Source organism: Streptomyces marispadix (assembly GCF_022524345.1).
Lineage (GTDB): Bacteria > Actinomycetota > Actinomycetes > Streptomycetales > Streptomycetaceae > Streptomyces > Streptomyces marispadix.
In genome coordinates, this window is the sequence record NZ_JAKWJU010000002.1 from 6,584,360 (window position 1) to 6,677,320 (window position 92,961).

The 92,961-nt window shown below is 71.5% G+C and carries 78 protein-coding genes and 6 pseudogenes (1 of these 84 running past the window's edge); 40 read left to right on the plus strand and 44 right to left on the minus strand.

Going from position 1 to position 92,961, the window contains the following annotated elements; translation table 11 throughout:
• A protein-coding gene (locus MMA15_RS27290; protein ID WP_241062824.1) for a PP2C family protein-serine/threonine phosphatase crosses the window boundary here: on the minus strand, positions 1–135 show its start. 969 nt of this gene lie to the left of the window's left edge; 135 of the gene's 1,104 nt are visible here — the first part of the coding sequence; it begins with the start codon at positions 133–135; its stop codon lies off the left edge, out of view.
• 312 nt (positions 136–447) lie between these two features.
• Between MMA15_RS27290 and MMA15_RS27295 the strand changes: the two genes are divergently transcribed.
• Positions 448–675, plus strand: a complete 228-nt coding sequence (locus MMA15_RS27295; RefSeq protein ID WP_241062825.1) for a DUF5133 domain-containing protein — start codon at positions 448–450, stop codon at positions 673–675.
• Between the two features lie 75 nt (positions 676–750).
• Here the strand turns inward: MMA15_RS27295 and MMA15_RS27300 are convergent, their stop codons facing one another.
• Complete coding sequence (locus MMA15_RS27300) at positions 751–2,640, minus strand: propionyl-CoA synthetase (protein ID WP_241063533.1); 1,890 nt, start codon at positions 2,638–2,640, stop codon at positions 751–753.
• A 228-nt stretch (positions 2,641–2,868) separates the two neighbouring features.
• Positions 2,869–3,438: a TetR/AcrR family transcriptional regulator gene (locus tag MMA15_RS27305; protein WP_241062826.1), complete on the minus strand. Its 570-nt coding sequence runs from the start codon at positions 3,436–3,438 to the stop codon at positions 2,869–2,871.
• Positions 3,439–3,643: 205 nt separating this feature from the next.
• Here MMA15_RS27305 and MMA15_RS27310 point away from each other — a divergent pair.
• From MMA15_RS27310 to MMA15_RS27320, 3 genes and pseudogenes are all read left to right on the plus strand, one after another.
• A pseudogene (locus tag MMA15_RS27310) lies at positions 3,644–4,399 on the plus strand (DUF817 domain-containing protein); the annotation flags it as partial.
• A 508-nt stretch (positions 4,400–4,907) separates the two neighbouring features.
• Positions 4,908–5,813: a TIGR03619 family F420-dependent LLM class oxidoreductase gene (locus tag MMA15_RS27315; RefSeq protein WP_241062828.1), complete on the plus strand. Its 906-nt coding sequence runs from the start codon at positions 4,908–4,910 to the stop codon at positions 5,811–5,813.
• Between the two features lie 267 nt (positions 5,814–6,080).
• Positions 6,081–6,866 carry an aldo/keto reductase gene (locus tag MMA15_RS27320; RefSeq protein WP_241063534.1) on the plus strand — a complete coding sequence of 262 codons (786 nt, stop codon included), beginning with the start codon at positions 6,081–6,083 and terminating at the stop codon, positions 6,864–6,866.
• A gap of 62 nt (positions 6,867–6,928) precedes the next feature.
• Here the strand turns inward: MMA15_RS27320 and MMA15_RS27325 are convergent, their stop codons facing one another.
• Positions 6,929–7,897, minus strand: a complete 969-nt coding sequence (locus MMA15_RS27325; RefSeq protein WP_241063536.1) for an aldo/keto reductase — start codon at positions 7,895–7,897, stop codon at positions 6,929–6,931.
• Positions 7,898–8,060: 163 nt separating this feature from the next.
• Positions 8,061–9,026 (minus strand): aldo/keto reductase, encoded by a 966-nt coding sequence (locus MMA15_RS27330; RefSeq protein WP_241062829.1) that lies wholly within the window; start codon positions 9,024–9,026, stop codon positions 8,061–8,063.
• A gap of 114 nt (positions 9,027–9,140) precedes the next feature.
• On the opposite strand from MMA15_RS27330, the gene MMA15_RS27335 reads away from it, so the two are divergent.
• A complete protein-coding gene (locus MMA15_RS27335) occupies positions 9,141–10,100 on the plus strand; it encodes a LysR family transcriptional regulator (protein WP_241062830.1) in 960 nt (319 codons plus the stop codon).
• Between the two features lie 369 nt (positions 10,101–10,469).
• Complete coding sequence (locus MMA15_RS27340) at positions 10,470–13,730, plus strand: amidohydrolase family protein (protein ID WP_241063538.1); 3,261 nt, start codon at positions 10,470–10,472, stop codon at positions 13,728–13,730.
• 210 nt (positions 13,731–13,940) lie between these two features.
• Here the strand turns inward: MMA15_RS27340 and MMA15_RS27345 are convergent, their stop codons facing one another.
• Complete coding sequence (locus tag MMA15_RS27345) at positions 13,941–14,651, minus strand: MerR family DNA-binding transcriptional regulator (protein ID WP_241062831.1); 711 nt, start codon at positions 14,649–14,651, stop codon at positions 13,941–13,943.
• A 109-nt stretch (positions 14,652–14,760) separates the two neighbouring features.
• On the opposite strand from MMA15_RS27345, the gene MMA15_RS27350 reads away from it, so the two are divergent.
• Together MMA15_RS27350 and MMA15_RS27355 are read left to right on the plus strand one after the other, a co-directional pair.
• The gene (locus MMA15_RS27350; protein WP_241062832.1) at positions 14,761–15,354 is read left to right on the plus strand and encodes a putative immunity protein; all 594 of its coding nucleotides are present in this window, start codon (positions 14,761–14,763) and stop codon (positions 15,352–15,354) included.
• A complete protein-coding gene (locus MMA15_RS27355) occupies positions 15,351–15,866 on the plus strand; it encodes a putative immunity protein (protein ID WP_308290601.1) in 516 nt (171 codons plus the stop codon). Before MMA15_RS27350 ends, MMA15_RS27355 begins: the two co-directional genes overlap by 4 nt.
• Positions 15,867–16,010: 144 nt before the next feature.
• On the opposite strand, the gene MMA15_RS27360 is transcribed toward MMA15_RS27355, so the two are convergent.
• Positions 16,011–17,027, minus strand: a complete 1,017-nt coding sequence (locus MMA15_RS27360; RefSeq protein WP_241062834.1) for a chitinase — start codon at positions 17,025–17,027, stop codon at positions 16,011–16,013.
• A 269-nt stretch (positions 17,028–17,296) separates the two neighbouring features.
• On the opposite strand from MMA15_RS27360, the gene MMA15_RS27365 reads away from it, so the two are divergent.
• On the plus strand, positions 17,297–17,716 hold the full coding sequence (locus MMA15_RS27365; protein ID WP_241062835.1) for an HIT family protein: 420 nt from the start codon (positions 17,297–17,299) through the stop codon (positions 17,714–17,716).
• A 21-nt stretch (positions 17,717–17,737) separates the two neighbouring features.
• Here MMA15_RS27365 and MMA15_RS27370 read toward each other — a convergent pair whose 3' ends face one another.
• Entirely contained in the window at positions 17,738–19,624 is a 1,887-nt protein-coding gene (locus MMA15_RS27370) for a bifunctional 3'-5' exonuclease/DNA polymerase (RefSeq protein ID WP_241062836.1), read from the minus strand.
• A 104-nt stretch (positions 19,625–19,728) separates the two neighbouring features.
• Positions 19,729–21,018, minus strand: a complete 1,290-nt coding sequence (locus MMA15_RS27375; RefSeq protein ID WP_241062837.1) for a glycoside hydrolase family 18 protein — start codon at positions 21,016–21,018, stop codon at positions 19,729–19,731.
• A gap of 380 nt (positions 21,019–21,398) precedes the next feature.
• Here MMA15_RS27375 and MMA15_RS27380 point away from each other — a divergent pair, with 380 nt between their 5' ends.
• Entirely contained in the window at positions 21,399–22,583 is a 1,185-nt protein-coding gene (locus MMA15_RS27380) for an acyl-CoA dehydrogenase family protein (protein WP_241062838.1), read from the plus strand.
• A gap of 138 nt (positions 22,584–22,721) precedes the next feature.
• Here the strand turns inward: MMA15_RS27380 and MMA15_RS27385 are convergent, their stop codons facing one another.
• Complete coding sequence (locus MMA15_RS27385; protein WP_241062839.1) at positions 22,722–23,393, minus strand: HhH-GDP family DNA glycosylase; 672 nt, start codon at positions 23,391–23,393, stop codon at positions 22,722–22,724.
• Positions 23,394–23,538: 145 nt separating this feature from the next.
• A complete protein-coding gene (locus tag MMA15_RS27390) occupies positions 23,539–23,925 on the minus strand; it encodes a hypothetical protein (protein WP_241062840.1) in 387 nt (128 codons plus the stop codon).
• Between the two features lie 199 nt (positions 23,926–24,124).
• Between MMA15_RS27390 and MMA15_RS27395 the strand changes: the two genes are divergently transcribed.
• The 5 genes from MMA15_RS27395 to fxsA all read left to right on the plus strand — a co-directional run bounded on the left by MMA15_RS27395 (position 24,125) and on the right by fxsA (position 30,264).
• Positions 24,125–24,565, plus strand: coding sequence for an Lrp/AsnC family transcriptional regulator (locus MMA15_RS27395; protein ID WP_241062841.1), 441 nt, complete (start codon positions 24,125–24,127; stop codon positions 24,563–24,565).
• Positions 24,566–24,640: 75 nt separating this feature from the next.
• Positions 24,641–26,281: an amidohydrolase gene (locus MMA15_RS27400; RefSeq protein WP_241062842.1), complete on the plus strand. Its 1,641-nt coding sequence runs from the start codon at positions 24,641–24,643 to the stop codon at positions 26,279–26,281.
• A gap of 630 nt (positions 26,282–26,911) precedes the next feature.
• The gene (lnt, locus tag MMA15_RS27405; protein WP_372498308.1) at positions 26,912–28,858 is read left to right on the plus strand and encodes an apolipoprotein N-acyltransferase; all 1,947 of its coding nucleotides are present in this window, start codon (positions 26,912–26,914) and stop codon (positions 28,856–28,858) included.
• Positions 28,855–29,625 carry a polyprenol monophosphomannose synthase gene (locus MMA15_RS27410; RefSeq protein ID WP_241062843.1) on the plus strand — a complete coding sequence of 257 codons (771 nt, stop codon included), beginning with the start codon at positions 28,855–28,857 and terminating at the stop codon, positions 29,623–29,625. The genes lnt and MMA15_RS27410 overlap by 4 nt, the downstream gene beginning before the upstream one ends.
• 3 nt (positions 29,626–29,628) lie before the next feature.
• Positions 29,629–30,264, plus strand: coding sequence for an FxsA family membrane protein (gene fxsA / locus MMA15_RS27415; RefSeq protein ID WP_241062844.1), 636 nt, complete (start codon positions 29,629–29,631; stop codon positions 30,262–30,264).
• Positions 30,265–30,427: 163 nt separating this feature from the next.
• Here the strand turns inward: fxsA and MMA15_RS27420 are convergent, their stop codons facing one another.
• From MMA15_RS27420 to yczE, 4 genes and pseudogenes are all read right to left on the minus strand, one after another.
• Positions 30,428–30,811, minus strand: coding sequence for an RNA polymerase-binding protein RbpA (locus MMA15_RS27420; protein WP_028434437.1), 384 nt, complete (start codon positions 30,809–30,811; stop codon positions 30,428–30,430).
• Between the two features lie 254 nt (positions 30,812–31,065).
• Positions 31,066–32,415 carry an MFS transporter gene (locus MMA15_RS27425; RefSeq protein WP_241062845.1) on the minus strand — a complete coding sequence of 450 codons (1,350 nt, stop codon included), beginning with the start codon at positions 32,413–32,415 and terminating at the stop codon, positions 31,066–31,068.
• A gap of 74 nt (positions 32,416–32,489) precedes the next feature.
• The gene (locus MMA15_RS27430; RefSeq protein WP_241062846.1) at positions 32,490–33,359 is read right to left on the minus strand and encodes a glycerophosphodiester phosphodiesterase family protein; all 870 of its coding nucleotides are present in this window, start codon (positions 33,357–33,359) and stop codon (positions 32,490–32,492) included.
• A 146-nt stretch (positions 33,360–33,505) separates the two neighbouring features.
• A pseudogene (gene yczE, locus MMA15_RS27435) lies at positions 33,506–34,132 on the minus strand (membrane protein YczE); the annotation flags it as partial.
• A 220-nt stretch (positions 34,133–34,352) separates the two neighbouring features.
• Between yczE and yczR the strand changes: the two are divergent.
• Positions 34,353–35,852: a MocR-like transcription factor YczR gene (gene yczR / locus MMA15_RS27440; protein ID WP_241062847.1), complete on the plus strand. Its 1,500-nt coding sequence runs from the start codon at positions 34,353–34,355 to the stop codon at positions 35,850–35,852.
• Between the two features lie 55 nt (positions 35,853–35,907).
• Here the strand turns inward: yczR and MMA15_RS27445 are convergent, their stop codons facing one another.
• Both MMA15_RS27445 and MMA15_RS27450 read right to left on the minus strand, forming a co-directional pair.
• Positions 35,908–37,563, minus strand: a complete 1,656-nt coding sequence (locus MMA15_RS27445) for a hypothetical protein (RefSeq protein ID WP_241062848.1) — start codon at positions 37,561–37,563, stop codon at positions 35,908–35,910.
• Between the two features lie 80 nt (positions 37,564–37,643).
• Positions 37,644–37,838 (minus strand): hypothetical protein, encoded by a 195-nt coding sequence (locus tag MMA15_RS27450; protein WP_241062849.1) that lies wholly within the window; start codon positions 37,836–37,838, stop codon positions 37,644–37,646.
• 344 nt (positions 37,839–38,182) lie between these two features.
• Between MMA15_RS27450 and MMA15_RS27455 the strand changes: the two genes are divergently transcribed.
• From MMA15_RS27455 to MMA15_RS27485, 7 genes are all read left to right on the plus strand, one after another.
• Positions 38,183–41,287 carry a Na+/H+ antiporter subunit A gene (locus tag MMA15_RS27455; RefSeq protein WP_241062850.1) on the plus strand — a complete coding sequence of 1,035 codons (3,105 nt, stop codon included), beginning with the start codon at positions 38,183–38,185 and terminating at the stop codon, positions 41,285–41,287.
• On the plus strand, positions 41,284–41,940 hold the full coding sequence (locus MMA15_RS27460; RefSeq protein WP_241062851.1) for a Na(+)/H(+) antiporter subunit C: 657 nt from the start codon (positions 41,284–41,286) through the stop codon (positions 41,938–41,940). Before MMA15_RS27455 ends, MMA15_RS27460 begins: the two co-directional genes overlap by 4 nt.
• A 166-nt stretch (positions 41,941–42,106) precedes the next feature.
• On the plus strand, positions 42,107–43,819 hold the full coding sequence (locus MMA15_RS27465) for a Na+/H+ antiporter subunit D (protein ID WP_241063541.1): 1,713 nt from the start codon (positions 42,107–42,109) through the stop codon (positions 43,817–43,819).
• 81 nt (positions 43,820–43,900) lie between these two features.
• The gene (locus MMA15_RS27470; protein ID WP_308290632.1) at positions 43,901–44,479 is read left to right on the plus strand and encodes a Na+/H+ antiporter subunit E; all 579 of its coding nucleotides are present in this window, start codon (positions 43,901–43,903) and stop codon (positions 44,477–44,479) included.
• Positions 44,464–44,892 carry an MrpF/PhaF family protein gene (locus MMA15_RS27475; protein ID WP_241062853.1) on the plus strand — a complete coding sequence of 143 codons (429 nt, stop codon included), beginning with the start codon at positions 44,464–44,466 and terminating at the stop codon, positions 44,890–44,892. Before MMA15_RS27470 ends, MMA15_RS27475 begins: the two co-directional genes overlap by 16 nt.
• Positions 44,889–45,254, plus strand: coding sequence for a monovalent cation/H(+) antiporter subunit G (gene mnhG, locus MMA15_RS27480; protein ID WP_241062854.1), 366 nt, complete (start codon positions 44,889–44,891; stop codon positions 45,252–45,254). The genes MMA15_RS27475 and mnhG overlap by 4 nt, the downstream gene beginning before the upstream one ends.
• Before the next feature lie 214 nt (positions 45,255–45,468).
• Complete coding sequence (locus tag MMA15_RS27485; RefSeq protein WP_241062855.1) at positions 45,469–45,885, plus strand: ATP-binding protein; 417 nt, start codon at positions 45,469–45,471, stop codon at positions 45,883–45,885.
• Between the two features lie 96 nt (positions 45,886–45,981).
• On the opposite strand, the gene MMA15_RS27490 is transcribed toward MMA15_RS27485, so the two are convergent.
• The gene (locus MMA15_RS27490; protein WP_241062856.1) at positions 45,982–46,329 is read right to left on the minus strand and encodes a hypothetical protein; all 348 of its coding nucleotides are present in this window, start codon (positions 46,327–46,329) and stop codon (positions 45,982–45,984) included.
• A 283-nt stretch (positions 46,330–46,612) separates the two neighbouring features.
• On the opposite strand from MMA15_RS27490, the gene MMA15_RS27495 reads away from it, so the two are divergent.
• Both MMA15_RS27495 and MMA15_RS27500 read left to right on the plus strand, forming a co-directional pair.
• On the plus strand, positions 46,613–47,395 hold the full coding sequence (locus MMA15_RS27495; RefSeq protein WP_241062857.1) for a 2-phosphosulfolactate phosphatase: 783 nt from the start codon (positions 46,613–46,615) through the stop codon (positions 47,393–47,395).
• A gap of 175 nt (positions 47,396–47,570) precedes the next feature.
• On the plus strand, positions 47,571–49,139 hold the full coding sequence (locus MMA15_RS27500; protein ID WP_372498309.1) for a purine-cytosine permease family protein: 1,569 nt from the start codon (positions 47,571–47,573) through the stop codon (positions 49,137–49,139).
• Here the strand turns inward: MMA15_RS27500 and MMA15_RS27505 are convergent.
• The 3 genes from MMA15_RS27505 to MMA15_RS27515 form a co-directional block, all read right to left on the minus strand.
• Positions 49,127–49,969, minus strand: coding sequence for an SDR family oxidoreductase (locus MMA15_RS27505; protein WP_241062858.1), 843 nt, complete (start codon positions 49,967–49,969; stop codon positions 49,127–49,129). The two genes, MMA15_RS27500 and MMA15_RS27505, sit on opposite strands and share 13 nt — an antisense overlap.
• An 82-nt stretch (positions 49,970–50,051) precedes the next feature.
• Complete coding sequence (locus tag MMA15_RS27510) at positions 50,052–50,990, minus strand: putative protein N(5)-glutamine methyltransferase (protein ID WP_241062859.1); 939 nt, start codon at positions 50,988–50,990, stop codon at positions 50,052–50,054.
• Positions 50,991–51,162: 172 nt separating this feature from the next.
• Positions 51,163–52,311: a ScbA/BarX family gamma-butyrolactone biosynthesis protein gene (locus MMA15_RS27515; RefSeq protein ID WP_241062860.1), complete on the minus strand. Its 1,149-nt coding sequence runs from the start codon at positions 52,309–52,311 to the stop codon at positions 51,163–51,165.
• Positions 52,312–52,438: 127 nt separating this feature from the next.
• On the opposite strand from MMA15_RS27515, the gene MMA15_RS27520 reads away from it, so the two are divergent.
• The 4 genes from MMA15_RS27520 (at position 52,439) to MMA15_RS27535 (ending at position 55,827) form a co-directional block, all read left to right on the plus strand.
• Complete coding sequence (locus MMA15_RS27520; protein WP_241062861.1) at positions 52,439–53,041, plus strand: ScbR family autoregulator-binding transcription factor; 603 nt, start codon at positions 52,439–52,441, stop codon at positions 53,039–53,041.
• Complete coding sequence (locus MMA15_RS27525) at positions 53,038–53,991, plus strand: NAD-dependent epimerase/dehydratase family protein (protein WP_241062862.1); 954 nt, start codon at positions 53,038–53,040, stop codon at positions 53,989–53,991. The genes MMA15_RS27520 and MMA15_RS27525 overlap by 4 nt, the downstream gene beginning before the upstream one ends.
• A gap of 295 nt (positions 53,992–54,286) precedes the next feature.
• Positions 54,287–54,958, plus strand: a complete 672-nt coding sequence (locus MMA15_RS27530; RefSeq protein WP_241062863.1) for a ScbR family autoregulator-binding transcription factor — start codon at positions 54,287–54,289, stop codon at positions 54,956–54,958.
• Positions 54,959–55,356: 398 nt separating this feature from the next.
• Positions 55,357–55,827, plus strand: coding sequence for a DoxX family protein (locus MMA15_RS27535; RefSeq protein WP_241062864.1), 471 nt, complete (start codon positions 55,357–55,359; stop codon positions 55,825–55,827).
• A 284-nt stretch (positions 55,828–56,111) separates the two neighbouring features.
• On the opposite strand, the gene MMA15_RS27540 is transcribed toward MMA15_RS27535, so the two are convergent.
• The 7 genes from MMA15_RS27540 to MMA15_RS27570 form a co-directional block, all read right to left on the minus strand.
• Complete coding sequence (locus MMA15_RS27540) at positions 56,112–56,807, minus strand: amidohydrolase family protein (RefSeq protein WP_241062865.1); 696 nt, start codon at positions 56,805–56,807, stop codon at positions 56,112–56,114.
• A gap of 205 nt (positions 56,808–57,012) precedes the next feature.
• Entirely contained in the window at positions 57,013–57,594 is a 582-nt protein-coding gene (locus tag MMA15_RS27545) for an amidohydrolase family protein (protein WP_241062866.1), read from the minus strand.
• A complete protein-coding gene (locus MMA15_RS27550) occupies positions 57,591–59,114 on the minus strand; it encodes a sodium:solute symporter family protein (RefSeq protein ID WP_241062867.1) in 1,524 nt (507 codons plus the stop codon). The genes MMA15_RS27545 and MMA15_RS27550 overlap by 4 nt, the downstream gene beginning before the upstream one ends.
• Entirely contained in the window at positions 59,111–59,488 is a 378-nt protein-coding gene (locus MMA15_RS27555) for a DUF3311 domain-containing protein (RefSeq protein ID WP_241062868.1), read from the minus strand. The genes MMA15_RS27550 and MMA15_RS27555 overlap by 4 nt, the downstream gene beginning before the upstream one ends.
• Positions 59,489–59,623: 135 nt before the next feature.
• Complete coding sequence (locus MMA15_RS27560; RefSeq protein ID WP_241062869.1) at positions 59,624–60,424, minus strand: SDR family NAD(P)-dependent oxidoreductase; 801 nt, start codon at positions 60,422–60,424, stop codon at positions 59,624–59,626.
• Between the two features lie 23 nt (positions 60,425–60,447).
• Positions 60,448–61,932, minus strand: a complete 1,485-nt coding sequence (locus MMA15_RS27565; protein ID WP_241062870.1) for an aldehyde dehydrogenase family protein — start codon at positions 61,930–61,932, stop codon at positions 60,448–60,450.
• Positions 61,929–63,164 (minus strand): M20 family metallopeptidase, encoded by a 1,236-nt coding sequence (locus MMA15_RS27570; RefSeq protein WP_241062871.1) that lies wholly within the window; start codon positions 63,162–63,164, stop codon positions 61,929–61,931. Before MMA15_RS27570 ends, MMA15_RS27565 begins: the two co-directional genes overlap by 4 nt.
• A 169-nt stretch (positions 63,165–63,333) precedes the next feature.
• On the opposite strand from MMA15_RS27570, the gene MMA15_RS27575 reads away from it, so the two are divergent.
• Positions 63,334–64,104, plus strand: coding sequence for a FadR/GntR family transcriptional regulator (locus MMA15_RS27575; RefSeq protein ID WP_241062872.1), 771 nt, complete (start codon positions 63,334–63,336; stop codon positions 64,102–64,104).
• Positions 64,105–64,654: 550 nt separating this feature from the next.
• Positions 64,655–68,833, plus strand: coding sequence for a CHAT domain-containing protein (locus MMA15_RS27580; protein WP_241062873.1), 4,179 nt, complete (start codon positions 64,655–64,657; stop codon positions 68,831–68,833).
• 175 nt (positions 68,834–69,008) lie between these two features.
• On the opposite strand, the gene MMA15_RS27585 is transcribed toward MMA15_RS27580, so the two are convergent.
• The 3 genes from MMA15_RS27585 to MMA15_RS27595 all read right to left on the minus strand — a co-directional run bounded on the left by MMA15_RS27585 (position 69,009) and on the right by MMA15_RS27595 (position 71,479).
• Entirely contained in the window at positions 69,009–69,803 is a 795-nt protein-coding gene (locus MMA15_RS27585; RefSeq protein WP_308290602.1) for an amino acid ABC transporter ATP-binding protein, read from the minus strand.
• Positions 69,804–69,809: 6 nt separating this feature from the next.
• Positions 69,810–70,595: an amino acid ABC transporter permease gene (locus MMA15_RS27590; RefSeq protein WP_241062874.1), complete on the minus strand. Its 786-nt coding sequence runs from the start codon at positions 70,593–70,595 to the stop codon at positions 69,810–69,812.
• A gap of 74 nt (positions 70,596–70,669) precedes the next feature.
• The gene (locus MMA15_RS27595) at positions 70,670–71,479 is read right to left on the minus strand and encodes a basic amino acid ABC transporter substrate-binding protein (RefSeq protein WP_241062875.1); all 810 of its coding nucleotides are present in this window, start codon (positions 71,477–71,479) and stop codon (positions 70,670–70,672) included.
• 519 nt (positions 71,480–71,998) lie between these two features.
• Between MMA15_RS27595 and MMA15_RS27600 the strand changes: the two genes are divergently transcribed.
• The 4 genes from MMA15_RS27600 to MMA15_RS27615 all read left to right on the plus strand — a co-directional run bounded on the left by MMA15_RS27600 (position 71,999) and on the right by MMA15_RS27615 (position 74,321).
• Positions 71,999–72,361, plus strand: a complete 363-nt coding sequence (locus MMA15_RS27600; protein ID WP_241062876.1) for an ArsR/SmtB family transcription factor — start codon at positions 71,999–72,001, stop codon at positions 72,359–72,361.
• Positions 72,358–72,891 carry an SRPBCC family protein gene (locus MMA15_RS27605; RefSeq protein ID WP_241062877.1) on the plus strand — a complete coding sequence of 178 codons (534 nt, stop codon included), beginning with the start codon at positions 72,358–72,360 and terminating at the stop codon, positions 72,889–72,891. The genes MMA15_RS27600 and MMA15_RS27605 overlap by 4 nt, the downstream gene beginning before the upstream one ends.
• A 2-nt stretch (positions 72,892–72,893) precedes the next feature.
• Positions 72,894–73,451, plus strand: a complete 558-nt coding sequence (locus MMA15_RS27610) for a TIGR03086 family metal-binding protein (RefSeq protein WP_241062878.1) — start codon at positions 72,894–72,896, stop codon at positions 73,449–73,451.
• A gap of 180 nt (positions 73,452–73,631) precedes the next feature.
• Positions 73,632–74,321: a VanZ family protein gene (locus MMA15_RS27615; RefSeq protein WP_241062879.1), complete on the plus strand. Its 690-nt coding sequence runs from the start codon at positions 73,632–73,634 to the stop codon at positions 74,319–74,321.
• A gap of 91 nt (positions 74,322–74,412) precedes the next feature.
• Here MMA15_RS27615 and MMA15_RS27620 read toward each other — a convergent pair whose 3' ends face one another.
• From MMA15_RS27620 to MMA15_RS27635, 4 genes are all read right to left on the minus strand, one after another.
• Positions 74,413–75,507: a sensor histidine kinase gene (locus MMA15_RS27620; protein WP_277400604.1), complete on the minus strand. Its 1,095-nt coding sequence runs from the start codon at positions 75,505–75,507 to the stop codon at positions 74,413–74,415.
• A 10-nt stretch (positions 75,508–75,517) separates the two neighbouring features.
• Complete coding sequence (locus MMA15_RS27625) at positions 75,518–76,213, minus strand: response regulator transcription factor (protein WP_241062881.1); 696 nt, start codon at positions 76,211–76,213, stop codon at positions 75,518–75,520.
• A gap of 344 nt (positions 76,214–76,557) precedes the next feature.
• Positions 76,558–77,496, minus strand: a complete 939-nt coding sequence (locus tag MMA15_RS27630) for a collagen-like triple helix repeat-containing protein (protein WP_241062882.1) — start codon at positions 77,494–77,496, stop codon at positions 76,558–76,560.
• A gap of 1,525 nt (positions 77,497–79,021) precedes the next feature.
• Entirely contained in the window at positions 79,022–79,402 is a 381-nt protein-coding gene (locus tag MMA15_RS27635) for an ArsC/Spx/MgsR family protein (RefSeq protein ID WP_241056890.1), read from the minus strand.
• Positions 79,403–79,540: 138 nt separating this feature from the next.
• Here MMA15_RS27635 and MMA15_RS27640 point away from each other — a divergent pair, with 138 nt between their 5' ends.
• On the plus strand, positions 79,541–79,972 hold the full coding sequence (locus MMA15_RS27640; protein WP_241056885.1) for a protein-tyrosine phosphatase family protein: 432 nt from the start codon (positions 79,541–79,543) through the stop codon (positions 79,970–79,972).
• A 135-nt stretch (positions 79,973–80,107) separates the two neighbouring features.
• Here the strand turns inward: MMA15_RS27640 and MMA15_RS28120 are convergent, their stop codons facing one another.
• The 9 genes and pseudogenes from MMA15_RS28120 to MMA15_RS28620 all read right to left on the minus strand — a co-directional run bounded on the left by MMA15_RS28120 (position 80,108) and on the right by MMA15_RS28620 (position 88,524).
• Entirely contained in the window at positions 80,108–80,530 is a 423-nt protein-coding gene (locus MMA15_RS28120; RefSeq protein ID WP_277399969.1) for an SDR family NAD(P)-dependent oxidoreductase, read from the minus strand.
• Complete coding sequence (locus tag MMA15_RS28125) at positions 80,527–80,895, minus strand: SDR family NAD(P)-dependent oxidoreductase (RefSeq protein ID WP_308290479.1); 369 nt, start codon at positions 80,893–80,895, stop codon at positions 80,527–80,529. The genes MMA15_RS28120 and MMA15_RS28125 overlap by 4 nt, the downstream gene beginning before the upstream one ends.
• A gap of 191 nt (positions 80,896–81,086) precedes the next feature.
• Positions 81,087–81,716 (minus strand): substrate-binding domain-containing protein, encoded by a 630-nt coding sequence (locus MMA15_RS27650; RefSeq protein WP_308290603.1) that lies wholly within the window; start codon positions 81,714–81,716, stop codon positions 81,087–81,089.
• Between the two features lie 235 nt (positions 81,717–81,951).
• A pseudogene (locus tag MMA15_RS28615) lies at positions 81,952–82,089 on the minus strand (LacI family DNA-binding transcriptional regulator); the annotation flags it as partial.
• Positions 82,090–82,488: 399 nt separating this feature from the next.
• Positions 82,489–83,160: a dienelactone hydrolase family protein gene (locus MMA15_RS27655; RefSeq protein WP_241056883.1), complete on the minus strand. Its 672-nt coding sequence runs from the start codon at positions 83,158–83,160 to the stop codon at positions 82,489–82,491.
• A 310-nt stretch (positions 83,161–83,470) separates the two neighbouring features.
• Positions 83,471–84,202 carry a beta-xylosidase family glycoside hydrolase gene (locus tag MMA15_RS27660; protein ID WP_241062884.1) on the minus strand — a complete coding sequence of 244 codons (732 nt, stop codon included), beginning with the start codon at positions 84,200–84,202 and terminating at the stop codon, positions 83,471–83,473.
• 5 nt (positions 84,203–84,207) lie between these two features.
• Positions 84,208–85,284 (minus strand): annotated as a pseudogene (locus MMA15_RS27665) (family 43 glycosylhydrolase); the annotation flags it as partial.
• 298 nt (positions 85,285–85,582) lie between these two features.
• A complete protein-coding gene (locus MMA15_RS28700; protein WP_505016615.1) occupies positions 85,583–85,777 on the minus strand; it encodes a hypothetical protein in 195 nt (64 codons plus the stop codon).
• 1,357 nt (positions 85,778–87,134) lie between these two features.
• Positions 87,135–88,524: pseudogene (locus MMA15_RS28620) on the minus strand (FAD-binding oxidoreductase).
• A gap of 643 nt (positions 88,525–89,167) precedes the next feature.
• Between MMA15_RS28620 and MMA15_RS27675 the strand changes: the two are divergent.
• The 4 genes and pseudogenes from MMA15_RS27675 to MMA15_RS27690 form a co-directional block, all read left to right on the plus strand.
• Positions 89,168–89,608, plus strand: coding sequence for a hypothetical protein (locus MMA15_RS27675; protein WP_241056880.1), 441 nt, complete (start codon positions 89,168–89,170; stop codon positions 89,606–89,608).
• Positions 89,609–90,778: 1,170 nt separating this feature from the next.
• A pseudogene (locus MMA15_RS28625) lies at positions 90,779–91,084 on the plus strand (type II toxin-antitoxin system prevent-host-death family antitoxin); the annotation flags it as partial.
• An 18-nt stretch (positions 91,085–91,102) separates the two neighbouring features.
• A complete protein-coding gene (locus MMA15_RS27685) occupies positions 91,103–92,398 on the plus strand; it encodes a hypothetical protein (RefSeq protein ID WP_241063560.1) in 1,296 nt (431 codons plus the stop codon).
• A partial coding sequence (locus MMA15_RS27690) for a hypothetical protein (protein ID WP_241062886.1) occupies positions 92,395–92,961 on the plus strand: 567 nt, incomplete at its 3' end. The genes MMA15_RS27685 and MMA15_RS27690, both read left to right, overlap by 4 nt.

Sequence of the window (92,961 nt, forward strand, 5' to 3'; positions counted from 1 at the left end):
CAGCGGACCCAGATGGATGTCCGGCGGCGCCAGTACGTCGGCCACGACGACGATCACCAGCCAGGCCAGGGGAAGGGCGGGCATCCAGTAGCTCTCGCGCATGGACTGGTGGAGGTCGGCGAGCCGCTGCGACATATCTACTCTTTACCGCTGCTGTGGGCGCCGCGCAGAACGGCGCACCCGGACGTACGCACCGGCCGGCCGCCGTACGACGGCCGCCTCATCGGGCCCACCGCGTCCGGCGGCGGGCACCGTGCCGGGGCAATCTATGCGCGCTGCGGGGTTTGGGACAGCCGGTCGCCGGATAAACCCGTGGGTCAAGTGCTTCGGACAGCAGGCACATTCGCGGGAGAGCGCCGTTTCGGGCGCCGAGGGCCCGTTGTGCCGTCCGGTCCCCGTCGGTCCTTCCGCGTGCGGCAGCCGTACCCCGACGCAAGGAGCACTCTCATGCTCATGGCACACCCTGCCGTCCTGGCCAAGACACTGGCCCAGTACGAGACCCTGCGGGAACTCCACGCCGAGCACGGCGGAGAGGCGGCCAGCCAGCGTCTCGACGACGTCGCCTACTCGCTGTGCATCGCGACCGGCACGAGCGACGTCGACGCCGCGGTCATCGCCGCCCGTCACCATCTGCCGGGCGCCCACACCCGGGACGACTCGCTGCTCGTCGGCTGACCCCGGCCCCGGCAGGTGCGAAGCGACGCGGCGCGGGGTGGGCGGAACGCGCCGCCCACCCCGCGCCTTCGCCCGCTACCCCCGCCGCAACGCGGGCCGCAGCGCCTCCAGCACGCTCGGGTCGTCGATGGTGCTGGGCACCGGCTCGTCGGTGCCGTCGGCGATGCTCCGCATGGACTTGCGCAGGATTTTCCCCGACCTGGTCTTGGGCAGCGCCGCGACGACAGCCACGTCCTTGAGCGAGGCGACCGCGCCGACCTGGTCGCGTACGAGCTGGACCAGTTCGTCACGCAGCCGTTCCACGTAGCCCGGCGCGGTGGCGTCGACCCCGGACTTCAGCACCACGAAACCGCGCGGCACCTGCCCCTTGAGCTGGTCGGCCACCCCGATGACGGCGCACTCCGCCACATCCGGATGGCTCGCCAGCACCTCTTCCATGCCGCCGGTCGACAGGCGGTGGCCCGCGACGTTGATGACGTCGTCGGTGCGCCCCATGACGAACAGATAGCCGTCCTCGTCGAGATATCCGCCGTCGCCGGTGAGGTAGTAGCCGTCGTAGGCCGACATGTACGACTCGACGAACCTGTCGTCGTCGTTCCACAGCGTCGGCAGCGCGCCCGGAGGCATCGGCAGCTTCGCGACGATGGCGCCGTTGGTGCCCGGCGGCACCTGCTTGCCGTCGCTGTCGAGGACCTGCACGTCCCAGCCGGGCAGGGGCTTGGTCGGCGAACCGGGCTTGACCGGCAGCAGTTCGATCCCGGCCGGGTTGGCGACGATGGGCCAGCCGGTCTCCGTCTGCCACCAGTGGTCGATGACGGGGATGTCCAGCAACTGCGAGGCCCAGCGGTAGGTTTCGGGATCGAGCCGTTCACCGGCGAGGAACAGGTACTTCAGCGACGACAGGTCGTGGCTGCGGGCGAATTCCCCGTCCGGGTCCTCCTTCTTCAGGGCACGGAAGGCGGTCGGGGCGGTGAACATCGAACGCACCCCGTACTCGGCCGCGACGCGCCAGAACTGGCCCGCATCGGGCGTCCCCACCGGCTTGCCCTCGTAGAGCACCGTCGTCGCGCCGGCGAGCAGCGGCGCGTAGACGATGTAGGAGTGGCCCACGACCCAGCCGACGTCGGAGGCGGTGAACAGCGTCTGCCCGGGCCCGACGTCGTAGACGTTGGCCATGCTCCAGGTCAGGGCGGTCGCATAGCCGCCGCTGTCGCGGACGACGCCCTTGGGCTTCCCGGTGGTCCCGGAGGTGTAGAGGACGTACAGCGGATCGGTGGAGGCCACCGTCACGCAGTCCGCGGGGGAGGCCGCCGCGCACGCGGTCTCCCAGTCCATGTCGTCCTCGCCCATGGCCGCCTCGGCCTGCGGGCGCTGGAGGATGATCCGGCGGTCCGGCTTGTGCGAGGCCAGCTCGACCGCCTGGTCCAGAAGAGGCTTGTACTCCACGACGCGTGAGCCCTCGATGCCGCAGGACGCGGAGACGACGACCTTGGGAGCCGCGTCGTCGATCCGCACGGCGAGTTCCTTCGCCGCGAACCCGCCGAAGACCACGGAGTGCACCGCCCCCAGCCGCGCGCACGCGAGCATCGCGACGGCCGCCTCCGGCACCATCGGCATGTAGATCACGACCCGGTCGCCCGCCGAGACGCCCGCGTCCCGCAGGACACCGGCGAAGACGGCGACGTCGTCGCGGAGCCGCCCGTAGCTGTAGGTCCGCTTCACGCCCGTGACGGGGGAGTCGTAGATCAGCGCGGCCTGCTCGCCGCGGCCGGCGTCGCAGTGGCGGTCGAGCGCGTTGTGGCAGACGTTCAACTCGCCGTCGGGGAACCAGCGGTAGAAGGGCGGTCGCGAGTCGTCCAGCGCCTTCGTCGGCGACCTGTGCCAGTCCAGCGCACCGGCCGCTTCCAGCCAGAACCGCTCGCGGTCCGCGACGCTCGCACGGAAGATCTCCTCGTAGTCGCCCACCGTGGCCTCCTTCCGGGCGTCCCGCAGCGGCCGCCCGCTCGTGCGTTGTCCTGCGACGGTGAGCGTGCCCTGCCGGGACGGGATCAGGCCCGCCGCCGGGGCTTTCACCGCCTGGCGGGTACGGCGACGACGATACGGGCACTGCGCACGCCGGATAAGCCTCGCGGACCCTGGCGGCGGCGAAGGTTTCAGCGCGGCGGGTTCTGCGGCCGGGGCCCGGCAGGGTCGCTATGCCCCGCCGTGGGCGTCGAGGAGGACGGCGACCGCGTCACGTGCCTGTAGCGCCGCCTCCGGCGTGCCCGAGACCGTCGCGACGGTGATCGCTCCGTCGAACAGCACGACGATCTGCGCCGTCACGGCCTCCGGATCGGCGGCGCCGACGCCCTCCACCAGGCTCAGAATCCGGGCACGCAGTGCGGCCTTGTGCGTACGAACGACCTCGGCCACCGCGTCCGAGCCCGCGCCGAGTTCGCCGAAGGCGTTGTTGAACGCGCAGCCGCGGAAGCCGGGTTGACGGAACCAGTCGTGCAGCCACTCGAACATGCCGAGGAGTTGCTCCCTCGGCGAGCCGTAGCCCGCGATGTGCTCCTCCAAGGCGGTGCGCGAGACCTGGTCGCGGCGGCGCAGATACGCCTCCACGATGGCGCCCTTGGAGGGAAAGCACTGGTAGAGGCGCTTGAGGGAGACACCGGAGGCGTCTCTTATGCGGTCCACGCCGACGGCCTGCACGCCATGGGCGTAGAAGAGGTCGTCCGCCGCGTCCAACACACGTGTGTCCGGAGGGAGTTCGGTGTCCATGTTCGCCCTCCTCGCCGCTTGATGAGCACCGCTTGGCACTGTAGCCTCCTCGTCGGAGAACGGTCGTTCTCAAGCCGTCGGGCCGGGCGGACCGGCAAGGGGGGAGCCACGGCCGGTGGGAGGGGGGCCGCCCGGCCCGGACGGCTGACGACCGGGGTGGGGGCGGCGGTGCGAACCGCGCCGCCGCCCTGAGCGTCCTCCTGGCATGGACGCGTTCTCGCGGGCGGTGCGCCGGCTGCTGCTCTTCGGGTGGCTTCAGGCGCGCTGCTGTGCCTTCGCCGCCGCGCTGCTCGGCGGCATAGCGGCCTCGCGCCTGCTGCCCGAACTGCCCGTGGCGCGTTACGACATCGTGCTGGTCTACGGCGTCGTGCTCGCGGTGGTGGCCAGACGCGCGGGCTGGGACAGCGGGCGGGACACCGTGGTGATCGCGGGTTGCCACGTCATCGGTCTCCTCTTCGAGCTGGTCAAGGTCCGCCTGGGATCGTGGAGTTACCCCGAAGCGGCACTGACGAAGATCGGAGGCGTACCGCTGTACGGCGGCTTCCTCTACTCGGCCGTCGGAAGCTACGTCTGCCGGGCCTGGCGACTGCTCGACCTGGGAATCACCGGCTACCGGCCGCGCGTCATGGCCGCGCTGTCGGCCGCCGTCTACATCAACTTCTTCACCCACCACTGGCTGCCCGACGCCCGCTGGGTGCTGGCGCTGCTCATGCTGTACGCGACGGCAGGCACATGGGTGCACTACTCGGTTGGGGCCTGGCGCCCCCGGATGCCCCTGGCACTGGGGTTCACGCTCATCGGCTTCTTCCTGTGGATCGCCGAGAACGCCGCGACGTACGCCGGTGCGTGGAGCTACCCGGACCAACTGGAGGGCTGGCAGCCGGTGAGCCCCGCGAAGGCGGGCGCGTGGGCGCTGCTGATCAGCGTCACGTTCGTACTGGCGGCGATGTCGCGGAAGGGGGAAGGCGCCCGGCCCGACGTGGCAGCGCACGACGGCGCGGCGCACATCGGAACGGCACGCGTCGGAACGGCACGCGTCGGAACGGCGCACGGCGGCTTTGAGGTGAGGCCGCCAACGAGTCCTGGGGGCAGGCGCGTTGCGGCACGCCAGGGGGAGGCGACGCCCAAGCGGGCGCAGGAGCGTGAGCCGGGGCGGGTCCGGGAACGCGGACCGGAGCACGATCCGGAGTACGAGCCGCAGTACCGGCCCGGGCCGCGGCCGCGCGTACCGAGATGAGGGCGCCGCACGCCCTACGCCCTACCCGCACCCCGCAGCAGCGGCACACCGCCCGCCTCGCCCCGGCCCCTGGTCCCCTGGACTCCCGCCGGGGGAGCGGGAATCCGCCGGGCCTCCTCCCTGTTGTGACCTGCGGAGATCGCCTCCGCGGTACCCATGCGGGTGCGTACGTGAACGAGCCAGGGCGTCCGCGAGGGGGACGTACAGAAGGCGGAACGGAACGGAGAGCCCGGTGCGATTCGGCGTCAACATCCTCAACTTCGGTACGGGCACGGGACCTTCGACGCTGCTGCGCTGGGCACGCTACGCCGAGGAGCGGGGCTTCGGGTTCGCGATGATCTCCGACCACATCGCGGTCACGCCCGAGGTCGCCGAGCAGTACGAGGCGCCCTTCTACGATCCGTTCACCACGCTTGCCTGGCTCGCGGGCCGGACCGAGCGCATCGAACTGGGCACCACCGTCACCGTGCTGCCGTTCCGGCATCCGCTGCTGACCGCCCGCGCCGCGGCGAACATCGACAGGTTCAGCGGCGGGCGCCTCATCCTGGGCGTAGGGGTGAGCTGGAGCGAGAGCGAGTACCGGGCGCTGGGGGTCGACTACCGGCGGCGCGGTGCGATCACCGACGAGTATCTGGACGTCGTCACCAGGGCGTGGCGGCACGAACGGATCTCCCACCACGGCGAGTTCGTGTCCTTCGACGATGTGGCGACCGGGCCGCTGCCGCTGCGCGTGCCGCCGGTGTGGGTCGGCGGCGCCAGCAGGGCCGCGCTGCGCCGAGCCGTCAGACACGGTGACGCATGGCATCCGCTCAACCAGCGCATGCGCTTCTACCGCGAGCAGGGCCTTCCCGCGCTGCGCCGCATCGCCGACGAGGAGGAGCGGCCCGTACCGGCGTTCGCTCCCCGGCTGCCGCTGCTGCTGACCGACTCGCCGCTGGAGGAGGACGAGCGCCTGGCGGGCCAGGGGACGCTCGGCCAGATCAGGAGCGATCTGGACGGCCTCGCCGAACTGGGCGCCACACACGTCCTGTTCGACACCTACCGGGGCGAACCGTCCTCGATGCGGCCCCAGCAGGAGGACGAGCGCCTGCTGGAGACGGTCGCCGATTACGCACTGGGCTCCTACGGCGGCGACTGAGCGGCTGCGACCGCTGCCGAGCGCACGGCGCCACGCGCGAGGCGGCTCGCCCCGACGCTGCGCCTGCCCAACCGCTCCGCACCCGCCGCGAATACCGCATCTCCGGCGTAGGGCTGTGCCGTGCGTGATGCCGGTGACGCACTCCGTAAAGTAAGCCCCAGGTCCGCGACACCCGGTGAAAGGCCAGGCCGGGGAGCTGAGTCACCGAGGATTGAGGAACGCAGCGTGAGCACCCGCCCCGAAGTCACCCTGAACAACGGAATCCGTATGCCGCAGCTCGGTTTCGGCGTCTACCAGGTGCCGGAAGCCGAGACGCAGAGCGTGGTCGCCTACGCCCTGGAAGTCGGCTACCGCAGCATCGACACGGCCGCCCTGTACAAGAACGAGGCGGGCACGGGCCGTGCGCTGGCCGCGTCCGGCATTCCGCGCGAAGAGCTGTTCGTGACGACGAAGTTGTGGAACACCGACCACGGGTATGACGCCGCCCTGCGCGCCTTCGACACGTCGCTGACGAAGCTGGGCCTGGAGTACGTGGACCTCTACCTCATCCACTGGCCGCTGCCCGCGCGGAATCTCTACGTGGAGACATGGCGGGCCCTGGAGAAGATCCACGCCGAGGGGCGGGCCAGGGCGATCGGCGTCTCCAACTTCCACCCCGCGCATCTGCGGCGCCTCACGCAGCAGGCCGACGTCGTACCGGCGGTCAACCAGATCGAACTCCATCCTCGCCTCCAGCAGCGGGCGTTGAGGGCGTTCGACTCCGATCTCGGCATCGCCACCGAGGCGTGGTCGCCGCTCGGCCGGAACAACGGGGTGCTGGACGACCCGGCGGTCGCCCGCATCGCGGAGAAGCACGGCAGGACCCCCGCGCAGGTCGTGCTGCGCTGGCACCTCCAGCTCGGGAACATCGTCATCCCCAAGTCGGCGACGCCCTCACGCGTCCGGGAGAACCTCAACGTCTTCGACTTCCAGCTCGACGGCAACGACCTCGCCGACATGGACTCGCTGGAGACCGGCGAACGCGTAGGGCCGGACCCCGACACCTTCGGCTGACCGGAGCAGACAGACGGCGGGCGGGCCTGAAGCGGGGGCGGGCCCGCCGTCCGCGCGTCTGCTCAGCGCGGTGCCGGGCCCTGCGCCAACAGCTCCTCGATGCGCGCCAGTTCGCCGTCGTCGAAGCCGAGACGCTCCACGGCCGCCACGCTGTCGGCGAGCTGTTCCGGGCTGCTCGCGCCCACCAGCGCCGAGGTGACGCTGTCGCGCAGCACCCAGGCCAGCGCCATCTGCGCCAGCGACTGGCCGCGCTCGCGGGCCACTTCGTTCAGTCCGCGGAGCATCGCTACCGTCTCCTCGGTGATCTGGTCGCTGCTGAGGAACGGGCTCGCCCCGGCGGCCCGCGATCCCGGTGGTACGCCGTCGAGATAGCGGCTGGAGAGCAGCCCCTGTGCGAGCGGTGAGAAGACGATGCAGCCGGCGCCGACGTCCGTCAGCGTCTCCAGCAGACCCTCTTCGGGCTGCCGGTCGAGCATGGAGTAGCGGGGCTGGTGGATCAGCAGCGGAGTGCCCAGCTCACGCAGGATGCGGGCGGCCTCACGCGTCTGCTCCGGCGAGTAGTTGGAGATTCCGGCGTAGAGCGCCTTGCCCTGCTGCACGGCGGTGTGCAGCGCGCCCATCGTCTCCTCCAGCGGCGTGTGCGGATCGGGCCGGTGCGAGTAGAAGACGTCCACGTACTCCAGGCCCGTCCGGCCCAGGCTCTGGTCGAGGGAGGCCAGCAGGCTCTTGCGGGAGCCCCACTCGCCGTACGGGCCGGGCCACATCAGGTGCCCCGCCTTGGTGGAGACGACGATCTCGTCGCGGTACGGGCGCAGATCCTGGCGGACGATGCGGCCGAAGGCGGTCTCCGCGGCCCCGGGCGGCGGTCCGTAGTTGTTGGCCAGGTCGAAGTGGGTGACGCCCAGGTCGAACGCGCGCCGCACGATGGCCTGTTGGCGCTCCAGCGGGCGGTCGGTGCCGAAGTTGTGCCACAGGCCCAGCGATATCGCGGGGAGGCGGAGGCCGCTGCGGCCCGTACGGCGGTAGGGCATCGACTCGTAGCGGCCGTCGTCGGCTTGGTACACGGAAGGTCTCCAGGGGTGTCGCGTAGGTGTGTCGTCGGGTCGGCGGGTCGTTTCGGCGCGGGTGCCGCGCCGTGGTCGGTACGCGAGCGGTGCGATGGGCGGCGTGCCGGCCTGACGGCGGGATGACCGCTCAGGCGACGCCTTCGGGGCTGGCGCCCTCGATGGGGACGCCGTCGGAGGCGATGCGTTCGATCTCGGCGATCTCGTCCGCGCTGAGCGTGATGTCCGCTGCCGCGGCGGACGATTCGATGCTGGAGCTGCTGCGCGCTCCCACCAGCGCCACGTCCACGTGTGCCAGCACCCATGCGACGGCGATCTCGCCGACGCGGCGGCCGCGTGCCTCCGCGAAGTCCGAAAGCCGCCGCACCACTGCGAGGTTGCGCCGCAGCGCCTCGCCGGTGAAGGCCGTGGCCTTGCTGCGCCAGTCGTCCTCGTCGAAGGTGGTGTCCTCGTCGAAGCGGCCGGTCAGCAGCCCGCTGGCGAGGGGGCTGTAGGCGAGGACGCCGATTCCCTTCTCACGGGTGTAGGGCAGGATCTCCGCCTCGATGCCGCGCCGGAAGAGGTGGTAGGGCGGCTGGAGCGTCTCCACGGGACGCACGGCGGCGAACTCCTCCATCTGCGCCACGTCGTAGTTGGAGACGCCGACGTGTCGGATCTTGCCCTCTTCCACCATGCGCTGAAGCGCCTCCGCGGTCTCCGCCGCGGGCGTCTTCGGGTCGGGCCAGTGCACCTGGTAGAGGTCGATCGTCTCGACGCCGAGTGCACGCAGACTCTGCTCCACGCCCTCCCGCAGGAAGGCCGCGGAGGCGTCCCGCCCGCCGCCGTCCGGGCGCACGCCGCCCTTCGTGGCGATGACGACGCTGTCACGGTCGCGGTCGAGCTCCTGGCGCAGTGCCTTGCCCAGCAGCCGCTCCGAGGCGCCGAAGCCGTACGCCTGCGCCGTGTCGAAGAAGTTCACGCCCAGCTCGCGGGCCCGCCGTACGGCGGCGACTGCCGCGTCCTCGTCGAACTCGCCCCAGTCGCCGCCCAGTTGCCATGTCCCAAAGGCGACACGTGAGACCTCCAGGCCGGTGGCTCCGAGGGTGGTGGTCCGCATGAGTGCGCTCCTCGTACATCTCGCGTACGTCGTGGACGTCTCCACCCTCGCCCGCACCGCGCCAGGCGTCCAATAGAAGAAAGCGAACGGATTGAGCAGCTAGCCTTCTCAATCGTGGAACTACGGCATCTCGAATACTTCGTCACCGTCGCCGAGGAACGGCACTTCACCCGCGCCGCCGAGCGGCTGCTGGTCTCCCAGTCCGGGCTGTCGGCCTCCGTCCGCGCCCTCGAACGGGAGCTGGGCGCCAAGCTCTTCGTGCGCACCACCCGCAGCGTCGAACTCACCGGCCCCGGCCGGGCGCTGCTCGGCGAGGCGACCCGCACCCTGGCGAGCGTCCGCGCCGCGAAGGAGGCGGTCGCCGCGGCCCAGGGGCTGCTGAGGGGCACGCTGTCCGTCGGCAGCGAGCAGTGCATCGCGGGCGTGGACGTGCCGCGGCTGCTGGCCCGGTTCCGTGCGGAGCACCCGCAGGTGGAGATACGGCTGCGGCAGGCAGGTTCGCGTCTGCTCGCCGACGACGTCGCCGCGGGCCGCCTCGACCTCGCCTTCGTCGCCCTGTGTGGGCCGCCGCCCCAGGGCGTAGGGCTCACACCGCTGACCGGCGAGCCCCTCGTACTGCTCTGCCACCCGGAACACGCCCTCGCCGGACCCGGCGAGGGGCCGGCCGAGGAATCGGCCCCGGGACCGGCCGGGGGAGCGCAACGGCACGTGCGCTGGGCGGAGTTGAAGGGAGAGGCACTGGTGGACTTCCAGCCCGACTGGGGCGTGCGGCAGCTCACGGACCGCACGTTCGCCGCCGCCGGCGTGGAACGCCAGGTCGCACTGGAGGTCAACGACGTGCACAGCCTCATCGAACTCGTCGAGCAGGGCCTCGGAGTGGCCGTCGTGCCACGGCATTTCGCGCGCAAGCCGCAGGCCCGCGGGCTGTGCGCCCTGCCTCTCACGGAAGGCCCGCAGCCGGTGTGGCAGGTCTCCCTCGCGCGACCCGCAGGTGAGGCCGCCAGCCCCGCCGCGCGGAAGCTGAGCACGCTGCTCGACCTGCCGCAGGAGGAGCCGGGCAACTCGCCCGCGTGACACCGCAGTCGACGGCCGCGACCGGCCGACGGCCCTTGCGGACAGGGGGTGTTGACCGGCGAGTTCGGTCCTGGACACCATCGATGCCTCCGCCGTACGCGGTACGGGGCCGACGCGAACACGCACACCCGCACAACGGAGGCCGTCTCCGCGTTCGATCGAAACCGTGCCCCGGGAGGGCCGTTGACCCCCACAGACTCCACCGCCGAGCCCGCCGCCGATCGCCCCCGAGCCGACTCCGGTGCCGACTCCGGAGCCGGTTCCGCAACCGAAGCCGCCGACGGACCCGAGGCGCCCGCACACGGTGCCCGCGAACCTGACGTCCCCGCGGCGTCCAGCCCCCGCAACCCGCTCTCGCGCGCCGCACGGCTGTCCCGCCGCCGCTTTCTCACCGCCGCGGGCGCGGCCGGTGCCTCCGCCGCCGGGACCGTGCTCGCCACCCCGGGCACCGCTTCCGCAGCCGCGCCGCCCGCCTCCGCATCCGCCGCGGACTCCGCCCCGCAGGCGCTCGCCTCCCGCGTCACGCTCTCCTTCACCGCCGCCACCAACGGCGCCGCCACCCTCGCCCCCGGCGGCGACAGCCTCGTCGCCGAAGTGCAGAACGTCCTGTGGTCCGTGCCCCGCGACGGCGGCACCGCCGTACCACTGACCGATCCCGAACTGGAGCCCACACGCCCCGAGTTCGCCCCCGACGGCAAGCAACTGGCCGTCTGCGCCTACCGCGGCGGCGGATTCCACCTGTGGACCCTGCGCCCCGACGGCTCCGGCCTGCGTCAGCGCACCGACGGCCCCTGGGACGACCGCGGCCCGGCCTGGTCGCCCGACGGCACCCGCATCGCCTTCGCCTCCGAGCGCGGCGGCCACCCCGTGACCGGCAGCCCGTACCGCATCTGGGTCCTGGACGTACGCACGAATGCACTCACCCGGCTGACGGGCCTTCCCGGGCAGGACGGGCCCCGACAGGACGGCCCCTGGGAGGACTTCGACCCGGCGTGGTCCCCCGACGGGCGGCGCGTGCTGTTCGCCCGCGGTACCCCCGTGAAGGGGGAGAACGGGCCCGTTCTGCACACCCGCGTCATCGCCTCCGTACCGGCGGACGGCGGGGGAGCGGTCCGCACGGAACACACCGGCGACGACGGCGCGGACGTGATGACACCCGCCGTCTCACCCACGGGACGGCTGGCACATCTGCGCATCACCCCGTCACCTGCCGCGTCCTGCACGCTGATCGTCGACGGTGAAGTCCTCGCCGTCGAAGGAGACTTGCAGCCCGTCCCGCCCCGCTGGGTCTCCGCGGAGAAGCTGCTGCTCACCGTCGGCGGCCGGTTCACCGTCGTAAGCACCGCCGACCCGAAGGACGCCGAGCACATCACGCTCGCCGCGTCGCTGCCCGTCGAACGCCCCCGCTACCGGGTGAAGGACTACGGCTTCGACGCGGGCGGCAGCAGAGACGTCCGCGCACTGCACCTTCCCGCGCTCTCGCCCGACGGCCGCCGGGTCGCCTTCGCGGCGCTCAACTCCCTCTGGGTGGCGCCGGTCTCGGGCCACGGACACCCCCGAGAGGTCGTCAAGGGCAGTCACACCCGCTATCCCCTCGCCCCCACATGGACGCCCGACGGGAGCGGGCTCGTCTACTCCGACGACCGCGACGGGCTTCTCGCCGTCCGGCGGCACGACCTCCGTAACGGCGAGGACACCGAACTCGCCGGCGGCGGCCGTGTCTTCCCCGTGCTCTCCCCGGACGGCACGCAACTGGCCTGCCTGGACATGACGGGCAACCTCGTCGTGAGGGACCTGCGCGGCAGCGCCTCCCCCTCGAAGCGAACCGACGGGACCGCACGAGGCGAGGGACCCGAACGCGTCATCGCCAAGCCACTGGGCGCCGCCGGTCTCCCCGGCAGACCCAGTTGGTCCCCCGACGGCCGCTATCTCGCGCTGTGCGACCGCAACCGCCTCAACCAGCGCTTCCGCGAGGGCTACAACGTCATCCGCGTCGTCGGCGCCGCCGGCGGCGAGGACCGGCTCTACGCCCTCTCCCAGCACGCCTCCCTCTCCGACCGCTACGACAGCGGCCCCGTATGGTCCCCCGACGGCAGGCACCTCGCGGTCGTCAGCGAGTCCGCGCTGTGGCTGCTGCCCGTACACGCCGACGGCACACCCCGCGGCGAACCGCGCCGCCTCACCGACGAGAGCGCCGACCACCCGTCCTGGTCGGGCGATTCGCAGACCCTGATGTATCTCTCGGCGGGCAGGCTGCGCCGCCTCGACGTCCGCAGCGGCGCAGCGCACACGGTGCCGCTGCGGCTGCGCCACCGGCCGCCGCGCGCCCGCGACACCGTCGTAAGGGCAGGCCGGCTGTGGGACGGCACGGGCGAACACGTCCGCGACGACGTCGACATCGTGGTGCGCGACGGCCGCATCCGCCAGGTGCTTCCGCACCGCGCGGGAGCGCGCCGCGCCGCCGCCCGCCACATCGACGCCTCCGGGCTGACCGTGGTGCCGGGCCTGTGGGACTCCCACACCCACCCCTGGCAGAGCACCTACGGCGGACGCCAGACCGCCACCCAGCTCGCATACGGCATCACCACCGCCGTATCGCTGGGCGGCTTCGCCTACGAACAGGCCCGCGTCCGCGAGGCAGTCGCGGCAGGCGCCCTCGCCGGGCCCCGGCTGCTGGCCACCGGCGAACTCCTCGACGGCGCCCGCGTCGCCTACAGCATGGGCCGCGCCCACCGCACCCGCGAAGGACTGCGCCGCTCACTGGAGCGTGCCGAAGGACTCGACTGGGACTTCGTCAAGACGTACGTACGGGCGCCCGGCTGGATCATGGCCGAGGCGGCACGCTTCGCCCACGAGCGGCTCGGCGTCCGCGCGGGCAGCCATCTGTGCACCCCCGGCATACAGCTCGGCGGCGACTTGACCACCCATCTCCAGGCCACGCAGCGCCTGGAGTACGGACACGCCACCACCGCGACAGGCCATGCGCAGCAGGACGTGCAGGAGATCTACACAGCGCGCGGCGCCGGCTTTTGTCTGATCGCCACCCCGTTCACCGCGGCGCCGCTGCTCGGTGCCGATCCGTCGCTCGCCGGGGACCCGCGGGTGACGCGGCTGATGCCGCCGTGGGACACCGGCGCCGTCGAGGAACTCGCCGGCACACCGCCCACCGACGGCCAACTGGCCACCCTGGCAAGGGAGACGGCCGTCTACCGCCGCATCCTCGACTCCGGCGGCCTCATCGCCCTCGGCACCGACCAGCCGCTCGTGCCGGTCGGCCTCCATCTCCATCTCGCGCTGCGCGCGCTGCACCGCGGCGGACTGTCGGCCGCCGAAGCGCTGCGCACCGCGACCGTGATGCCCGCGCGGGTCTTCGGCGCCGAGAAGGACCTGGGCACGGTGGAGGAGGGCAAGCTCGCCGACCTCACCCTCGTCGGCGGCGATCCTTTCTCCGACTTCGACGACCTCGTACGTACGGTCTCGGTGCTGCGCGGCGGCGAACTCCACGAAACGTCCGAACTGACCGCGTCCTTCCCCGAACGCGAGGCCCGCGGTACGGGGGCCACGGCGGACGCCTGGCGCCTCGTGAGCCGCCAACTGCGCCGCGAGGGCTGCTGCGACATGGGCGTCTGACGACGCCGGGCACGTAACCCCGCCGGGGCCGCGTCTTACCGCCGCCTTCGTCCTACTGCTCCAACTGCCCCTGCCCGGACGGCGATACGGCCCCGGCCGATCGCCGGGCGGCGATGCCGGACGATCCGGCGCCGGAGAAGGTCAGCACGTGCGACGGTGACGGCGGCCCGATGCCCGTGCGAGCGTGCCGCAATCGTGCTTCGAGGCTCCTCAGGAGCCGGCGGATCGGCCCAAGACGTCGAGGTACGCGGAGAGTCGACCGGCGGCGTGAAGCTGGGCCGTTCCGCGGGAAGTGAGGCCGTGCCGCCACTCTTCGAGCGTCCTGGCCAGCGCTTCGAGGCTGCCGGCGTCGCGGAGCCTGCCGAGGACGGTGGCGATGGTGCCCAGGGCCTGGCTTCCCCGGCGCAGCAGGTGCGCCAGTTCGGCGTCGCGCACGTCCGCCGCGAGGTACCGGCGGTGTCCGGTGCGCGGGTCGCGGCGTGGCGTGAGGGCTCCTGCGCGTTCCCAGGCTCGCAGGGTGGCCGGGCTGATCCCGAGGTGGCGGGCGAGTTCACCGATGCTGTACGGCGCCCGAGTACCGGCCGCCGCATCCGGACCGGCGGCTTTAAGACGGGGAAGCGACGCCTCGACGGCTCGCAGCGTGCCGCGGTCGCGGGAGAGGAGCGCGTGCCCGGCGTCGATGTGCTCCAGCGCCTCGTCGAGCCGGCCGCTGGTCACGGCTTGCATGATGCGTCGGCTCGTCGCATGGCCGAAGGCGGGGACGAGCGCCGTGTAGGCCGCGAGACCGGCGGCGTGAACGGCGGTGTAGTCCCGGTACCCCGTCCGGCTGCGGCGGGCCGCCGGGATGATTCCGGCCTCCTCGTAATTGCGGACCGCCTGCGTGGAGAGGCCGTGCCGACGGGCCAGGTCCACCGGCCGCATGTGACCTCCGGTTGAGGGTTTCCGACGTAGGCGAGAGAGAACTCCGCGCAGAGTCTCCACCGAGTGTTCAAGGATACGATTCACGGACATGGCAAGGAGCGCGCACACCGTGTCCGGAGATTTCGACCTGACGATGGACGAGCTGCGCGTCGTGGCGCGCTACGTGGTCCGGCACGCAGAGGACGTCCTGGCGGTCTTCGAGCAGGCTGTCCGCGACGATCCACGCCCCCGTGCGGCGATCGACGCGGCCTGGGAGTTCATCGACGGCGCCGACAGGACGAAGTCGCAGCGCGTCACTTCCCTGGACGCGCATCGAGCCGCTCGCTCCGCGCCCTTCGAAGCCGCGCGACTGGCCGCGCGATCCGCCGGTGACGCCGCGTCGGCCGCATACCTGCACCCCATCGCCCGGGCAGGCCAGGTCGGCCACATCCTGCGAGCCGCCGCGAGCGCCGCACGCGTCGGAGAGATGGAGGCGGGCGGCGACCCCACGATCGCCGACGCCCTGCTGGAACGGTCACGGCAGCGTGCGACACCGGTGCTCATCGACGTGCTCCGCCGCTACCCGCCCGTGACGAGCGGCAGCAATCGTGTGGCCCGGCTGATGAGCGCTCTGGACCACTCCCTGCGCCAGGCGTCCGGCCGGTCGTCAGGGCAGAGCGCGGGGAGTGCCGCCGATGCGCACGGGAGGGGGTGGGAGTCGTGATCCTCCCGAAGGTCCGTGACCCTCGCTTCGTGACGATCCGCCGAGGCGGGACCCTCACCGATGCGGACCACCGCCTCCTCGCCCTATGGGCCGCCTCGTGTGCGGAGCACGTCCTCGGCCTCTTCGAGTCGGTCCGGCCTGGGGACCCGCGACCGCGCGAGGCGATCGGCCATGCGCGGGCCTGGGTGCGCGGCGAGGTCAAGATGATGCAGGCCCGCGCGGCGGGCGGCCACGCGATGGGGGCGGCCAGAGACCTGCGTGGGGCAGCACGCCATGCCGCGTACGCCGCCGGGCAGGCAGGGGCCGTCGCCCATGTCGCCGCGCACGAACTCGGCGCCGCCGCCTACGCGATCAAGGCCGCACGGGCGGCGGCACCGGAGGGCGAGAGCGAGACCGCGGGGCGTCTCGAATGCCGGTGGCAGCGCGATCAGCTCCCGGACGCAATCCGCGAACTCGTACTCGATGACCAGCGGCTGCGCAACGACATCTGCTGGTCGGTGTTCGACTGCTGAGACCGGCTCCTTCACGGCGGCCCTTCGCGGCCGGCAAGCGGCGTCTACGCGCCAACCGTGGTGAGGCGGGTCCGGACACAGTCCGGTTCCGTCGCGGTGCCCGAGTCCTCGGTGCCCGTCCGCCTCACCACGTAGCCCACGGTCCTAACCCTGGTAACCGGCAAGGATCTTGGAGAACTCCCATTCCTTCTGGTCGATCCCGCTGCACGAGTCGTTGCCGTCTCCGCTGGAGCACGGGCGGTCGCGGTTGGCGGACCAGAAGCTGACCCGCGCCAGGTGCTTCTCGGTGGCGAAGTCGACCATCCTCTGGAAGTCCGACGGCGATATGGACTCGTTCGGCTGGTCGGTCTTGCCGTTCATCGACGAGAAGCCGACCTTGCCGTACGCCTTTTCCTGGTCGATCTTGTATTCGTCGGCGACGATCTTCGCGAGCCCGTCCACCGCGGTCTGGGTGGCCTTGGCCATGTCCTGGTCGCCGTGTCCGAAGTCGAACGGCATGACGGTCCAGCCGTCCACATCGAGGCCGGCGGCGGCGCCCTTCTTGATCAGGTCCTTGCCGTTGTCGGTCGGGCTCTGCTCCAGGGTCGGGAAGGTCAGATAGACCTTGATGTCCTTGTTCTTGTCCTTGACGATCTTCAGAGCGTCGACGACCTTCTGCCGCACGTTGGGCATCTCGAACTCGTTCGCCTCGATGTCGACGTCGATCGACTTGAGCTGGTAGGCGTCGATGATCTTCTGGTACGCGGCGGCCAACTCCTCGGCGCTGCCACACGCTTCGCCGAGCTTGGAGCCGTTGTAGCCGCCGATGGAGGGGGTGACGTCTCCGCCCGCTTCCTGGACGGCCTTGATCGTCTTCTCGTCCTCGCCGCCGGTGAGGGGACGCTGTCCGTCCCACGCGGGCTCACAGCCTCCCTTGGCCAGGATGAAGGCGAGCGTGAGCTGCTTGTTGCCCGTGTCCTTCATGAACTGGGTGGCGTCGGGCACCTTTTCGGCGCCGGTGTAGAGGTAGGGGCCGTTCAGCCCGCTGGGCGCGGCGGCCTTCGTGTGCTGGCCGACGTTGCCGGCCTGCGCGGTAAAGCCGATGCCGGTCGCTCCGGCGACTGCGAGTACGGACGCGATCCCGAGCGCGATCTTGCGACGCTGCGTCAGGTGTGGGCGCACGACAAGCTCCCATCGTGGGGGGTGGTGGGGGTGTTGAAGAGTGCAGCCTTCTTCAGGCGCGTCAGCACGCTAGCGCCGTCCATTGGTCTAGACAATAAAGAATGGGGAAAGCTTTCGGCCGGCTATTGACGATCCCTGAGCGCGGGTCGCAGCGCGGCGGCCTCAACGGCCGCCACGGTCCGGCAGGTTGAGGCAACGACGCCGGCGACCGCCGTCCGCGCCCGAAGGCTCTCCCTGAGGGCGCACGCGGGAGGCTGTTGAATGGGGGAGTGGACTCGGACTGCCTCTTCTGCGACATCGTCAACGGCCGCCGCCCGAGCCACCGCGTCTTCGAGGACGACGACGTGGTGGCGTTCCTCGACGCGCGCCCTCTCTTCCCCGGGCACACCCTCGTCGTACCGCGTGAGCACCACGAGACGCTGACCGACCTGCCCGCCGAAGCCCTCGGCCCGTTCTTCACCCGGGTCCGCGACATCACCGCGGCCGTGGAGTCCGCGATGGAGGCGACCGGTTCGTTCGTCGCCGCCAACAACCGGGTCAGCCAGTCGGTGCCGCATTTCCATGTGCACGTCGTCCCGCGCAATCGCAAGGACGGACTGCGCGGCTTCTTCTGGCCGCGCAGCCGCTACGGCAGCGAGGCCGAGGCCGAGGCCGTCGCGGAGAAGCTGCGCTCCGAACTGGCCGACTGACCCGCGCCGTCTCCCCGTGAGTCAGGCCGGGCACGTCCAGTCGGGCACGTCAAACCGCGCACCTGAGGACGCGCACCTGAGGCCGGGCACCTCAAGACGGTACGGACGGGCCCGCCGCCCGGCACCCCTCGCGACTCCGGAACGCGTCACTTGGCGTCCGCGCGCGTAGCACTCGACCACGGCGGTGCTGAACGCGAAGCGCACCGGCGTATCCCCGAACGCCGCCCGCCCCGCCCGTTCCCCCGCCTCCGCGACTGCCTCCGCGACCCGCTCGGCGTCACCGGCCGGGCAGTGCACGATCACCTCGTCGTGCTGGAAGAAGACCAACTCGGCCTTGGAACCGGCCAGTTCCTGCCGCAGCGCGGCGAGCATCAGCACCGCCCAGTCGGCCGCGCTGCCCTGCACCACGAAGTTACGGGTGAAGCGGCCCCGCGCCCGGGCCGCTCCCGCGGTGCCACGGGCATGAGCGGCGTGCGCCGGGGGCGGCGTCTCCCCGCCGCCCTCCCAGGCGGCCTCCCGCCCCACGCCTTCCGCCCCCGCACCCTCGCCGTCCTCCCCGCCGCCCCCGGCGGGCGGACATGTGCGCCCCAGATGCGTACGCACCAGGCGCCCCTCCTCGCCCGCCTTCGCCGCCTCGTCCACATAGGCGACCGCGCGTGGGAAGCGCCGCCGCAGCGCGGCCAGATTGCGCAGCCCGTCGCCGCTGGTCTGCCCGTACACCGCGCCGAGCAGCGCCAGTTTGGCCTGCGCACGGTCGCCCCCGAACGCCTCGCGCGACAGCGCCGTGTACAGATCCTCGTCGCCGCCGACCACCGCCATCAGCCCCGGATCCCGGGAGACCGCCGCGAGCACCCGCGGCTCCATCTGCCCGGCGTCCGCCACGACCAGCCGCCACCCCGGATCGGCGACGACCGCGCGCCGCACCACCTTCGGAATCTGAAGCGCGCCGCCCCCGTTGGTCGTCCAGCGTCCGGACGCCGCGCCCCCCGGCACATACTCCGCGCGGAAACGGCCGTCCCGCACCCATGAACGCAGCCACGACCAGCCGTGCGCGGTCCACAGCCGGTAGAGCTTCTTGTACCGCAGCAGCGGCTCCACCGCGGGATGATCCACCCGCCGCAGCTCCCACGCCCTCGTCGACGACAGCTTCACGCCCGCCCGCGCGAAGGCCCGCAGCACGTCCGCCGGCAGATCCGGCCGCACCCGCACGCCCGGCCCGAACGCCGCCGAGATCTCCTCCTCCAGCTCGGCCAGCCGCCGCGGCAGCCCGGCGCCCGCGTACCGTTCGCCGAGCAGTTCCTCCAGCAGCTCCCGGTGGACGTCCGCACGCCAGGGCACGCCCGTCCGCCCCATCTCCACCGCGACGAGCGTCCCCGCCGACTCTCCTGCCAGCAACAGCCGCATGCGCTCGGGGTGTTCGGCCCTGGCCGTACGCTCCAACTGCGCGGCGTACACCTCCAGCAGTGCCGTCATCGGCTCTACGCCGTCCGGCAGCGGAGGTGGCCCCGTGTCGAAGAGCGACGGCTCCTCCTCCGCTCCCCGTGACACCGAGGGAGGGTCCGGCGGCACCGGCAGGCCGCGCAGACGCGCCCAGGCCGCCGGCAGTGAACGGGGCTCCCCGGCCCGCCCCTCGTGCCCCAGCAGCAGCGCCTCGGCCGCCTCCACGTCGTAACACCGCTCTACGCGCACACCCGCCTCGGCCAGCCTGGGATGCACGGCGGCGCTCGACCGCCACACCCAGCGCCCCACCCCGGGCCGCGACCGCACCGCGGAGACCACGGACCGCTCCTCGCGGACCGGCCCGGCGGGCGCACCATGTCCGTCGAGCGGGCAGACCAGAACGCGCCCGTCGTCGCTCTCGGCCAGCGCCCACCGCACCGCGTGCGGGCCGCCGGGATCACCCGTCATGCGCGTGAGTGTCGCACCGGCCACTGACAACGCCGCGCGCCCCGCGGTGGACCACGGGGCGCGCGACGGTGACGGTCCACAGGCCGGATCAGGCAACGGCCTTGTCAGCCAAGGGACTTGATCAGCTCACCGTCCGGTGTGTCTCCGCTCAGCTCCCAGACGAAGGAGCCTCCCAGCCCCTGCTGCGCCGCCCAGTCGCTCTTGCCGCGTACGGTCTCGGGGGTGTCGTAGCTCCACCACTGATCGCCGCAGTGGGCGTACGCCGTGCCCGCGACCGTGCCGTTGGCGGGGCAGCGGCCCTTGAGCACCTCGTAGTCCTCGATGCCCTGCTCGTAGGTTCCCGGCGCCGGGCCCGAGGCGCTGCCGCCGGGCTCCTTCTGGGTGACGCCGTTCCAGCCGCGCCCGTAGAAGCCGATGCCGAGCAGCAGCTTCCCGGCGGGCACGTCCATGGCCTTCAGCTTCTTCACGGTCGACTCGGTGTCGAAGCCGTCCTTGGGGATGCCGTCGTAGGCGGTGAGGGGGGAGTGCGGCGCGGTGGGCCCCTGTGCGTCCCAGGCGCCGAAGTAGTCGTAGGTCATGGGGAGATACCAGTCGACGTACTGTGCGGCGCCCGCGTAGTCGGCGGCCTCCAGCTTGCCGCCGTCGGAGGCGTCGGCGGTGATCGCCGCCGTCACCAGCTTGTCGCCGCCGAACTCCGCGCGCAGTGCCTTCATCACCTCGGTGAAGGCGTTCGGCCCGCTCTCGTCGCATGAAAGGCCGCAGGCGTTGGGGTACTCCCAGTCGATGTCGATGCCGTCGAAGACCCCCGCCCAGCGCTCGTCCTCCAGGAGGCTCCGGCAGGAGGAGGCGAACGCGGCCGGGTTCTTCGCCGCCTCGGCGAAGCCGCCGGACCAGGTCCAGCCGCCGAAGGACCACAGCACCTTCAACTCCGGGTGCTTCTCCTTGAGTTTGCGTAGCTGGTTGAAGTTGCCGCGCAGCGGCTGGTCCCAGGAGTCCGCCTTACCGTCGACGCTCTGTTCGGCCGTGTACGCCTTCTCGTAGTCGGCGAAGCCGTCGCCGACGGTGCACTTGCCTCCCTGCACGTTGCCGAACGCGTAGTTGATGTGGGTGAGCCGGTCCGCGGAGCCGGAGGTCTCGATGTCCTTGACGTGGTAATTGCGCTGGTAGACGTCCCAGTTGGCGAAGTAGCCCACCAACTTGCCGTCGGCGGCGCGCTGTTGTCCCGGGCTGCCGGAGGCGCCCGGCGAACCGGCGGCCGGAGCGGCGGAAGCGCCAGCCCCGGAAAGCGAGAGGGCGAGGACGGCCGCGCATCCCACGGCGGCGAGCGCGACAGGGCGTCGCCGGTGTGAAGCGCGTGAGGAAGATCTGCGACGTCGTATGAAAGATCGGATCATGGCTCTCCTCAAGGGAGTTGTGGGGAAGGTGCTGGTGATCCCTTGGTGCGTGGTGGGGGATGGTCCGCGGTGAGAGCAGCGGAAGTGTCCGAGCCGGGAATCTAGAAGGACTAGACCAGTACGTCAATGGTTTGAACCAATCTGCTTCGTGCTCGCTGCCCGCCTCTGCCGCCCGGCACGGCCCGCCGATGACGCCATGCCACCGATCGGGCATACTTTTTTCGCCGCAACCCCTGGTCAGCCGCCGTCGCAACCCGGCGCGGGGCCACCGGTCAGCGGCGTGCGCACCGGTCCCGGCCTACGCCGAGACCCCTCGGTACGGCGGCGCCACCACACCCCGGTCCGCTGCCGCAGCCCCCGAACAGGAGGAGAGCGTCGTGATGTCCGAACACGGACCGCAGCCGGTTCAGCGGCGGCTGCCCACGCAGGAAGCCCGCGATCTGCTGTCTCTCGTACGCGAGTTGGCGGCGCGGGAGATCCGTCCCCGCGCGGGCGAGGAGGAGGCCGAAGGCCGCTTCCCACGCGAGATCTTCACCCTGCTGTCCGAGTCGGGGCTGCTGGGGCTGCCGTACTCGGAGGAGTTCGGCGGCGGCGACCAGCCCTACGAGGTCTACCTCCAGGTCCTGGAGGAACTGGCGGCGGCACGGCTGACCGTCGGCCTCGGCACCAGCGTCCACACCCTCGCCTGCCACGCGCTCGCCGTCTTCGGCACCAAGCAGCAGCGCGCCGACCATCTGCCCGCCATGCTCGGCGGCGGCACCCTCGGCGCGTACTGCCTCTCCGAGCCCTCGTCCGGGTCCGACGCCGCCTCCCTGCGCACCCGTGCCACACGTGACGGGGACGAGTGGGTGCTCGAGGGCACCAAGGCGTGGATCACCCACGGCGGCACCGCCGACTTCCTCACCGTCGCCGCCCGCACGGGCGGCGACGGACCCCGCGGCATCACCGCGTTCCTCGTACCCGGAGACGCCGACGGACTCTCCGCGGCGGCCCCGGAACGCAAGATGGGAATGAACGGATCACCCACCGCCCAGGTCCACTTCGACGGTGTACGCGTCCCCGACGCACGCCGCATCGGCGACGAGGGCCAGGGTCTGACCGTCGCCCTCTCCGCGCTGGAGTCGGGCCGTCTGGGCATCGCGGCGTGCGCGGTCGGCGTTGCCCAGGCCGCACTGGACGCGGCCCTCGCGTACACGCTCGAACGACAGCAGTTCGGACGGCCCATCGCCGACTTCCAGGGCCTGCGCTTCATGCTCGCCGACATGGCCACCCAGATCGAGGCGGGGCGTGCCCTGTACCTCAGCGCCGCGCGGCTGCGGGACGAGGGGCTGCCGTTCGGACGCGAGGCGGCGATGGCCAAGCTGTTCTGCACCGACGCGGCGATGCGGGTCACCACCGACGCCGTCCAGCTCCTCGGGGGCTACGGCTACACGGCCGACTTCCCCGTCGAGCGCTACATGCGGGAGGCCAAGGTGCTACAGATCGTCGAGGGCACCAACCAGATCCAGCGCATGGTGATCGCCCGCCACCTCGCGGGCCCGGAGAGCCGCAAAGAGCGCCACTAGAGCCTGCGCGGCGCATCCCGCCGCGCCCCGCCGCAGGGTCCGCGCCGCGCCCTCCGTACCGCACCGCTGCGCACCGTCGGCACCGCGACCGCTACGCCTCCGCGACGTGGCGGCCGCGGTCCATGGACACCGCAAGGGCTACGCGGCCTCCCGCGCGTCCTCGACGACCTTCTTGTCCAGCGCCGCCCGCACCAGCGCCGCCGCGAACCGCGCCCGGTCACGGGAGGGCACCAGCTCGGCCAGCTTCGCGGGCGACGTGGGCAGCCCGAGCCGCTGCGCGCCTTGCTGTGCCTTCTGATCGAAGTACGGCCCGAACTCCGGCCATACCTCCTGCGCCTCCCGCAGGAAGATGTCGACCCCGGTCGGCCCGATGCCCGGCACCTCCCGCAGCCGCTCCTCGGTGTGCGGATCCTCCCGCATGCGCCTCAGATCGCCCTTGTACTCGCTCAGCAACAGTTCCGCGCCCTCGCCGAGCTGGGTGGCGGTCCGCTCGTCGTAGCGCCGGTAGCCGCCCACGCCGAGGGCGTCGACGCGCTGCTGCCACGTCGCCTCGGCCATCCGCCGGGCGTCCTTCATCCCGGCGTCCGAGAGCGCACGCGAGGAGGCGACGGCGATGTCCGCCCTGATGCGGGCCGAGAGCAGCAGGGACAGCACCAGCAGCCGGTACAGCGGCGACGGGGTGTCGCGCAGCGTGATGCCCGCCTGCTCGGCGTACGTCTGGCCGTGCGTCTTCAGCAGCGCCCGCGCCTTCGCCCGGTCACCGGGCTGCCGCGACGACCGCGTCCTCGACCTGGTCTGTGTCTGTGTCATGGGGGCCTCGCTCGGCTGTCGCCTTCAGAGGCCGTACGGGTTCCCAGCGCCGGCGTCTTATCCACCCGCCGATCCGCCCGCGAGCCGCAGGGCCGTGGCCGAACGGAGCGCGAGCCGCGCCGATCGCCGCCACCCGTCTTCCGGGTCACCCCTCCCGCAGCAGCGACGGCGTACGCGGACCGCCCGCGTGGGAGAACGGCTGCTTCCGCCAGTCCAGCCCCTCCGGAAGCGTCAGCAGCGAGGTCAGCCCGTGCTCGCCGTCCTCGTCGCCGTCGAGCGCGTCCGCCTCGGACGCCGCACGCCCGGACCCCTGGCACACCGTCAGCCCGAACGGATTCCACGGCGAGGAGCACAGCGCGTGCTCCGGCAGCCTCTCCTCGTCCGCGAGAAGCGCGATGGGCTGCCGGCAGTCCGGGCAGCCGACCCGGAAGATGTCGTAGACCCCGTCCTCGTACGCCCTGTCGGCCACCGCTTCTTCCTCCACCGCCGTCACGGCCGCCCCGGAAGTGCGGACCCGCTTATCAGTGCGCATGCAAATCCCCCTCTGGTGGACCTGCCGGGCATCTTGCCCCGGCTCCAGCAAGCACTTCCCGTGGCGTCATTCGCGTAATCGCTGCACGCCCGGGGACACGGGAGCACCGATGTGGCCTTGGTCACACACGGCGCTCGTACGTGCGCTCCTTCTGCGCCCGCTGTGCCGGAGTGCGCCCGGCACAGTAGGTTGACCTGCTGTGGAGGAAGTGGATCGCCGAATCGTCGATCTGCTCGTCAAGGACGGGCGGATGAGCTACACCGACCTGGGCAAGGCCACCGGCCTGTCCACCTCTGCCGTGCACCAGCGTGTGCGCCGGCTCGAACAGCGCGGAGTCATCCGCGGATACACCGCGCTCGTGGACCCCGAGGCGGTGGGCCTGCCGCTCACGGCGTTCATCTCGGTGAAGCCCTTCGACCCCAGCGCACCCGACGACATCTCCGAACGCCTCGCGGAGGTACCGGAGATCGAGGCCTGCCACAGCGTCGCCGGCGACGAGAACTACATCCTCAAGGTCCGCGTCGGCACCCCCATCGCGCTGGAGCATCTCCTCGCCCGCATCCGCACCCTGTCGGGAGTCTCCACCCGTACGACCGTCGTGCTCTCCACCCCCTACGAGGCCCGGCCGCCGTCGATCTGAGCCGTCGGGCGCGACCGCACTCGACGGCCCGACCCGCCCCTCGGCCTCCCGCGCCGGGGCGGGAGACTTGAGCCCATGAACGAGCGCTCCGCCCAAGGGCACGAGACCCGCACCGTCCTGCTGCGCGGCGGGGAGGTGCACAGCCCGGCCGACCCTTTCGCCACCGCGATGGTCACACAGGGCGGCAGCATCGCCTGGGTCGGCTCCGAGTCCGCCGCCGACTCCTTCGCCGACGGCGTCGACGAGGTGATCCACCTCGAAGGCGCCCTCGTCACCCCCGCCTTCACGGACGCACATGTGCACATCACCGCCACCGGCCTGGCGCTGACGGGGCTCGACCTCACGGGAGCGCCCACGCTCGCCGACGCGCTCGCCCGTGTCCGCGAATACGCCGCCGCACGTCCCGCCGACCCCGTACTGCTCGGCCACGGCTGGGACGCCACCCACTGGCCGGAGGGCCGCCACCCCACCCGCGCGGAACTTGACGAGGCCGCGGGCGGCCGAGCGCTCTACCTCTCCCGTACGGACGTGCACTCGGCCCTCGTCACGACGGCACTGCTCGAACTCGTCCCGGGCGCCGCCGAGTCGGCGGGCTTCGCCGAGGGCGGGCCCCTCACCCGGGACGCCCACCACGCCGTACGAGAGCGGGCGCACTCCACGCTCACGCCCGCCCGCAGGTCCGAGGCCCAGCGCGCGGCCCTCGCCCACGCCGCCTCCCTCGGCATCAGCGACCTCCACGAGTGCGCCGGGCCCGGCATCTCCAGCGAGGAGGACTTCACCGCACTCCTCGCCCTCGCCGCCGAGCGCAACGGACCACGCGTGCACGGCTATTGGGCCGAACCCGTCACCTCCGCCGCGGACGCCGCACGCATCCGCGCCCTCGGCGCGATCGGCGCCGCCGGCGACCTCTTCGTGGACGGCTCGCTCGGCTCCCGCACCGCACATCTCACCTCGCCCTACGCGGACGCACACCACACCGGCAGCGCCTACCTGGACGCCGACGGCATCGCGGACCACGTCGCCGCCTGCACCGAAGCCGGCCTCCAGGCGGGCTTCCACGCCATCGGCGACGCCGCGGTCGCCGCCGTGGCCGAGGGTGTGCGTGCCGCCGCCGCCCGCGTCGGCACGGACCAAGTCCGCGCCGCACGCCACCGCGTGGAGCACGCCGAGATGATGGACGGGCAAACCATCGCGGCCTTCGCCGAGTTCGCGCTCACCGCATCCGTACAGCCCGGCTTCGACGCGGCCTGGGGCGGCCCCGGCGGAATGTACGCGGCCCGCCTGGGCCAGGAGCGCGCCGCCCGCCTCAACCCCTACGCCGCACTCCAACGCGCCGGTGTACCGCTGGCGTTCGGCTCCGACAGCCCCGTCATCCCGCTGGGCCCGTGGGAGGCGGTGCGCGCCGCCGCGTTCCACCGCACACCCGAGCACCGCATCTCCGTGCGCGGCGGGTTCACCGCGCACACCCGCGGCGGACGTCGTGCCGTCGGCGCCGACGAGGGCGGCGTGCTCGTCCCCGGCGCACCCGCCGACTACGCGCTCTGGCGTACCGGTGAACTGGTGGTGCAGGCCCCCGATTTGCGCGTCGCCAACTGGTCGACGGACCCACGCTCCGGCACCCCCGGCCTCCCGGATCTCACGCCAGGCGAGCAACTCCCCGTCTGTCTGCGGACCGTGGTGGGCGGCCGTACGGTCTACGAGCGGCCGAACGAGTGATGTACGCATGTCCCTTGCGGCGCCCGACGCCCCCTCAGACTGTCGCCCCCGCGCCCAATGCGCCTGACTGACCTGCTGGTTCGGCGAAACGCCGCAGGTAGCGTCGCTGTTGACAGCCGACGCCCGCCGACGGGTAGGTTCGGCCAGGTCCACCACAGGACGTCCGGCCGGCGATTCCCCGCGCAGTCGTCGAACGCCGCTGGGCCAGGGGGTGGTGTGCCGCACCGGGACATCACCACTGGGAGCCAGGTCCAGCGCCCACGGCACGGGGGCGAAGGTCGAGGCCGGCCGGCGGGTGTGACCCGGGTGGGGCCCGGATGCTCAGTAGACAACGGCTCTCGGTCGACTCGCAGCCAGCGGGTCCCAGGTCGGCCCGAAGGGCACCGGGCCCCGACCCGCAGCGACGGTCACGGGGCCGGGCGATACGCGCACGGCGAGCGGCCCGTGACGCAGCCCCCAGGCCCAAGCCCCGCCGCTTCCCCTTCATCGAATTCCGCGTCCGCTCCCGGGCGCCGTACGGCCGTGGGCCGTTTCGATCTCCTGTGGCATTCACAGCCCTGGACCCGCGGACGTCGAACGCCGTTATACGGTCGCTTCACCACCGCATGACGTTGCAGGAAGGGCGCGACCTTGCCATCGGGTTCCGAGACCACCGCCGCATCCGCAGCCGACGGCCCCACGGCCGGACGGCCGAAGGGCGTGGAGGCCACCGAGCGCGCCGCCACGCGGGAGACGCCGGAGGCCCCGGCGGAGAACGGCGACGGAGCGCACGACGGCGCCCCCGCCTCCACTTCCGCCCCCTCTGCGCCCTCCCCGGGAAGCGAGGGCGGCGAGGACCTACGAGTGGAGCCGGCCGATCGTGGCGGGAAGAGCGAACACACCGACGGCCCGGACGGACGGGGCGCCCGAGGCGGCCGGCTGCGGCGCCTCGGCGATCTCATACGGCGCGAAGCGCCGCGCACGGCCGGTGCAGCCGTCGCCGGAATCGCCCTCGCCCTCGCCTTCCCCCCGTACGGGCTGTGGCCGCTGTCGCTGCTGACGGTCGCCGCGCTCAGCCTCCTCACCCGGCGCCGCACCGCCCGCCAGGGCGCATGGACGGGGTTCGCCTTCGGCTGGCCCTTCTTCACGATGCTGCTGAAGTGGCTGCACGTCGTCGGCTGGGACGCGGTGCTGGGGCTCGCCTTCATCGAGTCGCTGTTCCTCGCCGCGCTCGGCGCCGCGCTCGCCGTCACCTCGCGGCTGCCTCTGTGGCCGCTTTGGGGCGCCTGCCTGTGGGTCGCCGAGGAGTGGGCCCGCGACCGTGTCCCCTTCGGTGGCTTCCCCTGGGGCAGGCTCGCCTTCGCCAACACCGGATCGCCCTACACGCCGCTGGCCGCGCTCGGCGGGGCGCCGCTGGTCACGTTCGCCGCCGCGCTCACCGGCACGGCGCTCGCCGCGGCGGCCCTCGCGCTCTGGCACCTGCGCGCCACGCGCGGCACCGCCGCCCCCGATGCGGAATCCGGCCGGCGCGCTCTCATGCCCCGTGCGCTGGTCCCCGTGGCCGCTGCGCTGGCTCTCGCTACGGGCGCCACGGTCGCCGGATACGCCGTGCCCGTACCCACCGAGGCGGACGACTCGGCCGACATCGCCGTCGTCCAGGGCAACGTCGAGCAGCCCGGCATGAACTTCCTCGGCCGCCCCATGAAGATCCTCAACAACCACGTCGAGGCCACCCTCGACCTCGCCCACAGGATCAAGGCAGGGAAGGCCGACAAGCCGGACCTGGTGATCTGGCCCGAGAACTCCTCCGACCTCGACCCCTACCGCTGGCCCGAGGCACGCGAACGCATCGACCAGGCGGCCAAGGCCGTGGGCGTCCCCATCCTCGTCGGAGCCCTCGTCGACCACCCCGGCACCAAGGGCTACGTCGAGAACCAGGGCATCGTGTGGGACCCGCGTAAGGGCCCCGGCAAGTCGTACACGAAGCAGCACCCGGTGCCCTTCGGCGAATACGTGCCGTTCCGCGACGAGTTGAGCACCGTCATCACCCGGCTCCAGCAGATCCCCCGCGACTTCTGGCCCGGTGACCACTCCGGCGTCCTCCAGACCGGCCCGGCCCGCCTCGGCGACGTCATCTGCTTCGAGGTCGCCTACGACGAGATTCCCCGCGACACCGTCAACGCCGGTGCACGTGCCCTGGTCGTACAGACCAACAACGCCACCTACGGCCGGACCGGCCAGCCCGAACAGCAGCTGGTGATGTCCAAGCTGCGCGCCGTCGAGCACGGAAGGGCCGTCGTCACGGCGGCCACCAGCGGCATCAGCTCCGTCGTCGGCCCCGACGGCACCATCAGGCAGCGCACTCAGGAGTTCGAGCGCGACGTGCTCAGCGCGAAGCTGCCGCTGCGAGACGAGATCACGACCGCCGACCGCGTCGGCGCCGTCCCGGAGTGGGTGATCGCTATGGTGGGCGTTCTCGCCTGTGCCGGGGCCTGGTACGCAGGCCGGCGCGGCCGGACCGACCACCGGCACACGCCGCCCACGGCGCAGACGCGGCAGAGCGATGCACGGCGGAAGCAAGAGGGGCAGCAGCGGTGACGGACGGCGGACAGGCGCGGCGGTACGGCCCGCTCGGCACGGTTCTGGTGATCATCCCGACGTACAACGAGGCCGACAACATCGAGTCCGTCAGCGCCCGGGTACGTGAGGCCGTGCCCGACGCCCACATCCTGATCGCCGACGACAACAGCCCCGACGGCACCGGCAAGATCGCGGACGAACTCGCCGCCCAGGACGGGCACATCCACGTGATGCACCGCCCCGGCAAGCAAGGGCTGGGGGCCGCCTACCTCGCCGGTTTCCGCTGGGGCATCGACAACGGGTACGGCGTACTGGTCGAGATGGACGCCGACGGCTCCCACCAGCCCGAGGAGCTGCCGCGGCTGCTGACTGCCCTCAAGGGCTCCGACCTGGTGCTCGGATCACGCTGGGTCCCCGGCGGACGGGTCGTCAACTGGCCGCAGTCGCGGCGTCTTATCTCCCGCGGCGGCAGCATGTACTCGCGTGTCATGCTCGGCCTTCCGCTGCGCGACATCACCGGCGGCTTCCGCGCCTTCCGCAGCGAGACACTCAAGGGGCTGGGCATGGACGCGGTGGCCTCGCAGGGCTACTGCTTCCAGGTCGATCTCGCCAACCGCGCGGTGCGCGCCGGATACCACGTGGTCGAGGTCCCCATCACCTTCGTCGAACGGGTGCGGGGCAACTCGAAGATGAGCCGCGACATCATGGTCGAGGCGCTGTGGCGGGTGACCGCGTGGGGAGTCGAGGGCCGTGTGAAGCGCGCCCTCGACCGCAGGCACACTTGAAGCATGACGAGCCGCGCACCGTATCCGTATGAGCCGCCGCACGACGAGCAGGGCCGCGGCGGCGGGGGAGAGCAGGGCCGGGGCGGCGGTCCGCGCCGCTCGCGGGCCCGTACGTTCCTTCCGCTGGCGGTCGCCGCATGGGCGCTGCTGGAGATCTGGCTGCTGACGCTCATCGGGGAGGCCGCCGGGGGACTGGTGGTGCTGGTGCTGCTGGTCGCGGGTTTCCTGCTCGGCGTCTTCGTCATCAAGCGCGCCGGGCGCCGTGCCTGGCGGCGGCTCGCGGAGAGCGTCCAGCAGGCGCAGACCGCCGCGCAGACGGGACAGGCTCCCGCGGCATCCACGGAGAGTACGGAGCGGTCCGGCGGCAACGCCCTGGCGATGCTCGGCGGCCTGCTGATCATGGTGCCGGGGGTCGTCTCCGACGCGGCCGGGCTGCTGTGCCTCTTCCCGCCGACCGCCGCGCTGATGAGGCAGACCACGCGGCGCTATCTGGAGCGGCGTTCCGGCTTCGCTCCGGGCACCATCGGCGACGCCTATCAGCAGGCGCGCAGGGCGGAGGAGCAGATGCGCATGCACAGGCCGGACGGGAAGGTCGTCGAGGGCGAGGTCGTACGCGACGACGAGCCGCCCTCCCGCTGAGCGCGATACGGCACGAAACCGCGTGCCGGTGTCGGCGGTGGGACAGCACAGCGCGGGCCGGTGACCTGCTTGAGGTCACCGGCCCGCGCTGTCGTGTCTGGGGAGCGGTCGGTGCGCCCGGACCGGCGATTCGATCGCTCGGCCCGAGGCGCTCACCGCCCGCCTACGCGGACTTACGCTTGTTGTTGCCGTCGCGCGGATGCACCGCGAGGTTCATCGTGCCGGACCTGAGAACGGCCAGCCGCTCCGCGAGGACCTCTTCCAGCTCCTCACGGGTGCGCCGCTCCATGAGCATGTCCCAGTGCGTGCGCGCGGGCTTGCCCTTCTTCTCCTCCGGCCCCTCGCCGTCCACCAGAAGTGCCTGGGCGCCGCACACCTTGCACTCCCATTCCGGCGGGATCTCGGCCTCGACAGAGAACGGCATCTCGAATCGATGGCCGCTCTCACATGCGTACTCCACGGCCTGGCGGGGTGCCAGGTCGATACCGCGGTCGGTCTCGTAGCTGGTCACCACGAGTCGCGTGCCGCGAAGAGCTCGCTCACTCATGAATTCGTGCCTCCCGGGCTTGTCGCCCACAGGACAGGTGTCGCTGTCGTCGTCATCTGCTCAACGTCCGGTCGGCGGTGAAGATTCCCGAATTGGGGATGCGTCGCCCGTCGTGCCGCCCTACGTGTACCCACCAATGACCGGTTTGTCACAACTGACAGGAGATGTCACCCAGCGTTCTCATCTCTTTGGCGTGCAGTAACGGTCCATCCGGCGAGCCGAGGGCGTACACTACCGCGCCGCCCCCACAAGTCCTAAATCCGGTCCGGGACGGGGTTGCCGGCGGCCGCGGCGGCCCGCTCGACCGGTACGCGCAGCAGCAGTACGAAGCCCACTACGAAGAAGACGACCAGCGAGATGATCGCTGCACGGTAGCTTTCCGTGAGCTGATACGCGAGTCCGAAGACGAGGGGGCCCAGCCAGCTCGTGCCGCGGTCGCTCACCTCGTAGAGCGAGAAGAACTCCGCCTCCTTCCCCGCGGGCACCAACTGCGCGTACAGCGACCGCGAGAGGGCCTGGCTGCCGCCCATCACCAGGCCGATGCCCGCCGCCAGCGCGAAGAAGAAGACGGGGGCTCCGGCGGGCAGGAAGTACCCGGCGGAGACGATCGCCGTCCAGGCGACGAGCGAGCCGAGCACGGTGCGCTTCGCGCCGTGGCGGGCCGCGAGCCGCCCCATCAGCAGCGCGCCGGCGACGGCCAGCACCTGCACGAGCAGCACCGCGCCGATGAGCGTCGTCTGGTCCACGCCCAACTCCTCCGAGCCGAAGACCGACGCCTGGGTGATCACGGTCTGCACGCCGTCGTTGTAGACGAGATACGCCAGCAGGAAGAGCATCGTCAGGCGGTAGCGCCTCAATTCACGGAAAGTACCGGCCAGTTGGCGCCAGCCGGTGAGCAGCGAGAAGCCGGAACCGGCCACCGCACCGGGGCGTTCGCGCAGCCGCAGCAGCGGCACGACCGTGAAGAGAGCCCACCACAGACCGGCCGACGCGAGGCAGATCCGCACCGCCGACCCCTCCGTCACGCCGATCTCCTCGTGCTGGAGGAACAACGCGAGATTCGCGACCAGCACCACAGAGCCCGCGGCGTAGCCGAAGGCCCAGCCGCGGGAGGAGACCGCGTCACGCTCCTCGGGCCCGGCGATCTGCGGGAGGAAGGCGTTGTAGATGACGGCCGACGTCGCGAAGGACACGTTCGCCACCACCAGCAGTGCGCCGCCCAGCAGATAGCGGTCCCCGTCGAGGAAGAACATCGCTGCCGTGGCGCCCGCGCCGATGTACGCGAACAGTCCCAGGATCGGCTTCTTGCGGCCCGTATGGTCCGCTATCGCGCCTACCAGCGGCATAACCAGCACCGACAGCAGCACCGACAGGGACACCGCGTAGGCGAAGTAGGAGCCCGCGCGCACATCGAGACCCAGCGGATGCACATAACCCTCGGCGTCCGCCGCGGACTTGGCGACCTCCGTCAGATAGGGACCGAGGAAGACGGTCAGCACGCTGGTGGAGAAGACGGAGTTCGCCCAGTCGTAGAAGTACCAGCCCTGCTGCTCCCGGCGGCGCTCGGCGGTGCCGTCCCCGGCACCGGTAACGACAGCACTCACGGTCGTCCCCCTCGTTACGGCGGCGCCGCCGCGGCTGTGTGCGTACGCGGACGCCGGGGCGCCCGGCCGCCGCTCTACCGGGGTCCGGGCCCGGGCATCCACGCACCCCGCTCGGTGAGGACGTCGCGCAGTGTCTCGATGTGATCGGTCACAATGCCGTCAACTCCCAGGTCGAGCAACTCCCGCATCCGGTTTCTCTCGTTCACTGTCCAAACGTGCACCTGCATCCAGCGCGCGTGCGCCGCCCGTACGAAGGCCCGGTCGACCACGCGGATCCCCGACCGGTGCTCCGGAACCTGCACGCACACGGCGCTGGCGCGCACCGCCCGCGCCGGTACCAGTCCGTACGAACGCAGCCTCAGCCGCACCACGCCCCGGGTGCCGAGCGACGTCGCGAGCCGCGGCCCGGCCAGGGCCTGTGCCCTGGCGACCCGCTCCTCCTCGAAGGAGCCGACGCATACGCGCGGCCACGCGTCCTGCTCGTCCAGCAGCTCCAGCAGCGGTACGAGCGCGGCCTCCGATTTCACGTCGATGTTCCAGCGCGCGCCGGGGAAGGCCCGCAGCAACTCCCGCATCAGCGGCAGCGGTTCACGGCCTCCGACGAGGGCCTGGCGCACCTGCGACCAGGGGAGTCCGGCGATGGGGCCGCTCGCGTCCGTCATCCGGTCCAGGGTCTCGTCGTGGAAGGCGACGAGCCGGCCGTCGGCGGTGGCGTGCACGTCCGTCTCCAGATAGCGGTAGCCGAGGGCGACGGCGCGGGCGAAGGCGCTGTGGGTGTTCTCCAGCCCGTCGGCCGCGCCGCCGCGGTGCGCGAGGGCCAGCGGGCCGCGGTGGTCGAGGAACGGATGGCGCGGCACGCGCCGCACCGCGGCCGTGTGCACGGGAAGCGGGGCGGGCCGGTGACGCGGGCCGTGCGCGGTGGAAGGTCGCGGGTCGGTGGTCATCGCCGCAGTATCGCGCCCCCGCGCCACCATGGGCGCCGCTGCCCCAGAACCGGCGCACCTTCTCCCTCTCCCTCTCCCTCTCCTTGTCTGTCGCCGTCGCCGTCGCCGTCGCCTTGTCCGTCGCCTTCCGGGCGGCGGGCGCCGCGTGCCACCACGCGTGAGCCGGGTGCGGGACCGCCGGTTCCGCCCCTGCCGCCCGTGCCGCCCGGCTCCCGTTGTCCCGGCATGCCGAAGACGCGGAGGAAGAGCTGTGAGAGCGGGCCGATGGCGACGGCGTAGACCACGGTGCCCGCGCCCGCCGTGCCGCCCAGCAGCAGACCGGAGACGAGCACGGACGCTTCGATCGCGGTGCGCACCAGACGTACCGAACGGCCGGTGACCCGGTGCAGTCCCGTCATCAGCCCGTCCCTGGGGCCGGGCCCGAAGCGGGCGGAGATATACAGCCCGGTGGCGACGCCGTTGAGCACCACGGCGGCGGTCACCAGCAGAATCCGCAACGTCAGGGACTGCGGCGCGGGAGCGAGGCGGATCGTCGCGTCCATGGCCAGCCCTACGAGCACGACGTTGGAGACGGTGCCCAGACCGGCGCGCTGCCGCATCGGCAGCCACAGCAGCAGTACGACGGCGCCCGCCGCGATCGAGACCGTGCCGATGGACAGGCCGGTGAGCCGCGCGAGGCCCTGATGCAGCACGTCCCACGGGGGAAGTCCCAGACCGGAGCGCACCATCAGGCCGATGCTGGCCCCGTACAGCAGCAGACCCGCGTAGAGCATCACCAGCCGCCGTGCCAGTCGCCGGGGAGGGCGCCCGCCCGTAGCCGGAGTGCCTTCGGGGCGCGGCCTGCGAGGCGTCGAAGGTGTCAACGGGGGCTCCTTCCCTGCCGGTTGCGGCACCGGCAGGGCTGCCGCTGGCGCCGGTGAAGCGTTGCGTGGCAGTCTGAAACCACGAACCAGGCCACATCCATGGCCAATCAGCGGAAGGTGGACCGCAAACATGGTGCAGTGGACCTCTGCCGTCGGCGCGCCACAGCTTGCCCGGCTGCTGGCGTCGCAGCGCGCGGCGACCGCCGCCGACGCGGGACACCGGGTACCGGCGTACCGTTCGCTGGCCGACGGCGTGCGGCTGCTCGTACTGGAGGGCCGCATCCCCGTGGCCGCCCGCCTGCCCGCGGAGCGGGAACTCGCCGCGGCGCTGCGCGTCAGCCGTACGACCGTTGCCGCCGCCTTCGAGGCGCTGCGCAACGACGGATTCCTCGCGTCACGCCGCGGCTCGGGAAGCTGGACCGCCGTGCCCGCGGGAAAGCCGCTGCCCACCCGCGGGCTGGAGCCGCTGCCGCCCGAGTCCGCCGGGTCCGTCATCGATCTGGCCTGCGCCACCTTCCTGGCGCCCGAACCCCATCTCACCGACGCCTTCCAGGGCGCCGTCCGGGACCTCGCGCCCTATACCGACACCCACGGCAACTACCCGGGCGGACTGCCCGCGCTGCGTGAGGCGCTGGCCGCGCGCTACACCGCACGCGGCGTCCCGACGATGCCCGAGCAGATCATGGTCACCACCGGTGCGATGGGCGCGGTCGCCGCCCTGGCACGGCAGTTGGTGCCCCGCAGCGAACGCGTCGCCGTCGAGCACCCCTCGTACGCCAATGTGCTGCACCTGCTGCGCGACGCCGGTGCCCGCCTCGTGCCGGTGCCCATGGCCGGCGAACTGGCCGGCTGGGACCTTCCCACCTGGCGTCAGGCGTTCCGTGAGAGCGCGCCGCGCATGGCGTACGTCATCGCCGACTACCACAACCCCACCGGCGCCCTCGCCCCCGACGAGCAGCGGCGCGAGATGGTCGAGGCGGCACGCGCGGCCGGTACGGTCCTCGTCGCCGACGAGTCGATGACCGACCTGACGCTGGACGAGGACGTCCGACTGCCCCGTCCCATGGCCTCGTTCGACCCCGGCGGCTCCACCGTCATCACCGTCGGCTCCGTCAGCAAGGCGGTCTGGGCGGGCCTGCGCATCGGCTGGGTGAGGGCGTCGCCCGAGATGATCCGCAGCCTCGTCGCCGCCCGCGTCTACGCCGACTTGGGCAGCCCCGTACTCGAACAGCTCGCCGTGGCACGGCTGATGACGGGCGACGGCTGGGAGTCGGCCGTCGCCGCGCGCCGCGCCGGAGCCCGCGCCAACCGCGACGCGCTCGTCGCCGAACTCCACGACCGGCTGCCCGACTGGGAGTTCAGCGTCCCGCGCGGCGGGCTGACGCTGTGGGCACGCACCGGCGGCCTGTCCGGTTCACGCATCGCCGACGCGGGCGAGCGCATCGGCGTACGCGTGCCCGCGGGCACCCGCTTCGGCGTCGACGGTGCCTTCGAGGGCTACGTGCGGCTGCTGTTCACCGTGGCGGGCCCGGTCGTGGGCGAGGCGGTCGCCCGTCTGGCCAAAGCGGCAGACCTCGTACGCGCGGGCGCGGTCGCCGACGGGGACGTGCCGCGCACCTACGTCGCCTGAGCCCCCGCCACCGGACTCGCATCCCGCCCGGGTCCACGCCCGGCGGTCCCGGTCCTCAAGTGCCGGACGTACGCAGCGACTTGGGCGGCGTCGCCGTGCGGGCGGCCGGTCCCGCCTCCGTGCGCTCTGCCTTGGCCGCCTGCGCCTGCGTCTCCGCCGTGGCCTGCCCCGCCAGGGCCTTGGCCTGCGTCGCGGCGAGCGGCGGCAGCAGCCCCAGCACGGCCTGGCGCCCGGCGTCGTCCGCCGCTTCGTCGAGCGGATCGGGCGCCCCGGGCACCTGTAGCCGCAGCACCGCCCCCGCCCCGAGCCGAGCGAAGCCCCGCCCCGGCGGAGCCTGCGGGCCCGGCGGCGAGACCGTCGCCGCACCGAGCACCGCCCAGGTCTCCTCGGGCGTCGCGGCGCCGAGCAGCACCCGCGCCCTGGCGTACGAACGCAGCGCCCCGCCCAGTTCGTCCACGCAGTCGAAGTGCTCGGCCACCACCACCGTCACCCGCGCGGACCGGCCGTGCGCCAGCGGCGCCCCAAGCAGCTCGCGCAGATCCTGCCGCCCCTCCGTACGGGCCAGATGGCTCAGCGCCGACGGCCGGTCGAGGACGACCCACAGCGGCCGCCGCACATCGTCCGGCACCGGCCGCGCCGCCTGCCGTGCCCGGCTCGCCTCCGACAGGCGCCGCTGCGTCTCGTGCACCACCCACTCCAGCGCGGCGACCGCCCCGGACGGCGACGTCTCCACGGCCAGAACGCCCTGCCGCCCCGTCAGACACGCATGGCCGCCCGAGCCGTCCCCGTCGACGACGACCACGTCACCGTGCTCAAGGGCCTGGATCATCACCGACCGCAGCAGCGTGCTCGACCCCGCCCCGGGCGCGGCGGCGACCAGCAGATGCGGCTCCGCGGAGCGCGTGCCCGTGCGCCACACCACCGGCGGGACGTCACGGGGCCGCCCGCCGTCGGTGACGGGAATGCGCCGAGGCACCGCCTCGGCATCGGTGAAGCCCAGCACGATCTCGCCGGGCGCCGTCACGAAACGCTGCGCGCGGATGCCCTGCGGCAGCGGCCCGGGTGCCGTCATCTCCAGCCGGTTGCGTTCCTCGTCCCATACGAAGCGGTACTCGCGATCCCGCCCGGACTTGGCACACAGCCGCTGCTCGACGGCCAACCGGTGCGACGGGTCGCTGTCGGCGAAGTGGGCGGGATAGCGCACCAGCAGACGCGCGATGCGCCCGTCGTCGCCGAACTCCGCCTCCTCGAAGGCCCGTTCCCATGCGCCGTCGTGTGCGTACAGCGGCTCGCGGTCCGGGTCGTCCCGCAGCGCGAAGCACGGCACCAGCGCTTCGTAGACCGCCTGGAGCCGGGCGTTCTCCGCCTCCTCACGTGCGGCGCCGCCCGCACGCGCACCCTCGCGCCCATGCCAGGCGGCGGCGCCCACCACCACGGCAACGGCGAGCACCGGCCCCCACGGCAGCAGCCCCACCGCCATCAAGGCCACCGCGGAGAGGAAGACCACCGGCCCGCGCCGCTCCTTCGGAGCCCGCGCCCACCAGCGCAGCGCCAGCACCGTCAGCCGGATCAGGCCGCGCAGGAGGACGATCAGCGGATGCAGTACGTCCAGCAGACCGTCGGCGCCGGCCCGTACGACGTCGCGAACCGGACGTACGGACGCGCCCGTACTCGCCGGCTGCCGGGAGAGGATCGGCCAACGCACCACCACGGAACCTCCTGTGACGAAAGCACCGCGCGGCGCGGGACACGAGACGGCGATGCGCCCGGTGCCCCGCGCCGCGCGGCGCGCTAGAACTTCAGACCGCCCAGCAGCCCTGCCAGGCTGGCGCCGCCCGCCTTGATGCTGGGCGCGATAGCGGTGCCCGCCAGATAGAAGCCGAAGAGGGCGCAGACCAGGGCGTGGGAGATCTTGAGCCCGTCCTTGCGGGTGAAGAGGAAGATGATGAAGCCGAGCAGGAGGACGCCGGAGACACTGAGGATCATGGGGGACTCCTGATGTAGGGGATTCTCACCCTGAGTTCTCCCAGAGTCACAGAAAGTGGCTGAGCTGGGAAACTGGCACACGGGTGATTCGGCGGCCCGTGCGGCCGCGGAGACCCCGCGTGACCGCCGAAGTCCCGTAGCCACGGCGCGAGTTGGCGTCGCGGGCGGATGCCGGTGCCGGGCGGTACTCCCGCAGGTCCCCGCCCCGTCGGATCCCGCCTTCGGGTCCGCGGGCGAGCCAGGGCCCACGCCCGCTGCGCGCCGCCACCCCTGCCCGTAGCGCCCCCTGGCCGCAGGGTGCTTCGTCCGCAGATTGACTGATTCGTCATGGAATCATCTGCGCTGTGCTGTCGCTGATCCTCCTCCACTTCGCCGGGGCGTGCTCCGCTCCGCTCCTGGTGCGGTGGCTGGGCCCAAGGGCCTTCCTCGTACTGGCCCTTATCCCGGCGGCGGCACTGGCCTGGGCCGTACGGCACTACGGGGACGTGACGGCAGGCGAGGCCGTCGTCGAGCGGTGGCCGTGGATGCCGGTGCTCGGCGTGGAGCTGGAGCTGCGCTGCGATGCGCTGGCCCTGCTGATGGTCGCCGTCGTCGGCGGCGTCGGCGCGCTCGTACTGGTCTACTGCGCGGGCTACTTCGCCCGGCCCGCGTTCTCCCTCGGGCAGTTCGCGGGGACGCTCACCGCGTTCGCCGGCGCGATGCTCGGCCTCGTACTCGCTGACGACCTGATCGTGCTGTACGTGATGTGGGAGCTGACCACCGTCTTCTCCTTCCTCCTCATCGGCCACGTCCCCGAACGGCGCCCCAACCGGCTCGCCGCGCTCCAGGCGCTGATGGTGACCGTCACCGGCGGACTCGCCATGCTGGTGGGCTTCCTGATGCTCGGCCACGCCGCAGGCACCTACCGCCTCTCCGGCATCCTCGCCGACCCGCCGTCGGCCGACGCTCCCGTGGTCGCGGCACTGGTGCTGATCCTCGCCGGTGCCCTGTCGAAGTCCGCGCTGTGGCCCTTCAGTTTCTGGCTGCCCGGCGCGATGGCCGCACCCACACCCGTATCCGCGTATCTGCACGCCGCGGCCATGGTCAAGGCCGGGGTCTACCTCGTCGCGCGACTCGCACCGGCCTACGCGCACGTCCCCGCCTGGCGCACGATCGTCCTCACCCTCGGCGCCGCGACGATGCTGCTCGGCGGCTGGCGCGCACTGCGTGAGAAGGACCTCAAGCGGCTGCTCGCCTACGGCACCGTCAGCCAGCTCGGCTACCTCACCGTGCTGACCGGCACGGGCACCCGCGTCGCGGCCCTCGCAGGTGCCGCGGCGCTGCTCGCACACGCCCTGTTCAAGGCGCCGCTCTTCCTCGTCGTCGGCATCGTCGACCACGCCACCGGCACCCGGCAGACCGACCGCCTCTCAGGGCTGGCCCGTGCGATGCCAGGCGTGTGCGCAGTGGCCGTAGCCGCGGGCGCGTCGATGGCGGGACTGCCGCCGCTGCTCGGTTTCGCCGCGAAGGAGGCCGCGTTCACGGCGCTGCTGCACCCCGGATCGGACGGGCCGCCCGCATCCGCTTCGGCCGCCGTAGTGGTCGCCCTCACGGCGGGCACGGCACTGACGACGGCGTACACGCTGCGATTCCTGTGGGGCGCCTTCGGTACGAAGACCTCCGGGGTCGCCACCAGCGCCCCGACCGCCGTACGCACGCCCGTCAGCCCGCTGCTGACCGTGCCGGCGGCCGTCTGCGCACTGGCGGGAGCCGCACTCGGTCCGGGCGCCTTCAGCCTCGGACCGCTGCTCGGCGACTACGCCCGCGCCTTCCCGCCGTCCAGGGCCGTGCCTTCCGCGCCCTACGAACTGGCGATGTGGCACGGAGCGAGCGCCGCACTCGCGCTGTCCCTCCTCACCTGGGCCGCGGGTGCGGTGCTCTTCTGGAAGACCCGCCCGATGGAACGCCTCGGCAGGCGCCTCGCCGTGACCGACGGCCGCCACATCTTCGCCCGCTCGCTGTGGGCACTGGAACGCACCGCCCTCGAAGTCACCGGCGCCGTGCAGCGTGGATCGCTGCCCGTCTACCTCGGGACCGTCCTCGGCGTGCTCATCACCGCGCAGAGCATCGCCATGATCGTCGACCCGCCGTGGCGGCACGTGGGCCGGGTCCGCTGGTACGACTCCGTGCCGCAGCTCGGCGTCGCCGTCGTCGTCTGCATGGTCGGCGCACTGTGCGTGACGTCCCGTCAGCGCATGACCGCCGTCGTACTCGCCGGAGTCACCGGCTACGGAACGGCCGTGCTGTACGTGCTGCACGGCGCGCCCGATCTCGCGCTGACCCAGTTCGCCGTGGAGACCGTCTCCGTAGTGGTCTTCGTCCTGGTGCTGCGCAGACTGCCCGCCCGCTTCCCCGACGAGCGTCGCAGCAGCATGCTCCGCCGGGTGACCCGGCTGGTGACGGGCCTGGCGGCGGGAGGGTTCGCCGCCGTGCTGACATACGTCGCCGGAGCCGCAAGGGAGAGCCGGCCGTCCGGTCCCAACCTGACGTTCGCCACCCAGAATCACGGGCTGAAGAACGTCGTCTCCACCACCCTCGTCGACCTGCGCTCCTGGGACACCCTCGGCGAGTCGGCGGTGCTCGGCGTCGCCGCCGTCGGCGTCACGAGCCTCGTCTTCCTGCGCCGCCGCACCGGCAGCCCCGTCACGGCCTGGCCCTCCGCGGCCGAGTCCGTGCCCGGGGCGACGCCGTCCGGCGCCCCGCAGGCGCCCGCGCGCCGCCCGCCCCACGGAACCGAGGGCCGGGGCACCCACCGTGCCGGGCACGTATGGCCTCTGCGGGCGGAGACCGGCGGAAGGGCGGGACTCCCACGGCGCGGAGCGGGCGCCGTACCCCGCCGCACGTGGCTCACCGGCAGCGGCACCCTCGACCCCGAACGCCGCTCGGTGATCTTCGAGGTGCTGGCCCGTCTCGTCTTCCACCCCATCGTGGTGCTCTCCCTCTATCTGCTCTTCTGCGCCGAGAACCTGCCGGGCGGCGGCTTCAGCGCGGGCCTCGTCGCGGGGCTGGCCCTCGCCGTGCGCTATCTCGCGGGCGGACGCTACGAACTGGACGCCGCCGCCCCCGTCGACGCCGGCTTCCTGCTCGGACTCGGCCTGATGACGATGACCGGCACGGGCCTCGTGGGGCTGGTGCTGAGCGGTTCGGTGCTCCAAGCAGGCACGTTTCACGGGGAGTTGCCCGTCGTGGGCAAGTTCCACGCGGCCAGCCCCGTGCTCTTCGACACCGGCATCTATCTGCTCGTACTGGGAGTCGTACTGGACGTGCTGCGCAGCCTCGGCTCCGAGATCGACCGGCGCGTGGAGAGAGCCCTCGGTGAGGAGGCCCGCGGCCCGGCCACGACCGGAGCCCCGGCGGGCGGCGGCCCGGCAGGCGGGAGCCCGGCCACCGGCGGGGAGGCCGCACGATGAACGAGACCCTCGCACTCGTGATCACCGGCGGCGCGCTCGTCGCTGCGGGCACGGTGCTGCTGCTCAGCCGCCCCCTCACCCGCATCGTGCTGGGCACCGTCGTGATCGGCAACGGCGTCAGTCTGCTGCTGCTCGCCACCTCCGGAGCGGCCTCGCGGGCACCGCTGCTCTACCGGGTCTTCGGGCCGAAACGCATCTCCGACCCGCTGCCGCAGGCGTTCGTGCTGACCGCGATCGTCATCACCCTGGCCCTTACCGCCTTCCTGTCCGCCATGGCCTACCGCGCGTGGCAGCTCTCCGGCACCGACGACGTACAGGACGACGTGGAGGACCTCCGGGTGGCCCACCGCGCCGAGTACGGAGAGGAACACACGGAGGACACCGGGCCCCGGCAGCCCAGGGAGCGTGAACGCCGCGCCCGTAGGCGGGAGATGCTCGGCACCGGCGCGGGGGAGGCACGGCGGCCCTCCCGGCACGGCGGCGCCCGGGTCGCCGCACCACGCCCCCGCCGCTCAGCCAGGCACTTCCACGAGGCCCGGCGCCGTGCCCGCGCGGAGACCAGGTCCCACCATGCGCGCGAAGTACGCATGGAGACGGAACAGGAAGCCGCGGACGAGGACCTGTGGGAGACCATCCTCGGGGCGGACCGTTGAACGCCCCCGTTCACGGTCTCAGTCCCGGTCCCGGTCTCAGTCCCGGTCCCCGTCGCGGTCCCGGCCCCGGTCTCGGTCGGGAGCCGGTTCGCAGCCCCGGTCCCGCCGCCCGTCGCCATCCCGGTCCCGCCGCAGGTCCCAAATCCCGCGCCGGAGCCCAGCGTTGATCGCCGCGTCCTCGGCCGGCGCCGACGGCCCGGCCTCGGCACTCGTGGCCCTTCCCGTAGTGCTCCCGCTCTTCGCCGCCGGGCTGAAGCTCGGCATCGGCGTACGGCTGCGCCGCGCGCAGCGCGTCATCAGCACCGCCGTACTCGCGACCGTCCTGGCCGTGGCACTGGTCCTGCTGGTCGACGCCGACCGCTACGGCCCGCAGGTCATGTACGCCGGAGGCTGGCGGCCCCCGGTCGGCATCGTCCTCGTCGCGGACCGGCTCTCCGCGCTGATGCTGGTGGTCTCCTCGGCGGTGACGCTGTGCGTGCTGCTCTACTCCATCGGACAGGGCATGGCCGACCAGGAGGAGACCACCCCGATGTCGGTCTTCCACCCCGCGTATCTGGTCCTGGTCGCCGGGGTCTCCAACACGTTCCTCGCCGGTGATCTCTTCAACCTCTACGTCGGCTTCGAGATCATGCTGACCGCCAGCTATGTGCTGCTGACCCTCGGCGGCACCGTCACCCGCATCCGTGCGGGAGCGACGTATGCGATCGTCTCGCTGCTGTCCTCTGTGCTCTTCCTCGCCGCCGTAGCGGTCGTCTACGCGGCGACGGGCACCGTGACGATGGCCGAACTCGCCCTCAGATTCGACGAGTTGCCCGCAGGCATCGCCGTACTGGCACAGATCTCGCTGCTGGCGGTCTTCTGCACCAAGGCCGCGGTCTTCCCCCTCGCCGCGTGGCTCCCCGACTCCTATCCGACGGCGCCCGCCCCCGTGACGGCCGTGTTCGCGGGGCTGCTGACGAAGGTCGGCATCTACGCGATGCTGCGCACCCAGACGCTGCTCTTCCCCGGAGGGCGACTCAGCGGGGTGCTGATGGTCCTCGCGCTGCTGTCGCTCCTCGTCGGCATCCTCGGGGCGGTGGCACAGACCGACCTCAAAAGGCTGCTGTCCTTCACCCTCGTCAGCCACATCGGCTACATGATCTTCGGCATCGCGCTGGCCACCCGCGCCGGATTCGCGGGCTCCGTCTTCTACGTCGTGCACCACATCACGGTGCAGACGACGCTCTTCCTCGTCGTGGGGCTCGTCGAACGACGCGGCGTCACCACCGATCTGCGGCGTCTCGGCGGCATCGCGAAGCTCTCGCCGATCCTCGGCATCGTCTTCTTCGTCCCCGCGATGAACCTCGCCGGGGTGCCGCCACTGCCGGGATTCCTGGGCAAGTTCGGGCTGCTGCGCGCGGGCGTCGCACACGGTGGGGCGCTGGTCTACGTGCTGATCGCGGCCGGAGCCGCCACCAGTCTGCTCACGCTCTACGCCCTCGCGAAGGCGTGGAACCTGGGCTTCTGGCGGGCGGCGCCGCCGCAGCTCTACGTGGTGGGCGTGGTGCTCGACACCGTCGAGACGGACGAGGAGACCGAGGAGGCACCGGGCGCCACGGGCGCTGCCGCCGGTGCCGGCGGCAGCGCGGCCGCAGCCTCCGGCGGCACGGGAGCCGTCGACGTCGATGTGCTCGCCGGCCGTGGCGAGGCGGCCAGCTTCGGCGGCCGGTCCATCACCACCGGACAGCCGCCCGCCGCGATGCTCGTACCGACCGCGGCCCTCGTCGCCTCCGGGCTGGTGTTCACCGTGCTCGCCGGTCCGCTGTCGTCGCTGACGGGCCGTGTCGCACAGGAGATGACCGCCCGCACCCCCTATGTGAAGGCGGTGACCGGCAGATGAGCGAACAGCCCGCCCCGTGGCGGGGCACGACGGGCGCACCGGACGGGAGCCCCGGCGGGCGGGCCCCGGCGCCGCAGCCGGATCCGCGCCGCACAGTGGCCCATGGTTCTGGGCCTGACCGTGTTGTGGGTACTGCTGTGGGGGACGCTCACCGCCGCCAACGTCGTCACCGGCGTCGTCGTCGGCGTCGTCGTGTGCGTGATCTTCCCGCTGCCGCCGATCGAGACACAGGTGCGGCTGCGTCCCGTGGGCATCGTGCGCTTCACCGTACGGTTCGTGCTCGACATGGCCGCGTCGAGCTGGCGCCTCAACCGCTACATCCTCGGGCCGCGCCCGCCGCTGTGCGCGGTGCTGGCCGTACGGATGCGCAGCCCCAGCGATCTGATGCTGACGGCCACGTCCGTCGCGGTCGCGGCCGTGCCCGGCAGCAACGTCCTCGATGTGCACAGGGCTTCGGGAACGATGTACGTGCATGTGATGGGCGCCGAGGGGGAGGCCGAACTGGAACGGGCGCGATATGAGGTGCTGCGCCTGGAGGACCGCGTCGTGCGGGCCTTCGGTACCCGCGCCGACGTCGCCGCCCTCGACGCACGCGGTGGCAACGGCGGCGCGGCCGCGGGCAGTTCGGGCGGAAGGGGCGGTCCGTGGAAGCGGCCCTGAGCGTCGTCGTCGCGTTGCTGCTCGCCTCCGGGGTGCTCGTGACCGTACGGCTGGTTCTCGGGCCCTCGACGCTCGACCGCGCCGTGGCGCTCGACGCGCTGGTCGCGGTGGTGATGGCGGGGATCGGCGTGCTCACCGCCGCCCGGCAGATCCCGTACTACCTCCCTGCGCTGCTGGTCCTCTCCTTCCTGGGCTTCACCGGATCGGTCAGCATCGCCCGCTTTCTCGCCCTGAGGGACGAGGCAGGAGGCGAGGACCCGGACGCGAACTACGGGCCTGAGGAGGGGAGTCGGGGCGGGCACGGTCGCGGCGGTCGGCGCGGCGACCGGGACGGCGAGGAGCGCGGGAGCACGGCGGACGACGGGCGCGGCGGCAGGCGCGGTGGCGGACCGGAGCAGGGGAGCGGCGGATGAACTGGTCGGGGGCCGCCGATGCCGCGGCCATGATCTGCATGATCGCGGGCGCGGTGCTGTGTCTGCTCGCGGGCATCGGACTCGTGCGGCTGCCGGACGTGCTGACGCGGATGCACGCCGCCACGAAGCCGCAGGCGCTGGGCCTGCTGCTGGTACTGATCGGCGCCGGGCTGAGGCTGCGCAGCGCCGCCGACCTGGGGACGCTGATCCTCGTCGGCATCTTCCAGTTGCTGACCGTCCCCGTGGCGGCGCACATGGTCGGCAGGGCCGCGTACCGCACGGGCAGGACCGACCGTGAGCATCTCGTGGTCGACGAACTCGGCGCGGAGGCGCCCAACTCGTCCGGCGGGGAGAGACGTTGAGGAGGGCGGGCAGGGCGGCCGGAGGGCGGCGAGAGACCGGCAGGGAGACCGTGCCGCCCTGCTGCGCCTCTGACTCATATGGTCCTGAACTCTCCCCGCAGCGCGGTGAATGCCCCGATTCGAGACGGGAAGACGGAACAGCAGGTCTCGATTCGCGTAGCCGGCCGCACCGTTCAGCCCGGACGTGCGTCGGCCCGGAGGGGAAGTGAACGTCATGCGCGCGAGTCCGCACCGCACGCGGCGCACCGCACGCGTCGAGTACACATTGCCGCGCAGGGCCGTATCGGCCTGCTGGGCCCGCCAGTTGACCACCGGGTTCCTCACGGGCTCGCGAACTCCGCCTCAGGCGGCGGAGCATGTGGAGGAGGCGAGACTGGTCGTCTCCGAACTCGTCACCAACGCCGCACTCCACGGCCAGGGCCGCTGCCGCCTCCGGCTGAGCAGCGACGACGGCACCGTCACCGTCGAAGTCCGCGACGACGGCCTGCGGTTGCCCCATGTGCGGCGGCCCGGACGCGACAGCGAGAGCGGCAGGGGCATCGCGATGGTCCGCGGACTCGCCCGGCGGATGGACGTCACGGCGGCACCCGGCGGAGGCAAGACCGTCAGCGCCGTACTGGACGCGGCCTGAACGAACCTCCCCGGCCTGCCGCCGTCCGCTGAGACCGCGTTCTGGAACCGGCCGGGGTGACTCGCGGGCGTCAACTGCCGTAGCGCCAAGGACGGTTCACGGCTGCCGCGACCACTCCGACCACGCGGACGCTATGTCGGAGTGGAACCGGCACCGAACGTCCGAGCCCAACTGCCCCCTTAAGCTCACGGGTGCGCCGACGATGTGGAAACGCAGCCGCCCGCCCGGCGGCAGCAGCCGGGGGAGTTCCGCGGCTGGAAGGTTCTCGTCCCAGCGCACGGCGTTGAAGTCGAGGTAGAACTCGGTCCGTTCGTCCGTGACACGGGCGCACAGGTTGTAGTGCAGGACCCTGAGCGTGGCCGCGGACAGCGTCCCGCTCACCGCCACCCACACCCGCCGGCCCGCGACGGCCAGGACTCGCACCTGTATGGTCGCCGTCCCCATGAAAGCCCTTGTCCAGACTGTACGTTCCGGCGCGGAGCGGGCAACACCCGTACCGCTCGGGCCCGTACGGATGATTCGGTACGGCCGCAGTTCTCCCGCCGACGCACAGAAGTATCACGACCCGCACCGCGTTTGGGCAGGTGGGTGATCGAACGGCACGTTCTCCCCGCAATTCCTCACGAGAAAACGCTCTTTCCGTCCCGCCGGTTTTCCGGGTGGGCCGCGCCGAAACCCCGTATAACCGCTTGGTGGCCTGCCACCAGGCACGACAGGATGACCGGCCATGGCAGAACGCGGTTGCTTCACGCAGCACGGCTACGGTGTCCGCTTCGAGTGGGGACCGCAGGGTGCACGCCAACTCGCCCCGGAAACGGCCTGCTTGGTGGTCGTCGACGTGCTGTCGTTCACGACCTCGGTCACGGTCGCAGTGGAGCGCGGCATCCGTATCGTTCCCTGCCGCTGGGGCGACGAGCGTGCCGCGGCACTGGCGGCGGAGTTCGCGGCCCGCCTCGCGGTGGGACGCCGCGAAGTCACCGCCGAGGCACCCTGGTCGCTCTCGCCCGCGGCCCTGCGGCGTGCGCCGTTCGTGCCACGGTTGGTGCTTCCGTCGCCCAACGGGGCCACCGTCGCCGTCGCCGCCGCGGAGTCCGGAGCCGTCGTGGCCGCCGCGTCCCTGCGTAACGCCCACGCGGTGGGGGAGTGGCTGGCCGCGAAGAGGTACGGAACGAGCGAGCGGCCCGTGGGCGTCGTCGCCGCGGGGGAGCGCCGCGCCGACGGCAGCCTCCGTCCGGCCGCCGAGGACCTGCTCGGCGCGGGCGCGGTCATCGCGGCACTGGCCGCGACGGCGGACCGCACCCTCTCGCCGGAGGCCGCCCTTGCTGCCGCCGCCTACACCGGCACCGCCGATATCGCGCAGGCCGTCAACTGCTGTGCGTCCGGCAGGGAGTTGACCGAGGACGGCTTCGCGGAGGACGTCGCCGTCGCCACCGAGCCCGTCCCCGAGCCCGACTCCGCGTCCGGCGCGGTCCCCGTACTCACCGAAGGAGCCTTCACCGCCGCGGACTGACGGCTGGGCCGGACTACGCGCCGCTCCACGGGCGTACGCATCCCTCAGATACACGTCGGCACGAGAGCAGGCGATGGCCGGGCCCAACGGCGCCGCGCCCACGCGTACTTGACGCGCCACGCGCCCGGCAGCAGGCTCCATGCGTCGGATACGGCGGGGGAACCGGGGGTGCCGAGTGGCTGATACGGATGCCGGACCGGCGCGGCCCGCACAGCCCCCGCGCAAGTCCGTGCTCGCCGTCGAGACCAACGGCCTCGACGTCATCGGCGACGCCGAACGCAAGGGCCGCCCCGCGCAGCTCTTCTGGCCCTGGTTCGCCTCCAACGTCTCGGTGCTGGGCCTGAGTTACGGCTCCTTCGCCCTCGGATTCGGCATCGGCTTCTGGCAGGCGCTCGCGGCCGGAATCGCGGGCATCGTCTTCTCGTTCCTGCTGTGCGGACTCGTCTCCGTAGCGGGAAAACGCGGATCCGCACCCACGATGGTGCTCAGCCGCGCCGCGTTCGGAGTGCGCGGCAACAGGCTGCCCTCGGCCGTCTCCTGGGTGCTGACCGTCGGCTGGGAGACCGTGCTGGTGATCCTCGCGACGCTCGCCACGGCCACGGTCTTCGACCGGCTCGGCTGGGGCGGCGGCACCGCCACGAAGATCGCGGCCCTCGCCGTCGTCTCCGTACTCACCGTCCTCGCGGGCGTCGTCGGCTTCGACCTGATCATGCGGATGCAGACGGCCATCACCGTCGTGACGGCGGCGCTGACGGCCGTCTACATCGTGCTGTCCGCGGACGGCATCCACTGGAAGACGGTGCAGGCGCTGCCCGACGGATCCGCCCAGGACGTCATCGGCGCCCTGGTCTTCCTGATGACGGGCTTCGGACTCGGCTGGGTCAACGCCGCGGCGGACTACGCCCGTTACCTGCCGCGACGCACCCCGGGCACGGCGGTCGCGGGCTGGACCACGCTCGGCGCCTCCGCCGCCCCGGTCGTGCTCTTCGTCTTCGGGCTGCTGCTCGCGGGCTCCTCGAAGGACCTCAGCGAAGCGATCGCGGCCGACCCGGTGGGCGCGCTCACCGCGGCCCTTCCTGCCTGGTTCCTCGTGCCGTACGCCCTCGTCGCCGTCCTCGGCCTGGTCGGCGGCGCCGTGCTCGACATCTACTCGTCGGGGCTGGCGCTGCTGGCGGTGGGCGTACGACTGCCCCGCTACGCCGCCGCAGCCGTCGACGGAGTCCTGATGATCGCGGGAACCGTCTACATCGTCTTCTTCTCCGAGGGGTTCCTCAGCGCGTTCACGGGCTTCCTCACCACACTCGGCGTCCCCGTCGCGGCCTGGTGCGGCATCATGCTCGCCGACATCGCCCTGCGCTCCCGCCCGTACGACGACGCAGCCCTCTTCTACCGCGAGGGACGCTACGGCGACATACGCCGACTGCCCATCGCGGTCCTCATCGCCGCCACGGCGGCGGGCTGGGGCCTCGTCACCAACTCGGCCGCGCACTGGCTCTCCTGGCAGGGCTATCTGCTCGGCCCCCTCGGCCTCGGCGGCACCACGGGCAGATGGGCATCCGCCAACCTCGGGGTCCTGGCGGCTCTGATCCTCGCTTTCGCAGCGACGGCGGTACTTCAGCGCGGCCGCGTCGCGAGGCAGGAGGAGCGGCAGCGGGACGCGCCGGGGAGTAGGGCGGGGAGCGCGGCGACCGGGATGGCGCAAGGCTCGCAAGGCCCCGACTCGCCTGCGCCTCAGCGGACTTGAAGGAACTCCCGTGCTCCGCGCAGCCGTGTGCGCAGGCGGCTCTGGCTGGCGTGCGTGTCGAGGCGGACGTCCAAAGCCCCTGCAATTCCGGCGTCCGCGCGCCGCCCCGCAGGCAACCGGGTCGCGTCGAGTCCGTCGCGCCGGGCGATGAGAACGCCGAGTTCATAACGGCTGAGGGCGTCTCCACCGGCGAGGTGGAACACCCCTGTCTGGTCGGACAACGCGAGTTCCCACAGAGCTGACGCCAGGTCCTCGACATGAACCGGGCAGCGGACGTCATCAGTGAACAGGGTGCCGTCGTGGGCACCGGAACTCAGTGCGTGGACCATCCGCTCATGCTCGGATCTCCCGACGGGTCCGGATCCACCGCGCCCGATGATCAACGACGTGCGTGCGACCACAGCCGTCGGCGCCAGAAGCCGAACTGCGGTTTCTGCGGCGGCCTTTGCCGCGCCATACGGGGTGACAGGATCGGGCAGACAGGACTCGTCGTAGTGCACCCGGGAACCAGAGAACACGGCGTCGCTGGAGACATGGACCAGGTGGCAGCCGCGCTTCGCTGCGGCCATTGCCACGTGGACCGAGCCGTCGGCGGTGACCGCCCAGTCGCTCATCCCGCTCGTCGCATTGACGACGGCGCTTGGTGCGACCGCCGTAAGCACCTCGTCGATGTGTCCCGGCGTGCGAAGGTCGAGCCGATGCCACGAGACCCCGCGGACGCGGCCGGGCCGCGAGTGGTAGGTCGCGGCCGCCTCCCATCCCGCAGCAGTCGCCTGGCGCAATAGTTCGGTCCCCAGCAGCCCGCTGCCGCCCATGATCAGCACCTTCATGGCGCTCGACGATAGGCGGCGTGCTGCCCTCGTCGCCGGCGCCGGGCCGTCGCACCGTGCGCCGGTGAGCAGGACGAACCGCCTAGCGTCCGCTGCCTTCGCTCGCGCGGCCGCCGCTCTGCACCCCGCTCGTTCCCTTCGCCCCGATGACGACCGCAGCCCCCGACTCCTCGCAGTGCGCCGTACGCGCCGACAGCCCGCAGCGTTCCAACACCCCGGTCGCCGCGGCGACTTGGGGCTCGCTCGTCTCCGTCAGCACATGGCCGCCCGGTGCCAGCCACTGCCGGGACTGGGCCGCCACCCGGCGCAGCACGTCGAGCCCGTCCGGGCCGCCGTCCAGGGCGGTACGCGGCTCGTGGTCGCGTGCCTCCGGCGGCAGCAGGCTCATCGAATCCGTCGGTACGTACGGCACATTGGCCAGCAGCACATCGATATGTCCTCGAAGCTCGGGCGGCAGCGCCGCGCAGAGGTCGCCCTCGTGGACCCGGCCGTGAGCGGCGGCCACGTTGCGGCGGGCGCAGCGCACCGCTGCCGGATCGATGTCGGCGGCGTGCAGTTCGACGAGGCCGTGGCTCTCGCGGTGCGCCGGACCGGCACGAGCCACGTCCGCCACGGCAGCCGCGAGCGCCGCACCCAACGCGCCCGAGCCGCAGCACAGATCGACGACGACGCTCCCGGGCCGCGTCACGTCCAGGGCCTGCCGTACGAGGAACTCGGTGCGTCTGCGCGGCACGAACACCCCCGGCTCCACGGCGATCCGCAGGCCGCAGAACTCCGCCCAGCCCAGGACGTGTTCGAGGGGAAGACCCTCCGCGCGGCGTTCGGCCATCGCGGCGAGTTCGGCTGCCGTACCGGCCGAGGAGATCATCAACTGGGCCTCCTCCTCGGCGAATACGCAACCTGCCGCACGCAGCCGGGCGGCGAGCGCCGAGCAGGAGACCGACGAGGGGGACGGCTCGGCTGCCGACGGAGGCCGAGTAGCCGAAGACGTCGAGGAATCGGGCAGGGGAGGAATGGACATACGGGTGTGCCTCTCGGAGTTCCGGAGTGGGCTCCCGGCTCCCGGGCGTGGCCGCGTCAGCGGGACGCGGCGTCCGCGGCGCGGAACTCGTGGCACGGGAGGGGGACGCCCTCTTCCACAGCGGTGATCGGTCCCACCTCCCAGGTCGTCGTGTGTGCTGAGCGCGGCAACCCTACCGGAGCCCCGCCGGAGGCGCGGTCGCCCCCGCCTCCCAGGCGGAATCGGCCTTCTCGTCCGTGACGAAGCCGACGACGGCGGTGAACGCCTTCTCGCCGCGCTGCGTGATGTCCACCGACAGCGTGCGCTCACCGCGTAGGGGCTCCGCATCCGCCGCGGCGGGAGGACCGGGCGAGGTCTCGACCCAGCTCGGCACGTCCAGGTCCACGTAGTGGTGGAAACCGGCGTCAAGGCGAGTCAACCGGGGGCGCAGCGGTCCGGCGGCGAGGTGGACCGCCTGGCGTGCGGCCTCCATCAGCAGCATGCCGGGTACGTGATCGACGGGGTGGTCGAACAGCCAGGGACTCGTGGTCAGCACGCGCAATTGCCTGCGGCTCCAACTCCCGCCCACCGCCGCGTCGCTGGGAGCGCCCTGCACGCCAGCGCCCCCATGCTCGAGCGCGACGCCACCCTCGGCCTTGCCCCGGGCCTCGGCTCCGGGCGCGCCGACGCCCCCGTCGTTCCCGCCGCCGTCCTCCGCCGCCGCGAGCACCACCTCTCGTTCGCTCTCCCGTCCCACCAGCGAGGGCGCCAGCGGCGGCGGAGGTAACACCGCGGCAGTCATGGCCTCCGGCGGCGCGGGCGTGTCCGGGCCTCGCAGCCGCGCGTAGACCCGGGGGCTGTGCGCGCTGTAGACCGTGGAGACGGTGGCGAGGACGCGGTCCGCGCAGCGCACCGTCATCGTCAGGGCGATCTGGCGCAGCCGGGCGCCGTGTTCCGGGGAACGGGAGGCCGACAGCCGTAGCAACACCTCGGCGGGACTGCCGGCCACGGGTAAGAACGGCACCGAGAACGCACAGTGGTAGTGGCCCCATATGAGCTGGTGCCCGACCGGCACCCCGAAGCCCATGTGGGCGATCAGCGGCAGCACCTGCCGGGTCGTCTCGACCAGCAGCATCGGATCCTGCACGCCGTCTGCGTCCGTACGCCAGAAACCGTGGTCGCGCGGCCACTGGGCTCCCACCTCGAACTCCCCCTCGCCGCACTGCCGCCAGCCTGTCAACAACACCTCTGTGTGCGCTGCCTTGTGCACCAGCTCCCGCGGCACAGGCCACGAGTACGCTGTGTTCTCCGGCAGATGGGGCACAGCGGGGGTGAATGCCATGTGCGGTCCTCCGGGTGGGAGTCGGTCCGAAGAAAGTGACAGTGACCTGTGCCTGAAAAACGATAGAACCTTATGGGGGCGAGGTCGGATGGCTGCGGCAAGAGCGAAACCCATGCAGCAACGAGCCGTGGAGACACGACAGTTGATCCTGGAGGCGGCGGCTGAGGTTTTCGACGAGGGAGGCTACAAGGCGGCGCGGATCACGGAGATCATGCACCGGGCCGGCATCACTCAGGGAGCCCTCTACTTCCACTTCTCCTCGAAGCTCGAACTCGCCCGCACCGTCATGCTCGCCCAGCGCGACGCCGTCGTACTGCCCCCGGGCCCCGACGGTCTTCAGCGCCTCATCGACACGACCCTCCTCCTCGCCCACGAGCTGCAGACCAACAAGCTTCTGCGCGCCGGGGTCCGGCTGGCCGTGGAGCAGGAGGAGATAGGCTTCCACGACGACGCGCCCTACCTGGAATGGGCGGAGGTCTTCCGCGGCCAGCTCGCCGCGGCGGAGGCACGCGGCCAGCTACGCAACGGAGTCGAGGTCGAACGGCTCGCGGTGCTCCTCGTCGGCTGCTACACCGGCGTGCAGCACTTCTCCAAACTCTCCTGCCGCCGCGAGGACTTGCCCGACCGCATCGCCGACCTGTGGCAGTACATGCTGCTGGGCATCGCCCCGCCGCAGGTGGCCGCGGAACTCGTCGTCAATCCGGAGACCCCGCTGCTGGCGGCCGGATGACCGTACCGGTGGTGCTGACGGGCGCGAGCGGCTTCATCGGCTCGGCGGTGCTGCGGCGCCTGACGCAGCACGACGTTCACATACGAGTCGTCACCCGCCGGGACCTTCCGCTGCCCGCGCAGGCCGAACAGGTCCGCGCCGACCTCTCACGCCCGTCGACCCTCGCGGGGGTCTGCTCCGGGGCGCGCGTGCTCGTGCACGCCGCCTCCCACGTCGGCTCCGACGAGCGACTGTGCACGCAGGTCAACGAGGCGGGCACCGCCGCGCTGATGCGTGAGGCGGAGCGCGCGGGCGTCGAACGCATCGTGTCGCTGTCCACCACCGCCGTCTACGGGCGCGGACCTCACCGGGGCGCCGCCGTAGGGGAGTTGGAGCCCGACCCAGGTTCGCCCGCCAGCCGCAGCAGACTCGCGGGCGAGGCGCACGCCCTCCGCCAGGGCGCCCTCGTACTGCGGGCGGGTCTGATCACCGGAGCGGGGGACCGCTGGGTCGTGCCCGCCCTGGCCGAACTGGTATGCCGCGTACCGGGGTTGTGGCGTGGCGGCCATGCCCTGCTGTCCCTGATCGACGTGGACGACCTGGCGCGGCTGGTCGCTGCCGCCGCGCTCACCACGACGGGCCCCGGCGGCTCAGGCGAAGCGCCCCGGGGCGTCCACCACGCCGTACACCCCGAGCCCGTACGCAACCGGGACCTTCTGGACAGGCTCGCCCGGCTCGGCGTACTGCCGCCGCTCACAAGGGAGTTGACGTGGCGGGAGTGCCTGGAGCTGATGGAGGAGAACCCCGGGCGCATCGGTGAACGCCGGCTCAGGCTGCTGGCGTTCGACCACCACTACGCCACCGGCGTGTGGCAGGCATGCGGAACCGCCCCCGGCCAGGGCCCGTTGGCCGCACTCGACGGAGCGGCCCCCTGGTACCGCGCCCATCTGCTGCGCTCCGCCGCCACCTGAATCGCCTCAAGCCTGGTTCGGCGGCCTGATTCGCGGTCAAGTACGCGGCCAGAGGCCGAAGTCAGGCCCCCGGCCGGTCACACCCCGCCGCTCCGCCCGTCCCTTGTTCGCTGCTGCCCCCGCCTTACGGCAACGCGCTTGCGCATCTGTCAGCAAGCTCTGTCGTCCCTTCCGGAGCAAAAAAACAGAACACTTTGTATGTTTGTGGGGACGACAGTTCAGCTCCCCACAGCACTGCCGTTCCTGACGGTCCGTCTCCCCGCGGACCGGATCGCATGAAGGGAAAGAAAGCCGAATGAGGCAAGAGCGCGCAGAACTCACCCGGCAGGCACTGACGATGGCGGCTGCGAAATCGTTCGACCGCCTCGGCTACCAGCGCACCACCCTGTTCGAGGTCAGCCGCGGCGCAGCGATGAGCAAGGGCGCTCTGTCCTTCCACTTCGGAAGCAAGGAGGAACTGGCGGACACCGTGCGACGCGAGGCGTGCGCCCGGTCCTGCCGAGCCGCCGAACTGCTGCGGGAGAAAGAGCAGCCCGCGTTGCAGACTCTCATAGACCTCACGCATCTGGTGGCCCATCAGCTCGAACACGACCATCTGGCAAGAGCAGCCGTGAAGTTGGCGCGCGAGCTGGACACCCCGCCCGACCCGGAGGTCAACCCGTTCGCCTGCTGGCAGCAGGTGTTCACGGACGTGGCCCGCGAGGCGGAGAAGGAAGGAACGCTGCGCGGCGAGGCCACCACCGAGGCCGTCGCCGAGCTGGCCTTCTGCCTCGCCTCCGGAGCACATTCGCAACAGACCAGCCGTACGGGCGACTCGGGCGTCGACGTGCATCAACGCCTCGCCGCTCACTGGCAGTTGCTGCTGCACGGACTCGTCACACAGCCCGCCCCGGGTCTGTGGAGCGCCGGCACCGAGACGGACTGGCTGCGGACCGTGGAACGCCAGCAGGTCACTCCCGCGGACTGAGCGACGCCGTCCGCTCACCGGACCTCACGTCCGGCGTACCCGGGAATGCGGTCACGCGACCGGTCACGTGACCGCAACCCCCTATCGCCCCACGGAAGTCACGCTCACGGTCCGCACCCGCCTCGACACCATACGTAGGCGAGGCCCCAAGCGAATACGGCGCTGCGCCGGGCCACACACGAGCCCCTGAGCCGGATGTTGACCATGATGGACAAGTGTCTGCGCTGCGTACCGGGCACGTGATACGGATTCCACAGGCCCCGGCGCTCTGCGCGGGGGCGCCCTCGCTGCTTCCTCCGTGGCGGGGGAGTTCCGCCGAGGGTGCGCCGGTGGTAGATGTCGGCTGCCGGGCCGCCCCCGGACAACCGCGAGTGCACCGTCCGCAGAAGGAGTCCATCATGGCGAACGCGAGCGGCAACCCGCCGACCTCCCACGCCGGTCCCTCGGCCGCGCGTCCATCCCGTCCCCAAGGGCCGGCCCGTATCGCGCTCGAAGTCGCCTTGTGGGCCGTGCAGTTGTACCTCGCGTACTTCATGGTCACGGTCGGCTCGCTGCCCGCCCTGACCGCGGACTCCGGTGCCAAGGGGACCTTCGAGGACATCGGCTTCGGCCTGTGGTTCATGTACCTCACCGGCGCGCTGGAACTGCTCGGCGCGATCGGCCTCATCACCCCCTGGTTCTCGGGCCTTGCCGCACTGGGCCTGATGTTCGTGATGTCGGGCGCGTGCCTCACACATCTGACCCTCTACGACGGCCGCGGCGTCGAGACCCCGGCGATGATCCTCATCCCGCTCGCCCTCGTCGTCATAGGCCGGTGGTCGACGGTGCGGAAGCTCGGCACGTGGCTCACGGGCGGGCACCGGGACTGAACGGAACGCTGCCGCGGATCTCCTGGCCCAGCAGGCCCTTCACGGAGAGCCGCGCAGCCATCGCCCCCGGCGAGCGCAGAAGCAGAAACCCGGCGTTCGGCGCGGCGCGAGCCGGGCTCCTGACAGAGCCGCCGGTCCCCGGATTCATCGGAGCTGGTGGACGCACTCACCGCCGACGTATGCCGCTTCCACGGGAATCGAGCCGATGGTGCGGGCGTCGACGGCGAGTGGATCTTCGCCGAGGACGGTGAAGTCGGCGAGGTAGCCGGGGGCGAGGCGCCCCTTCAGTGTGCGGTGCCTTCGGCTTCCGCGGAGCCGAGGGTGAAGACGGCCAGAGCCTCGCGTGCGCTGACGCGTTGCGACGGGCCGACGGGCACGGCGTCCTCGACGGCCTCGCGGGTGACCATCGACTGGATTCCGAGCAGCGGCTGGTAGGGACCGCACGGGTAGTCCGACGAACCCGCGACCGTGATGCCCGCGTCGAGGAAGGAACGGTGTGCGAACATCCGCTCCGTCCGCTCTTTTCCGTACCAGCGGTTCAGCGCACCGCCGTGATAGCCCACGTAACCCGCGAACGGCACGGCTATCGCGTCCAGTTCCCGCATCCGCCGGAGGATGTCCGCGTCGATGACGCTGCAATGCTCGATGCGGTGCCGCAGCCCCGGCCGCGGCGTCTCCCGCTGCGCCGCCTCGATGGCGTCGAGGACGATACGGATGGCCGCGTCGCCGTTGGCGTGGACGCCGATCCGGTTGCCGTCGGCGTGGACGGTGCGGACCTGGGAGAACAACTCCTCGGTGGAGGTGGTTTGCAGCCCCTGCTGTGAGGTGTCGGCGCAGGGCTCGCTGAGCAGGCAGGTACGTCCGCCGATGGCGCCGTCGACGAACGCCTTGACGCCGACCAGCCGCAGCAGATCGTCACCGAAGCCGCTGCCGGCGCCCAGCGCCTGTGCCGCCGGATAGTGGTCGATGGACAGCAACATGCCGAGCGGAGGGTCAGTTCGCCCTGCGCGCGTGCCCGGCGCAGCAACGCGATGTCCTCGGGGGCGATGAGCGCGTCGCATATGGACGTCAACCCCGCGGCGTGCCACTGCCGTTGGGCCCGCGCCAGGCCGCGCAGCCTCTCCTGCGGCGAACTCGGTCGCAGCGGAGAGGCGCCGCGGGCGGTGGCGGGATAGACGACGTTCATCAGGGCGCGCTCGACGAGCCTGCCGTCGAGTCGTCCGTCCGTGCCGCGCCCGAATTCGCCGCCGGGGGAGGGGAGGTGTCCTCGTCGATGTGAAGGGCTTGCAGCGCCGCGGAGTTGGCGACGCCCCAGTGCCCGGCGACCTGTACGACGAGGACGGGGTGCGCGGGCGCGGCACGGTCGAGGTCCCAGCGGGTGAGCGTGCCGGTCTTGGTGTCGTCGTAGCGGCTTCCGCGTATCCATTCGCCGGGGGCCGCCCGCGTGGCCTCGGCCCGGACCTGGCCGAGGAGTTCCCCTACGCTGCCGACGGCGCCGGCCGAGAGGTCCAGGTGGAGCAAGTCCTCGGCGGCGATGGCCAGATGGATGTGGGCGTCGTTCAGCCCCGGTACGACGGTCGCGTCGCCGAAGTCGACTTCTTCGGCCGTGGGGAAGCGTTCCCGCAGCCGGGCCGCCGTGCCGGTGGCGGCGATGCGTCCGCCGGCGACCGCGATCGCCTCCGGTTCGGGTCCGCCGTCCCGACGCTGGCTGACGATCCGGGCGGCCCGATAGACCACGGGTGTGAGCTCTTCGAAGTCGGGGCTCACGGGGCGCCTCCGGCGGCGGACGCGGCCTCGGCGGCGCCGTCCCTCCCGGACGCGGCGGGCGGGCCGGCGGGTGCGGGGCGCAGCCAGGTGACGGCGCCGGTGACGGCGAGGTTCGCCGCCAGGGCGATGATGCCGCCGTTGACGCCGTTCCACGGGTCGTTGCCCGTGGCCCACAGCGCCGTCATCACCGCCAGCCCGACCAGCATGCCCGCGACGGCGCCGACGGCGGGCATGCGCCGCCAGTACAGCGCCAGGAGCACCGCGGGCACGAGCTGCGCCAGGCCCTCGTAGGAGAGAACGGAAAGCTGCACGAGGGTGTTGGGGAAGAACAGACTTCCGGCCAGCGCCAGCAGCCCTGCCAGGAGGCACACAAGCTGGGACAGCTTCTTGGTGCGCATGTCGTCGGCGGGCGCCGAGCCGCTGCGGCTGCGCGGGTCGGCGCCGTTGCCGCCGCCCAGCAGGGTGCGGCCCCACATCGTGCCGATGGCCAGCATGAACACGCTCATCGGCACGATCGCCGACAGGGCGCCTGCCACCCCGATCACCGCGACCAGCGGGGCCGGCAGCGCGTCGGTGACGAGGGAGAACAGCGCAAGGTCGGGGTTCTTCAGACCGGGGACGACGAACAGCGCGGTGGCGCCGACCATCATCGGAATGAACAGCAGCAACTGGTACCAGGGCAGCAGGATGGCGTTGCTGCGCAGGGCGTTGGGGGACTTGGCGCTGAGGTAGCCGGCGACCGTCGTCGGGACGACGGTGATGGTGACGGCGTTCAGCAGCAGCGTGGTGACGAACCACGTGCCGTCCAGGCCGCCCGAGTCGTGGCCCGGGAAGGTCAGCCACTCCGGCTTCTCCGTCACCATGCGGTGCATGAAGTCGCCCAGCCCGTCCACGAAATGGAGCGGAACGTACACCGCGAGGAACACCACGACGGCGATGACCAGTACGTCTTTCAGCGCGCTGACCCACGCCGAACCTCGCAGGCCCGAGACCAGGATGAACACCTCGGCGACGACGAAGGAGATCACGGCGGCGACGCGCAGATCGACGCTGCCGTAGGTCATCGCGTTGACGACCACGCCCATGCCCTGAATCTGCACCTGGATGTAGGGAACGATGAACACGGTCGCCACGACGGCGACGAGCATGCCCAACGGCCGTGAGCGGAAGCGGTGTTCGGCCATGTCGGCGATGGAGATCAGCCGGTGCCTGCTGGCGTAGGTCCACAGGGCAGGACCCACGACGTATGCGACGGCGAAGCCTGTCGTCAGATACGCCACCAGGTACAGGATCGGGACGCCGAAGGAGAACGACCAGCCGGCCGTGCCCAGGAAGGAGAAGCTGGTGTAGGTCTCCCCGGCCATCAGCAGCCAGATGAACAGCATGCCCAGGCCGCGGCTGGAGACCGACCACTCCGCAAGCCCCTTGTCACGGCCGCGTGCGCTGAGGAGGCCCACGGCGATGGTCGCCACCATCGCCAGGCCGAAGATCGTCGTGGCGATCGCCGCGGAGGAAGTCATGCCGCACCTCCCGCGGTCGGACCGGGCTCACCGTCGCGCCCGGCGCCGCCACTGCCCGCATCATCCGGCGGGTCGTCGGCGGGTATCGGTTCGAGCGCATTCGCGCGGTAGGCCGGATCGAGTCGTGCTGCCGCCCAGATGATCAGGGGGCTGACGACGGACGCCATGATGATCCACGCCAGCAGGAACGGAACCCCCAGGATGCGCGGCTCGATGCTGTTGGCCACCAGCGGCGCCGCGCAGTACAACACGCCGGGTATCACCAGCAGCCACAGCGAGCGGCGGCGCCTGTGCGCGGCAGGCAGGGCCGGGAAGGAGAGCGGCCCGGCCTCGCCGGGGCCCTCCCGTCGTGCGTGGGAAACGCCGTCAGACATATGTCTCCTTCCGTGCTCTGCCCGGCTGCTGTGCGCCCGGCCCCTGCTCCTGCCCGGTTCCGGTTTCCGGTGGTCAGCGGTTCCGGTGTCCCGGCCCTTCCTGTCGCCGAGCTCTCCGGCCCGGCCCGAACCGCGTCACACGGACGGTTCGTAGCGGCCGTCGACCGCCGTCCAGCCCCCGTCGACCGTCAGCACACTGCCCGTGACGAACGTCGAGGCGTCGGAGACGAGATAGGCCACCGCGCCGGCGATCTCCTCCGGGCCCGCCCACCGGCGAAGCGCCGAGGCCTGCGCGTAGGCCTCGTACCACTGAGGATCGGCGGCGATCTGATCCGTGAGCGGCGTACGCACCACCCCGGGGGCGACCGCGTTGAAGCGCACCCCGCGCGGACCCCACTCCGCCGCCGCGGTACGCAGCAGCTGCACCAGCCCCGCCTTCGACGCGGCATAGACGCTCTGCCCGGCCTCCACTTGGAAAGCCCGCATCGAAGCCAGCCCGACGACACTGCCCCCGCCCCGCTCCGCCATCGCCGGCACCGTCGTCTGTACAAGCGTGAGATACGCCCGCAGGTTGAGCGCGAGCACACGGTCGAAGTCGGAAAGCGTGTAGTCGGCGATCCGCTTGCGCACGTTGGCGCCGACCGTGACGACGAGACCGTCCAACGCGCCCCACCCGGACGCGGTCTGACGCGCGGCGGCCTCGTCCAGCACGTCGAGGACGTCCACGCTGACCGGCCCGGTACGCGAGCCGGGCGCCGGAGTCTCCCCGGCGGCGAGCCGCGCCGTCTCCTCGGCGCCCTGGCTGTCACGGTCGGCGACCAGCACCTCGGCGCCATGCGCGGCGAGCGCCCGCGCCGCCTCCCTGCCGATGCCGCTTGCCCCGCCGACCACGGCCACCCTGCGGCCGTCCAGACGGAACAGATCCGCGTATCCCACCCTTGTCTCCTCCTGCCCGGCCGTCACCTGCGGAAGACCGCCATCCGCGTCACCGTCAGCTCCTCGATCGCGAACCGCGGCCCCTCCCGCCCGACTCCCGAGTCCTTCACGCCCCCGTACGGCGCGATGTCGCAGCGGTAGCCGGGCACGTCGTTGACGACGACGCCGCCGGTCTCCAGCTCCTCCACCGCCTCGAACGCCGCTCCCAGGTCACGCGTGAAGACCGCCGCGTGCAGCCCGTACCGGCTGGCGTTGACCGCCGCGTACGCCGCCGCCAGATCCGGCACCGGCCGCAGGCACACCACCGGCCCGAAGATCTCCTCGTCCCACGCGGGTTCACCGTCGGGAACGTCCGCGAGCAGCGTCGGCATGACGCACGGGCCGCTGCGTCCCCCGCCGTGCACCAGCCGAGCCCCCGCCGCCAGTGCACGATCTATCCACGAACACACCCGCTGCGTCGCGGCCTCGTCGATGAGCGCCGCCACCCTCGTCTCAGGCTCGCGCGGATCACCGACCACCACGCCCGGCAGCCGCTCCGCGATCTTCGCCTCCAGCTCGGCGGCGATCTCCTCGACGGCGATCACTCGCTGCACGGAGATGCATGCCTGCCCCGAGGCATAGAGACCGCCGCGCACCACGGCGTCGGCCGCCGCATCCAGATCGGCGTCCGCCGCGACCACCAACGCCGCGTTGGACCCCAGCTCCAGCACCACCTTCCGCGGCGCCGCCTCGCGGGCGATGCGGTGCCCGATCTCCGCCGACCCCGTGAAGGAGACCGCGGCCACCTCGGGATGCGTCGTCAGCGCACGCCCCACCCCGGCATCGCCGGTGACCAGCTGCACCGCACCGGCGGGGGCACCGGCGGCCGCCAGCTGCTCGCGTACGAGCGCCACCAGCCACAGCGTCGCCAACGGCGTCGCCGGCGCCGGTTTGACGATGACGGGACAGCCCGCGGCGAGCGCCGGGGCGATCTTGTGAGAGGCAAGCATCATCGGGTAGTTGAACCCGGCGACCCCGACGACGACCCCCACGGGACGCCGCGTCCAGAACCCGGTCATCCCGTCTCCGGAGGGCAGCCCGTCCAACGGGACCGTCTCGCCGTGCACATGGGACGCCTCGTCGGCGGCCGCCTCCCACGTGGCCACCGCCCGCACCACCTCGGTGCGGCAGTCCGCCCGGGGCTTGCCCGTCTCCAGCACGAGCAGGTCCTCCATGCCGCCCGCGACCGACTCCAGCGCCGCGGCGACACCGGCCAGGACCTGCCGACGCACCCGCGTCGCCAGCTTCGCGACCTGCCGGCGCAGCCCGGCCGCATGCGAGCACGCCTGCCGCGCGAGCGTCTCGTCGCCGACGGGCGCGAGGGCGACACGGCTCCGGTCGTACGGGAAGATCACGGGTTCCCGCCGCGCGGCGGGAACCCACGACTCCCCGACGGGCAGGCAGCCGGTGACGCCCTCCGGCAGGAGGCCGTCCCGCAGCAGACCGTCCGACGTCGGTGAAGCGCTCAACGGGCGCCCCCCTCGGCACCGGCGACGAGAAAGTGCCTGGCCGCGGCCGCGTAGACCCTCGCGTACTCGCCGATCTCGGCCACCTCCACGTACTCGTCCTTCTGATGCGCGATCCACTTGCCACCCGGGCCGTAGACCACCGTCGGCAGACCCGCGTCCCGCGTGAGGATGGTCCCGTCCGTGGTGCCGGGCACGGCCCCGAAAGCGGGCGCCGCCCCGTGTTCCGCGCGGTGACCCTCCACCAGGGCCGCGACCACGGGATGGTCCTCGTCGATCTCGACGGCCGGACGGTCGTCGACCACGGTCGTCGCGACCGTCACCCCCACCGTCCCGGCCGCGTCCTCCGCCGCCTGCCGCACCCGGGCGATCAGCTCCTCGTGGTCGGTACCGGGCACGGTACGCACATCGACCCCGACCAGCCCGTGGGCGGGAATGACGTTGAGCTGGGCGGGATCCCCGGCGTGCAGCACGGTCGGCGTGACGGTCACCGCCCCTGCATGCGGGTGCGTGCCGAACCGCCGTACCGCCCACTCCTCGACGCCGGCCAGCGCCTCGACGATCCGCGCCCCGGCCACCAGCGGCGACCGCGCCTCCTGCGGCATCGCCCCGTGCGCCATCACGCCCGTGAGCTCCAGCCGGATACGGATGCCGCCGCGAGCCGACGTGCACACCTCATAGCCCTCGGGTTCGCAGACGACGACGCCGTCGACCTCGGCCGCCAGCTCGGAGGCCGCGAACGCCTTGGCGCCGAGCATCATGCCCTCTTCATCGCACAGCACGCCGAGCACGACCCGGCCGGGGAAGGGACCCGCAAGCTGGAGCCCCCGCACGCCCCAAATCATCGCCGCCAGACCGGACTTCATATCTGCCGAACCCCGGCCCCACAGCCTGCCGTCGCGGATCTCGCCCCCATAGGGGTCCACGCTCCAGTCCTCGCGGCGCCCCTCCGTCACGACATCGGTGTGCCCTTCGAACATCAGCGTCGGCCCCTCGCCGCCCCCGCCCTCGACGACCGCCACGAGGTTCTTGCGGCCCGGCGCCACCTCGATCACCTCGTGCTCCCATCCGAACTCGGTGAACAGCCGCGCGAGCAGGTCCGCCGCCGGGCCCTCCACCTCGCTCGCGCCCGGATCGCTCACGGTGCGCAGCCGCACCAGATCGCGAGTGAGACGCACGGCGGCCTCCGCGTCGACCACGGAGTCCCGCAGCGGAGAACCGGTAGTGGAATGCATGCAACCCTCCCAAAGACCTGGCCAGGAGGGGCCAGGAGACTGGTCAGACCAGTTGATTTCCCGTACTCTCCTAGGGCCCTCAGGTACAGGTCAAGGGGGTGGATGGTCTTTGTTGTGGTGAGCTGGTTCTACGGGCGGGGAGCGCAGTCGACTACAGAGGGGGAGTCACATGTCCGCTGAAGGCGCGGTGTTCCGACCGGTGGAGCCGGTACGTGCTTACCAGCGCGTCGCTGAGCAGATCGAAGAGCGCATTCTCAACGGCGACCTTCCGCCAGGAGCACGTCTTCCCGGGGAGCGAGAACTCGTCAGCCAGTTCGCTGTCGGACGCTCCACCGTCCGCGAAGCGCTACGCGTCCTGCAGTCGGCCGGACTCATCCGCTCCCGTCCAGGCGATCCGCTGGGTGCGGAAGTTCTGGGTGTCTCCCCGGACAACCTGAGCCGCCCCCTGGGACGACTCGCTCGGTCCCGCCTCTCGACGCTCGGTGAACTCGTGCAGTTCCGCATGGTGTTGGACGCCGAGAGCAACCGGCTGGCCGCACGGCTGCATTCGCAGAACGACCTGCGACGCATGGAAGAGCAGATCGACCGTATGGCGGCGGTGAGTTCGGGTGCCGGCGGGCTGCACGCTTTCAGTGAGGCGGATGCGCTGTTCCATCAGGCCGTCGCCGAGGCCAGCGGTAATTCCCTGCTGGGGTTGTGTGCTCGTGCGGTGCATGACGCCGTGGTCGAGGTGATCGAGGAGAAGATCGCTGCGGCCGGTGACGCGGTGGTGTGGATGGAGCGTTCCATCGCCCATCACCGGCAGGTGCTGGCCGCCATCCGGGACGGCGACGGTGCTCTTGCCGCCCGTCTCGCTCGTCAGGCGCTCTTCGACTACTACGCCGACCATGTGGAAGAGGGCACGCGCCGCTTGCTGAGTGCGGCTGTCGAAGAGGGGTGACGATACGGGCGCTGGGCGGTTGACTTTCCTGGCGCGGCCCAACGCACCGGCCGAGACGGTGCGTTGACTCCGACGATGAGCGGCAGCCAGGCAAAGTCTTCCGCTCGACGCTGCCTTCGCCGTGTGACGTCCGCACGCTGCGCCGACCTGAACGCCGCGTGCCTCCAGCGGCGGCGCCACGATCGCAGTCGTCGGTAGAGCCAGGACACGGTGGGTGCGGGCGGGTTCCCAGCGAACCCCGTCTTCTGGTGCAACTCCCGCCTCCGGGCTCCATGATCGGACGACGTGGGAGTCGGCGACCTGATCGTCTCCGTTCCGCGCGGTCATGAGATGGTCGGTGCCGTGCTCGGTCCGATTCGCCGACGTCCGCCGGCCGCACCGTCGTCGAGCACGGGCATGCCGCGGTTGCGAGGGTGGGAGCCGCAGGTGTCCGGGCTCATGCGGCAGCGGCCCCGGGCGGTGAACTCCCGTTGCCCGCCTCGCGGTTCACCGCCGACGCACACAGCTCGTAAGCCCGGTCCGATCAGGAGCCTGATCAGGAGTACGCCCGATGATTGACGCCTCCTACCCGGAAGGTCTGCCCGACGTCGGCAACCTCACGGACACCGAACTCCGCGCGGAGCGCGACCGTCTGCTGTCCGTCCTCGGCGGCCACGGCCACGGTCCGGGCGGCCCCGGGCGCGGCCTCGACACCGCGGCGGCGTGGGGTGTCGCCGGTGAGTGGAGTCTGGCGCTCTATATGCGCGAAGGCGAGACCGAGGACCTGGCGCAGGCCGCCGCCGCGCTGGAGCGCGCGGTGAGCGAGACGGCCGGGTCGCCCGCGCGTGGTGCCTGGCGCGTACTGCTCGGGCACGTCCAGGCCCTCGGCCATGATCTGCAACCCGGCCCCGAGCGGGCGCGGCAGGCCTACGACACGCTGCTCCTCGGCGTGAGCGAGCTGGAGGAAGGCGGAGAACCCACGGGGTACGAGGAGTTGCTGCACGTGGGGCGGCTGCAACTCGCGTACGTGATGCGGGTGCGCTGCGAGCGGTTCGAGGACCAGGACGAGTGCGTGCGGCTCCAGGAAGAGGTGCTGCCGCGATTGCAGGCCGCCTTCGGCCGTGGCGGGGCCGGAAGCGTCAGAGCCGCCGAACTGCGTCTCCAACTCGCCGACCTGTACTGCGAACGCGGAGCCCGGACCGGCGACCCCGAGGACTTCCACCTCTCCGCAGGCCACTCACGCGCGGCGCTCGCCGTTCAGCCTCCGGACGCGGACGTCGCACACTTGCGTTTCGCGCTCGCGAAGGCCCAGATGCTGGGTGGACTGACGGGCGCGGACCGGGAGTTGCTGAAGGAAGCCGGCTCGGAATTCGCGATGGCCCTGGACGAGGCGGGCGGTGAAGGCGAAGCCGAGGACGAGCCGGAGTGGGGCCTGGAGGCACGGGCACGGCGCGCCTTCATCACGGCAGGACTCGGGCTGGAGCGCGGCGACACCCAGGAGATGGCGCTCGCCGAGCACGGCGTCGAAGAGGTCCTTGCCGAACCGGACTTCACCGAGACCGCTCCCGCCGGCTTTCTCGATCTCTTCGCCCGGCTGCTCTACGAGCTGGCCGCGGACCGCTTGGACGGGGCGGGCCGCGAACGTGCGCTCGGGCTGCTCAGACACGTCGCCGAGACCCGGGACCCCGTACACGACGACGGCACATGGCACGCCGCGCTGGTACTGGCCGCGCTCCAGCAGGACCGCTACGGGGACGACGCAGATCCCGCCCGGCTCACGGACGTCGACCTCGGGGCCCGCGTCGTCCTGGAGAGCCCGGACTGCGACGAGTACGTCCGCCACGTATGCCGGATGATGCGAGCCTGGGCGCACAAGGAGCGAATCCACCGGGGGCTGCCCGGGGACCACGGCGGCGGGGGCGACGAACACGCCCGCGCGGACGGGCAGTTGACGCTCTCCCGCGAGTCGCTGCGCACCCTGCTGGAGAACTACGTCGACGGGCGCAGCTATCTCGGCTTCCCCCGGCCCGCCGGGACCGGTGCCACGGCAGGCGGGCCCGCCGCCGACGCGGAGAGGCTGCGCGGCGTACTCGACGAGATGTACGCGCGGTGGGAGCAGCAGGAGCCGGGCAGCGACACCCGTGCCGAATTCGCCTGGACCATCCTGGGCTTGCTCCCGTGGCTCGAAGCACACGGTACGTACCTCACCGGACAGCAGAAGCGGGCACTCATCGACTCTGCCGTCAACGCGCCCGCGAACGACGGCGGTTGGGGCGCTCACGAACACATCCTGGCGGCCTCGTCGCAGACTGCCGGGGACCGGATCACCGGCGCTCCCGTACGGCTGGAGCAGCTCCACGGCCCCATCGACGGCGACCCGGCCCGGCCCGGCCCGGACGCCCCCGGCAGGCCGGAGCCGGAGGGCCGTCCCGGCGCGTATCAGAGCCGTCTGGCCGAGGCCCAGAACGCGGCCGTGGACGGAGTGCGCGCTCTGCGGTCGGGAGACCTCGCACGTGCCGACGCCGCGATCGCCCGGCTCAGCGACGTCCACGCCGGGCTGGGGCGCGAGGACCGCTCGCGTGTCGAGCTGTGGGCGGTGCTGGAGAACCTGATCCTGGAACGCGACCAGATGGCCGGGCAGTTGGGGCTGCCGCGGCTCCAGCGGCCCCGCGGCCGTCCGTCCACCGCCGAACTGAGGCGGGGCGCGGCCGAACTTCCCCGCGGCCAGCGTGCCTGGGTGCTCGGCTCGGCGGGTCTCGTACGCGGCGGCCGTGCGGCCGTGAAGGGGGACTTCAAAGGGCTGACCGAGGCCACCGAACTGCTGGAAGAGGCGCTTGAACTCGTCCGGGAGGGGAGCGACGAGTGGCTGCGTTACGCGGGTGCGCTGGGCGTCGACTACTGCTGTCTGGGCGCGGGCGAGACCCGGCTTTCTCATCGCCGTCAGCGGCTGGCTCAGGGGGTCGGTCTGCTGGAGGAGTGCGTCCGCCTCATGCAGGGGCCGTCGCACCGCTTCTGGACCAGCACCAACTTCGCGCTGGCGCGCGCTTATCGCGCACGCGGCGAGGGCGACGACCGTGAGCGCAGCCGCCGTACGGGCTTGGACGCCCTGCGTGGACACGCCTGGTCGGCGCTGCTGCGGTCGGGTACGCCTCACGCCGCGGAAGCCGCCGCCGCGGCGACCGCCGGGGCGCTGGGCGTGGCGGCGTGGTGTGTGACGGACGGCGCGCCCGATGAGGCGGTCCGGGCGCTGGAATCCGGCCGTGGAGTGGCGCTGCACTACGCACTCACCTCGGCGTCGGTCCCCGAACTGCTGCTGGGGGCGGGGTTCGAGGACATGGCGCGGGAATGGCTCGCGGCGGGCGGCGGCGAAGGCGGCAGCGCATCGTTCCGCGAGGCCGCGGGGCGGGACAGCGGTCTGCGCGGGCGGGTGGTCGAGGCGCTCACGAGCCCCGGCGGCAGCGCGCGGTCGCAGAGCATCCTGTTGCGGCCTCCTTCCCGGGAGGAGATCTGCCGCGCGCTGAGCGCGATGGAGACCGACGCGCTCGTCTACCTGGTGCCTGCCTCGGACGAGGAAGGTGGCGGTGTGGCCGTGCTCGTCACTGCGGATGGGTGGGTCGGTTCGGTACCGCTGCCCTTGCTGAGCGAGGACGCGGCGCCGTTGAGGGCGTACCGCTCGGGGGGTCATGAGGCCGGTGCGGCGGGCCTTGTACCGGGGGGTGGTGCGGCTCCTGATCCGGCGCCGTTGCGGGGGCGATTGGACCGGCTGTGCTCGTGGGCGTGGTACGCGGCGATGGAGCCGCTGGTCTCGGCGCTGGGGTCCCTTCTGCCGGGCGGCGGTGGCCTGCCCCGGGTGGTGCTGGTTCCGGTGGGTGGGCTCGGGGCCGTTCCCTGGCATGCGGCATGGGGCCCGGTGGACGAAAGCGCGGAGGGCGGCGCGAGGCGGTATGCGATCGAGGCCGCGGAGATCTCGTACGCGGCTTCGGCGCGGCTGCTGTGCGAGGTCGCCGCCCGTGGGGCGCCCGCGCTCACGGACAGCGCGCTCGTCGTGGGTGACCCGACGGGCGGGTTGCGTCACGCCGTCGAGGAAGCCGACGCGGTGCAGCGGCTGCTGTATCCCGGCGCCCGCTTCCTCGGCTGGCGGGAGTCGGACCCTGCGGACGGCGCGGGCACACCGCAGGAAGTTCTGGACTGGCTGACGGGGAAGGAGAGCGAGAGTGGGGTGCTCCATCTCGCCTGCCCCGGGACGGACGGCGAACCCGCCCGGCTCGCCGAGCTTGCCGGGCACCCCGGACGCGCCGTAGGCGGGCGCCGTTCCGCTTTCCTTTCTCTGGCCGGCGGCGAGTTGACGGCTGAGCAGATCACCGCGGCGGGGGGCCGTGGGGCAGCGGGTGAAGGGGGCGGGCCTGGTCTGGTTGTGCTGGCAGGTTCCAGCGACGGCGTCTCCCGGCGGGGGCAGAGCGACGCGTACAGCCTCTCCACCGCGTTCCTCGCCGCCGGAGCCCGGTCGGTGGTGGGCTCGCTCTGGCCGGTGCCGGACCACGCGGCGTCCGTGCTGATGTTCATGACCCACTGGTTTCTGCGCCGGGGGCACGAGCCCCCGGAACGGGCGTTGCGGCGGGCGCAGTTGTGGATGCTGGACCCGGCGCGCACCGTCCCGGCGGGGATGCCTGCGTGGTTGGCCGACCGTGCCCGTACGGCCGATCCGGATGATCTGGCGGCCTGGGCGGGCTTCACACACCTGGGCTGGTGAGCGGCGGCCGGCGCCGGGGTGGCGCCGTGCCCCCTCCCGCAGCCCTGCGGAGCATTCCTTTCTCACCGGCCGAGACCGTGGCGCTGGGCATCGGTGCCAACACGGGTTCGTTCAGCGGGTGTTGGCGGTCTTTACCCGGGGGCGGGTGTGCCTGATCGGGCTGCGGCCGCACCTGTCAGGCCGTCGGCGTGCCGTCCTCCGTGACCCCGGCGGCAGCCGGGTCGAGGACACGGGAGAGGAAGGTGCGGGTGCGCTGGTGCTGCGGGTCGCCGATCACCCGGCTCGGGGGGCCCTCCTCGACGATGACGCCGCCGTCCATGAAGACCACGCGGTCCGCGACTTCGCGGGCGAAGCTCATCTCGTGGGTGACGACCATCATCGTCATCCCCTCGTCGGCGAGACGGCGCATGACGGCGAGGACGTCGCCGACGAGTTCGGGGTCGAGCGCGGACGTCGGCTCGTCGAAGAGCATCAGCTCCGGGTCCATGGACAGAGCGCGGGCGATGGCCACACGCTGCTGCTGGCCGCCGGAGAGCTGGGCGGGATAGGCCGACTCCTTCTCCGAGACCCCAACCCGCCGCAGATTGGCCCGACCGATCCGCTCGGCCTCGTCCTTGGTGCGCCCGAGCACACGCCGCTGCGCGATGGTCAGGTTGTTCAGCACGGACAGGTGCGGGAAGAGGTTGAAGCTCTGGAAGACGATGCCGATACGGCGACGGACCCGGTCGATGTCCACGTCCGGGTCGGTCAGTTCGGTGCCGGACACGTTGACGGTGCCCGCCGTAGGCTCCTCCAGGAGGTTCACGCACCGAAGCAGTGTCGACTTGCCCGAGCCGGACGGGCCGATGACGCACACGACCTCACCCCGGCGCACCGTGAAGTCGATGCCCTTGAGGACCTCCAACTCGCCGAAGGACTTGTGCAGCCCCTCGACGCGTATCGCGGCCTCGTCTGCCTTGTGGTCGGTCACCTTCGGTCACCTGGCCTTCGCGGTACGGGCCTCGAGCCGCCGGACAAGGTGGCCGAGCGGGAGGGTGATGATCAGGTAGCACAGCCCGGCGACGAGAATCGGGGTCAGGCTGCGGTTCTCGTTCAGCGCGTCGCGGCCGAACTTGGCCAGCTCGTACTGGCCGAGGGAGAGACCGAGCAGATAGACCAGCGAGGAGTCCTTGGTCAGCAGGATCAACTCGTTGGTCAGCGGCGGCAGGACGATCCGGAACGCCTGCGGAATGACGATCGAGCGCATGGCCCGGCCCTGCGACATGCCCAGCGAACGGGCCGCCTCCACCTGGCCCTTGGGCACGGCCTGGATTCCGGCCCTGATCGTCTCCGCCATGTAGGCGGCGCCGACGAGGCCGAGGGCGAGCATGACGGTGACGTACTGGTTGATGACGACCTGGAAGGCGATCGGTACGCCGAAGCCGAGCGCGATGAAGACCAGCAGGGCCGGGACGCCGCGGAAGAACTCGATGTACGCGGTCGCCAGCCACCGGTAGGGCGGCACCGACGACAGCCGCATCAGCGCGAGGATCAGGCCCAGCGCGAGGCCGAAGCCGAACCCGAGGAGGGTGTAGACGACGGTGTTGACCAGGGCGGTGGTGATGATGTCGGGGAACTGGGCCTGAGCGACGTCGACGTCGAAGAAGGCGCGGCGTATCTCGCCCCAGTTCGCACCGAAGGCCACGGCTGCCACGACGAGAGCCAGTACCCCGTACTGGACGCCCCGGACGGTCCGCGTCCGCTGTCGGCGGGACATGGACATGTGGTGTGCAACTCCTCAACTGCCGCCTGTCCGGCGGCACTTCGCGGCCTTCGGGCCGCGGCCGGATCAGAGGTCTACTTCTCGGGCGCGGTGCCGAACCACTTCTTGTAGATCTTGTCGTACGTGCCGTCGGACTTGGCCTTCTTCAGCGCCTCGTCGATCTGCTTGCGCAGGGCGGCGTTCCCCTTGCGCACACCGAAGCCGTACTGCTCGCCCGTGTCGAACTCCGTCGTGACCTCGGTGTCCCGGTTCGTCTTGACGTAGTCGTAGAGCACGCCGTTGTCGTTGATGCCCGCGGCGACCTGGCCGGACTTGACCGCGGTGAGCAGCAGCGCGACGTCCTCGAACTGGACGAGCTCGACGCCCTTCGGGGCCTTCTTCTTGGCGTACTCCTCACCGGTGGTGGATGCCTGCACGCCGAGCTTCTTGCCCTTGAGGTCCTTCAGCGAGGAGTACTTGGCGCCCTTCTTGGCGATCAGAGCCTGAGTGGCGTCGAAGTACGGCGCGGAGAAGTCCAGGTTCTTCTTGCGCACGTCGTTGATGGTCATGCCGGCGGCGGCAGCGTCGCACTTGTTGGCGTTGAGGTCCTCGCCGGACTGGATGCCCTCCCAGGGCGTGTCCACGATCTTCTGGTCGACCTTGAGTTCCTTGGCCACCAGATCCATCAGATCGACGTCGAAGCCGACGATTTCACCGGACTTCTTGAACTGGAAGGGCGCATAGGGCAGATGCGTGCAGACCGTCAGCTTGCCCTTCGCGACGAGCTGGACGTCCGAAGCTCCCGCACCCGAAGACTTGGTGCTCGTGCAACCGGCCAGCAGACCGGACGCCAGGACAAAGGGGAGAGCAACCGCGAGCGGACGAAGCGGGGTACGCGCAGACACCTTCGAGCCTCCAGGAGGGTTGTTCGGCAAAGCCGCACCCGAAAGGGCGAGTTGCGCTGCATCCTCGCAGCACGCGGCAACGTTGTCGCTGGTGGAAGAGTTGCGACCGGATAACGACCTTGAACGCCGGTGGGTCCGGCGCGGGGCCAAGAGGGACTGCTTCAGCGGCGGAATGCCGACCGCACGGAAGGCCAGGGCGGGATGAAGGCGACGTCGCCATGCGCGTCCGACGACGTCGATCCTGGTGATCCGTGTGGCTGTTCGCAGGATGAATGGCGGGGGATGAGAGGCGCCCGGCCGAACTGACGGTGGGCCGGGCCCGGTTGGACGACCGTGCCGCCCGCGTCGGCGAGCCCGTCCAGTTCGATCGTCACGGCCTGGCACGCCGCCGCACGGGACGCCCGGCTACGTACGCCTCTCGCCGCGCATCCACGACGTCGCTATTCAACCGACCGGTTGACGAGTCCGGTCCCTGGTCGTAAGGTATTTAACCAATCGGTTGAATATGAGAGGTGCGAGGTGGCCGACGACCGGCTGTCGCTGGTGTTCTCCGCACTGGCCGACCCCACTCGGCGCGACATCGTGGCCCGGCTCGCCGCCGGGGACGCCACGGTCAACGAACTGGCCGAACCGTACGACGTCACGGTGCAGGCCGTGTCCAAGCACATCAAGACCCTGGAGGACGCCGGACTGGTCAGTCGCAGCAGAGACGCCCAGCGGCGGCCCTGCCACCTTGAGGCAGAAGTCTTCGACCTGATGACGAAGTGGATCGAGCGTTATCGACGCGAGGCGGAGGACCGTTTCCGTCGTCTCGACGCTCTCCTTGAACAGATGGGCGAGCAACCGGCAACGGGCTCCCCCGAGGAAGAGGCGGCATCATGAGCACCCCCGACAAGCACCACCGCAACGAGACGCAGATCGTGGCCGAACCGGATCTGCCGTCGATCCTGATCACCCGCGAGTTCGAAGCTCCGCCGGAGCTCGTGTTCCGCGCCTACACCGACCCCGATCTGGTCGTCCAGTGGCTGGGCCCGCGCCGGCTCACGATGCGGATCGACCAGTACGACGCTCGCAGCGGTGGCTCCTATCGCTATGTGCATCGCGACGAGGACGGAACCGAGTACGGCTTCCACGGTGTGTTCCACGAGGTGCGCCCCGACGAGCGCATCGTGCAGACGTTCACCTACGACGGCTTTCCGGACAGCGTCAGCCTGGAGACGGCCGTCTTCGAGGACCTCGGCGGCCGCACCCGGGTCACCTCCAAGTCGCTGATGGACTCCGTCGAAGCCCGCGATTCGATGCTCAAGAGCGGCATGGATCACGGCGTACGCGAAGGCTACGAGCGGCTTGACGAACTGCTCGGCGGTCAGCAGGGCAACGGCCTCGACCCGCACACCGGGACAGGATCTTGACCATGGCGAGAACGGCAGCCGACGAGCACCGCGCCGTGGCACGCGTATTCACCGACCGCGTACGCGGAACGGACCCGGAGGCATGGGACAACCCGGCGCCGTGCGAGGGGTGGGCGGCCCGGGACGTCGTCCGCCACCTCGTCGAGTGGTTCCCCGCCTTCCTGAAAGCCGGCGCCGGAGTCGAACTGCCGACAGGGCCCTCGGTGGACGAAGACCCGGTGGCCGCCTGGGCGACGCACCGCGACGGAGTGCAGGCACTCCTGGACGATCCGGCCACCGCAGACGAGAGGCTGTCGAACCCGCACATCGGTGAGATCCCGCTGGACCAGGCGGTCGACCGGTTCTACACCGCCGACGTCTTCATGCACACCTGGGACCTGGCGCGGGCCACCGGCCAGGAAGAACACCTCGATCCCGCCAAGTGCGCCCAGTTGCTCGACGGGATGCTGCCGCTCGACGAAGTGCTCCGTGCGAGCGGACAGTACGGACCGCGGGTCGAGGTGCCGGAGAGCGCCGACGTCCAGACTCGGTTGCTCGCCTTCATCGGCCGCAGGCCCTGACGAGCCGGAAGGCCCCGTCCGCGGGGTCGGCGCAAGTTGCAGCAGCAGGTACTCGTCGATCAGGTCGGCCGCCATCGGTGAGTTTCGAAGGCCCTTCGTCGATGCCGCGGGATTCGTGTATCGGGGGCGTATCGAAAAACGCATACGCCGCGGCAACGGTCCTTCGCCTTCAGTGGACGCATGGACCACAGCCCATCACTGTCAGCCCCGGCCCGTCGTACGCGCAGGATCGTGATCGCCGGTCTGGCGATCCTCGGTGCGGCGATCCTCGGTGTAGCCATCGCCGCGTTCGGCCCGGTCGACGCGGTACTGAAGATCTTGTCCATGCCGATGCACAGACCGGTCTGGCACGTCTGGGTCGGTACGTTCAACGGCGTGGCACTGATCACGGTGGCCGCACTGCCGTTGGCCGCGCTGTCGGTGTGGGCTCTGGCACGCCGTCGGCGCGCCACCGGCGTCACATCGGCTTGGCGGATGTCGCTGGCGGAGGTCGGCATCGTCTACGGGACGGTGCCGTGGGTATGGATGATCATGCTGCCGGGCGACGAGGCCGGTGCCGTCGTGAGCCCGGTGCCGCTGCGGGACCTGCTCACGATGGATACGGGCCAGGTCGTCGGCAACCTGCTGGTGTTCGCGGCGCTGGGATTCTTCGCCCCGCTGCGGTTCACGGCACTGGCGTCGCTGCCACGGATTCTGGCGCTCGGGGCTGGATGCTCGGTCCTGGTCGAGGTCGCGCAGTACGTCTTGCATCTGGACCGGGTGTCGTCTGTGGACGACGTTCTGCTCAACGCCTCCGGCGCCGGCCTGGCCGCGCTTGCGTCGCGCCCCTGGTGGCGAGCTACGGCCACCTCGCCGTCGGGCCGGTCCTGACCAGCCCGCGGCCGAGTAGTGCGCGGTGGACCGAGAGCACGGCGCGGACGCGAAATCTACTGTGGTGGCCGCGCATGAATTCCCTGATTCTTCACCTGTCGGTGCGTGGGGATGTTGCGGGGAGTTCCACGGTGATACGGATTCCGCCGGCGGAGCGCGGGGTGAGGGTGAGCGTTCCGCCGTGTGCTCGGGCGATGGTTTTGACGATTGCCAGGCCGAGGCCGACGCCGGCGTGGTCGGTGTGAATGCGTTCGGTGCCGCGCCGGAATGGTTCGGCGAGGGTCGAGACCAGCTGTGGGGTGAGTTTCTCGCCGGTGTTTTCGACAGTGAGCCGAACTGCCGTGGGGCGGACGCTGGTACTCACCCACACCGTGCCCTGTTCACGCAGGTTGTGGACGATCGCATTGTGGACGAGATTCGTGGTCAGTTGCAGCAGGAGCGCTTGCGATCCGATCACGGGGGAGATGTCACCCGAGGTCTCGATGGTGACGCCGCGTTTTTCTGCCAGGGGGAGGAGTGTTTCGGTGGCTTCTTCCGCAATCAGGGACAGGTCGACGCTTTCCCGGGTGAAGGACCGCTGCTCAGCGCGGCTGAGCATGAGCAGTGCCTCAGTAAGGTCGGTCGCTCGTGTGTTGACGGCGTGGAGGCGGTCGATGATTTCGCCTGTGTCGCGGTTCGGATCGGTGCGGGCCACGTCGAGAAGCGTCTTCGAGATCGCCAGCGGAGTGCGCAACTCGTGAGAGGCGTTGGCTGCGAATCTCTGCTGTTCCGCGACGTGCGCTTCGAGCCGCTCGAGCATGCCGTCGAAGGCGTCGGCCAGAGCGCGGAACTCATCGTTGCGGCCCGGTAGCCGGATCCGGTGGGAGAGCGATCCGTACGTGGCCAAGTGCGTTGCGTCGGTGATGCGAGTCAGAGGGGCGAGCATCCTCCCGGCGAGGATCCACCCTCCCACGAGGCCGAACACCAGCAGGAACGCCAACACTGCGGCCGCCCTCGGAGCGAAAACGTCCAGGAGCGCGGACCGGACGGGGAAAACACCGTTCGCGGGCTTGTCATCGGGGTTGATGAGCATCGCACGGTCGGGGACGTAACGCAGGAGGAACACCCACACCGCCCCGAGCAGCAGAACGCCGGCGAACATGAGGAACCCGACGTAGCTGAGGGTGAGTCTGAGGCGAACGCTCAACCCAGGCGCCCTATCCACGCTCGCGCCCGTCGGGTACGGCCCCTGCTTGCGTGTCGATGCGGTAGCCGACGCCGGCCACGGTGGCGATGATCCAAGGTTCGCCGAGACGCTTGCGCAGTGCCGAGACGGTGATGCGCACGGCGTTGGTGAACGGGTTGGCGTTCTCATCCCACGCCTGCGACAGCAGCGCTTCGGCGCTGACGACACCGCCCTCGGCGGAGACGAGGACTTCGAGCACGGCGAACTGCTTCCTGGTCAGCGCGACGTAGCGGTTGTCGCGGTAGACCTCGCGGCGGAACGGATCCAGGTGCAGGCCTGCGATCTCCCGCACGGGCGGCCTGTGGTGCGCGCGTCTGCGGTCGAGTGCTCTGAGCCTGAGCACGAGCTCTCGGAGCTCGAAGGGCTTGGTGAGGTAGTCGTCGGCGCCGAGTTCGAACCCGGAGGCCTTGTCGTCGAGCCGGTCGGCCGCGGTGAGCATCAGGATCGGCATGTCGCTGCCGGAGGCGACGATGCGTTTGGCGATCTCGTCACCGGACGGTCCGGGGATGTCGCGGTCGAGGACGGCGATGTCGTAGGTGTTGGTGCTCAGCAGTTCCAGAGCGGTGTCGCCGCCACCTGCGATGTCGGCCGCGATCGCTTCCAGGCGCAGGCCATCGCGGACGGCTTCCGCGAGATAGGGTTCATCCTCGACTATCAGCACACGCATGCTCCGAATGCTACGAGTGGGCGCATATCGTCGGCGTATCGAAAACCACACACGTGCTGGCAACGCCGCGCTGCCTTGACTGGCGGTACGACTCGAAGCCCACCGTCAGCACGAACAAGGCCCGCCGGATTCGCTGGCTCCTTGTCGTCGGCCCGACAGTCGTCATAGCAGTGATCACCGCAGACTTCGGCTACCGAGTGCCGAAGTCCTCGTCCTCCCCGGCCACATCACTCCCCTCGGGCCCATCGCCAACTATCGGCACAGACCGCACGGGTGCGGGAACGGAACAGGGGACGGGGCGCCTGCTCTCGTCGACGCGACTGAATCGGCGTCTCCCGAACGCGTCACCATGGGCCGCCGTGCTCCTTCACCTCCCGCCAGACACGGGGGTCGCACCTCGCCACGAAGCGCCGGAACTCCCAGTAGGAGACCTTGCGTGTGGGAGACAGTTCGAGCCAGCTGTCGTGCTCCCCCGCGGCGCCCCACGAAGTGGTGGAGATGCGGGCATAGTTGCGGTGACTGCTCTTGTCGACACTGGTGATCTTCAGTACCTCGGCGTGGCTGCCGAGCGTGCGCACCACAAGACATGGACGGTCCTTGGAACCCGTGCCCTCATCGAACGGCACCTCGGCGAACCATATGTCGCCCGGCGCGGGCGGCGTCCGGCCGTCGAACAACTTGGAGGGCGGTGCCTCGGACTCCCGGCGAACGGGCCGAGGCGAAGTGAACCTGCCCCGCGGACCCGCCGAGCCCGGCCTGCCCCGCGGACCTGCCGGGCCCGGCCTGCCCCGTGGACGTACTGAGCCGGGTCGTCCACTCCTGCCGGGCGCTGGGGTGGAGGTACGCCGCGGCGGGTCGGGCGCGGGTGGCGGTGGCAGGGTGCGCACCCAGCCGGTCACCCGGAGGCCTGTGATCAGGCTGGAGACTCCGGCCCCGACGAGTGACGCGTCGATGAGGCCGTCCCCGGCCACGACGGCCAGGAACGCGACGCCCAGGCATTCGGCCGCCATCAGAGCCACTTGGGCGCGTGTCCGGGGGCCGGTAACGGGGCCTTCGGCGCCGACGAAGGCACGTACCCGGGCGACCAGCCCGGCAACGACCAGAAAAGCGACCACCGTCGGAAGTTCGGAGAGCCTCATCGACTTGGTGTCCTCGAACCCCTCACGCACACCGAAGGCGTAGAGAACCATCGCGGTCAGGGCGGCGAGCGGGACATACGACACGACGAGGCCGACCACCAGGGCCGTGTACGCCCTTCTGCGGTCCCGGAGAAGCCCCTTCAACAGCCACCACCCCCATGGCGTCCCCAGCGACGGACTCCATTCCGGCCCAAGTCCGATGCAGCGATAGCTAGTTGCCGCCGTGCCGGTCGTCGCGGAGTGTACGGCGGCTGCCGGGTGGTGGGAACGGGACCGACTGGTCGTAGTGCCGCGTGCCGCGTGGGGGGCTGTGGGGGTGTGCCGGGTTTGTGTTTGGGGGTGGGTGATGAGTTTTGTGGGGTGTATTGGTCTGTTGAGGGGTGCGTGCGTGTTGTGTGTGTTTTTGAGAGGGGATTGTTGTGGACCAGTCGTCTGGTGTGTCGTCTGCGGGCGCCGCTCCTGTCCGTGGGCCGGCCCGGTTTCCTTCGGTGCGTGGCGGGCGTGGCGGGCATATCGTGGCTGCGGGGCTCAACGGCTGTCATGGCGCTGCTGGTTGAGCAGACCCGGGGGGGTCGGCCGGTGACGTCCGGACCTCCTCGGTCGAGTGCCGGCTTTCGCCGGTTCCGGTGGGCGGCCTGCCGCATCTGTTCCTGTCGTCTGTGGTGTTGGTTGGGGGCTGGGATCGCAGGGGGCGGGCCGTCGTCCGTCATAGCGTTAACGGCCGTCATGACGCTGCTGGTTGAGCGGCCCGGGGTGGTTTCGGCCGGTGACGTCCGGACGGTCTGGGGTGGGGTGGCGGCTTTCGCCGGTTCCGGTGAGCGGCCTGCCGCACCTGTTCCCGTCGTCTGCGGTGATGGTCGGGGGCTGGGATCGCAGGGGGCGGGCCGTCGTCCGTCATAGCGTCAACGGCCGTCATGACGCTGCTGGTTGAGCAGACCCGGGGGGGGTCGGCCGGTGACGTCCGGACGGTCCGGGGTGGGGTGGCGGCTTTCGCTGTTTCTGGTGGGTGGCCTGCGGCATCTGTTCTCGTCGTCCGCGGTGATGTTGGTTGGGTGCTGGGAGCAGGTGCTGGCTTCGCCGGTGCCGCGCTTCGTGGGACTGCTGCGGGGCCTCAACAGCCGTAAAAGCGCTGCTGGTTGAGCAGACCCGGGGGGTCGGCCGGTGACGGCCGGACCGTCTCGGTCGAGTACGGACGTCACCGATTCCGGTGACGGTGTGCCGCATCTGTTGTCGTTGTGTGCGGTGTTGGTCGGGTGCTGGGAGCAGGGGGTGGGCCGCTGGTGCCGTGCTTTGTGGGGCTGGGATCGCAGGGGGCGGGCCGTCGTCCGTCATAGCGTCAACGTCGGTTATGGCGCTGCTGGTTGAGCGGCTCGGGGTGGTTTCGGCCGGTGACGTCCGGACGGTCTGGGGTGGGGTGGCGGCTTTCGCCGGTTCCGGTGAGTGGTGTGTCGCATCTGTTGTTGTTGTGTGCGGTGTTGGTGGGGTGCTGGGGTCGCAGGGGTGGGCCGCCGCCGGTCATAGCGTCAACGGCCGTCGCAGCGTCAACGTCGGTCATGGTGCTGCTGGTTGAGCGGCCCCCCGGGGGTTTCTGTATCTGTCGGGTGCTTGTCTGGGGGTTCTGTATCGGTTGGGTGCTTGTCCGCGTCTGTTGGGTGTTTGTGTGGGGGTTTTAGTTGGGTGTTTGTGGTGTGTCGTGTTGGAGTGCGGTTTTCACTGTTTGTGGTGTGCGGGCTATGACGGTGGTTCCGTCGTGGGCGGTGATGATGGGGCGTTGGATGAGGGTGGGGTGGGCGGCGAGTGTTTCGATCCAGCGTGTGCGGTTGTCTGGGGTGCGTGGCCAGGAGGCGAGGTCGAGGTCTGTGGCGGCGGGTTCGTGGGTGCGGGTGATGTCCCAGGGTTCCAGTTCCAGTCGTGTGAGGACGTCTTCCAGTTCGGTGGTGGTGGGGGGGTGTTCGAGATAGCGCCGTACGGTGTAGTGGGCGCCTTCCGCGTCCAGCAGTGACAGTGCGGAACGGCATTTGGAACAGTGGGGGTTGATCCAGATCTCCATGTTCTTCTCCGGTCCCTTCCTCGGCTGGTGCGCCCATCATCCCTTTTTGCTCATCCCTTTTTGCTCATTCCTGTTGTGGCTGCGCGGGCCGCTTCAGGCCGGGGGCTGCGTCCCGCCTGGGGGTCTAGCCTGGGCCCTGTGAGCGGTACTTGGGATCCGGCGGGAGGCGGGGTGGTGCGTCTTCCCTCGGGGCGTCTGTTGCGTGGACGGGCGCTGCGCCGTCCGTTGCCGCCGGGGCCTGTCCCGGCGTTTTCGGTGTTCTTGCTGGGCAAGGAGCCGTCTCATGTGCCGTGGGATTTCTGCTGGTTGCGCTGGCCCGATTTCCGGCTGCCCGTGAGCCGTCCTCAGGCGTTGGCGGTGTTGAGTGAGGCGTGGTCGCGGGCCGGGGCGGAGCGGGTGGAGGTCGCGTGCGGTGGGGGCCGGGGTCGTACCGGTACCGCGCTGGCGTGTCTGGCTGTCCTCGACGGTGTCCCGGCGGCCGAGGCCGTGGCCTTTGTGCGGCGCCATTACGATCCCCGTGCGGTGGAGACGCCCTGGCAGCGCCGCTACGTTCTGCGTTTCACGGAGTGAGCGTTCTGCGTTTCCTCGCGTGAGCCCGCCTCTTCGCGTGAGCCCGCCTCTTCGCGTGAGCCCGCCTCTTCGCGTGAGCGCGTTTCCTCGTGTGAGCGCGCTTCGTTGTGTGCGCGTCGTGCGGGGAGGGGCTTGTCAGGTGTTGGTGGTCTGCAGCGGTTCGGGGTCGTGGCCGAGGATGGTTCGTCCGCCGTCGACGGGCAGGGTGACGCCGGTGATGTAGGCGGCCTCGGTGGAGAGCAGGTGCGTCACGGCTGCGGCGACTTCTTCGGGGAGGCCGGTCCTGCCGAGTGGGTGCAGTGCCCGCATCCCGGCTTCTACGGCCTGCGCTGTGTGGGGTTCCTGGGCGGCGAGGAGTGATGTGTAGCGCTCGGTCGCGATCGATCCGGGTGCTACGGCGTTGACCCTGATGCCGCGGGGTCCGTATTCGACGGCGAGTGCCCGTGTCAGTCCTTCGACGGCCGCCTTCGCGGTGGCGTACGGGGCGCATCCCGGTACGGGCCGACGGGCTTGGTGCGAGGTGATGTTGACGATCGCCCCGGGCGAGTCGGCCTTCAGGAACCGGCGTAGGGCGGTGGCGCATCCCGTGACGGCGGGACCATGACGGCCTCGATCAGTTCGATGACCGCCGGGGTGGGGGAGATGCCGGGTGACGCGTCGCGGAAGACGGCGGCGTTGTTGACCCAGCCGTCCAGCACGCCGGCTGATTCGGCGAGGTCCGCCGCGTGCTCCGCCACGGCCTCTTCGCGGGCGTCGCCGGTGACGGCCGAGGCGCGAGCGGCGTGCGCAGGGTGCTCCAGCCACTCCACCGCCTCCGGGTCGGCCTCGATCACCACCACGAAGTGGCCTTCGGCGAGCAGCCGTTCGGCCACGGCCCGTCCGATGCCGCGGCCTCCTCCTGTCACCACGTGGCTGCTGCGCACGGCGTCTCCGTTCTTCCAGGCCGATGGGTCACCGGCAGCCTCACGCCCCCCTCCCGCCCTGTCAACAGCATTCGTCGAAGCACTTCGACACTCCGGGTCGGTTGCCGGTCGCGGGTTGCCGGTGGTCCGGTGGTCCGGTGGTCCGGTGGTCCGGTGGTCGGTGGTTCTGTGTCCGGCTTCCGCGTGGCTTTTCAGGTGGAGTGCCGGGGGAGGAGTTCCAGTTTGAGGGTGGTCTCCCGTGTGGCCGTGGGGCCGTGGGTGATGCGCTGGATCAGCAGGTCGGCTGCGGTGTGGCCGGATTCTTCCAGGGGTTGCCGGACGGTGGTGAGTTCCAGTGCACGGGCCAGTTCGCTGTCGTCGAATCCGGCCAGTGCGAGGTCGCCGGGGACGGCCAGTCCCAGTGAACCGGCCGCGCGCAGGGCCCCGGCGGCGAGTGTGTCGTCTGCGGCGAACAGTGCCCGCGGCCGGTCCGGGCTGGCCAGCAGTTCTTTCGCTGCTTTGGTGGCCTGTTCCAGTCCGTGGGGGGTGTGGCGCACGCGCTCTGCTTCAAGTCGGTGGCCCGCGCTGGCCAGTGCGGTACGGAATCCGGCCAGGCGGCGCTGTCCCGGCGACTGGTACGCCTGCGACATCTGTTCCTCGCCGAGGAAGCCGAAGCTGTGGTAGCCGCGTTCCAGCAGATGTTCGGCTACCAGCCGTCCGCCGTCGGCGTCGTCGGTGTGCACGGAGTCGAAGCCGTCCCGCCGCGCGTCGACCAGTACCGCGGGCAGCCGGGAGTCGGTGAGGCGGCGGGCGGCATGGTCCTCCAGCGGCAGGCTCATCACGATGAGTCCGTCGAGCCAAGCCGGTCAGCGGCAGAGTCTCCAGCAGGGGTGAGGCGGAATGTGCCGCTGAGGCGTGGTCGAAGACGACGACTTCCAGCGGCCCGTCGCCCACCGCTTTCAGTACACCGCTCAGCCGCCGTGCCACCGAGGGGTAGGAGGTGTAGGGGGCGAGCACGCCGATCCGCCCGACTCCCTTGCGGGCCTTGGCGACGGCCTCCGTCTTGGGTGTGTAGCCGAGTGCGTCCGCGGCCTTCAGCACGCGCTGCCGTGTGCGCTCGCTGACCCGGGCTGGGGTGTTGAGCGCGAGTGAGACGGTGGAGATGCTCACTCCGGCTTGGGAGGCGACGTCGTAGATGGTGATCCGGCGCGGCAACTGGCTTCAGTTCTCCTCGGCCTGGCCGCTGCTCGGCCCCCGGTAGGTGATGCCCGCATCGTACCGGGGTGCCCGGCGCGCGAAGGACGTGTTCCTGGCGGTCTGTTCGGCGGGGGAGGGCGTGTGCTCTGCGGCCTGTCCGGCCCCGGGGAGGGGCGGGGGCTGCTGCGCGTCGAACGCTTCCCGGCCGGGTGTCGTGAGGGGTCGCTGTCCCGCGTCGGCCGGTCTGGGGACAGGGCTTTCGCGCCGGGTTTCCCCTGGCCGCGGCGCTTCGGCGTCCCGGCGTAGCCGGCGGTTTCCCGCTCGTGGGCCGTTCGCTCGTGGGTCGTGGGTCGTTCGGTGGTGCCGGTGTGGGCGGGGGACGGCGGGCGGGTGCCGGGGGGCTGGGTGTGGTGGGGGTCAGGGCAGGTGGTGGCCTTCGGCGTGTGCTTCGGCGGTGTTGAGGAACCATTCGCGTGCTGCGGCGGCGACCTGTTCCAGGGCGCCGGGTTCTTCGAAGAGGTGTGTTGCTCCGGGGATGACCTGGAGCTGGTGGTCCGCGGGCAGGAGCTGGGCGGCTTCCTGGTTCAGTTCCAGTACCTGGGGGTCGCGTCCGCCGACGAGGAGCAGTACGGGGACTTCTACCTGTTTGAGGGCGTCGCCGGCGAGGTCGGGGCGGCCTCCGCGGGAGACGACGGAGACGACCGGTCCGGCCTGGGCTGCGGCGACGAGGGCGGCTGCTGCGCCGGTGCTGGCTCCGAAGAGGTGCACGGGCACGCCGTGGGTCACGGGGTATTTGCTCAGCCACTCGATGGCGGTGGCCGTCCGTTCGCTGAGCAGGGCGATGTCGAAGCGGTGCTGCCCGGTCGCCGCGTCGGTCTTCTCCTCGTCCTCGCTGAGGAGGTCGATCAGCAGGGTGCCCCATCCGTGGCGTTGTAGTTCGGCGGCGACGGCGCGGTTGCGCGGGCTGTGCCGGGAGCTGCCGCTTCCGTGGACGAACAGCACCATCCCGCGCGGGGAGGGCGGCATGTCGAGGTCCCCGGGGAGGTCGACGTTGCCGGGCACCGCCACCGAGATCTGCTCCGAGATCATCAGCGTTCTCCCCTTTCCGGCTTGTGGTTGCTGCCTTCCGGGGTAGCCGCCGCGCGGCCGGGTCATGCCCGGCGTGATGCGTCGCGCAGCGCAGGACCTGGTGCACGGCTGGGCAGAAGCGGGCTCGGGGGTCTGCGGCACCCGGGCCCGCTCTGCCGCCGGGTCATGCCTCGCGTGGTGCCGGCCCGGCGCGCGGCCCGCCTGGAGCCGCCCGGTACCCGTGCTCCGTCCTGCCCGTCTCCTGCTCGCCCGCTGCCCGGGTTCTGCTCGCCTGCTGCCCGCTGTCCGGGTTCTGTTTGCTGTGGTGCTGTCAGTGCCGGTAGAGGCGGTAGTAGTCGAATTTCGCCGTGGCTCCGTCGCCGCCGAGGGATACGAGTCCGTAGCGCAGCCGGTGTTTTCCGGGGATGGTCCATGTGCCGCCGGCGGTCCACTGTGTTCCGTCGCGGCTGGTGAGGGCCTGCACGTGGTGTTCCCCGTGAGAGGTGGTGTGCCGCAGCCGCAGCCATGTGGTCCGTGCGGGAGGGCCGACCGAGGCCGAGCCGTAGGCGATGTCTCCGGCATACGGCTGCTCCTTGCCGTATTCGGTCTGCCGGGTGTTCCAGATGGCGGTGTGCGCGAGGCGCAGGTACCGGTCGTCGTAGGCGTAGGCGACCAGTCCGGCCTGCTGGTAGTTGCGTACGGTCTCCACGCCGAGGTCGATGCTGAGTTTCGTCTCGACGGTGAAGTCGCCCCGCGGCGCCTGACGCAGCATGACGGACGCGGTGTTGGTCTTCTTGTGCAGCTCCGCGTCCTGGGTCCGCCACACGTACTGCCCGTCCCTCACGCTTCCCGCCGGGTGACGTACCCACTGCCATCCGGGGCGGGGCCGTTCACCGTCGAACTCGTCGCTGCGGGCGGGGTCGAGGGATCCGGGATCGCCGGGCGGTAGCTGTCCCCGCCGGCAGGGACGGCCGGCCGCTTCTGCGCTTTCGTGCGGGGAGAGGTCACCGGTGCGGGCTGCCGCCCGGCCGAGGCGCCCTTCCCGCCTCGCACCACCGGCCATCCGTTCTTCCAGTCGAGCCGGTCGATGAGCATGGGGCGCCGGTTGATGCCGTAGGGCTTGTCGAGGTACGGGTTCGAGCGGTCGATGGCGTGGTAGAGCATCCAGTCCTGCCCGGCGAGGTCGGTGACGACCGCGTTGTGGCCGGTTCCCACCCACCGGTTGCCGTTGGGGGTCAGCGTGATGGAGCCTCCGGTGCGCGACGCGGTCAGCGGTACGCCGTCGCGGTCGGTGAAGGGGCCGCGGACGGAGCGGGAGCGGCCTGCGAACACCGAGTAACCCGTGGTCGGCCCGGCGCAGCAGTCGCCGGAGGAGGCGAAGAGGTACCACCAGCCGCCGCGGCGGATCACATACGCGCCTTCGAAGCGGTTGTCGGTGGCGACCAGGGTGGGGCGGCCCGCCCGCCGGGTGCCGTCGGGGGAGAGCGCGGTGACTTCGATGCCGCCGTTGTAGGAGCCGTAGTAGAGGTAGCGGCGGCCGTCGGTGTCGGTGACGTGGGCGGGGTCGAAGGTCCATTTGAAGCCGTTGTCGCCGCGGCGGGGCGGCACGACCGGTTCGCCGTGGGTCTTCCACGGTCCGGCGGGGCTGGAGGCGGTGGCGACGCCGATGGCGCTGTCGTCCTTCTCGTCGGTGGCGTCGGTCTGCGTGACCACGAAGTACAGCCAGTAGCGGCCGTCGTGGTAGGTGATGTCGGGGGCCCAGTAGGCGGCGTCTTCCGCGGCCCAGCCGGGCGCGTTGTCCTTGCCGAGCGCGTCGGTGACGTACTTCCACTCCACCAGGTCGCGGGAGCGGGCGACGGGAAGCGAGTGGGGTTTCCCGCCGCTGCGCAGGGGGTCGGTGGTGCCGAACGCGTACCAGTAGCCGTCTTTTCCGCGGACGACGGCGGGGTCGGCGAAGGTGTCGGCGAAGCCGCGGGAGACGGGGTTGACGTAGGTCTTCCCCGAAGCCGGGCTCTCAGAAGCCGGGTTCCGGGAGTCGGCGGAGGCGAACGTGCCGTAGGCCCCGGGCGCGGCGGCGAGGACGGCGAGCAGGGCCGATCCTGCGACGGCGGTGCGGATCCGGGATCCGGCGGTGGTTGCGGTCACGTACGTGTCCCCTCCCTGGGCGCTGACGGCGGCAGAGCATGTGTACTGCGCCCGCTACAACGTTGTAAAGGAGGGGGGTGCTGTTCGTTGCCCTGTTGACAAACGCCGCCCGGGGCGAGGTCGCCGACCGGACGCCGGAGGAGCCGGGAGTGCTGGGGGTGCTGGGGATGTCGGGGGTGCCGGAGGTTCTGGGTGCGGGGCAGCCGCCCGCCCCCGGGGCGCCCGGGGTAGGGGCGGCGGGGGCGGGCGGCTGCCGGGTGCGGCGTGCGCCGGTGGGGTGCGGGTGTGCGGTGGTGGTTCAGGTCTGGGGCTTGCGGCCGTGGTTGGCCGCGTTCTTACGGCGTGCCTTCTTCTTACGGCGGCGCTTCGACGACATGTCGACTCCTCTGCAAGGGGGTTGGTTTCTTTTCCTGGTGGTTGCCCTGGCCGGCTGCTGCGGGCGTGCGCACGGGGCGCGGCCTGCCCGGGGGCAGCGGCTCGGCGCATCGCCCATGGTGGCAGTGATCGCGCGGCGGGGCTAACCGCGGTCGCCCGGCGCCGGGGTCTCTGGCGCCGGGGGTCGGCGGCCGGTGAAGGCGCCGGTGTGGGCGGTGTGTTGACGTCGCGTAGACGGCGCGATCGCGCCCGCGTCACAGGGGGCGAGGCGGCGGTAGCCGGTCGCGGCATGGGCGTCGGCCGGGAGGTCCTTTCCCGGGGCGGGGCCGTAGGGAGGGCCGGGCCCGGCGGCTGGTTGCGGGCCGGGGGTGGGGAACGGGCTGTCGTGGCGGGGGAGTTGTGCCGGGTGCGCGGGGGCCGGGGCGGTGGTGGTTCCGGCGGCAGCGCGCGGGCGGGGCTGGCGGCGGATGCCGGTGCTCACTGATCGCTCGCACCGGCCACGTGCTGTACGGGCGCGAGGCGTTTCGCCGGACCACCCGCGCATTTTGGGCGGGCCCCGGGCCCCGGGCGCTGGGGTGTGGGGTCGTGCGGCGGCGCGGGGGCGTCGGGAGGTGAGTGAACTGGCGGAGAAGGGGCGGTTGTTGCTGTCTCAGGGGTGCGCCTGTCGGGCGGGCCGAAGTTCTGGCGTGCGGCGTACGGCACGCGTGGTGGGCGTAGAGCGTGGCCGCTGGTGATCGGGCGCTTCGCCGGGGTGGGGTGGGGTGTTGGCGGGACGGCGGTGAACCAGGCGGGCCGGTGCCCGGGGGCGCGTCGTGCGGGTGGTATGTGTGCCGGTCGGTGGGGGGCCGGTCTCGTCCCGGGAGAGCGGGAGAGTGTGGGGTGTGGGGGCTGTGGGGCCGGGCTTTGTGTTCATCGGGTCCGGGGGCGGGTGGTGGCCGAGTCCCCTTCACATCCCCGGCCCCAGGCACTCCGCTACCCGCCCGGCCGCCCCGCCCGACCGGACACCGGCCTGCGCCAAGTGCCCGCCTGGAGCCAGGACTTCGCCGGGCGCACGAAGGGGTGCGCCCGGGTGTTGTCCGCGGGGTTGTGCCGACGACGGAGGTCTCGTTGGGGGCGGGGGTGCCTGGTCTCGTCCGGTGGGGCAACGCTGCGGTGTCTGCGGGTGTGCGGCGTGCTCGCCGCCCGTAGCGGGCCGTGTGGGATCGGACGGCCTGCTGTTCGTCGCCGTACGGGGCGGGTGGGGGCCGGTAGTTCGGGACGGTTGCTGAGGTGCTGCCTCACCGGCCGAGACCGAGACCGAGACCGAGACCGCGGTCGAGGTCGAGGCCGGGACCGGCCCCGGGGGCGGGGCGGGATCGGTGTCCCGGGGCGGGGTGCGGGTGTGGGCCGGTGGTGCTGGGGGGTGGTGTTCTCGCCCCGGCGCCCGGGGCGTTGGCCTGCCCGCTGCCCGCTGCCCGCTGCCTGGTGTGTGGGGGTCAGGGGGCGGGTTTGATGTTGTGGTTGAGGCGGAAGGTGTTGTCGGGGTCGTAGTGGGCCTTGATGCGGGCCAGGCGCTGGTAGTTGTGGCGGCCGAGGCCGGCGATGATGCGGTCTTCGCCTTCGTGGCCGATGAAGTTGAGGTAGACGGCGCCGCTTGCCCAGGGGGAGAGGTCCTCGCGCAGGCCGCGGGCCCATTGTTTGCCGCGGGTGTCGTCGGCGGGGTCGTTCCACAGTCCGAAGGGGTGGACGATCCAGGGGGCGTGCCGCCAGGGCAGGGGGTAGCGGTCGGCGTCGCGGGCGACCGCGCCGCCCTGGGGGAAGAGGACGTGCTGGGAGGGGAGGGGACGATCATGTCGTGGGCCCGTGCGCAGAACAGGTCGACGGCGTCGTCGGGGAAGGCGTCGAGGTGTTCCGCGGACCAGTAGTTGCGGTAGCCGGGCGGGTCGTCGAGCATGCTCTGCAGCTGCGCGTAGGGGAGTTGGGCGATCATCGCTCCGGCGTGGCCGAGCCGCAGCATCGGGGCCATGACCTCACGGGCCTGCGCCTCCTGCCCGGTGTAGGTGATCAGTACCGCGCACACCAGCTTCCCCACCAGCCCGCGGGGGACGAAGGGCTCCTCCCCGGCGGTCAGGTAGATCAGCCCGCCCCCGACCTGGTCCGGGGCGCCGGCGATGAACTCCCGGTAGGCGCGCGCCACTTCCCCACCCGACTCCGGCGGCCACACCAGCAGCGCGGCCGTCAGCGCGGGCAGCGGATGCAGCCGCAGCGTCAGCACGTCAGCGAGGTGACCGGGCCGAAGTTGCCGCCGCCGCCGTGCAGCGCCCAGAACAGTTCGCTGTGGGTGTGCGGCGTGGCCCGTACGAGATCACCGCCGGCGGTGACGACCTCGGCCGCCAGCAGGTTGTCGCAGGCCAGGCCGAAGGCCCGCTCCAGCCACCCCGAACCCCCGCCGAGCACGAACCCGCCGACCCCCGTCGTCGAGACCCGCCCGCCCGTCGTGGCCAGCGCATACGGCTGGGTCGCACGGTCGAGATCGGCCATGGTGGCACCGCCGCCCACCCGCACCGCCCGCGCGTCCGGATTCACCGTGACGCCGTTCATCAGCCGCAGATCCACCACCACCCCGTCGGTCGTGGAATTCCCCGCCACGCTGTGCCCGCCGCCGCGCACCGCGATCTGCAGCCCCTCGGCACGCCCGTAGGCCACGGCCCGGGCCACCTCGGCCTCGTTACGGGGCAGAGCTATCAGCGCGGGCGAGCGGTCGATCATGGCGTTGAAGACATGCCGCCGCTCCTCATACGAGGGATCACCGGGAGTCAGCAGAACGCCGGTGAAACCCCTCCGCAGATCGTTGAGTGCGCTCTCATGCACCATCCGGGACGACATAGTGTCCCCTTCCGCGCAGCTTTTACCTACTTTCGACCGTAACGCCCGGAAGAAACGGAGCCGGAGGCGACGGCCGGGACACCGGAGGGTCTGGGAAGGGCTGGAAGGCTGGAGGGGACGCAGAGGTAACGGGCACAGGGAGAAGCAGCGGGAGCGGGAACGGGGGTGGCGGCGTCGGCCGGGAGGGTGCGCTCCGCGCCGTCGGGCCCGGCCCCCCGGGGGGTGGGGAACGCGCAGACAGGAGCGCCCAGTTCGACACCCGGCCGAACCTCCCGGCCGAACCTCTCTGTGTCGCGCTGTCTCCATGTCCCGCCCACAGACGGGAAGTTGAGATGACGGCCGGGGGAAGGCGGTGCCAGCTTCGCTACGCCTGCGGCCCAACCCTGCGCGGGGGAGGGCCCGGTTCACGCTTTGGTGCCTCCTTTGGTGCCCCCTGGGGCGGCGGCGGCGACGGCGACGGCGCTGCCGTTGAAATGCCCGGGGCGAAACGCTGGCCGACGACCGGCGCGTGCGGACGACCGCCGCCCGCGGAGAGCCGGCACTCCCGCGGCCCGTGTCTCGGCGAGCGGGCGGGGGGTGAACCGGGTTCCGGCGGGAACCCGGATCGGGCCGAGGACCGCCACGAAGTGGGGACGAACGCGCGATGGCACGGCTACTCGTCGAAGACGACGACCTGATCGTCCGGCTGCCCTGGTGGGAGAAGGCCGCAGCGCGGCACGGCGACGTGCGGGTACCGCTCGCCGCGGTACGGCGCGTGAGGACCGAGCGTGACTGGTGGCGTGCTCTGCGCGGAGTCGCACGCCGCGGCGTGTGGATCTCGGGGGCGCTGTACGCCGGCACCCGCCGAGACCACGAGGAGGACGACTTCGTCGCCTTCCGGCCCGGCCGTCCCGTGGTGTGCGTCGAGGTGCGGCCCGGTACGCCGTGGAGGCTGCTCTCCGTCTCCGTGGCGGACCCCGAAGCCACAGCCCGGTGGCTCCGCAGGCGGGCCCCGGACCTCGACCCCCGCGGAGCCGGCAAGAGCGCACAGGCCGGGGTGTGGGACTGGGTCACCGACCGCCTCACCCTGTGGCCGAGTCCCTAGAACCCCGCCAGGCACCGACCGCCGAACGACCTGCCGCCGAACGGTGCGGCCCCGGCGGCCGGCCGACGCGGCCGGGCCCGAACAGCCGCTCAGGAAGCGGATGACGCCGTCGGCGAACCCCAACAGGCATGGAAACACAGCCATCTGAGCCCACAGTGACAAACCGGTGCGGCACCGGCCCGCGGAGAAGCCCGGCCCGCATCGCGGCGGGAGCCGTCCGGCCCGGACGGTACTCCGCGTACTCCGCACAGCACCGTCCGCGCCGGTGCCTGTACGTGCCGGCTAACTGGGCTGTCAGGTCCGGCCGTTCGGCCCCTTCCGGAAACAAGACGGCAGGCGCCCGCGACCGGCACCTGCCGCCTCTTCCCCTTGGTGTCCGTCACCGCTCCTGACATGACGACGTCTCGTCATGTTGGTGAAAGCGCCTGTTCCGGCGCATAGTTGGGACACGTCTTGATAGGTTTGCTCTCACTGCTTACACATCAAGGTGTGAGGTCGAAACCGTGAGGAGGTGACCCCGCGTGCCCACACACGGCGTCGCCACAGGGCCGTACGGGACGGAGGCCGCTCGTAAGGCCCTGTTCCAACTGCTCGATGCCGGAAAGCCCGTGGTCATCACGCGGGAGTCCGGCGACACGGTCGTACGGGCCGTCCTGACACCGCTGAACGCCCTCACCGAACAGCAGCACGCCGTGCTGGAGTCCTGGCCCGCGCACGGACTCACCCAGGCCCGCCAGCAGTTGGGCAGCCTCGTCACCGCAGCCGCCGCCGGCGCTCCCCAGCGGCTGCGGAAGCGCACCCGCGACGTCGCCGTACTCCTCCCCGCCGACGTCCCCGCCGAGGCGACGGTCCCGGCGCCCACGCCCCCGTCGCCCGCCGAAACCGCAGCGACCAGGCCCGTCGACGAGGCGCCCGCCCCGCCCGCCGAGGCCGCACCGCCCCAGACCCCGCGGCCTGCTCGCCGGGCACGGACACTGACCGGACCCGCCGCGGTGCTGGAGAGCATCACCAGCACCGCCCGCGCCGCACTCTCCTACGGACTCGCCGCCCTCGACGACGCGACCGGCGGCGGACTCCTCCCGGGCCGCCTCGCCCTCATCGCCGCCGCACCCCGGCGCCGGCGGCAGCCTCCTCGCCGCGAGCGCGGCCCGCGACACCGCCGTCGTCCACGGCCGCCCCGTCCTCTACGCCGCCTCCGGCCCCTCCGCCGCGGACGTCGTCGCCCGCATCACCGCCGCACACGCCGGCGCCGACTACCAACGACTGCGATCGGGCCTGCTGGACCCCCCGCCACACCTCGCCGCACGACTCGCCGAACCCCGCCAAGCCCCCCTGTACGTCGACGACGGAGACGACCTCGACACCGGCGCCATCGAGTCCACCCTCGCCGACGTCGACGGCCTGGCCCTCCTCGTCGTCGACCGCCTCCAAACCGCCGCGGACCCGGCCGTACCGCTGTCCGGCGACACCCTCCCCGCCGCGACCCGCGACCTGATGCGCCTCGCCCGCACCCACCACCTGCCGGTACTCGCCGTCGTCGACACCGACGACCCCACCCTCCTCGACACCCTCCGCGCCGACGTCGTACTCCGCCTGGAGCGCACCGGCGACACGGCCCGACTCGCCGTAGCCGACGACGACATCGGCATGGGCGACGTGACGCTCTACCCCGACTTCGTACACGCCCGCTTCCTCGACACCCCCGACCCGCACACACCCCCACAACCCCCTCCACCGCCGCCTGCACCCCGCACAAAGCAGCCACCACCCCACCCCCCGGCAGAGCACGCCAACCGAGCCACCACAGCTCCCAAGTCCCGCCCCGCCGCGGCGCGTTCAGGATCACTCGACGCCGACGTCATCGAACAGATCCACGCCACCGTCGCCGACGCCCTGCACGCCGCGGGCGGCGACGCCGACGCCGCGGCCAGAACACTCATCAAGCGGGCCGTGCCGGACGTCATGGCCTGGTTCGACCACACCCGCAAAGGCTCCCGCTACGAACACAGCTCGTTCCCGCCGGTACTGGACCTGCTGAAGAAGACCGGCCAGAAATCCGGCGCCGACGCCATCTGGGAAGGCCGCCAGAACTGGAAGAACACCGCCGTACGCGCCGACGCCACCCCACGCGAGACCATCGCACTCGATGCGAACGCCGCCTACCTCGCCGCATTCAAGACACACCTGCCCATCGGCCAACTCACCTGGAACGACAGCCAAGTCCACGACCCCAAACGCGCCGGCATCCACCACATCACCCCACCCGCCTGGCCCCACGAGGACCTGCCCTCACCACTCGGAGACCGCCGCAAAACCGGCGACGTCTGGATCACCGAACCCACCCTGCGCCTCCTCCAGCGCTGCACCCAGGACGGCCTGTGCGACCCGCCCCTCATCCACGAATCATGGACCTCCGGCGCGACGGAGAACGTCCTGGAGAAGCTGCGCCGCACCCTCGCCCAAGTACGCCGGGAAGCCATCGAAAACGGAGACGACGTCACGGTGGAATACCTCAAATCCGCGTACTCCAAGTTCATCTCCACCATGGGAGAGTCCACCTACAACCGCGAGATCCGCCGCCCCGACTGGATGCACATCCTCCGCAGCCAGGCATACGCGAACCTCTGGCTCAAGGCCCGCAAAGCACACCAGGCCGGACTCGTGGTCGTCGAAGTCACCGGCACCGACGAGCTGCACGTCCACGGCGACTGGCAGCAGGTATTCACAGAAGGACGAGACCTGTCCGACATGAAACCCAAGCGCACCTACACGCTGGGAGCCGACCGGTGACCGCACGCGAGGAATGGGGCGAATTCTCCAAATACCACGCCCAAGGCATCCCCGGCGCCGAAGCCCTCGCCGCAGAACTGGACCGGATCATCCGCGACACCGGCATCCGCAGCCCCATCGACACCCGCCGCGGCCTCCACGCCCGCCTCCACTACCTCGACAGCCCCGCCTACCGCACCGCCCTCAAAAACGCCGGCGTACGCCCCGCCACACTCCGCCGCTGGCAGACCGGCAAAGCAACACCCTCCCGGAAAAGCCGCCAACGCATCGAAAAGGCCTACCGCACCCTGCGCAGCCACAACATGCTCCGCTCCGGCGCACTGACAAAACGCCTCAACCGAGCAGGCGCCGGAACCCGCGTAGAGATCTACCCCGTCAACCAGACCGCGGTACGCCCCCCACACCGCCGCGACGTACAACAGCGCTCCCTCCAGATCCGGGACTGGCACGACATCGTCTCCGCCTGGGACGCCCGCGACACCGCCAGACTCGACGCCGCCTGGGACGACATCATCACCGACCTGGGCTCGGAGTACGACGCATACGCCTACGTCTCCGGCGTC

Coding starts and splice junctions, on each gene's coding strand:
- MMA15_RS27295 (WP_241062825.1), top strand. CDS start 448: ATGCTCATGGCACACCCTGCCGTCCTGGCCAAGACACTGGCCCAGTAC.
- MMA15_RS27305 (WP_241062826.1), bottom strand. CDS start 3,438: ATGGACACCGAACTCCCTCCGGACACACGTGTGTTGGACGCGGCGGAC.
- MMA15_RS27320 (WP_241063534.1), top strand. CDS start 6,081: ATGCCGCAGCTCGGTTTCGGCGTCTACCAGGTGCCGGAAGCCGAGACG.
- MMA15_RS27325 (WP_241063536.1), bottom strand. CDS start 7,897: ATGCCCTACCGCCGTACGGGCCGCAGCGGCCTCCGCCTCCCCGCGATA.
- MMA15_RS27330 (WP_241062829.1), bottom strand. CDS start 9,026: ATGCGGACCACCACCCTCGGAGCCACCGGCCTGGAGGTCTCACGTGTC.
- MMA15_RS27345 (WP_241062831.1), bottom strand. CDS start 14,651: ATGCGGCCGGTGGACCTGGCCCGTCGGCACGGCCTCTCCACGCAGGCG.
- MMA15_RS27370 (WP_241062836.1), bottom strand. CDS start 19,624: ATGACGGGTGATCCCGGCGGCCCGCACGCGGTGCGGTGGGCGCTGGCC.
- MMA15_RS27375 (WP_241062837.1), bottom strand. CDS start 21,018: ATGATCCGATCTTTCATACGACGTCGCAGATCTTCCTCACGCGCTTCA.
- MMA15_RS27380 (WP_241062838.1), top strand. CDS start 21,399: ATGTCCGAACACGGACCGCAGCCGGTTCAGCGGCGGCTGCCCACGCAG.
- MMA15_RS27385 (WP_241062839.1), bottom strand. CDS start 23,393: ATGACACAGACACAGACCAGGTCGAGGACGCGGTCGTCGCGGCAGCCC.
- MMA15_RS27390 (WP_241062840.1), bottom strand. CDS start 23,925: ATGCGCACTGATAAGCGGGTCCGCACTTCCGGGGCGGCCGTGACGGCG.
- MMA15_RS27400 (WP_241062842.1), top strand. CDS start 24,641: ATGAACGAGCGCTCCGCCCAAGGGCACGAGACCCGCACCGTCCTGCTG.
- fxsA (WP_241062844.1), top strand. CDS start 29,629: ATGACGAGCCGCGCACCGTATCCGTATGAGCCGCCGCACGACGAGCAG.
- MMA15_RS27420 (WP_028434437.1), bottom strand. CDS start 30,811: ATGAGTGAGCGAGCTCTTCGCGGCACGCGACTCGTGGTGACCAGCTAC.
- MMA15_RS27430 (WP_241062846.1), bottom strand. CDS start 33,359: ATGACCACCGACCCGCGACCTTCCACCGCGCACGGCCCGCGTCACCGG.
- yczR (WP_241062847.1), top strand. CDS start 34,353: ATGGTGCAGTGGACCTCTGCCGTCGGCGCGCCACAGCTTGCCCGGCTG.
- MMA15_RS27450 (WP_241062849.1), bottom strand. CDS start 37,838: ATGATCCTCAGTGTCTCCGGCGTCCTCCTGCTCGGCTTCATCATCTTC.
- MMA15_RS27460 (WP_241062851.1), top strand. CDS start 41,284: ATGAACGAGACCCTCGCACTCGTGATCACCGGCGGCGCGCTCGTCGCT.
- mnhG (WP_241062854.1), top strand. CDS start 44,889: ATGAACTGGTCGGGGGCCGCCGATGCCGCGGCCATGATCTGCATGATC.
- MMA15_RS27485 (WP_241062855.1), top strand. CDS start 45,469: ATGCGCGCGAGTCCGCACCGCACGCGGCGCACCGCACGCGTCGAGTAC.
- MMA15_RS27490 (WP_241062856.1), bottom strand. CDS start 46,329: ATGGGGACGGCGACCATACAGGTGCGAGTCCTGGCCGTCGCGGGCCGG.
- MMA15_RS27495 (WP_241062857.1), top strand. CDS start 46,613: ATGGCAGAACGCGGTTGCTTCACGCAGCACGGCTACGGTGTCCGCTTC.
- MMA15_RS27505 (WP_241062858.1), bottom strand. CDS start 49,969: ATGAAGGTGCTGATCATGGGCGGCAGCGGGCTGCTGGGGACCGAACTA.
- MMA15_RS27510 (WP_241062859.1), bottom strand. CDS start 50,990: ATGTCCATTCCTCCCCTGCCCGATTCCTCGACGTCTTCGGCTACTCGG.
- MMA15_RS27515 (WP_241062860.1), bottom strand. CDS start 52,311: ATGGCATTCACCCCCGCTGTGCCCCATCTGCCGGAGAACACAGCGTAC.
- MMA15_RS27525 (WP_241062862.1), top strand. CDS start 53,038: ATGACCGTACCGGTGGTGCTGACGGGCGCGAGCGGCTTCATCGGCTCG.
- MMA15_RS27530 (WP_241062863.1), top strand. CDS start 54,287: ATGAGGCAAGAGCGCGCAGAACTCACCCGGCAGGCACTGACGATGGCG.
- MMA15_RS27535 (WP_241062864.1), top strand. CDS start 55,357: ATGGCGAACGCGAGCGGCAACCCGCCGACCTCCCACGCCGGTCCCTCG.
- MMA15_RS27540 (WP_241062865.1), bottom strand. CDS start 56,807: ATGTTGCTGTCCATCGACCACTATCCGGCGGCACAGGCGCTGGGCGCC.
- MMA15_RS27550 (WP_241062867.1), bottom strand. CDS start 59,114: ATGACTTCCTCCGCGGCGATCGCCACGACGATCTTCGGCCTGGCGATG.
- MMA15_RS27555 (WP_241062868.1), bottom strand. CDS start 59,488: ATGTCTGACGGCGTTTCCCACGCACGACGGGAGGGCCCCGGCGAGGCC.
- MMA15_RS27570 (WP_241062871.1), bottom strand. CDS start 63,164: ATGCATTCCACTACCGGTTCTCCGCTGCGGGACTCCGTGGTCGACGCG.
- MMA15_RS27575 (WP_241062872.1), top strand. CDS start 63,334: ATGTCCGCTGAAGGCGCGGTGTTCCGACCGGTGGAGCCGGTACGTGCT.
- MMA15_RS27580 (WP_241062873.1), top strand. CDS start 64,655: ATGATTGACGCCTCCTACCCGGAAGGTCTGCCCGACGTCGGCAACCTC.
- MMA15_RS27590 (WP_241062874.1), bottom strand. CDS start 70,595: ATGTCCATGTCCCGCCGACAGCGGACGCGGACCGTCCGGGGCGTCCAG.
- MMA15_RS27605 (WP_241062877.1), top strand. CDS start 72,358: ATGAGCACCCCCGACAAGCACCACCGCAACGAGACGCAGATCGTGGCC.
- MMA15_RS27610 (WP_241062878.1), top strand. CDS start 72,894: ATGGCGAGAACGGCAGCCGACGAGCACCGCGCCGTGGCACGCGTATTC.
- MMA15_RS27615 (WP_241062879.1), top strand. CDS start 73,632: ATGGACCACAGCCCATCACTGTCAGCCCCGGCCCGTCGTACGCGCAGG.
- MMA15_RS27625 (WP_241062881.1), bottom strand. CDS start 76,213: ATGCGTGTGCTGATAGTCGAGGATGAACCCTATCTCGCGGAAGCCGTC.
- MMA15_RS27635 (WP_241056890.1), bottom strand. CDS start 79,402: ATGGAGATCTGGATCAACCCCCACTGTTCCAAATGCCGTTCCGCACTG.
- MMA15_RS27655 (WP_241056883.1), bottom strand. CDS start 83,160: ATGATCTCGGAGCAGATCTCGGTGGCGGTGCCCGGCAACGTCGACCTC.
- MMA15_RS27660 (WP_241062884.1), bottom strand. CDS start 84,202: ATGGCCGGTGGTGCGAGGCGGGAAGGGCGCCTCGGCCGGGCGGCAGCC.
- MMA15_RS28700 (WP_505016615.1), bottom strand. CDS start 85,777: ATGGGCGATGCGCCGAGCCGCTGCCCCCGGGCAGGCCGCGCCCCGTGC.
- MMA15_RS27675 (WP_241056880.1), top strand. CDS start 89,168: ATGGCACGGCTACTCGTCGAAGACGACGACCTGATCGTCCGGCTGCCC.
- MMA15_RS27685 (WP_241063560.1), top strand. CDS start 91,103: ATGCGCCTCGCCCGCACCCACCACCTGCCGGTACTCGCCGTCGTCGAC.